Origin of the sequence: Rhizobium lentis, from assembly GCF_014200175.1 — a bacterium.
Classification (GTDB): domain Bacteria; phylum Pseudomonadota; class Alphaproteobacteria; order Rhizobiales; family Rhizobiaceae; genus Rhizobium; species Rhizobium mulingense.
Genome location: NZ_JACHBD010000012.1, coordinates 55,727 through 168,952, shown reverse-complemented (window position 1 = coordinate 168,952; position 113,226 = coordinate 55,727). Strand labels below are relative to the sequence as shown.

The 113,226-nt window shown below is 61.3% G+C and carries 108 protein-coding genes, 2 tRNA genes, 1 other RNA gene and 1 pseudogene (2 of these 112 only partly in view); 42 read left to right on the top strand and 70 right to left on the bottom strand.

Going from position 1 to position 113,226, the window contains the following annotated elements; genetic code table 11:
* On the top strand, positions 1-170 hold the 3' portion of the coding sequence (locus tag GGI60_RS25710; protein WP_010027227.1) for a ribonuclease D. 457 nt of this gene lie to the left of the window's left edge; only the last 170 of its 627 coding nucleotides appear in the window; its start codon lies off the left edge, out of view; it ends in the stop codon at positions 168-170.
* Positions 171-521: 351 nt separating this feature from the next.
* The gene (locus GGI60_RS25705; RefSeq protein ID WP_183919121.1) at positions 522-2,057 is read left to right on the top strand and encodes a hypothetical protein; all 1,536 of its coding nucleotides are present in this window, start codon (positions 522-524) and stop codon (positions 2,055-2,057) included.
* 79 nt (positions 2,058-2,136) lie between these two features.
* On the opposite strand, the gene rpsA is transcribed toward GGI60_RS25705, so the two are convergent.
* Both rpsA and cmk read right to left on the bottom strand, forming a co-directional pair.
* Positions 2,137-3,840, bottom strand: a complete 1,704-nt coding sequence (gene rpsA, locus GGI60_RS25700; RefSeq protein WP_183919122.1) for a 30S ribosomal protein S1 — start codon at positions 3,838-3,840, stop codon at positions 2,137-2,139.
* 172 nt (positions 3,841-4,012) lie between these two features.
* Entirely contained in the window at positions 4,013-4,660 is a 648-nt protein-coding gene (gene cmk / locus GGI60_RS25695) for a (d)CMP kinase (protein ID WP_183919123.1), read from the bottom strand.
* A gap of 329 nt (positions 4,661-4,989) precedes the next feature.
* Here cmk and GGI60_RS25690 point away from each other — a divergent pair, with 329 nt between their 5' ends.
* The 4 genes from GGI60_RS25690 (at position 4,990) to GGI60_RS25675 (ending at position 7,446) form a co-directional block, all read left to right on the top strand.
* Positions 4,990-5,373: a TIGR02300 family protein gene (locus GGI60_RS25690; protein WP_085776500.1), complete on the top strand. Its 384-nt coding sequence runs from the start codon at positions 4,990-4,992 to the stop codon at positions 5,371-5,373.
* Between the two features lie 149 nt (positions 5,374-5,522).
* Positions 5,523-5,598 (top strand) — tRNA-Ala (locus tag GGI60_RS25685).
* 184 nt (positions 5,599-5,782) lie between these two features.
* Positions 5,783-6,328, top strand: coding sequence for a DUF4365 domain-containing protein (locus GGI60_RS25680; RefSeq protein ID WP_183919124.1), 546 nt, complete (start codon positions 5,783-5,785; stop codon positions 6,326-6,328).
* Complete coding sequence (locus tag GGI60_RS25675; protein WP_183919125.1) at positions 6,325-7,446, top strand: hypothetical protein; 1,122 nt, start codon at positions 6,325-6,327, stop codon at positions 7,444-7,446. Before GGI60_RS25680 ends, GGI60_RS25675 begins: the two co-directional genes overlap by 4 nt.
* Positions 7,447-7,462: 16 nt before the next feature.
* Here GGI60_RS25675 and GGI60_RS25670 read toward each other — a convergent pair whose 3' ends face one another.
* The 7 genes from GGI60_RS25670 to GGI60_RS25640 all read right to left on the bottom strand — a co-directional run bounded on the left by GGI60_RS25670 (position 7,463) and on the right by GGI60_RS25640 (position 14,650).
* Positions 7,463-7,936: a hypothetical protein gene (locus tag GGI60_RS25670; RefSeq protein WP_183919126.1), complete on the bottom strand. Its 474-nt coding sequence runs from the start codon at positions 7,934-7,936 to the stop codon at positions 7,463-7,465.
* A 137-nt stretch (positions 7,937-8,073) separates the two neighbouring features.
* The gene (locus tag GGI60_RS25665) at positions 8,074-8,721 is read right to left on the bottom strand and encodes a recombinase family protein (RefSeq protein WP_183919127.1); all 648 of its coding nucleotides are present in this window, start codon (positions 8,719-8,721) and stop codon (positions 8,074-8,076) included.
* Positions 8,722-8,826: 105 nt separating this feature from the next.
* The gene (locus GGI60_RS25660; RefSeq protein ID WP_183919128.1) at positions 8,827-9,204 is read right to left on the bottom strand and encodes a helix-turn-helix domain-containing protein; all 378 of its coding nucleotides are present in this window, start codon (positions 9,202-9,204) and stop codon (positions 8,827-8,829) included.
* A 380-nt stretch (positions 9,205-9,584) separates the two neighbouring features.
* Positions 9,585-13,358, bottom strand: a complete 3,774-nt coding sequence (locus tag GGI60_RS25655; protein WP_183919129.1) for a transglycosylase SLT domain-containing protein — start codon at positions 13,356-13,358, stop codon at positions 9,585-9,587.
* Between the two features lie 10 nt (positions 13,359-13,368).
* On the bottom strand, positions 13,369-13,671 hold the full coding sequence (locus GGI60_RS25650) for a hypothetical protein (RefSeq protein ID WP_097596404.1): 303 nt from the start codon (positions 13,669-13,671) through the stop codon (positions 13,369-13,371).
* A 63-nt stretch (positions 13,672-13,734) separates the two neighbouring features.
* The gene (locus tag GGI60_RS25645) at positions 13,735-14,277 is read right to left on the bottom strand and encodes a hypothetical protein (RefSeq protein WP_183919130.1); all 543 of its coding nucleotides are present in this window, start codon (positions 14,275-14,277) and stop codon (positions 13,735-13,737) included.
* Positions 14,270-14,650, bottom strand: a complete 381-nt coding sequence (locus tag GGI60_RS25640) for a hypothetical protein (RefSeq protein ID WP_183919131.1) — start codon at positions 14,648-14,650, stop codon at positions 14,270-14,272. The genes GGI60_RS25645 and GGI60_RS25640 overlap by 8 nt, the downstream gene beginning before the upstream one ends.
* A gap of 1,548 nt (positions 14,651-16,198) precedes the next feature.
* Here GGI60_RS25640 and GGI60_RS25635 point away from each other — a divergent pair.
* On the top strand, positions 16,199-16,846 hold the full coding sequence (locus tag GGI60_RS25635; RefSeq protein ID WP_183919132.1) for a DUF4145 domain-containing protein: 648 nt from the start codon (positions 16,199-16,201) through the stop codon (positions 16,844-16,846).
* Positions 16,847-17,201: 355 nt separating this feature from the next.
* Here GGI60_RS25635 and GGI60_RS25630 read toward each other — a convergent pair whose 3' ends face one another.
* A complete protein-coding gene (locus tag GGI60_RS25630) occupies positions 17,202-18,542 on the bottom strand; it encodes a tyrosine-type recombinase/integrase (RefSeq protein ID WP_183919133.1) in 1,341 nt (446 codons plus the stop codon).
* 204 nt (positions 18,543-18,746) lie between these two features.
* Between GGI60_RS25630 and GGI60_RS32665 the strand changes: the two are divergent.
* The 3 genes and pseudogenes from GGI60_RS32665 to GGI60_RS25620 form a co-directional block, all read left to right on the top strand.
* Positions 18,747-18,815 (top strand): annotated as a pseudogene (locus GGI60_RS32665) (GIY-YIG nuclease family protein); the annotation flags it as partial.
* A gap of 151 nt (positions 18,816-18,966) precedes the next feature.
* Complete coding sequence (locus GGI60_RS25625; protein WP_183919134.1) at positions 18,967-19,689, top strand: YoaK family protein; 723 nt, start codon at positions 18,967-18,969, stop codon at positions 19,687-19,689.
* Positions 19,690-19,757: 68 nt separating this feature from the next.
* A complete protein-coding gene (locus tag GGI60_RS25620) occupies positions 19,758-20,546 on the top strand; it encodes a YdcF family protein (RefSeq protein WP_183919135.1) in 789 nt (262 codons plus the stop codon).
* A 1-nt stretch (position 20,547) separates the two neighbouring features.
* On the opposite strand, the gene GGI60_RS25615 is transcribed toward GGI60_RS25620, so the two are convergent.
* Positions 20,548-21,021: a hypothetical protein gene (locus GGI60_RS25615; protein ID WP_183919136.1), complete on the bottom strand. Its 474-nt coding sequence runs from the start codon at positions 21,019-21,021 to the stop codon at positions 20,548-20,550.
* A 114-nt stretch (positions 21,022-21,135) separates the two neighbouring features.
* Here GGI60_RS25615 and GGI60_RS25610 point away from each other — a divergent pair, with 114 nt between their 5' ends.
* On the top strand, positions 21,136-21,771 hold the full coding sequence (locus tag GGI60_RS25610) for a trimeric intracellular cation channel family protein (protein WP_183919137.1): 636 nt from the start codon (positions 21,136-21,138) through the stop codon (positions 21,769-21,771).
* Positions 21,772-21,892: 121 nt separating this feature from the next.
* Here the strand turns inward: GGI60_RS25610 and irrA are convergent, their stop codons facing one another.
* Positions 21,893-22,312, bottom strand: coding sequence for an iron response transcriptional regulator IrrA (gene irrA, locus GGI60_RS25605; protein ID WP_038692124.1), 420 nt, complete (start codon positions 22,310-22,312; stop codon positions 21,893-21,895).
* A gap of 300 nt (positions 22,313-22,612) precedes the next feature.
* Between irrA and fabA the strand changes: the two genes are divergently transcribed.
* From fabA to fabI, 3 genes are read left to right on the top strand one after another with little or no spacing between them, the layout of a single operon-like run.
* Positions 22,613-23,128 (top strand): 3-hydroxyacyl-[acyl-carrier-protein] dehydratase FabA, encoded by a 516-nt coding sequence (gene fabA / locus GGI60_RS25600; RefSeq protein WP_183919138.1) that lies wholly within the window; start codon positions 22,613-22,615, stop codon positions 23,126-23,128.
* Between the two features lie 45 nt (positions 23,129-23,173).
* A complete protein-coding gene (gene fabB, locus GGI60_RS25595; RefSeq protein ID WP_183919139.1) occupies positions 23,174-24,406 on the top strand; it encodes a beta-ketoacyl-ACP synthase I in 1,233 nt (410 codons plus the stop codon).
* A 4-nt stretch (positions 24,407-24,410) separates the two neighbouring features.
* Entirely contained in the window at positions 24,411-25,217 is an 807-nt protein-coding gene (gene fabI / locus GGI60_RS25590; protein WP_183919140.1) for an enoyl-ACP reductase FabI, read from the top strand.
* Positions 25,218-25,312: 95 nt separating this feature from the next.
* Here the strand turns inward: fabI and GGI60_RS25585 are convergent, their stop codons facing one another.
* The 11 genes from GGI60_RS25585 to rimP form a co-directional block, all read right to left on the bottom strand.
* Positions 25,313-26,329 (bottom strand): class I SAM-dependent methyltransferase, encoded by a 1,017-nt coding sequence (locus GGI60_RS25585; RefSeq protein WP_183919141.1) that lies wholly within the window; start codon positions 26,327-26,329, stop codon positions 25,313-25,315.
* 129 nt (positions 26,330-26,458) lie between these two features.
* Positions 26,459-28,597, bottom strand: a complete 2,139-nt coding sequence (gene pnp / locus GGI60_RS25580) for a polyribonucleotide nucleotidyltransferase (protein WP_064681602.1) — start codon at positions 28,595-28,597, stop codon at positions 26,459-26,461.
* A 348-nt stretch (positions 28,598-28,945) separates the two neighbouring features.
* Positions 28,946-29,215, bottom strand: a complete 270-nt coding sequence (gene rpsO, locus GGI60_RS25575; RefSeq protein WP_009997779.1) for a 30S ribosomal protein S15 — start codon at positions 29,213-29,215, stop codon at positions 28,946-28,948.
* A gap of 150 nt (positions 29,216-29,365) precedes the next feature.
* Positions 29,366-30,217: an alpha/beta fold hydrolase gene (locus tag GGI60_RS25570; protein WP_183919142.1), complete on the bottom strand. Its 852-nt coding sequence runs from the start codon at positions 30,215-30,217 to the stop codon at positions 29,366-29,368.
* Positions 30,218-30,349: 132 nt separating this feature from the next.
* The gene (gene truB, locus GGI60_RS25565; RefSeq protein WP_183919143.1) at positions 30,350-31,282 is read right to left on the bottom strand and encodes a tRNA pseudouridine(55) synthase TruB; all 933 of its coding nucleotides are present in this window, start codon (positions 31,280-31,282) and stop codon (positions 30,350-30,352) included.
* A gap of 12 nt (positions 31,283-31,294) precedes the next feature.
* Entirely contained in the window at positions 31,295-31,699 is a 405-nt protein-coding gene (gene rbfA, locus GGI60_RS25560; RefSeq protein ID WP_183919144.1) for a 30S ribosome-binding factor RbfA, read from the bottom strand.
* Between the two features lie 113 nt (positions 31,700-31,812).
* Positions 31,813-32,361 (bottom strand): YcxB family protein, encoded by a 549-nt coding sequence (locus GGI60_RS25555; RefSeq protein ID WP_183919145.1) that lies wholly within the window; start codon positions 32,359-32,361, stop codon positions 31,813-31,815.
* 90 nt (positions 32,362-32,451) lie between these two features.
* Positions 32,452-35,205, bottom strand: coding sequence for a translation initiation factor IF-2 (infB, locus tag GGI60_RS25550; protein ID WP_183919146.1), 2,754 nt, complete (start codon positions 35,203-35,205; stop codon positions 32,452-32,454).
* Positions 35,206-35,307: 102 nt separating this feature from the next.
* Positions 35,308-36,000, bottom strand: a complete 693-nt coding sequence (locus GGI60_RS25545; protein ID WP_183919147.1) for an RNA-binding protein — start codon at positions 35,998-36,000, stop codon at positions 35,308-35,310.
* Positions 35,997-37,598, bottom strand: a complete 1,602-nt coding sequence (nusA, locus tag GGI60_RS25540) for a transcription termination factor NusA (protein ID WP_183919148.1) — start codon at positions 37,596-37,598, stop codon at positions 35,997-35,999. The genes GGI60_RS25545 and nusA overlap by 4 nt, the downstream gene beginning before the upstream one ends.
* Before the next feature lie 60 nt (positions 37,599-37,658).
* A complete protein-coding gene (gene rimP, locus GGI60_RS25535) occupies positions 37,659-38,264 on the bottom strand; it encodes a ribosome maturation factor RimP (protein ID WP_183919149.1) in 606 nt (201 codons plus the stop codon).
* 244 nt (positions 38,265-38,508) lie between these two features.
* On the opposite strand from rimP, the gene GGI60_RS25530 reads away from it, so the two are divergent.
* Complete coding sequence (locus GGI60_RS25530) at positions 38,509-40,140, top strand: MFS transporter (RefSeq protein WP_183919150.1); 1,632 nt, start codon at positions 38,509-38,511, stop codon at positions 40,138-40,140.
* Between the two features lie 8 nt (positions 40,141-40,148).
* A complete protein-coding gene (locus GGI60_RS25525) occupies positions 40,149-40,604 on the top strand; it encodes a GNAT family N-acetyltransferase (protein ID WP_183919151.1) in 456 nt (151 codons plus the stop codon).
* Positions 40,605-40,608: 4 nt separating this feature from the next.
* Here GGI60_RS25525 and GGI60_RS25520 read toward each other — a convergent pair whose 3' ends face one another.
* On the bottom strand, positions 40,609-41,880 hold the full coding sequence (locus GGI60_RS25520) for a lytic murein transglycosylase (protein ID WP_183919152.1): 1,272 nt from the start codon (positions 41,878-41,880) through the stop codon (positions 40,609-40,611).
* A 185-nt stretch (positions 41,881-42,065) separates the two neighbouring features.
* Complete coding sequence (gene recR, locus GGI60_RS25515) at positions 42,066-42,671, bottom strand: recombination mediator RecR (RefSeq protein ID WP_183919153.1); 606 nt, start codon at positions 42,669-42,671, stop codon at positions 42,066-42,068.
* A gap of 57 nt (positions 42,672-42,728) precedes the next feature.
* Here recR and GGI60_RS25510 point away from each other — a divergent pair, with 57 nt between their 5' ends.
* The gene (locus tag GGI60_RS25510) at positions 42,729-43,346 is read left to right on the top strand and encodes an MOSC domain-containing protein (RefSeq protein ID WP_183919154.1); all 618 of its coding nucleotides are present in this window, start codon (positions 42,729-42,731) and stop codon (positions 43,344-43,346) included.
* Between the two features lie 84 nt (positions 43,347-43,430).
* On the opposite strand, the gene GGI60_RS25505 is transcribed toward GGI60_RS25510, so the two are convergent.
* The 3 genes from GGI60_RS25505 to ffs all read right to left on the bottom strand — a co-directional run bounded on the left by GGI60_RS25505 (position 43,431) and on the right by ffs (position 45,789).
* On the bottom strand, positions 43,431-43,754 hold the full coding sequence (locus tag GGI60_RS25505) for a YbaB/EbfC family nucleoid-associated protein (RefSeq protein WP_183919155.1): 324 nt from the start codon (positions 43,752-43,754) through the stop codon (positions 43,431-43,433).
* Positions 43,755-43,776: 22 nt separating this feature from the next.
* On the bottom strand, positions 43,777-45,648 hold the full coding sequence (locus tag GGI60_RS25500) for a DNA polymerase III subunit gamma/tau (RefSeq protein ID WP_183919156.1): 1,872 nt from the start codon (positions 45,646-45,648) through the stop codon (positions 43,777-43,779).
* Between the two features lie 44 nt (positions 45,649-45,692).
* Positions 45,693-45,789: signal recognition particle sRNA small type (gene ffs / locus GGI60_RS25495), an RNA gene on the bottom strand.
* A gap of 88 nt (positions 45,790-45,877) precedes the next feature.
* Here ffs and GGI60_RS25490 point away from each other — a divergent pair.
* From GGI60_RS25490 to GGI60_RS25470, 5 genes are all read left to right on the top strand, one after another.
* Positions 45,878-46,288, top strand: coding sequence for an HIT domain-containing protein (locus GGI60_RS25490; protein ID WP_183919157.1), 411 nt, complete (start codon positions 45,878-45,880; stop codon positions 46,286-46,288).
* Positions 46,285-47,244 carry an NAD(+) diphosphatase gene (gene nudC / locus GGI60_RS25485; protein ID WP_183919158.1) on the top strand — a complete coding sequence of 320 codons (960 nt, stop codon included), beginning with the start codon at positions 46,285-46,287 and terminating at the stop codon, positions 47,242-47,244. Before GGI60_RS25490 ends, nudC begins: the two co-directional genes overlap by 4 nt.
* 4 nt (positions 47,245-47,248) lie before the next feature.
* Positions 47,249-47,944: a YafY family protein gene (locus GGI60_RS25480; RefSeq protein WP_183919159.1), complete on the top strand. Its 696-nt coding sequence runs from the start codon at positions 47,249-47,251 to the stop codon at positions 47,942-47,944.
* Positions 47,945-48,016: 72 nt separating this feature from the next.
* Complete coding sequence (locus GGI60_RS25475; protein ID WP_183919160.1) at positions 48,017-48,277, top strand: hypothetical protein; 261 nt, start codon at positions 48,017-48,019, stop codon at positions 48,275-48,277.
* Positions 48,278-48,401: 124 nt separating this feature from the next.
* Positions 48,402-48,770 carry a VOC family protein gene (locus GGI60_RS25470; protein ID WP_183919161.1) on the top strand — a complete coding sequence of 123 codons (369 nt, stop codon included), beginning with the start codon at positions 48,402-48,404 and terminating at the stop codon, positions 48,768-48,770.
* 67 nt (positions 48,771-48,837) lie between these two features.
* Here GGI60_RS25470 and GGI60_RS25465 read toward each other — a convergent pair whose 3' ends face one another.
* Positions 48,838-49,692, bottom strand: coding sequence for a prephenate dehydratase (locus GGI60_RS25465; RefSeq protein ID WP_183919162.1), 855 nt, complete (start codon positions 49,690-49,692; stop codon positions 48,838-48,840).
* A gap of 10 nt (positions 49,693-49,702) precedes the next feature.
* Positions 49,703-50,458 carry a 3-deoxy-manno-octulosonate cytidylyltransferase gene (locus tag GGI60_RS25460; protein WP_183919163.1) on the bottom strand — a complete coding sequence of 252 codons (756 nt, stop codon included), beginning with the start codon at positions 50,456-50,458 and terminating at the stop codon, positions 49,703-49,705.
* A gap of 153 nt (positions 50,459-50,611) precedes the next feature.
* Between GGI60_RS25460 and GGI60_RS25455 the strand changes: the two genes are divergently transcribed.
* Entirely contained in the window at positions 50,612-51,175 is a 564-nt protein-coding gene (locus tag GGI60_RS25455) for a cytochrome c family protein (protein WP_183919164.1), read from the top strand.
* 69 nt (positions 51,176-51,244) lie between these two features.
* Here the strand turns inward: GGI60_RS25455 and GGI60_RS25450 are convergent, their stop codons facing one another.
* Positions 51,245-52,192, bottom strand: coding sequence for an AEC family transporter (locus tag GGI60_RS25450; RefSeq protein ID WP_183919165.1), 948 nt, complete (start codon positions 52,190-52,192; stop codon positions 51,245-51,247).
* 417 nt (positions 52,193-52,609) lie between these two features.
* On the opposite strand from GGI60_RS25450, the gene GGI60_RS25445 reads away from it, so the two are divergent.
* Complete coding sequence (locus GGI60_RS25445; protein ID WP_183919166.1) at positions 52,610-53,602, top strand: adenosine kinase; 993 nt, start codon at positions 52,610-52,612, stop codon at positions 53,600-53,602.
* On the opposite strand, the gene GGI60_RS25440 is transcribed toward GGI60_RS25445, so the two are convergent.
* Positions 53,595-54,134, bottom strand: coding sequence for an SH3 domain-containing protein (locus GGI60_RS25440; protein WP_183919167.1), 540 nt, complete (start codon positions 54,132-54,134; stop codon positions 53,595-53,597). The two genes, GGI60_RS25445 and GGI60_RS25440, sit on opposite strands and share 8 nt — an antisense overlap.
* Before the next feature lie 184 nt (positions 54,135-54,318).
* On the opposite strand from GGI60_RS25440, the gene GGI60_RS25435 reads away from it, so the two are divergent.
* Positions 54,319-55,320 (top strand): D-glycerate dehydrogenase, encoded by a 1,002-nt coding sequence (locus GGI60_RS25435; protein WP_183919168.1) that lies wholly within the window; start codon positions 54,319-54,321, stop codon positions 55,318-55,320.
* A 21-nt stretch (positions 55,321-55,341) separates the two neighbouring features.
* On the opposite strand, the gene GGI60_RS25430 is transcribed toward GGI60_RS25435, so the two are convergent.
* Genes GGI60_RS25430 through recF form a run of 3 tightly spaced genes read right to left on the bottom strand, consistent with a single transcriptional unit; the run spans position 55,342 to position 57,766 of the window.
* Positions 55,342-55,830 carry a GNAT family N-acetyltransferase gene (locus tag GGI60_RS25430; RefSeq protein ID WP_183919169.1) on the bottom strand — a complete coding sequence of 163 codons (489 nt, stop codon included), beginning with the start codon at positions 55,828-55,830 and terminating at the stop codon, positions 55,342-55,344.
* Positions 55,827-56,645 carry a molybdopterin-synthase adenylyltransferase MoeB gene (locus GGI60_RS25425; protein WP_183919170.1) on the bottom strand — a complete coding sequence of 273 codons (819 nt, stop codon included), beginning with the start codon at positions 56,643-56,645 and terminating at the stop codon, positions 55,827-55,829. Before GGI60_RS25425 ends, GGI60_RS25430 begins: the two co-directional genes overlap by 4 nt.
* Positions 56,642-57,766 carry a DNA replication/repair protein RecF gene (gene recF, locus GGI60_RS25420; RefSeq protein ID WP_183919171.1) on the bottom strand — a complete coding sequence of 375 codons (1,125 nt, stop codon included), beginning with the start codon at positions 57,764-57,766 and terminating at the stop codon, positions 56,642-56,644. The genes GGI60_RS25425 and recF overlap by 4 nt, the downstream gene beginning before the upstream one ends.
* A 402-nt stretch (positions 57,767-58,168) precedes the next feature.
* Between recF and GGI60_RS25415 the strand changes: the two genes are divergently transcribed.
* Entirely contained in the window at positions 58,169-58,537 is a 369-nt protein-coding gene (locus GGI60_RS25415; RefSeq protein ID WP_097608092.1) for a helix-turn-helix domain-containing protein, read from the top strand.
* A gap of 117 nt (positions 58,538-58,654) precedes the next feature.
* Here the strand turns inward: GGI60_RS25415 and GGI60_RS25410 are convergent, their stop codons facing one another.
* From GGI60_RS25410 to GGI60_RS25375, 8 genes are all read right to left on the bottom strand, one after another.
* Positions 58,655-58,855, bottom strand: coding sequence for a hypothetical protein (locus GGI60_RS25410; RefSeq protein ID WP_183919172.1), 201 nt, complete (start codon positions 58,853-58,855; stop codon positions 58,655-58,657).
* A 330-nt stretch (positions 58,856-59,185) separates the two neighbouring features.
* Positions 59,186-60,313, bottom strand: a complete 1,128-nt coding sequence (dnaJ, locus tag GGI60_RS25405) for a molecular chaperone DnaJ (RefSeq protein WP_004672627.1) — start codon at positions 60,311-60,313, stop codon at positions 59,186-59,188.
* A gap of 85 nt (positions 60,314-60,398) precedes the next feature.
* On the bottom strand, positions 60,399-62,315 hold the full coding sequence (gene dnaK, locus GGI60_RS25400; protein WP_097581291.1) for a molecular chaperone DnaK: 1,917 nt from the start codon (positions 62,313-62,315) through the stop codon (positions 60,399-60,401).
* A gap of 338 nt (positions 62,316-62,653) precedes the next feature.
* A complete protein-coding gene (locus GGI60_RS25395) occupies positions 62,654-64,981 on the bottom strand; it encodes a transglycosylase domain-containing protein (RefSeq protein ID WP_183919173.1) in 2,328 nt (775 codons plus the stop codon).
* 249 nt (positions 64,982-65,230) lie between these two features.
* A complete protein-coding gene (locus GGI60_RS25390) occupies positions 65,231-65,464 on the bottom strand; it encodes a hypothetical protein (protein WP_183919174.1) in 234 nt (77 codons plus the stop codon).
* An 86-nt stretch (positions 65,465-65,550) separates the two neighbouring features.
* On the bottom strand, positions 65,551-65,703 hold the full coding sequence (locus GGI60_RS25385) for a hypothetical protein (protein WP_183919175.1): 153 nt from the start codon (positions 65,701-65,703) through the stop codon (positions 65,551-65,553).
* Positions 65,704-65,940: 237 nt separating this feature from the next.
* On the bottom strand, positions 65,941-66,606 hold the full coding sequence (locus GGI60_RS25380) for an SH3 domain-containing protein (protein WP_183919176.1): 666 nt from the start codon (positions 66,604-66,606) through the stop codon (positions 65,941-65,943).
* 388 nt (positions 66,607-66,994) lie between these two features.
* Positions 66,995-68,383: a dipeptidase gene (locus GGI60_RS25375; protein ID WP_183919177.1), complete on the bottom strand. Its 1,389-nt coding sequence runs from the start codon at positions 68,381-68,383 to the stop codon at positions 66,995-66,997.
* Between the two features lie 213 nt (positions 68,384-68,596).
* On the opposite strand from GGI60_RS25375, the gene GGI60_RS25370 reads away from it, so the two are divergent.
* A complete protein-coding gene (locus GGI60_RS25370) occupies positions 68,597-70,924 on the top strand; it encodes an EAL domain-containing protein (protein WP_183919178.1) in 2,328 nt (775 codons plus the stop codon).
* A gap of 154 nt (positions 70,925-71,078) precedes the next feature.
* On the opposite strand, the gene GGI60_RS25365 is transcribed toward GGI60_RS25370, so the two are convergent.
* Complete coding sequence (locus GGI60_RS25365; protein WP_183919179.1) at positions 71,079-71,495, bottom strand: MarR family winged helix-turn-helix transcriptional regulator; 417 nt, start codon at positions 71,493-71,495, stop codon at positions 71,079-71,081.
* A gap of 435 nt (positions 71,496-71,930) precedes the next feature.
* On the opposite strand from GGI60_RS25365, the gene polA reads away from it, so the two are divergent.
* Positions 71,931-74,930: a DNA polymerase I gene (gene polA / locus GGI60_RS25360; RefSeq protein ID WP_183919180.1), complete on the top strand. Its 3,000-nt coding sequence runs from the start codon at positions 71,931-71,933 to the stop codon at positions 74,928-74,930.
* A 171-nt stretch (positions 74,931-75,101) separates the two neighbouring features.
* Positions 75,102-77,480, top strand: coding sequence for a DNA translocase FtsK (locus GGI60_RS25355; protein WP_183919181.1), 2,379 nt, complete (start codon positions 75,102-75,104; stop codon positions 77,478-77,480).
* A gap of 36 nt (positions 77,481-77,516) precedes the next feature.
* Here GGI60_RS25355 and GGI60_RS25350 read toward each other — a convergent pair whose 3' ends face one another.
* From GGI60_RS25350 to phnG, 15 genes are all read right to left on the bottom strand, one after another.
* Positions 77,517-78,020 carry a GrpB family protein gene (locus GGI60_RS25350; protein WP_183919182.1) on the bottom strand — a complete coding sequence of 168 codons (504 nt, stop codon included), beginning with the start codon at positions 78,018-78,020 and terminating at the stop codon, positions 77,517-77,519.
* An 18-nt stretch (positions 78,021-78,038) separates the two neighbouring features.
* Positions 78,039-78,635, bottom strand: coding sequence for a phosphonate metabolism protein/1,5-bisphosphokinase (PRPP-forming) PhnN (gene phnN / locus GGI60_RS25345; protein WP_183919183.1), 597 nt, complete (start codon positions 78,633-78,635; stop codon positions 78,039-78,041).
* Positions 78,632-79,771 (bottom strand): alpha-D-ribose 1-methylphosphonate 5-triphosphate diphosphatase, encoded by a 1,140-nt coding sequence (locus GGI60_RS25340; RefSeq protein WP_183919184.1) that lies wholly within the window; start codon positions 79,769-79,771, stop codon positions 78,632-78,634. The genes phnN and GGI60_RS25340 overlap by 4 nt, the downstream gene beginning before the upstream one ends.
* A gap of 13 nt (positions 79,772-79,784) precedes the next feature.
* Positions 79,785-80,480 carry a DUF1045 domain-containing protein gene (locus GGI60_RS25335; protein ID WP_183919185.1) on the bottom strand — a complete coding sequence of 232 codons (696 nt, stop codon included), beginning with the start codon at positions 80,478-80,480 and terminating at the stop codon, positions 79,785-79,787.
* A 141-nt stretch (positions 80,481-80,621) separates the two neighbouring features.
* On the bottom strand, positions 80,622-81,962 hold the full coding sequence (phnE, locus tag GGI60_RS25330) for a phosphonate ABC transporter, permease protein PhnE (RefSeq protein ID WP_183919186.1): 1,341 nt from the start codon (positions 81,960-81,962) through the stop codon (positions 80,622-80,624).
* A 7-nt stretch (positions 81,963-81,969) separates the two neighbouring features.
* The gene (gene phnE / locus GGI60_RS25325) at positions 81,970-82,929 is read right to left on the bottom strand and encodes a phosphonate ABC transporter, permease protein PhnE (RefSeq protein WP_183919187.1); all 960 of its coding nucleotides are present in this window, start codon (positions 82,927-82,929) and stop codon (positions 81,970-81,972) included.
* Between the two features lie 65 nt (positions 82,930-82,994).
* Positions 82,995-83,900 carry a phosphonate ABC transporter substrate-binding protein gene (phnD, locus tag GGI60_RS25320; protein ID WP_183919188.1) on the bottom strand — a complete coding sequence of 302 codons (906 nt, stop codon included), beginning with the start codon at positions 83,898-83,900 and terminating at the stop codon, positions 82,995-82,997.
* A gap of 87 nt (positions 83,901-83,987) precedes the next feature.
* The gene (phnC, locus tag GGI60_RS25315; protein WP_183919265.1) at positions 83,988-84,833 is read right to left on the bottom strand and encodes a phosphonate ABC transporter ATP-binding protein; all 846 of its coding nucleotides are present in this window, start codon (positions 84,831-84,833) and stop codon (positions 83,988-83,990) included.
* Between the two features lie 118 nt (positions 84,834-84,951).
* Positions 84,952-85,569, bottom strand: coding sequence for a DapH/DapD/GlmU-related protein (locus tag GGI60_RS25310; RefSeq protein WP_183919189.1), 618 nt, complete (start codon positions 85,567-85,569; stop codon positions 84,952-84,954).
* The gene (gene phnL, locus GGI60_RS25305; RefSeq protein ID WP_183919190.1) at positions 85,566-86,273 is read right to left on the bottom strand and encodes a phosphonate C-P lyase system protein PhnL; all 708 of its coding nucleotides are present in this window, start codon (positions 86,271-86,273) and stop codon (positions 85,566-85,568) included. The genes GGI60_RS25310 and phnL overlap by 4 nt, the downstream gene beginning before the upstream one ends.
* Positions 86,274-86,310: 37 nt before the next feature.
* Positions 86,311-87,087 (bottom strand): phosphonate C-P lyase system protein PhnK, encoded by a 777-nt coding sequence (gene phnK / locus GGI60_RS25300; protein ID WP_183919191.1) that lies wholly within the window; start codon positions 87,085-87,087, stop codon positions 86,311-86,313.
* A complete protein-coding gene (locus GGI60_RS25295) occupies positions 87,084-87,959 on the bottom strand; it encodes an alpha-D-ribose 1-methylphosphonate 5-phosphate C-P-lyase PhnJ (protein WP_183919192.1) in 876 nt (291 codons plus the stop codon). Before GGI60_RS25295 ends, phnK begins: the two co-directional genes overlap by 4 nt.
* Positions 87,956-89,062, bottom strand: a complete 1,107-nt coding sequence (locus GGI60_RS25290; protein WP_183919193.1) for a carbon-phosphorus lyase complex subunit PhnI — start codon at positions 89,060-89,062, stop codon at positions 87,956-87,958. The genes GGI60_RS25295 and GGI60_RS25290 overlap by 4 nt, the downstream gene beginning before the upstream one ends.
* Positions 89,063-89,066: 4 nt before the next feature.
* Complete coding sequence (phnH, locus tag GGI60_RS25285; RefSeq protein WP_183919194.1) at positions 89,067-89,675, bottom strand: phosphonate C-P lyase system protein PhnH; 609 nt, start codon at positions 89,673-89,675, stop codon at positions 89,067-89,069.
* Complete coding sequence (gene phnG / locus GGI60_RS25280) at positions 89,675-90,151, bottom strand: phosphonate C-P lyase system protein PhnG (RefSeq protein WP_183919195.1); 477 nt, start codon at positions 90,149-90,151, stop codon at positions 89,675-89,677. The genes phnH and phnG overlap by 1 nt, the downstream gene beginning before the upstream one ends.
* Before the next feature lie 161 nt (positions 90,152-90,312).
* On the opposite strand from phnG, the gene phnF reads away from it, so the two are divergent.
* Positions 90,313-91,050: a phosphonate metabolism transcriptional regulator PhnF gene (phnF, locus tag GGI60_RS25275; RefSeq protein WP_183919196.1), complete on the top strand. Its 738-nt coding sequence runs from the start codon at positions 90,313-90,315 to the stop codon at positions 91,048-91,050.
* 45 nt (positions 91,051-91,095) lie between these two features.
* Here phnF and GGI60_RS25270 read toward each other — a convergent pair whose 3' ends face one another.
* The 6 genes from GGI60_RS25270 to mepA all read right to left on the bottom strand — a co-directional run bounded on the left by GGI60_RS25270 (position 91,096) and on the right by mepA (position 97,105).
* Positions 91,096-91,731, bottom strand: coding sequence for a 2,3-bisphosphoglycerate-dependent phosphoglycerate mutase (locus GGI60_RS25270; RefSeq protein ID WP_183919197.1), 636 nt, complete (start codon positions 91,729-91,731; stop codon positions 91,096-91,098).
* Positions 91,732-91,751: 20 nt separating this feature from the next.
* Positions 91,752-92,576: a 4-hydroxy-tetrahydrodipicolinate reductase gene (dapB, locus tag GGI60_RS25265; RefSeq protein ID WP_183919198.1), complete on the bottom strand. Its 825-nt coding sequence runs from the start codon at positions 92,574-92,576 to the stop codon at positions 91,752-91,754.
* Between the two features lie 19 nt (positions 92,577-92,595).
* On the bottom strand, positions 92,596-94,383 hold the full coding sequence (locus GGI60_RS25260) for an ABC transporter ATP-binding protein (protein ID WP_183919199.1): 1,788 nt from the start codon (positions 94,381-94,383) through the stop codon (positions 92,596-92,598).
* A gap of 122 nt (positions 94,384-94,505) precedes the next feature.
* The gene (locus GGI60_RS25255; protein ID WP_183919200.1) at positions 94,506-95,531 is read right to left on the bottom strand and encodes a glucokinase; all 1,026 of its coding nucleotides are present in this window, start codon (positions 95,529-95,531) and stop codon (positions 94,506-94,508) included.
* Between the two features lie 17 nt (positions 95,532-95,548).
* Positions 95,549-95,929 (bottom strand): methylglyoxal synthase, encoded by a 381-nt coding sequence (locus GGI60_RS25250; protein WP_183919201.1) that lies wholly within the window; start codon positions 95,927-95,929, stop codon positions 95,549-95,551.
* 99 nt (positions 95,930-96,028) lie between these two features.
* Positions 96,029-97,105 carry a penicillin-insensitive murein endopeptidase gene (mepA, locus tag GGI60_RS25245; protein ID WP_183919202.1) on the bottom strand — a complete coding sequence of 359 codons (1,077 nt, stop codon included), beginning with the start codon at positions 97,103-97,105 and terminating at the stop codon, positions 96,029-96,031.
* 245 nt (positions 97,106-97,350) lie between these two features.
* On the opposite strand from mepA, the gene GGI60_RS25240 reads away from it, so the two are divergent.
* The 7 genes from GGI60_RS25240 to pncB all read left to right on the top strand — a co-directional run bounded on the left by GGI60_RS25240 (position 97,351) and on the right by pncB (position 106,199).
* A complete protein-coding gene (locus GGI60_RS25240) occupies positions 97,351-99,183 on the top strand; it encodes an extracellular solute-binding protein (protein WP_183919203.1) in 1,833 nt (610 codons plus the stop codon).
* A gap of 150 nt (positions 99,184-99,333) precedes the next feature.
* Positions 99,334-100,422, top strand: coding sequence for a microcin C ABC transporter permease YejB (locus GGI60_RS25235; RefSeq protein WP_183919204.1), 1,089 nt, complete (start codon positions 99,334-99,336; stop codon positions 100,420-100,422).
* Positions 100,422-101,570 (top strand): ABC transporter permease, encoded by a 1,149-nt coding sequence (locus GGI60_RS25230; protein WP_183919205.1) that lies wholly within the window; start codon positions 100,422-100,424, stop codon positions 101,568-101,570. Before GGI60_RS25235 ends, GGI60_RS25230 begins: the two co-directional genes overlap by 1 nt.
* On the top strand, positions 101,567-103,204 hold the full coding sequence (locus GGI60_RS25225) for an ABC transporter ATP-binding protein (protein WP_183919206.1): 1,638 nt from the start codon (positions 101,567-101,569) through the stop codon (positions 103,202-103,204). The genes GGI60_RS25230 and GGI60_RS25225 overlap by 4 nt, the downstream gene beginning before the upstream one ends.
* An 8-nt stretch (positions 103,205-103,212) precedes the next feature.
* Positions 103,213-104,172 carry a glyoxylate/hydroxypyruvate reductase A gene (locus GGI60_RS25220; RefSeq protein WP_183919207.1) on the top strand — a complete coding sequence of 320 codons (960 nt, stop codon included), beginning with the start codon at positions 103,213-103,215 and terminating at the stop codon, positions 104,170-104,172.
* A 198-nt stretch (positions 104,173-104,370) separates the two neighbouring features.
* Positions 104,371-104,727: a hypothetical protein gene (locus GGI60_RS25215; RefSeq protein WP_183919208.1), complete on the top strand. Its 357-nt coding sequence runs from the start codon at positions 104,371-104,373 to the stop codon at positions 104,725-104,727.
* A 167-nt stretch (positions 104,728-104,894) separates the two neighbouring features.
* A complete protein-coding gene (gene pncB / locus GGI60_RS25210) occupies positions 104,895-106,199 on the top strand; it encodes a nicotinate phosphoribosyltransferase (protein WP_183934860.1) in 1,305 nt (434 codons plus the stop codon).
* On the opposite strand, the gene GGI60_RS25205 is transcribed toward pncB, so the two are convergent.
* From GGI60_RS25205 to GGI60_RS25195, 3 genes are all read right to left on the bottom strand, one after another.
* Positions 106,196-106,420, bottom strand: coding sequence for a CrpP-related protein (locus tag GGI60_RS25205; RefSeq protein WP_183919209.1), 225 nt, complete (start codon positions 106,418-106,420; stop codon positions 106,196-106,198). The genes pncB and GGI60_RS25205 overlap by 4 nt on opposite strands.
* A 327-nt stretch (positions 106,421-106,747) precedes the next feature.
* Positions 106,748-106,957 (bottom strand): KTSC domain-containing protein, encoded by a 210-nt coding sequence (locus GGI60_RS25200; RefSeq protein ID WP_183919210.1) that lies wholly within the window; start codon positions 106,955-106,957, stop codon positions 106,748-106,750.
* Positions 106,958-107,079: 122 nt separating this feature from the next.
* On the bottom strand, positions 107,080-107,643 hold the full coding sequence (locus GGI60_RS25195; RefSeq protein ID WP_183919211.1) for an alpha/beta hydrolase: 564 nt from the start codon (positions 107,641-107,643) through the stop codon (positions 107,080-107,082).
* A 109-nt stretch (positions 107,644-107,752) separates the two neighbouring features.
* Here GGI60_RS25195 and GGI60_RS25190 point away from each other — a divergent pair, with 109 nt between their 5' ends.
* A complete protein-coding gene (locus tag GGI60_RS25190) occupies positions 107,753-108,229 on the top strand; it encodes an Lrp/AsnC family transcriptional regulator (RefSeq protein WP_183919212.1) in 477 nt (158 codons plus the stop codon).
* 246 nt (positions 108,230-108,475) lie between these two features.
* Here GGI60_RS25190 and GGI60_RS25185 read toward each other — a convergent pair.
* Positions 108,476-108,565: transfer RNA gene (locus GGI60_RS25185), tRNA-Ser, on the bottom strand.
* A 226-nt stretch (positions 108,566-108,791) separates the two neighbouring features.
* Between GGI60_RS25185 and GGI60_RS25180 the strand changes: the two genes are divergently transcribed.
* Positions 108,792-109,109 carry a hypothetical protein gene (locus tag GGI60_RS25180; protein ID WP_038686170.1) on the top strand — a complete coding sequence of 106 codons (318 nt, stop codon included), beginning with the start codon at positions 108,792-108,794 and terminating at the stop codon, positions 109,107-109,109.
* Positions 109,110-109,168: 59 nt separating this feature from the next.
* On the opposite strand, the gene GGI60_RS25175 is transcribed toward GGI60_RS25180, so the two are convergent.
* Complete coding sequence (locus tag GGI60_RS25175; protein WP_183934859.1) at positions 109,169-109,366, bottom strand: hypothetical protein; 198 nt, start codon at positions 109,364-109,366, stop codon at positions 109,169-109,171.
* A 158-nt stretch (positions 109,367-109,524) separates the two neighbouring features.
* Between GGI60_RS25175 and GGI60_RS25170 the strand changes: the two genes are divergently transcribed.
* From GGI60_RS25170 to GGI60_RS25160, 3 genes are all read left to right on the top strand, one after another.
* Complete coding sequence (locus GGI60_RS25170; RefSeq protein ID WP_064800277.1) at positions 109,525-110,517, top strand: BMP family protein; 993 nt, start codon at positions 109,525-109,527, stop codon at positions 110,515-110,517.
* A gap of 88 nt (positions 110,518-110,605) precedes the next feature.
* Entirely contained in the window at positions 110,606-112,117 is a 1,512-nt protein-coding gene (locus GGI60_RS25165; protein WP_183919213.1) for an ABC transporter ATP-binding protein, read from the top strand.
* 7 nt (positions 112,118-112,124) lie between these two features.
* Positions 112,125-113,226 carry the 5' portion of an ABC transporter permease gene (locus GGI60_RS25160; RefSeq protein WP_183919214.1) on the top strand. Its footprint extends 2 nt past the window's final position, so the window shows 1,102 of its 1,104 coding nt (coding positions 1-1,102); the start codon lies at positions 112,125-112,127; only part of the stop codon is in view: it crosses the right edge, with 1 base visible at position 113,226.

Sequence of the window (113,226 nt, the reverse complement as noted above, 5' to 3'; positions counted from 1 at the left end):
ATGCCGCTTCCGACGTGCTTTACCTGCATGCTTTGCGTGACAAGCTGACCGCGCGTCTGATCCGCGACGGCCGCTTCGATCATGCCACCGCCTGCTTCGAATTCCTGCCGACCCGCGCCAAGCTCGATCTGCTCGGCTGGGAAGAGGCCGATATCTTCGCCCATAGCTGAGCGAACCGCCTGATGGCATTGCCGACCAGCACGCGAAGGCCCGTGCCTGGCCTCCGCGGTCCCGAGAGCGAACACCTGAAGGGCGCGAGGCTAATCCAAGAGATCGGGATGCGCTTCAGCTCTTTGTTTTTATGCATGTCGTTGTCCCGGAACCGCTGCAGCCTTCCGGGCGACATGCATTAGCCTTTCGTTAAGGTCTCTTTATTAAAATTCCAGTTAATTTTTATGCATTCGATGACGCTGAAATGGCGTCATGCGGACGGGAGGATCTGCTGGGATGCAGAGGGATCGGATGAGCACGGTCCTTTTATAGAGCCTGCTTTCATCGTCACTTTGCGAAAGGAGCATGCCATGTTGACTCCCGTTCGTGCCGCGTCCAATGCAAGTTTTTCGTCTCAAGGCCAGACTGCTGCGGTAGTCGCCGGCGGCCTCGATCGTTCGGTGATTGCCCCGGCACCGGTCAATGCGGTCGAAGCTGCAGATCTCAATTCCGCCATTGCCGGCAAGCTGAACATTCTGCTTCTTGCCGCGCGCCAGCGCATGGTTGAAGCCCTTCTCGATATTATCAATGCGGCAGGCCGCTCGACCCCCCTGGACCGCGACGGGGACGAGACCAATCTTGCTTTCGCCTCGCGGCTCGCCGACACCATCCTGCAGCTGCCGGCTGTAAAGATCGATGAGATCGAACGCCAGCTCGCAGAAGAAGGCCATAATCTCCCGCTCAGGATGGTCGCCGAGGCCTTGAAAAATCCGACAGGTCCGGAAGCAGCCCGGATCGTCGCTTATCTCGAAATCGTCCGCTACAAGGACCGCGATCTCGCCGCCCGCGCCGTGGTGCGTTCCTATGGCCAGAACGACGCTTCGCCGATGCGCACCGACGTCCGCCCTGAAATCCAGCTGCATGAGGGCGGCCTTGCAACCGCGATGCGCCAGCCGGTAAAAGCGGCGCCCGCGCCGGCCGATGCCCATGCCGGGGCCCCAGCGCTTATGACGGACGAGAAGACGATCGCCGCCGAGACTGTCGAAACAGCCGAGCCGAAAACGCCGCAGCTTGAAGACAACGCCCGCTCCGCTCCGGCGACGTCAGAAGACCTCGCGCCGGAAAATCCGGTGGCCCCCGAGATCGAAGCCCGTCAATCCACCGAGACCGGCGATAGCAGGGAGACGGCGGAGCCGCCCGCCGTCCAGCCGCGCGCAAATTCGGAAAAGGCTGATCCCGTCATTCCCAGAAACTGGACGGGTATTGTCGCCTCAATGACGGAAGAAGCCTCCGAGATGATCGCCACCATCATCCGCGAGCAGGACGTCGACACCGGACTGGAGGATGGCCGCGTCGAGGCGGCAGTGGAGATCGATGTCATTCTCGATGACGCCGTCATCAGCGATGCGGCCGAGACTTTGGCGAGACAGCCGGCGGAAATTCCGGCATCCGACCTGCGCCAGGCCACGGCACTCCATCCCGCGCCGACGGAAAGCAAGGTCGCCGGGGCGGCTGACCGTCAGCCGAAGGAGATTGCCGCACAGCCGCAAATAGTGCCGGCCCGAGAAGCCGTTGAACCCTCCGTGCCGCTTGCGGCAAGAATGCCGGATGGTTTTGCCTATGCCCAGCTGCCCTATCAGTTCGCCAAGGATATGCCGCCGAACGAGACGGCGGGGGAGACGCACCACCAGCATCAGCACCAGCGCGACGACGCTTCCGAGGATCAGCCGCAGGAAGATGAGCAGGCGAAGGCAGGCGAGGAGGCCGAGCCCGATCCCGCAGCGACCGACACAGCACCTGTGCGAAGGACGCCGCGAATGATCGACGCCGATCCGGTGCCCCAGCCGGCCGGCGCTGTCGCCGACCCGGTTTATGCGCTCTACCAACGCATGGTCGGCTGGGAATGATACGGTCTCATCACCTGAAAATGCAGAACCCGCCGGATCGCCCCGGCGGGTTCTTCGATTTTAGCGAAGGACGCGAGGCTTATTCGCCGCCGCGGTTCTTCAGGGCTGCGCCCAGGATGTCGCCGAGTGAAGCGCCGGAGTCGGACGAACCGAACTGAGCGACGGCTTCCTTCTCTTCCGCAATCTCCAGAGCCTTGATGGACAGCATGATCTTGCGGTCCTTCTTGGAGAAGTTGGTGACGCGGGCGTCGACGACCTGGCCGACCGAGAAGCGCTCAGGACGCTGCTCGTCGCGGTCGCGGGCGAGATCGGCGCGACGGATGAAGGACGTGATGTCTTCGTGGTTGACGAGCTTCACTTCGACGCCGCCATCGTTGATCGCGATGACTTCGCAGGAAACGACGGCGTTCTTGCGCAGATCGCCCGAGGCAGCGGCGTCGCCGACTGCATCCTTGCCGAGCTGCTTGATGCCGAGCGAGATGCGTTCCTTCTCGACATCGACGTCGAGAACGACGGCCTTGACGACGTCGCCCTTGTTGAACTCCTCGATGACCTGTTCGCCCGGACGGTTCCAGTCGAGGTCGGAGAGGTGCACCATACCGTCGACATCGCCGTCGAGGCCGATGAACAGGCCGAATTCGGTCTTGTTCTTGACTTCGCCTTCAACTTCAGTGCCGGCCGGATGGCTGCGGGCGAATGCTGCCCACGGGTTTTCCAGCGTCTGCTTGAGGCCAAGCGAGATACGGCGCTTGGACGGATCGACTTCGAGAACGACGACCTCGACTTCCTGGCTGGTCGACAGGATCTTGCCGGGGTGAACGTTCTTCTTGGTCCAGGACATTTCCGAGATGTGGATCAGGCCTTCGATGCCCGGCTCCAGCTCGACGAACGCACCGTAGTCGGTGATGTTCGTGACGGTACCGGAAATCTTCTTGCCTTCAGGATACTTGGCCTGGATGCCATCCCACGGATCGGACTCGAGCTGCTTCATGCCGAGCGAGATGCGGTGGGTTTCCTGGTTGATGCGGATGATCTGAACCTTGACCTGCTGGCCGATGTTCAGGATTTCCGACGGATGGTTCACACGGCGCCATGCCATGTCGGTGACGTGCAGCAGGCCGTCGATGCCGCCGAGGTCGACGAACGCACCGTAATCGGTGATGTTCTTGACGACGCCGTCGACAACCTGACCTTCTTCGAGGTTCTGAACGATTTCAGAACGCTGCTCGGCACGGGATTCTTCCAGAACCGTACGGCGCGATACAACGATGTTGCCGCGGCGCTTGTCCATCTTGAGGATTTCGAAGGGCTGCGGGTTGTGCATGAGGGGCGTGACGTCGCGGATCGGACGGATATCGACCTGCGAACGCGGCAGGAAGGCGATCGCACCGTCGAGGTCGACCGTGAAGCCGCCTTTGACCTGGTTGAAGATCACACCTTCGACGCGCTCGCCGGCTTCGAACTTGGCTTCGAGCTTGACCCAGCTCTCTTCGCGGCGAGCCTTCTCGCGCGACAGAACGGCTTCGCCGAGCGCGTTTTCGATACGCTCGACGTAAACTTCGACTTCATCGCCAACCTTGAGCTGGCCATCCTTGGCACGGGCGCCGAATTCCTTAAGCGCGATGCGGCCTTCGACCTTGAGGCCGACGTCGACAACGGCGACATCCTTTTCGATGCCCGTGACGATGCCCTTGGTGACATAGCCTTCAGCCAGATCGTTCTTGGCAAAGGACTCTTCGAGAAGGGCCGCGAAATCCTCACGAGAGGGAGTTGCTACTGACATAAAATCTCCTGCGTGTCCCGAGATGGAATCGGACACGTGCGCGCCGGTTGGTTTGCGTTGAACGGGCCTGAACCCAGTCCGCCCTCTCTCACGAAGGCAATCCGGCGCTTGGACGGAATTTCAGGCTGCATAAAAGCGATCCATGCGTCTCAGCATGCAAAATCGCTTGAATTTAGGCATTTCGGCTCAAGACTGCATCGATGATCGATTGCGCAGCTTGAAACGCGGCCTCTATACTCATTTCCGACGTATCAAGCAAGTGCGCATCGACCGCTGGTTTCAAAGGGCTGTCGGCCCGTCCCATGTCGCGTTCGTCGCGCCGCTTGACGTCCTCGAAAATCGCATCGAAATCCGCCTTCGCACCCTTGCCGACAATCTCGTCGTAACGGCGTCTCGCGCGCACCTGCGGCGTTGCCGTCACATAGAGCTTGACCGGCGCATCCGGGCAGACGACCGTGCCGATATCGCGTCCGTCGAGCACCGTGCCCGGCGCTTTTTCCGAGAACCGCCGCTGCGCCTCGACGAGCGCCCGTCGCACCGCCGGCATGACGGCGATCTTCGAGGCGGCTTCGCCGATCTCGTGTCGCGAAAGTATATCGCGATCGAGCCCGCCAAGTTCAACCTCCCGCGCCATCTTTTCCGCCACCGCCTCGTCGTCAAGCGGCAGGCCAGCGTCGAGCAGCGCCTTGGCGGTGGCGCGGTAGGTCAGGCCGGTGTCAAGATGGTGGAAGCCATAATGCTCGGCGATACGGCGCGAAAGCGTGCCCTTGCCGGCCGCCGCCGGGCCGTCGATGGCGATGGTGAAAGTCTTGGTCGTCATGGGATCAATCCTGGAGCAGGGCGCTTACCGGCCTCGACGCGGCGCCACACGTGGCATAATGCTTTGTAAAGGCGCAGCATTTCCTTCGCAAGTCCGCCCTTTCCGCCGACCGTCTCCGCCCGCTTCCGCAGCCCCCGCGCCTCGTTGCGAGAGAGGCGCCGGCCGGGCATCCGCCGGCGCCGGAAATACCCGGCACTGCGATCATAAAGTTTGGCTTTGACATGCGAAGCCGCAGCGATTAAGGGGACCGGCTTATAATTTCCGATGGAACGCCGGCTTGAACGGCATTTTGCCGAATCGCGGATTCGGCCATTCTCACGAGGCTTATAGTGGCGAAAGCGGAACTTGGAACCAAGCGCACTGATCCGGAAACCGGCAAGAAGTTCTACGATCTGAACCGGGATCCGATCGTTTCCCCTTATACCGGCAAGTCCTATCCCCTGTCCTTCTTCGAGGAAACCTCGGCGATAGCAGACGTTGCCGAGGAAGACGAGGTTGCGGAAGTCGATACCGAAAACACCGAAGTCGAACTGGTTTCGCTCGAGGATGCCGATGACGCCGCCGGCGGCGACGACATTCCCGATATCGGCGACGACGATGTCGAAATCGAAGGCGACGACGACGACGATACCTTCCTCACACCCGACGAAGACGATGACGATGACGACATGAGCGACATCATCGGCGTGACCGGCGACGAAGACGAAGTCTGATCGGACAAATACCGACCCGGATTGCAAAAAAATTCCGGGTCGGATTTTTTAGGCTTGCCATCTGCGAAAACCGCAAGTAAGAAGCCGCCACCCCAGAGGGAACGCCCTCTGGAGTATCCCAGGACCGGCCACGCCGGACCACCTTTGATGGGGCTATAGCTCAGCTGGGAGAGCGCTTGCATGGCATGCAAGAGGTCAGCGGTTCGATCCCGCTTAGCTCCACCAATTCTCCAAGCGGTCGATTTTATGTTTTCATATCAACGCTTTACAGCGGCTGCTGATTTTCATTCTGACCAATCATTCTGACCAAGCTACGGCTGCCTTCCTAAAGACGCTGTGAGGGCTGGATAAGATAAGCAAATCGTTTAAGGCTTTCAGTTAGGTTATGCTCTTTAACAGCGGAAGGCACATGCGCCCATTAACCTCGCAGAATGTGGAAGCCGAGCTCAGCTACGCATACATTCATGCGGTGGCAGCTAAGGCGCATATGGGGTGTGAGGTGGCGAGCCGCCACGACGATAGCGCAGGCATCGACGCGAAGATCACCGCATGGGGGCCTTTCGACGGCGGTATCTTGCAAGAGGTGGACCTGAAGGTTCAACTGAAGGCTACCGTCAAACCCCCGACAATCGTGGGCAATTCCTTTTCGTACAGTCTCGCAGGGCTGAACCGATACGATGACCTACGATCAACTGAAGTGGCGACCCCTCGAATACTCGTGGTACTCTTCCTTCCCCAGACGAGCGAAGAGTGGTTACACCATTCCGAGGAAGCGCTCCTTATGCGGAAGTGTGCGTATTGGGTAAGCTTGCGGGGAGCTGGTCCTTCTGAGAACGAGAAAACCCAAACCGTATATTTGCCCCGAACTCAGCTGTTCGACTCCAATAGCCTAAGCCAGCTGATGACGTCATTGTCTCGAATTGAACTGCCGACCTATCAAGGAAGCAGCCTGTGAGCGACCAACACCTCGTCACGCCAGTAGACCTTCGCGACTTTTTAAAAGCTCGCGGATGGCGTCTAAATCGTGAGGCCATGCCGCATCGTCTCTACGCCATGTCCAACGACCAGTACCCCAAGCGCCAGCTCGTCTTCCCCATGGATATCACTCCGGACTACGATGATGCGGTGCGCGGCGCACTCGAGAAATTCGCGGATATCGCCTCTCTTAAGTGGCAAGCCCTTCTCGCGGCGTTGGTTACAGTCCGTGATGACGTCCTACGGTTCAGGGTGTTTTTCGACGGTGATGACAGATCGCTGCCCCTCTCCTTCGCTTCCTCACTTGTCAACAGCACGGAAAAGCTTCTTAAGGCAACCGCCTGCACAGTCGTCCTTCCTCGGACGAGCCACCCCCGACTGAACTTGGCTGAGGCCAGCCAGTTCGTCGATAAGGCAAGGTTTAATCAGACCGAGGAGGGGAGCTTCATCCTCAGCGTATCGTGCCCAGTGAACTCAATGGACGCGCAAAGCAGGATCGAGTTCAATTCAGGTGACGCGCCATTTGTACGGAAGGTCACGGTTTCTCTACAGCGGGCATTGTACGAACTAGTCTCGGCAATTGAAGGCGACGACCTAGACACACTGGTCGACGAGCTGAAGTCATCGAAGGCCCCCATCATCTCCTCCAACCTCTGCGAAGCGTTGGTGGCGATGCACGACGAGCAAGTCGATAACGCGCTGGACATCAGCTTTGATTGGTCGTCGCTGCGCGAACCTCCAAAAGCTCACAATCTCCCTCGCCTGCGATTCCAGCGAGACTATTTTTCCAGAGTCGAGGAAGTAGGCAGAGAGCTGACAACTCAAAACAGAGACGAGGCTGACACCTTTGTCGGTACGGTGGAACGCCTCGAAGGCGAGATGGGCACGGATGGGAGACGATCAGGGCCTGTAGTGCTGGCACTCCTCCTACCGGAAGGAGAGACCGTGCGAGCGCGGACGGTGCTTGATGCAGACAGCTACTTCAGAGCGGACAAAGCTCACATGTCTGCGGGCGCTTACGTCCGCGTTACTGGAGTTCTAAAGCAGGGCCGTCAGCCCCGCCTGCTGACAGAAACAACAAGCTTCGAACTGCTGTAGAGCACAGCAAGGGCTGTCACTCGTCTTCTTCTCGGAGCTGGACCAGATACGGCACAATTCTGTCTCGCACTGCGGCCCATTGCATGGCGAACATAGTGATGTAGTCATCGTGGCGGTCATCACAGAGCGACTCGACGAAGCCTAAGCGCCCGTCCTCTTGCAAGCTATCGAAGCGGTTGATGATGTCAGCTATGCGCTTGACTACTTGGGGTCTGATGACCGTCTGATACTGCTGACGGGCGTATTCAGGATGCGCCGCTTGCCAACGCTCCTCCGCTGCCTTCACGACCGCATAGCCTGCTTCAGTCTGACGATAAGCCCGTTGGTAAGCCGCCTTCCGGTCTAGGCGCTCCTGATAGGCCTCGGGGTTTTCCTTCAGGCGAAGCATCTTGCGATGATATGCGGCTCGCTTTGCCGCGTTCTTAGGGCAATTGGGGTCCTTCGGCACTCGGCCCTTGCGCTTGGGCTGAGGGGCAGTTGTGGTGTCCATGAGGTTTCCTTTGAGGGGTGTGGGGAGAGTTGGCCCTTGGCTCCAACCCCTGAGTTTTCAGGAATGGCCGAAGGCGAAAACAAACATAATCAGGGTAAGAGAAACGAACGCCCGCAAATCCTCGAAGGAAGGCCGGTCTAAAGAGACCAGACAGCAAGCGCCTTTTCTGCTGCTGCGGGGTCTTCTTTGATCCTGTAGACCGTTTGTCGGGTAAGGCCCGATGCCTGGGCGATCTCAGACACGCTGGCGTTCTTGCCGAGGAGGCTAGCCACCGTCGTATATTGCTCGCGGCTGTAACTCGGCTTCCGACCCTTGTAGCTGTCGTCGCCTTTGTCCCTCGCATTGGCGATACCAGCCTTCTGGGCTTCCTTCGTGGCCTCGGCCTGGGCCTGTGCTGAAGCAGCCATGAAGCTGATCATCGCGTCTCTGACGGCCATCTGCATTGGGTCGGAGGTCGAACCGTCAAAGGTCATGCCATTGATCACGGTCCTGATCACCACACCCCGCCGAATGAATTCCCTGATGGTGTCAGTCACGTCAGCGTAGTTTCTGCCCAGCCGGTCGACCCAGCGCACTACCAGCGTGTCACCGGCTCGCAGCATATCGAAAAGACGCTTACCCTCGGGTCTATCCTTCATGAGCACCGACACACCAGAGACCCCATGGTCAGCAATTACGTGGTCGAAGGTGAAGCCCGACTTCTCGGCTTGGGTCTTCTGATGATCGAGCGTCTGCTCTGAGGTCGATACGCGGGCGTAAAGGAATGTAGCCACTGGTCGCTCCATATGTCCGATAAGGTTGCGTCCGAATGGATATGTGTACGAAAATCCTGTGTCAACCCTATCGGACACCGTAGCGAGCTATTTCATCCTGTCCGCTGCGGTATACCCTTACGGACGTGTCTCTGGCCAAACCTTGCTCAACGACGCAATCACCCTGTCAACAATTAGCTTTCCCGTGGGGCTTAGCCCAAGGCTAATCTGCCGAGCGTCGAAGGGGTCGCGCAGTTGGACAATCAAACCGAGACCGGGCTTCCCATGACGGTTCACGTCTGCCAGTGCCATCACGTTTCGCGAGACGCCGGACTGACTGGTGCCCATTAATTTCAGCAATTCCCTTTGAGAGATGCCGGGTTTCATCGCGATGATGAGGAAGACGGAAATGGTCTGCATGGGAATGTCAGGGAATAGTTCGCGAAACTTTTCTATGAACTGGAACGCTTTGAAGAGGATAGGTCTAGGATCGTGCGCGGTGGCGGCTGATGTCATCCGTGGTTTCCTGATGTGGAGCGGTATCAGAAGCTTCAACGGCTCGGTCAAAAGACCGTGCTCACGCCGACAGGCACAACAGCCAAGTCAGCAGACGAATCGTATCGATGCCGCGAATCAGATGCAATAACCCATTGTAATCAGAGGGAATTTTATCAGATCGGCCGTGGCTGGGCCTGTGGAATTGTGTGGACAGCGGGGCAGCGGGGGGAACTGCCGGTTCCTTATATCTGATTTGACCTCAGAAATTTTTGCTGCAGATATTTCGCCTCCTCAGCCCCCCGGATAACCCGATGACCATGAAATGACTGTCGTGAGGGTAAGGCAGGCCGAGGGGGAATGAGCATGTCCCCAAGGTTTCCCTCAGGGACACGCTATTGTCAGTCTCGAAGTTCCCTACGTGGCAAGCCCGAACCAGCCCAATTGAGGAACTGGACCGTGCCCATCATGCGGGAGAATGGAAGAACCCGCCTGAGGTTCTCGTAGTCCTCCCGGGAGTAGTCATCACCGGCCAACGCCGATGTCACACCACCGACTGCAGCAACACCAGAGAACAGTAGATCACCGCTGGGATTCCCCAGAGCCCCCTGCATTGTGGTCTTCAGGCCAGATGAACGGCTGTCGAACAGGGGAGCGTCGTCGAAGAACTGCCAACCGATATCAGCGAACATGGGCACCAGCGCACTCTCAGACGACCTAGCGAACCCCGCAAGCCCGAGATTCTCCAACGTTAGGCGCTCTTTAAGCTGCTTTTCTCTGTCGCTCCTGCCGAGCAGGTTGAGGTGCGTCTGGCCGGCATAGACTGCAGCACCGAGGAAGCTCGACGCCAGAGCGCCATTGATCGCCGGGAGATCGCGCATGTTGAGGCCCTGAAGGAGCGCCTTCGTGTGGGCTGCCATGGCGAACGTGCGGAACTGCATCATCATCTGGCCCATCGGGTGAGCCATCCAGCGGTGCATCTGGCCTGGGTCGTTCTCAAGGATCATCGTCCGGTTCAGCCGGAACATCGCATCCTCGAACGAGGCCAACGTGTTGCCATCCCACTTCTTGATGCCGAGGCTCTGGAGCTTCGAGGGGGACTTCACACCGCCCTTGAAGGTGGCATGCGTCCTGATCGCTTCGAAGATCTGATCGACAGCCTTCTTGTCCAGCCCGAGGGCGCGCAGACGCTCGGCGTCGATCTTGTCCCCGAACATCGCCATCTTGGTGAACTTGACGGCAGCCGCACGGGCCGACCACTTCTGGAACACGCGGTTGATCGGGGCCATGCCCGAGCCCATCGAGACGAAGCGGTTCATCGCGTGGAGCTTGGGGTTCACCGCGCCGGCCACTCTCTGCATCGTCGAGTCGGTCCCACTGGTCACCGGGACGCCCAGCTCATCGGTTTCGAGGTAATGAGCAGTGCGCTCGTAGTCGCTACCGAAGGCTCCCATAGCGTCCAGCTCCTCGGCCACCTCGTCGGTCATCTTGCCCGAGCGGGCCATGTCGAGCAGGTGGCGGAAGGAAGGAACCGCTTGGAAAGTGGTTTTGATCCCAGCCTGGGCGACCACACGGCCGAACTCAGGAACCTGCGAGAAGCCGACCTGACCCATCAGACGGAGGAAGTTGAAGTCCCTCAGCATGCGCAGGAACGTCGCCCCATCGGAGCCACGGTCAATGCCAGCCAGCGGTGTGCCGGTGATGGCCGAGTACAGGAAGTCGAGGTTCTTCTCATCCAGCGTGTTGTTCGCGCCGGTCGCCTCGCCCACCGACTTGATCTGGTTCTTCAGCTTCAGCCAGTCGTTCCCGTTCTTGATCCCGTCGATCAGCAGGCTGCCGGTCTCAGGGTCACGCACTTGGATGCGGGCCATAGCGAGCTGGCCGCTCATGTTGCGCGCGTAGAGCTGGAAAGCCGTGTGCGGGTCTTTGACGTAGAAGTCGGAGATGCTGACCTGACGTGGAGCGCCATGCTTGTCCCAGACCTCACCGAAGTGGTTCTCGTCGAGCATGATGCGGGCCTTCATGCGGGCCGGTCCAGACGCCTCATCGGCGTTCTTCTCGTTGCGCGATGCCCACGCCTTAACGTTGGCGATCTCGTCATCCGAGAGGTAGTTCTTCAGTTCCGCCTCAAGGTCGTCGAGGTCGAAGCCGAGGTGGCCGGAACCAAACATCTCCTCCCCCGAGCTGAGCTTCTGGAAGCGGTCAAGGATGGCATAGCCCATGCGCTTGGCGATCTGAGGCTCGAGCCCTGGCTGCTTCTTCAGGATTGCCCCTGCGAACAGGTCCGTCAGACCACCCTTGCGGTCCATGCTATAACCCACGTCCCTGATCAGCTTGGTGGCCTTGGCGAGGTGTGCATAGCGGGGGAAGTAGTTCTCCACACCATGCTCGGACCTCGTGATGCCCAGCTTCTGAGCCTCCTGCCAGAACGACTTCATCTCGGCCTGGAATGCGCCGGCCGCTTGCTTCACCTCAGCGGGGAACTGAGCGCGGGCTGAGGGGCTCTCCTCGCGGATGTAGTCAGCGATCTGGTCCTTGAACTTCAGCTCGGCATCCTTGCTGTTGAAGGCGCTGATGCCGTTGGCCTTGCGGAACTTCTTCCACGCATCGCCATAGCCCCGGTACCAGTTGACCTGGGCCACACGCAGTCGGCGCTGCATGCGCTCGGTCGCGGCGATCTCGGTCACCACTCCACTGCCCTTCTGGGCACGAACACCGTCCTCACCGAGGTAGCGGGCCATGGTCTGGGCCAGCGGGTTCTTGGAGGCCATGAGCTGCCCGACCGTATCCACCCGCCAGTTCAGGAAGGTTCCCTTGGGGTCGAGCCTCTTGAAGTCGTCGATCAGGTTGGCGGTATCGTTGCGAGTGAAGTTGTCACCCATGGCTGCAGCAGCGCCCACCGAGCCGGGGTTAGCCGGGGCAAGCGCCTCGTTCTGCATACGCTGCCCGATACGGGCAACCTGCTTGGCCTCCTCGTTCAGCATCGGGTTGCGCCTGAAGGCCCCCAGTGTGCCGCCCATAACGAGACCGGTACCGATGCTGTACTTCAGCTCGTCGAAGGAAACGTCACGGGTCGGGTCGACGGCCACGAGCGGGATGTCGGTGGCGAGATTGCCGGCCACACCCTCAGCCGCAGCCAGCCCGACCAAGCCCACACGGCCGAGACGAGCAGCCACCGCAGCGGGGACACCGAAGCCCCCCGTTACTGCGCCGATAGCCGCCGTTGCGGCGATAGCGCCGGGGTCAGTCAGGGCAGCGCCCATGGAGATGACGGTTCCTGCCGTGCCCAGCGAGGCGATCTTGCGGTTGTCTTCGAGCTGCGTCAGGAGCCTGTTGCGGATCGCTTCAGCATGCTCATCAGAGACCGCGTCCTCGAACTCGTCGAGGTAGTCGTCTGGGATGTTCCGGCCGAAGGCTTCGAGCTTCTCCTTGGTGAGCTTGTAGTCGGGCTCAGGGTCGTAGTGACCCAGCGCACGAAAGGGCGTCAGTACCGACCACTCGTTCTTCACTGCGGTTGCGATAGCGTCCCCGTAGGACGGCTGAGCGGCGACACGATCCTTCTCCTGCTGGACCTCTTCAGCCCGCGTGAGGTTCATCGTGGGGATCACGTCAGAGGCACTGATGCGGCCCTGATCATGGACTGAGTAGTCACCGGGGTTTTGGGAGTTTCCCATCGATCCCGGCATGACGATGCCCGAGGGACCGCTACCGACCGTGGTACCGTCCATCTTCTTGGTCCACAGGCTGGCGAACTCGGAAGCCGTCATGTCGAGGTTCCCGCCATTGCCGGTGATGGCCGCGTGTGTGGTGACATCCACGGCACGAGCATCGGGATTGGTGAGGAGGTTCAACGCCCCTCCCGCACCCTGCTGATGAGCGAGATACATTTCGCCGCCCGTGATGTCCCGGCCGAGTTTGCTCTTGAGGAAATTGATGTTGTCTCGGGCCAGTCTCATTGCAGCGTCGGCGTTGGCATAGGGGTCATACTTAGAAGTCCCCTTTCCGTACTTAGACCACGTGCCGTCGATGAACTGAAACAGCCCGCCTGCAGTGGAATTGGGGTTCTGAGCGTGGGGATTGAGGCCGCTCTCGATCTGGCCCATCTGAAGGGCCTCTTGCGACGGGATGCCATAGCGGTTCGCGGCGTCGATGATGATGGACCTGATGTCAGCCATGAGGGTTCCCTTACGCCACTGCCAAACGCTTGATGGCTTCTGCGATGAGCCGCTTGTAGTCCTGCTCTGTTATCAGTGCGTGGGAGCCTATGGGGCCGGACTGGTCGGAGACGACTGCGTCGAAAAAACTGATGCCGAACTGTTCGAGGACGGACCGATAGTCGCCATCGTCATCGGCTCTAAGGCCAATGAGGGAGCCTACATCTTTGGCAAGGAAGTACGCGGCGCTGCCATTGAGTACGACAAATCGGAGGCGCTGCACGTCTCCGGTGTGCATTTCTGTGGTCATGGTATTGATACGGGGGAAGTTCATGGGCTTACTCGTTGCTGTGGTGGTGGTAAGAAAGGCCTCGGATGGGGTATGCGGGGCGCAGGTTTATCGGCCGCGACGGGCCTCAAGCTCAGCTCGCTTGTAGTCGTTGTAGGAATCGACGCCCTTCCCAGCGATCCTGAGACCAGCATCGAAGAAGGACGGTTTGGCCGAGCGCTGGACCGAGTTGATGCGGTCTTCGGCGTTCGAGCGGATGCCCTTCATTTCATTGTTGAGCTGGTTGAGGGTCCACTCGGTGTTCTGGTCAACGCGGTCGTTCGCCTGAGCAGCACGACCATCGAACTCAGACAGGAGTGCATCGACCGATAGACCGGCCACGCCACTCTCGCCGGCTGCTACGGTTGCTGTCGCCTTGGCCTCACGCGCATCGCGGAGATTGTCAGCCTTCTCAGCGCCGGCCTTCTCCTGCTCCTGCAGCATGCGCTGCTGGGTCTGGAACATTTGGTCGCGGGCATTCTGGTTGGCTCGGGCAGCATTCTGCCGATAAAGTCTATTCTGCTCATCCGCAGCGGCTACATCGCTCCGGTACTGGAGCGCTTGCGACGCCGCGCCGATGGCTAATCCGATCATCGAGCCGGGGTCACACATTGGACGCCCCCTTCGTGAACTGGGGGAGGGCCTTGTAGACGGTGAACCGGGGGCCGTGACGCTCGCTTTCACTGACCGTGATGGCTGCTGCCTTGACAATGTCGGGGATGACAAACCGAGGGTGGGGGCGGGCATCGTCCCAGACTTCAAGCTGGCCAGATCGACCAGAGGCGACCAAGTGACGGCATGCATCTCCTGTCGGGTTGCGGGAGCTGGCGATGATGACAGCGCCGTCGAGGGAGACCGAGTAATTCTGCCCCCGGCTGCCGAGGCTGATGGGGCGAATGGTTATCTTAGTGACGGACGGTCGAGGAGATGACGCAGACAAAGCTTCGCCATCCTCCCGTCCGATGCAGGAAGTTTCATTGCTCATGATGTTCTTTCGAGGGACTTGTGGTGGTGAGGGCGTATCGAGGCGTGGTGCATAAGACCGGCCCTCTCGTCAGCAGGACAAGCGACAAGAGGACCGGGGGCCACCACAGCCTACGAGAACGAAGGACTGGCCTCTCAAATCTAAGGGACCAGTCAGCGCACTCTCAGGTGTCGAGCGTCCATGGATGGACTGTGCGGGTGATCGTGGGGAAGTCGAGGCGTCCTTCAAGGGGACATCAAGGTGAACCGTAAGGGAAAATATAAGTGGATTGAGTTTGTAAGTACCAACATCGTCCTCATGAAGATCAGAAGAGATCACCCTGATTTCATCAGTTCCTCCTCTACCCCTTTCATTCAAGATGTTGGTCTTTCCCCCCTGGTCTTCTCATAAGTGGGTGGTAATTCCGAGTTGTCTTATAATCGCTCCTTCAACCAAATTCCTTGGTCTCTCCTAAAGGGAGTGGTAATTACCCGCGACCGAGCGCGCTCTGAGCCTTGTGGGCGTCGGAGTTGTTCACGTTATGAGACCTGCTGGTTTAGGGGCGGTCATGAGCTTTCGCTTAAGGGAGTGGTAATCGGTTCGGTCGATGTTCTTGAAGCAGCCAACAACAGCGGCTCGGCAATCAGGGCGATTTTAAGCGTGAGCAGTTTCTGGAGCGAGACTACTCGCCAAGCCCCCGAAGCTCCTGTAGGGCCAATACGTCAGAGGAAAGAATGGCGATGTGCAGATTGAAGGCTTAGGCACATTCGCCTATCGTTCAGAGCGGGAACCCCGAAAGCCTCCCGCCCCTTCATCAGGGGGTTAGGAATAGGACCAAGGTGAGCGAGACCTTGGCCTTTTTCGTTCTCCACGATGAGACTTTGTTGCGTTCTTGCTGGCCCGCATGAAAGGCCCGCCGACTTTCTGAAACGCTGCGAGGGGGCCGGCCAATGAGCAAAACCGGTCTTTCAAGCGGCGCGTACTCACGCGGTTGTGGTCTCCTCAGGGCAGCTAACCTTCGCTTCACGTAGGTAGATGTGGAAAGTCAGGTAGAACCGACCAAGCCAAAATTCGTGGCTGCCGTTCTCAAATCGCCGATCAAAGAAGCGGTCAAGGATGCGCTTCTCCTCCATCTCGAAATATACCTCGAACCGCCGTGTCTGCTTAAAAAAACGTATTCTCATGACGTTAAACTTTTCCCCAGTTGATGTTCGTCCGGGCCGGAACGGCACTGGTAGACTCCGGCTAAAGACACTCGTCAAGGGTAAAGTTGTTTAAGTTCAATAGGATATGTACTCACCGGTAAGTGGGTTTCTCAAAATGAGGTTGCTGAGCAAGGCTTTTTTGGAATGCACGGGTGAGTAGATCGGGCCGAAAAAAGTTTGAGGCATGCCCAAAAGCGGGTATGGCGTTCAGACTTGTCGGAGCCAGCCACGTGTTGAAGTAATTGGCCAGGAGTTTCTGACCACGCGACTTGTCCTTAATCAGGGCAGCCGATCTGCCCGACAATCCTGAATACCCGCTGGCACAAGGTTCTTATCGCGAGTATGGAATGAAACGCATACTCACATGCGTTCTGCATTCTTTTCCCGAGTTGAGGTTGATAGCGTGATAGTCGAGTGTGTGGAATGTCGTTTGTATGTCGATGCGGCCCAAGCCGGCCATTATGTGCGTCTGTCAGACGGCAACGGGCCATCGACCCGATTTTTGTTGCTATCATGCTCTGAATGCCGGTCGCCCATCTTGGTCAGACAAACAAACGTGGGTAACCTAGCAGAGGGAGATATTTGGGAGACGCCGATTCCCGTTTTCCCTACGGCAGACCTCCGCGTAAACCCCAACGCTCCGCAGGCTATCCAGGAGGCGTTTGATGAAGCCTGCGCCTGCTACCGAGCCAATGCCTTTACCGCTTCTGCGATTATGTGTCGGAAAACCCTGGAAGGCATTTGTGCTGTTCACGGGGTTGAAGAACGTTCGTTGGCGGCGTCCCTTCGCAAAATGAGCGATGATAGCATGATTGATAGCAGGCTGTTTGAATGGTCTGACATGCTTCGAATTGCCGGCAACGAGGCAGCCCATGGGGTGGGGCTTTCCATTGCGCAGGCCGACGCCAAAGACATGCTCGAATTCACCAATGCGATCATGGACTATTTGTTCTCATACAGGGATCGGTTCGAGGCTTTTAAGGCAAGGCGTCAGCAACGCCAAAATAAATAAAGCAGCGGGGTTTGATACACTTGTCGGAAGAGAGGACCGTGCTCTCCCGCTTGGGGAGATTGAAGCACGTCCGTGCCTCACGTTTCCCGTCCATGTAAACGATCCCAAAACTGGGGTTGTGGCCGAGACCCTCGATCACGGCGCGGATGTCGCGGAGGCTGCAAACGGAGGGGCCGCAGCGTCGATCTGCGACCCCCGTTCTCACCCTCTAGCGAAGGGGCGGTGAGGCTCCTTACGGCTCACTAGGAATGAACCGCGAAGGGACGCTAGTCGTACCCAAGCAAAGCTGCAAGGTTCATGTGCAGGCTGCATCTATGGATTGCTGTGGAAGAAGCGCGGGTGGCATATGACATCATCAACCCAGCGGCAGCACCACGGCCCCGACACAGTCCCTCATCTGCTTCTCTGAGGCTCCCTGCGTATATACGCCGAAGGTGATGTCCTTCTTCTTGTCCGAGACGTGGCCGACGACATCCTTCACCGTCTCCACTGTCTGCCCTGCATGTCTGGCCTGAGTGATGAACCAGCGGCGCGCTGAATGGAAGTTGACGAGGCTCCTCCGCTTACCCGGCCGCACGTCATCGACCTTCAGGTGTTTTCGGTATCGATTGAAACGCTTCCCGAATGTGTCGCCGGGGTCGCGCTCTTCGCTCAACTCGTGAAACAGCCATTCCTTCGGCTGCTTATCTCTCGTGCGGCGGGCGATGATCTCTAATAGGCCAGGATGGATCGGCACCTTTCGGGCTGCTGAGCGGGTCTTCCCTTGCTGGATGTCGAAGATGTCATCGTGGACTTCCTCAACCCAAAGCGTCAGCACTTCTGCCATCCTCATCCCAGACAAGCAGGAGATACGTAGCGCGTCAGCAATCTGTTGTTGGTGATCATCGTCCATGCCATCGGGATACTCCGAGTAAAGCAGGGTCTTCAGCTCGGCATCAGTGAAGGGCCGCTCGCCTTCATTGTCCCCTCGCTCGACCCGTCGACGCCCGCTAGCTACTTCCTGCCCGAGCCAGGGGTTATCTTCAGCAGTCCCCGCCACGTGGCCGCGCTTGATCAGGTATTCCCAATAGCCGCGAAGAGCCGTCATGTGCTTCTTGGCGGTGCTTCTGTCCATTGGCTCGACGATCTCGGTCACATAACGACCGGCAGCCTTGCGGGTGATATCGGGAAGCCGGTACTTCTCCCCCATGCACCAGCGAGCAAAGCGATTGATTAGGCCCCGCCGCTCGTTGGTTGTCTTAGGGGCAAGCTTGATTGCTGACAGGTAGGCATCAAGGTAGTGGTCCACGGGGTGGTCGCCAGCAACGGCTCTTGTGAAGCGTTCGCGGGCTTTTCCTCGCAAGCTGTCGGCTTCGGCCTCTGCGGCCCATACCGCATCCTCGGCTGCCTCTCCGCCCTCGGTTAGTGCCTCGGCGATAGCCGCCTTGGACAGCTCTCCTCTAAGCTCTGCCAGCTCCTCGCTGGTGCTGATGACCTCTCCCGTCTTGACGCGGGCAAACAGCGCCCGAACCTCTGGCTCAAGCTTATCTCGCCTCGCGATCGCTACCTTGATGTCCCCAGTCTCCAAGCTCTGAAGGTACATCGTCGTGCCGTTGAAATAGCTTCGACACGCCTGGGGGATGGCTATTCGAAACCACCAAGTCTGCCCCTTTAGATCAAGTAGTCGCTTGGACCCCTTATTGCTTTTTCCTGCCATTCTGACCAATCATTCTGACCAATGATGACCGGTAATTACCCTTATATTCCAGTTGCTTCAAGGGGTTGGCAGTTGAAATCTTCGATCCCGCTTAGCTCCACCACGCTTCGCCCTTACGGGCTTCGCGTGGCGCAGCCGCGAGAAACCGTTAGGCCGAAGCAGTGCCCGGCATAACCCGAAGGGCGACGACCGGCTGAAACGCTGATGTGGTACGTCTATATTCTCCGCAGTGTCGATTTTCCTGATCAGGAATATACCGGCTCCACCGCAGATCCAACGTCTGACGATCCCTTTGATCTATAGTGGTAGCGTCGGCGAAGCTTGGCTCCGCCCCATCCTTGCCAATCCTCTTTGCCAATTCCTCAATGAAGAGGATTTATCCTGCTGCCGGAACTCAGTGATTCCACTTCAGGACCCTTGAGCAATGACCAGAGCAAGACGCCGCCGTATCATCCGCACCCGACGCACCCTGACCGGACTTGCGCTCGTCGGCTCGATTTCGTTTCTGGCCGGCATGACCGATGCGACCGGCCTGCTGCTGACCGGCGATTTCGTTTCCTTCATGACCGGCAACACGACACGGGCGGCCCTCGCCCTAAGTGACGGCAACCTTTTTCACGCGGCGGTGCTGATCTCGGCCATTCTCGTCTTCGTGCTCGGCAACGCGGCCGGCATCGTCATCGCCCATGTCTCCGAGCGCCGGATTTTCGTGGTGCTCGGCTGCGTCGGCCTCGTTCTGGCGCTTGCATCGATAATAAGCACGCAAAGCATGTTGCTTCCGAGATTCTACCTGATCGTCTTTTCCATGGGCATGGTGAATGCCGCCGTCGAACACATCGAAGGCCTGCCGATCGGGCTGACTTATGTCACCGGCGCCTTGTCGCGTTTCGGTCGCGGAATCGGCCGCTGGATCATCGGCGATCACCGTGTCGAATGGACCATCCAGATCGTGCCCTGGGGCGGCATGGTGGCTGGCGCGATCGCCGGTGCCGTCCTGACGCGGCTGACCGGCGCGCATGCCTTGTGGCTGGTCTCGATCTTTGCCATGGCGCTGGCGCTTGCCGCCATGTACATTCCCCGGCCGCTTCAGCGGCGCTTCAACCAGAAGCTCGCGCCGCACCACTCGGGCGTTGCCCGCGGCAAATAGAAGCGTCGCATTCCTGATACCGTCGAATCGGATAGGAAGGATCGCCGTCCGCCCTCGAGGAGTAGATCTTGTTTCTGATTTCGAAGCTTGTCTGGATTTTGGGTCAGCCGCTGTCGCTGGCATTCCTTCTTGTCTTCTTCGCCCTCCTCGCCGGGCTTCTGCGCTGGCGTGCCTTGAGTCTTTTTGCGACAGCCGGTGGCGCCCTCATCCTCTGCGTCACGCTCTACACCACGACCGGCAACCTCATGATGCAGGGTCTCGAGCAGCGTTTCGCCAAGCCTGCCGCCGATCCGGAGAACCTGCAATGCATGATCGTGCTCGGCGGTGCCTTCGAAAACGAGGTGAACACGGCGCGCCACGGCATCGAATTCAACGGCGGCGCCGACCGCTTCGTCGAAGCCCTGCGGCTGGCGCAGAAATTTCCGCAGTCGCGCATTCTGGTTTCGGGCGGCGACGGCTCCATCTCCGGCATCTATGAAGGCGATGCGGCGGCATCCGAGCGTTTCTTCCCGCTCTTCGGCATCGGCAGGGAGCGGCTGATCGAGGAGCGGCAATCGCGCACCACCTTCGAAAACGCAGTCAATACCAAGGCATTCCTGGCAAGCCAGGGCCTTTCCCATTGCCTGCTGATCACCTCGGGTTTTCATATGCCGCGTTCCGTCGGCATCTTCCGCAAGCTCGGCATCGATATTGTGCCCTGGCCGACCGATTATCGCACCGACGGGCAGGTGAGGCCGGGCCTGGATTTCACCCAGCCGAACCTTAATGCCCAGAATATGGCGACGGCGATCCGCGAATGGTACGGACTAGTCGGCTATTATCTCGCCGGCCGGACATCGGAGCTCTATCCCCGCTGAGTCACTTCTTCGAGATGGTGACGAATTTCGTGCCGCGCACGCGCGCCGTCACGATGCAGGGGTCACCTTCGGTGCGGTCGCAGAACCGCGGATGCATCTTCATTGCCAGCACCATGTTGCCGAAGCGCTGGACGAAATCGTAGCCGTAGATCTGCGCCGTCGCGATCATGAAATAACCGCCTTCGGCGACCTGCAGATAGAAATTATAGGTGCAGCCGTCGTCATTGCATTGCGGCCCCTTCTGCCCGTCGCAGGTGAGCAGGCCTTCGTTGACCACCGCGTCGATCAGCCCGTCATTGTTGATGTCCTGCCGGGTGACGAAGCCGTCGGCGAATTCGACCGCCTTGCACTGCTCCTGGAAATGCTTCTTCTCGTAGATCTCCGGGTCGGAGATCAGCGATTGCTGGCCGAGGGCCGCAGCCGGCATGGCGAGCAGCAGGACGATATTCAGAACGGCGAGCACCAGCGGTTTCACGGGCTTTCCTCTTTTGGATAAAGCTCTATCAGCTCGCTTTATGGCCGTCCCGCCTTGCGCCGCCCTTGCCGCCGTGGTTCTTTCCGGAAACTGTTCGCCGGCTCCGGGGTCCGTATGTCCTTGCTCGTCTATCTCGATTATGCCGGCATTGCCCTGTTTGCGGCGACAGGCGCGCTCGCTGCCTCGCGCAAGCAGCTCGATCTGATCGGCTTTCTGTTTTTCGCCATGGTGACGGGAACCGGCGGCGGCACCGTGCGCGATATCGTCCTCGGCCGCGTGCCGGTTTTCTGGGTGCTGAACCCCGGCTATATTCTCGTCTGCTGCATCATGGGCGTCATCGTTTTCTTCACCGCTCACCTGCTGGAATCGCGCTATCGCCTGCTGATCTGGCTGGATGCGATCGGTCTGGCCGCCTATTGCGTGCTCGGCGCCGCCAAGGGACTTGCCGCCACCGGCTCGCCGACCATCGCCATCGTCACCGGCACGTTGACGGCAACCTTCGGCGGCATCCTGCGCGATCTGCTGGCAAACGAGCCTTCGGTGCTGCTCAGGCCGGAAATCTATGTGACGGCAGCCCTTGTCGGCGCCGGCGTGTTCACGCTTACCAATGCGCTTGGGATGCCGCTTTATCTTGCCTCAGGCTGCGGCGTCGCAGCCGCCTTTGCCGTTCGCGGCGGAGCGCTGTGGTTCGGCTGGACCTTCCCGATTTACAAGCACAAGCCCGGCCGGCATCCCGACGATGTCATGTAGAGACCGAGCATGATGCCGAAAAGTATAAGCGGTTTTCGGACGACATCATGCTCTAGCTATTAAACTTGAACAGGATGATTTTAGGTCGACCGACCTAAAATCATCCTGTTCTAAGGCGCCGTCAGCCCCGCTTGGCCCGCAGGCGGATCACCACGTCGACATGGGCGATCTCCATGCCCTCTGGCGGCTCAGGCAGATTGGCTATCGTCAGGTTGCTGACAGGAATGTCGAGCACCTCGTTTTCGCCTTCGACGAAGAAATGATGGTGGTCGGACACATTGGTGTCGAAATAGGTTTTGGCGCTCTCGACGGCGAGAACGCGGATGAGACCGGCCTCGGTGAACTGGTGCAGCGTGTTGTACACGGTTGCCAGCGAAACCGGTACGCCGGCGGCAACCGCCTCCTCATGCAGTTCCTCGACGGTCAGATGCCGGTCGCCCTTGGCAAACAGGAGGTCGCCGAGCGCGACGCGCTGGCGGGTGGGGCGCAGGCCAGCGCCGCGCAGCCTTACCTCTATTGCGATCGGGAGTGCACCCGTCATCAATACCAACTCCGGTTATTCCTGCATAAAGCAATCATGTTTCTTAAAGCGGTATAACTTTTGCATTGGAGCCTTTCAATAGTTCAATGGGGACAAGAGCCTGATAAAGGCGGCAAAAACGGGCTTTTGACGCAAATAGGTCTGGTCGCGGCCCTGGCCTTCCTGTATGCGACCACCAAATAATGGCGTAGGCCTGGTCCGGGGCGATGAATGAAGCTGCCTTGCTTGTGCTTCATTTTCTGAAGAACTTGGACTACACGTTCACATCCATCGGCTTCACGCGGGGGGAAAAGAAAATTTATGACAACCAGACAGTCCAGCTTCTCGTATGAAGAACTCATCGCTTGCGCTCATGGCAAGCTGTTCGGCCCCGGCAATGCGCAGCTGCCGCTGCCCCCGATGTTGATGGTTCACCGCATCACGGACATTTCCGAAACCGGCGGTGCCTTCGATAAGGGCTATCTCAGGGCCGAATACGACGTACGCCCCGACGACTGGTATTTTCCCTGCCATTTCGAAGGCAATCCTATCATGCCTGGCTGCCTCGGCCTCGACGGCATGTGGCAGCTGACCGGCTTCTTCCTCGGCTGGCTCGGCGAGGAAGGCCGCGGCATGGCCCTTTCGACAGGCGAAGTGAAATTCAAGGGCATGGTGCGGCCGCATACGAAACTGATCGAATACGGCATCGATTTCAAGCGCGTCATGCGCGGCCGCCTTGTGCTCGGCACTGCCGACGGCTGGCTGAAGGCAGACGGCGAGACCATATACCAGGCAGCCGATCTTCGCGTCGGTCTATCGAAAGATAAGACCGCCTGAAACCGCTTCTCGAGCGGCTGACGAAAACAACAAAGGTTTGATCAGATGAGACGGGTAGTTGTCACGGGTCTGGGTATCGTTTCCTCGATCGGAAGCGACGCGGCCGAAGTCACCGAATCCTTGCGCCAGGCAAAGTCGGGCATTTCCTTTTCCAACGATTTCGCCGAACACGGCTTCAAGTGCCAGGTCTGGGGCAGCCCGAAGCTCGGCCCGGCGGAACTTGCCGAGCTGGTCGATCGCCGCGCCATGCGCTTCCTGTCGCAGGGCGGCGCCTGGAACCATGTCGCCATGAAGCAGGCGATCGCCGATTCCGGTCTTGAAGAGACGGACTACGCGCAGAACGAACGCGCCGGCATCATCATGGGATCCGGCGGCCCGTCCACCCGCACGCTGATCGAAGCGGCCGACATCACCGTCAAGAACAACAGCCCGAAGCGCATCGGCCCCTTCGCCGTGCCGAAGGCGATGTCTTCGACCGCCTCCGCCACGCTTGCCACCTGGTTCAAGATTCACGGCGTCAATTACTCGATCTCGTCGGCCTGCTCGACCTCGGCGCACTGCATCGGCAATGCCGCCGAGATGATCCAGTGGGGCAAACAGGACGTGATGTTTGCCGGCGGCCATGAGGATCTCGATTGGACGATGTCCAATCTGTTCGACGCCATGGGCGCGATGTCCTCCAAATATAACGACACGCCCGACACTGCCTCGCGCGCCTATGACGTCAATCGCGACGGCTTCGTCATCGCCGGCGGCGCCGGCGTGCTGGTGCTCGAGGAACTTGAGCGCGCCAAGGCCCGCGGCGCCAAGATCTACGCCGAAATCGTCGGATACGGCGCCACCTCTGATGGTTACGACATGGTCGCGCCTTCGGGCGAGGGCGCAATCCGCTGCATGCGCCAAGCTCTTTCCACCGTCAAAGGTGACGTCGACTATATCAACACCCACGGCACCTCGACGCCGGTCGGTGACAGCAAGGAAATCGGGGCCATCCGCGAGGTCTTCGGCGCCAAGGTCCCGCATATCCAATCGACCAAGTCGCTGACGGGCCATTCGCTGGGTGCGGCCGGCGTGCAGGAATCGATCTATTCCCTGCTGATGATGCAGCAGGGCTTCATCGGCGAGAGCGCCCATATCAGCGAGCTCGATCCCGAATTCGAAGGCGTGCCGATCGTGCGCAAGCGCATCGACAATGCGAAAATCGATATCGCCCTCTCCAACTCCTTCGGCTTCGGCGGGACGAACGCCACGCTCGTCTTCCAGCGCCATAACGGATAATAATATGACTGGAATCATGCAGGGTAAGCGCGGCCTCGTCATGGGCGTCGCCAACAACCACTCGATCGCCTGGGGAATTTCGAAGGCTCTGGCCGCTGAGGGCGCGGACCTCGCCTTCACCTATCAGGGCGATGCGCTCGGCAAGCGTGTCAAGCCGCTTGCCGCCGAGGTCGGCTCGGATTTCGTGCTGCCCTGCGACGTCGAGGACATCGCCTCGGTCGATAGCCTGGTCGATGCGATCGAACAGCGCTGGGGTAAGCTCGATTTCATCGTTCATGCCATCGGCTTTTCCGACAAGAACGAGCTGAAGGGTCTCTACGCCGATACGACGCGCGAGAATTTCAGCCGCACCATGGTCATTTCCTGCTTCTCCTTCACCGAGATCGCCAAGCGCTGCGCGCCGTTGATGGAAGACGGCGGCGCGATGCTGACCTTGACCTATAATGGCTCGACACGCGTCATCCCGAACTACAACGTCATGGGCGTCGCCAAGGCTGCGCTCGAGGCTTCGGTGCGCTATCTCGCCGCCGACTACGGCCCGCGCGGCATCCGCGTCAACGCCATCTCCGCCGGGCCGATCCGCACGCTCGCCGGCGCCGGTATCTCCGATGCGCGCGCGATCCTCTCGTGGAACCAGCGCAATGCGCCGCTGCGCAAGACCGTGACCATCGATCAGGTCGGCAGCTCGGCGCTCTACCTGCTCTCGGACCTTTCCGCCGGCGTCACCGGCGAAATTCACTTCGTCGACGCCGGCTTCAACATCACCTCGATGCCGACGCTGGATACGCTGCGCAGGGCAGACGTCGAGTAAACGGCACCCCGACAGGAAGCTCAAAGGCCGTGCGCAGATGATGCGCACGGCCTTTTTTCTTGCGATCGATGAAAGAACGGTTCGAGGCCTGAGCCTTACTTCTTCGCCCACAACACCTTGAAGCGGGCATTGCGGCAGGTTTCACCGCTTTCCCTGAATTCCGCGGCAAGAACCGGCTCGTAGGGTAGGCCGCGATTGGCGACGAGCATCAGTCGGCCGCCGCCGCGAAGCGCGGATGCGGCAGTCTTGATCATCGCCTGGCCGAGGGAGGGCTCGGCGGCGTGGCCTTCATGGAACGGCGGGTTCATGATGACGAGATCGTACTTATCCTTGACCGGCTCGCCCGCCAGATCGTGCCAGAAGAAGCGCGCAGGCGCGTTCGGGCAGTTCTCCGCCACATTGCCCCGCGCAGCCTCCAGGGCCGCGTGATTGGCCTCATAGAGGTCAAGGCGCGCCAGTCCACGCGATCTCCGCGCCATCTCGACAGAGAGATAACCCCATCCGGCGCCGAAATCGGCAACGTCGCCGGTAAAATCCTGCGGCAGTCGCGAGGCGAGCAGCTCCGATCCGGCATCGACGCGGTCATGCGAGAACATGCCGGCTGTCGCATGAAAGCGGTCGTCGACGCGCACCGGCGCTTTCGCCAGTTTGGTGACAATCTCGCCGGCATCGGCCGGGCGGCCGAACCAGAAGGCGACGCCGTGATATTTCGGCATATGATCGATGGCGAGGCCGAACCCTTCCAGGCGCTTGCGCAGCGGCTGGATGCCGTCTTCCTTGGCCCCGGCAACGACGATCAGGCCGCCTGGCCGCGTGCGGGTGATCGCGGCGGCCAGATTGGCCTCGTTCTCGCCCTTGTGCTTGGTGCACAGCACGAGTGCGGCGTCATAATCCTCGCCGTCGATCTCCGGCTTCACGTCGATCCGCTGCGCCAGAAGCTGCCGGTAGATCGGCCGGAAGCCCTGGACGGCGCTGAGCGAGGCGGCAAAGCCTTCAGGCAGCTGAAAGCCTGCCTCGGCGCCGAGAAAGAGCACGCGCTCGCCCTCGCCGGGCGCTTCGATTGTGCCGCTGGCAAAGGGATGGAACAGGGTCTTCAGCGTCTCGCGGCTCATGGGTCTCGTCTCGTTTAAGCGTGTCGCGCAAAAGTGTGCAGCGGTTTTGCGACCACGACATGCGCAATCCGGGATACAAAAAGGGCGCGGAAGATTCCCGCGCCCGGCATTCAATCTGGGAGACGCGGCTTACTCGGCCGCTTCTTCCTTCTTCTTCTCGTTCGCGATCTCCTGGCCGGTGGCCTGGTCGACGACCTTCATCGACAGGCGAACCTTGCCGCGTTCGTCGAAGCCGAGCAGCTTGACCCAGACCTTGTCGCCTTCCTTGACGACGTCCTGCGTCTTGGCAACGCGTTCGGAAGCGAGCTGCGAGATATGGACGAGGCCGTCGCGGGCGCCGAAGAAGTTGACGAAGGCGCCGAAGTCGGCGGTCTTGACAACGGTGCCTTCATAGATCTGGCCGATTTCAGGCTCGGCAACGATCGAGTGGATCCACTTGCGGGCCGCTTCAATTTCCTTGCCGGAAGAGGAGGCGATCTTGACGGTGCCGTCGTCCTCGATGTTGATCTTCGCACCGGTTTTTTCGACGATTTCGCGGATGACCTTGCCGCCGGAGCCGATGACTTCGCGGATCTTGTCGACCGGAATGTTCATGACTTCGATGCGCGGAGCGAATTCGCCGAGCTGGCCGCGGCTTTCGGTGATCGCTTTGGACATTTCACCGAGAATGTGGGTGCGACCGCCCTGGGCCTGGCTGAGCGCGACCTTCATGATCTCTTCGGTGATGCCGGCGATCTTGATGTCCATCTGCAGCGAGGTGATGCCGTCGGCTGTACCTGCAACCTTGAAGTCCATATCGCCGAGGTGGTCTTCGTCACCGAGGATATCGGAGAGAACAGCGAAGCGATCGCCTTCGAGGATCAGGCCCATGGCGATACCGGCAACCGGCTTGGCAAGCGGAACGCCGGCATCCATCAGGGCGAGCGAGGTGCCGCAGACGGTCGCCATCGAGGACGAGCCGTTCGACTCGGTGATCTCGGAGACGACGCGCAGCGTGTAGGGGAACTGCTCGGCCGACGGCAGCATCGGACGGATCGCGCGCCATGCGAGCTTGCCGTGGCCGATTTCGCGGCGGCCCGGGGAGCCCATGCGGCCGGTCTCGCCGACGGAGTAGGGCGGGAAGTTGTAATGGAGCAGGAAGCGCTCCTTGTACATGCCTGTCAGGCTGTCGACATATTGTTCGTCTTCGCCGGTGCCGAGCGTGGCAACGACGATCGCCTGGGTTTCGCCGCGGGTGAACAGCGCCGAACCATGGGTGCGCGGCAGAAGCCCGACTTCCGAAACGATCGGACGGACGGTTTCGAGATCGCGGCCGTCGATACGGCTCTTGGTGTCGAGGATGTTCCAGCGGACGATCTTGGCCTGCAGGTGCTTGAAGATCGCGCCGACTTCCTCGGCCGTGTACCTGGCTTCGCCTTCCTCGGGAAGGAAGTGCGCCTTCACCTTCGCCTTGACGGCGTCGACGGCGGCGTAGCGGTCGGCCTTCTGGGTGATCTTGTAGGCTTCACGCAGTTCGGCTTCGGCAAGGCCGAGCATTTCGCTTTCGAGCGCGGAATAGTCCTCCGGTTGGAAGTCGCGCGGCTCCTTGGCGGCAACTTCGGCGAGCTTGATGATCGCGTCGAGAACCGGTTGGAAACCCCTGTGGCCGAACATGACGGCGCCGAGCATGACGTCCTCGGGCAGTTCCTTGGCTTCGGATTCGACCATCAGCACGGCGTCATAGGTGCCGGCGACGACGAGGTCGAGGCTCGACTCGTCCATCTCGTCGAGATGCGGGTTGAGAACATATTCGCCGTTGATGTAGCCGACGCGCGCACCGCCGACCGGGCCCATGAAGGGAACGCCGGAGAGCGTCAGCGCTGCCGAAGTCGCGACCATCGACAGGATGTCGGGGTTGTTTTCAAGGTCGTGCTGGATGACGGTTACGACGACCTGCGTGTCGTTCTTGTAGCCTTCCGGGAAGAGCGGGCGGATCGGACGGTCGATCAGGCGGGAAACGAGGGTCTCGTTTTCGCTCGGGCGTCCCTCGCGCTTGAAATAGCCGCCGGGGATCTTGCCGGCTGCGTAGGTCTTTTCCTGGTAGTTGACGGTCAGCGGGAAGAAGTCCTGGCCGGGCTTCGGCGCCTTGGCCGAAACGACGGTGGCGAGAACGACGGTTTCGCCGTAGGTGGCGAGAACGGCACCATCGGCCTGACGGGCGATCTTGCCGGTTTCAAGCTTCAGCGGGCGGCCGGCCCACTCGATTTCCACGGTGTGTGTATCAAACATATCTTGTCCTTCAATGCGGGAGCACGCGCCATCGCCGATATCAGGGCGCAGCGCACAGTCGACCGCAATCAATGCGACGTATCACGGGCAAGACAACGGGAGGCTTTTCGTCTCAGCTTCCTCAGGAACCCATGTCCCCGGGAAATCGGGCCAAAGCTTCGAGAAGCTCTGGCCGAAAGCATCCGGCAATCCTGCCCCATGACAGGTCAGCGGTTGGTTTGGCAGAACCGGCCCATCCGGGTCCGCCGGTCGTTCCTCCGCTTGAGATAGGGCGCGGCGGGAACATTTCATCGGAACACCGTCCCGAAACAGATCCGGCGGACGCTCGTAAGCGCCCGCCGGACAATCTTAGCGGCGGATACCCAGGCTGTTGATCAGCTTGGAATAGCGGCCTTCATCCTTCTTCTTGAGATAATCAAGAAGCGAGCGGCGGCTCGAAACCATCGTCAGCAGGCCACGGCGGGAATGGTTATCCTTCTTGTGGTCCTTGAAGTGTTCGGTCAGGTTGTTGATGCGCTCGGTCAGGATCGCGACCTGAACTTCCGGCGAACCGGTATCGCCTTCGGCGGTTGCGTATTCCTTGATCAGCGCAGCCTTGCGCTCAGCAGTGATCGACATCGGATGGTCCTTTCTATGAGAGGAGAAAAAGTCGCCAAAAGCCGGGATGCCGTCCAGCTTTGGCCGCGAATGCAATCGAGCGGACCCGATGCTGGCGCTGCCTATAAACCAAATAAGCAGCGATGGAAAGAGGGAGCCCCGCAGCAGCTTTCAGCGGCCCGTCATGGCGTCCCGAATCATCGCATTATAGCCTGCAGGATCCTGCAGCATGGCGAAATGGCTGGCGTCTTTCAGGATGACGAGCTTTGCGCCGGGAATTTCTTTCGCCATCATCTCGGTATGGTCGAGCTTTACGGCCTCATCATGATCACCGATGGCAAGCGTGACCGGCAGCATGATTTTGCCAAGCTCCGTCGCCGTCCAGTTCGGTTGCGTCTTCCACATCCGCGAAATCTGGTCAACGAAGGCCTTGTATTCGTTCGGTGTCGGCGACAGCTTCCGGTATTGTTCGCCGGCGACGGTGATGTAGTCGTTGAAGGTCTTGTTGCTCAAGACGTCGGGCTTGACGCCGTCCGTGGTGACATTGGCCGCCTGGGCAATGACCCGCGTCAGCTTTTCCGGATATCTCATCGCCATGTCGATGCCGATGATGCCGCCGTCCGACCACCCGACGAGCGTCACCTTGTCGATCTTCAGATAATCGAGAAGGGCGACATAGTCCGATGTCATCAGATCGTAGCCGAAAGGCTGCTGGCTGCGCGTTGAGCGGCCGTGACCGCGGCTGTCGGCGACGATGACCAGATGATCTCTGGCGAATTCGGCGATCTGGTGACCCCAGACGCCGGTATTGCCAAGGCCGCCGTGGATGAAGAGGATCGGATCGCCTTCACCATATTCGGCATAATACATCTGGATGTCGTTCACATCGGCCATGCCGCTTGTCTTCGGCGCCGGCATGGCAGGAAAGGCCGGAAGCTCGGCCCAGCGCTCGGCGGATTGAGCGCCGGCGGCGGTCAGGAACAGCGAAAAGAACGTCAGCATTCCAACTGCGATTGCGCGCATAATTTTCCCCTCGGGCCGCCATGGCCCCTCGGGCCGACATGGCCCCTCGGGCCGACATGGCCCCTCGGGCCGACATGGCCCGAAAGGAAGATATCGCATCGCCACCGCAAGACAATCGCCAGCTGTAGCGACTTAGGCGAAAACCCGCTTTGGGCGAAACTCACCCTGGCCGATCTCGCCGATCGCGATCAGCCTGCCGCGAGCCGTCGCATAGGCTTCGCTTTCGGCAATCGGCGCATCGCGGCCGCGCACCAGGATCGGATTGCCCATCTTCAGTCGGTGCGCCTGGTCGTCGTTGATGACGAGATGAGGCAGGGCGGAAAGCGCCTCGCACGTGTCGATCAGCAATGCATCGAGGGCGGCGAGCCGCTCGTCCATGTCTTCGATCGCCTCGAGCGCCACGAGGCTGGCAAGCGGCACCATGGCATCTTCCTGGAAAGGCGCGACGAAGGTGCGTCGCAGCCCTGATATATGGCCGTAGCAGCCGAGCTCGCGGCCGAAATCGCGGGCAAGCGCCCTGACATACGTGCCCTTGCCGCATTCCACTTCGAAATGCGCGGTATTCTCATCTGGGCAGGCAAGCAGCGTCAGCCGGAAGATCTCGACTTCGCGCGAGGGAATCTCGACGGCTTCGCCGTCGCGCGCCAAATCATAGGCGCGTTCACCCGCAATCTTGATGGCGGAAAACTGCGGCGGCACCTGGCTGATCGTGCCGATATAGCGGGGCAGGATCTCGCGGATCTCCTGCTCGGTCGGGCGCCTTTCCGAGCTCTGCGTCACATCGCCTTCGAGATCGTCGGTGGCCCGCTCCTCGCCCCAGCTGACGGTGAACTCATAGATTTTCCGGCCGTCCATCACATAGGGAACGGTTTTGGTCGCATCGCCGAGCGCGATCGGCAGCATGCCGGAGGCGAGCGGATCGAGCGTGCCGGCATGGCCGGCCTTCTGCGCCTTGTAGAGCCATTTAAGCTTGGAAACGGCTTCCGTCGAGCCGAAATCCACCGGCTTGTCGAGGATCAGCCAGCCGGAAATCGGCCGGCCCTTGGGTTTGCGTGGTTTGGACATGCGTCTCTTCTGCTATTTTTCGTCGTTGTCGCCGTCGAGATCGCGGCTCACCTCGGGCGAACGCAAGAGCTCGTCGATCTTCTTGTAATTGTCGAAGCTGGTATCGTCGCGGAAGCGCACTTCCGGCATGTATTTCATCTGCCGAAGCTGCGGCCCGAGCCGGCCGCGGATGAACTTCGCATGGCGGTTCAGCGCCTCGATGACGACGCTGTGGTCGGAAACGCCGAGCGGCGTCACGTAAGCCGTGGCGATCTTCAGGTCCGGCGACATGCGCACTTCCGAAATCGAGATCACGGTCGCCTCGATGACGTCGTCACGCACTTCGCCGCGCTGCAGCACCTGGGTGATCGCGGCGCGGACCTGTTCGCCAACGCGCAGCATGCGCTGCGAAGGCGCGGAGGATGTTGGTCTGGTCATTGTTATCTCTGTTTGCCGATGCGGCTGGGAATCGAACCCGTCAAAGGAGAGCGTCCATGACTCTTTTGGCTGCAAAGGTCAAGGCGGCAGGTGTCAAAAGTGAAGCAACCATCCTACTGACTACGGGCGGCGGCAAGCGCATTGCGACACAGTTCTGCGAAAGAACCGGCATCGGCTTCGTTCAAAAATGCAGATCGTGGAACAGCGACAAAGTAGCCGACTGCGTGAGTTATAAAAAAATAGCTTTTTGTCTCGATGAACTCCGAGACGGCGGTCCAATGCCACTCGCTTCTCGCGTTTGGCAGTTCGTTGATGATCGTATGTTTCCCTATGATTTGGACCCGCGGAAGTGTGACCTTGCTACCTGGCGGCAAGATAGAACGGTTATGGTATCGATAGAGAATTGGAAGCAGCAGATATAGCGACAGCATCGCTGCGCAGAACAGCAAGACGAAATAATGTCCGAACAGAGCCGTGTCGAAACTGGAGGGGCTGAGCTTGAAGACAACGCCGGCGATCAGCAGCGACGAAGCAAAAATCGCTGTGAAATAAAATAAGATAAGCCAAATGACAAAAATCCGCGTTACGAACGTCCAGATTTTCGGTCGGTTCAATCGGCGAACGACATCCAGCGCTTGAGAGGCCGCTGTCGTATCGCTCAAACTCGATTCGGTTTCGAGATGCCAAAAGCCATCCACCAATTTGGCGGATGGCTTTCTTAGGAGCTTGCTCTCGTGTTGAGACATTACCGATTAGAGCGTGCGCGTGATATGCTCGACGCGGAAGCACTCGATGACGTCGCCGGCGCGCATATCCTCGTAATTTTCGAAGGCCATGCCGCATTCCTGGCCCATCGGCACTTCGGAGACTTCGTCCTTGAAGCGCTTGAGAGTCTTGAGCTTGCCTTCGTGAACGACGACATCGTTGCGGATGAGGCGGACGCCCGCACCGCGTTCGACCTTGCCTTCGACGACACGGCAGCCCGCGACCTTGCCGACCTTGGTAATGTTGAACACCTCGAGGATTTCGGCATTGCCGATGAAGGTTTCGCGCCGTTCCGGCGACAGCAGGCCCGACATCGCTGCCTTCACGTCATCCACCAGATCGTAGATGATGTTGTAGTAGCGGATTTCGATGCCCTGGCGTTCGGCGAACTGGCGTGCCTGCGCATTGGCGCGAACGTTGAAGCCGATGATGGCGGCGTTCGAAGCTTCGGCGAGCGAAATATCCGACTCGGTGATGCCGCCTGCGCCCGAATGGACGATGCGGGCACGGACTTCGTCGGTGCCGAGCTTTTCCAGCGCGCCGGCAATCGCTTCGATCGAGCCCTGCACGTCGCCCTTGATGACGAGCGGGAACTCCTTGACGCCGGTGCTCTGGAGCTGAGTCATCATCTGTTCCAGCGAACCGCGCTGGCCCGACTGGCGGGCAGCCGCCTTGTCGCGGGCAAGACGCTGACGATATTCCGAGATCTCGCGGGCGCGGCTTTCGCTTTCGACCACGGCGAACTTGTCGCCTGCCTGCGGCGTGCCGGAAAGACCGAGCACCTCGACCGGGGTCGCGGGACCGGCTTCCTTCACATGGTCGCCCTTGTCGGTGACGAGGGCGCGCACGCGGCCCCAGACGTCGCCGGCGACGATGATCTGGCCCGGACGCAGTGTGCCCTTCTGGACGAGCACGGTGGCGACCGAACCGCGGCCGCGGTCGAGCTGGGCTTCGATGACAGTGCCTTCCGCCGTCCGGTTAGGATTGGCCTTCAGATCGAGAATTTCGGCCTGCAGCAGGATCGCCTCGAGCAGCTTGTCGAGATTCTTGCCTGTCTTGGCCGAGACTTCGACATCGAGCACTTCACCGCCCATGGATTCCACGAAGACTTCGTGCTGCAGCAGCTGGTTGCGAACCTTCTGCGGGTCGGCCTCGTGCTTGTCGACCTTGTTGATCGCCACGATGATCGGCACATTGGCCGCCTTGGCGTGGTTGATCGATTCGATCGTCTGCGGCATGACGCTGTCATCGGCCGCGACCACCAGGATCGCGATGTCGGTCGCCTGCGCGCCGCGGGCACGCATCGCCGTGAAGGCGGCGTGGCCGGGGGTGTCGATGAAGGTGATCTTCTGGCCGTTCTGTTCCACCTGATAGGCGCCGATATGCTGGGTGATGCCACCGGCTTCGCCGGCGACCACGTTGGCATGGCGGATGGCGTCGAGCAGCGAGGTCTTGCCGTGGTCGACGTGGCCCATGATGGTGACGACGGGCGGGCGCGAAACCAGTTCGCCTTCTTCGTCAGAGACGTTGAAGATGCCGAGCTCGACATCGGATTCCGACACGCGACGAACCGTGTGGCCGAATTCACTGGCGATGAGTTCGGCAAGGTCGGCGTCGATGACGTCGCCCGGCTTCATCATCTGGCCTTCCTTCATCAGGTACTTGATGACGTCGACCGCGCGTTCGGACATGCGCTGCGACAGTTCCTGAATGGTGATGGTCTCGGGCAGAACCACTTCGCGGGAGATCTTCTCGCGGGTTTCCTGCATCTGGCTGCGGCGGAATTTTTCCTGCCGGCGGCGCATCGCCGAAAGTGAGCGCCCGCGCGCATTGTCGTCGCCGTCGACGTCGGCCGTGGTGATCGTCAGCTTGCCGCGGCGGCGCTCCTCATCCGTTTTCGGACGCGTGGTGACCGGCTTTGCCGGTTCGGGGCGGACAACGCGGCCACGAGCCGGGCCGCCGCGTGCAGCACCCCGATCATCGTCGCCCTCGTCATCACGACGGCCACGGACTCCTGCCGGTGCGGCAGCACCCGGCGCGGGCCGGGCGGCAGCAGGTGCTCCGGCGCCATCCGGACGGCGCGCAGCCGGTGCCGGCGATGCCGGCCGCGGAGCGCTCGGGCGCGCTTCGGCCACAACCGGAGCCGGCGCCGCAACAGCGGCGGGTTCGGCGGCAGCGGGCGCTTCGGCTTGGCGGGCAGCCTCTTCGGCGGCCCTGCGGGCGGCCTCTTCGGCTTCGGCGACCTTGCGGATCGCCTCTTCGGCGGCACGGCGCTTTTCTTCCTCGGCGCGGCGGATCGCGTCCTGGGCGTCACGCGCCTGGGATTCGGCCAGCGCGCGGCGGCGGGCATCCATCTCCTCAGGCGACAGATGGTTCAGCACGACAGGGCGCGGACGGTCGTTCGAGCGCTGCGGTTGATAGGACTGCTGCGGACGCTGGTTGGTCTGGTTGTTGCCCGGCTGGTGAACCCGCGGTGCCGGCGTCGGCTGCTGCGGACGCGCCTGAACGGGCGCCGGCGCAGGTTCGGCGGCGCGGACCGGGGCTGCCGGGGCAGCGGGCGCGATTGGCTTTTCGTCTTCCGGGCGCATCGGGCGCCGCTTGCGGGTCTCGACCACGACCGCCTTGGTGCGACCCCGACCCATATCTTGGCGAACGGTGCCCTGGCTTATCCCCGATGGTTTCAGGGTAAGCGTCTTCTTGCCCGTTACGCTGAGTGTCTTGTCGTCGTTACTATCGGTCATTCGTTCCCGTTCCTTCGGACAGGGAGCGATGACTAGATCAGACCCTGTCGTTCAAATACTGTCGATCAATGAGAATGAGACCGGCCGATGCCGGTGACCGTCTCATTGTTTTTGCCGGCCAGCGCCGCCCGCTGCCCGGGACTGACCGCCAATACGGTACTGTTCGAGCATCTTTGCGCGCTTCACTACACCCTCACCCGCCTGCCCTGCAAGCACTGCGGCATGGATAAAAGCATTCTGGCCCATCAGGCCTTCCATTTCGCTCTCCGAGAAGAAGCGGTAGGAAGGTATCTCCTCCTCGGTCTCCATTCCGAGGTGCCAGGCCTTGCGGGCCTGGTCGATTTTCCTCACACCGTCGTCCGCCGCGTCAGTTGCGTGGAACACCGCAATGGCTGCTCCGCTTCTAACCGCGGCGTCCACTTTCGAGGAGCCGCTGATGAACTGGCCGGCTTTGCGGGCCATGTTCATCATCTGCATCAATTGCGCCGCGAGCAGCCGGTCGACATTCGCGCCGAGATCGTCTGCTGCCTTCACGTCGCTTTTCAGCGCGCGGGCGAAGAGCTTCTTCGCCACCGCTCTGTCGACCAGCGACCGGTCGGCTTTCACCCAGCAACCGCGTCCCGGAAGCTGGCGCTTCAGGTCGGCGACGACGGTTCCGTCGGGAGCCGCGACGAAGCGGATCAGCTCATCCGGCGATCCGCTTTCGCGCGTCACGATGCACATGCGTCCGTTCACGTCATAACCTGCAAGATCGTCGTCCTGAGGGAGAGCGTCCGGCTCATGCGCGGTCATCATGCTTCCTGTTCGGCTTCGGTGACCTCTTCTTCGGTCCCCTTCGCCAGGTCCTCTTCGGTAATCCAGCCGGCCGCAAGCCGAGCCTGGACGATCATCTGTTCGGCCTCGACGCGCGAGACGTCGAACTTCGAGAACAGGCCCTCGAACTTCTTCGTTTCGCCGTTCTTTCGCTCCGTCCAGCCGACGAGATCGTCAGCGGCGCAGCCAGCAAAATCCTCGATCGTCTTGATGCCGTCTTCGCCGAGCGCCACCATCATCTGGGCGGTCATGCCGTCGATCTGGCGCAACTCGTCCTCAACGCCGAGCGCCTTACGCTTCTCATCCATCTCGGCTTCGAGCTTCTCCAGATATTCACGGGCGCGGGTCTGGATTTCCTGCGCGGTATCTTCATCGAAACCATCGATCGAGGCGATTTCGTCGAGATCGACATAGGCAAGTTCCTCGACGGCGGCAAAACCTTCCGATGCCAGGACTTGGCCGACCATTTCGTCGACGTCGAGCGAATCCATGAACAGGTTGGTGCGCTCGTTGAATTCCTTCTGACGGCGCTCCGATTCCTCGGCCTCCGTCATGATGTCGATATCCCAGCCGGTCAGCTGCGACGCCAAGCGGACGTTCTGGCCGCGGCGGCCGATCGCAAGCGACAGCTGCTCGTCGGGAACCACCACTTCGATGCGCTCGGCATCCTCGTCGAGAACGACCTTGGCGACCTCGGCCGGCTGCAGGGCGTTGACGACGAAGGTTGCCGGATCCTGCGACCACGGGATGATATCGATCTTCTCACCCTGGAGCTCGCCGACGACGGCCTGGACGCGCGAGCCGCGCATACCGACGCAGGCGCCGACCGGATCGATCGAACTGTCGTTCGAGATCACGGCAATCTTGGCGCGCGAGCCCGGATCGCGGGCAACCGACTTCACCTGAATGATGCCGTCATAGATTTCAGGCACTTCCATGGTGAAGAGCTTCACCATGAACTGCGGATGCGTGCGCGACAGGAAGATCTGTGGGCCGCGCTGTTCGCGGCGGACGTCATAGACATAGGCACGGACGCGATCGCCATAGCGCACGTTTTCCCGCGGGATCATTTCGTCGCGGCGGATGATGCCTTCGCCACGGCCGAGATCGACGATGACGTTGCCGTATTCGACGCGCTTGACGGTGCCGTTGACGATCTCGCCGACGCGGTCCTTGAATTCATCGAACTGGCGGTCGCGCTCGGCTTCACGCACCTTCTGGACGATCACCTGCTTGGCGGACTGAGCGGCGATACGGCCGAAATCCATCGGCGGCAGCGGATCGGCAATGAAATCGCCGAGTGCGGCATCCGGGTTGCGGTCGCGGGCGAGCTCCAGCGGGATCTGCGTCGAATAATCCTCGGCCTTGTCGACGACTTCGAGCAGACGCTGCAGCCGGATTTCGCCGGTCTTCGGATTGATGTCGGCACGGATGTTGGATTCGGTGCCGTAACGCGAGCGTGCCGCCTTCTGAATGGCATCGGCCATTGCGGCAAGCACGATCTCGCGGTCGATGACCTTTTCGCGCGCCACTGCATCTGCGATCTGCAGAAGTTCGAGCCGGTTCGCACTGACTGCCATTGTCTTGTTTCTCCGTCTTTACTCCGGGGTTCCCGTCCCTGGGAGCGGTCTGTTAATCGGTTATTCCTGCTCGTCCGCTTCGTTCTGGTTGGCGGCCTGCGCTTTCGCCAGCTTGTCGGCGCGCAATGCATCGCGGATCAGGTCGTCGGTCAGGATGAGTTTCGCATCGCTGAGCGCGGTGAAAGGAATGGTGACGTTCAGCTCTTCTCCGTAGGCAACCTGGTCACGCTCGAGCGTGAAACCATCTGCGTCGGCTTCGACGATCTTGCCGCGGAAGCGCTTGCGGTTGCCGATCATGATCGACGTCTCGCATTTCACCAGGTGACCTTGCCAGCGAACGAAATCGGATTTCCGCACCATCGGACGGTCGATGCCGGGCGAAGACACTTCGAGATGATACTCTTTATCGATCGGATCTTCCACATCGAGGACGGGAGAAATCGCCATCGAGACTTCTTCGCAGTCCTGGACCGTCATCGTACCGTCGTTGCGCTCGGCCATCACCTGCATCGTCATGCCGTTCTGGTTCAGCATGCGCACGCGGATCAGCCGGAAGCCCATCCCGATGAGAACGGGTTCGATGATATCGGCAAGACGCTGGTCAAGCCCGGTTTCGGTAATCAGCCGCGGCTCAAGGTCGTTGTCTGCGTTCGTCATGTCCGCCAAGCGGTGCGCTCCTCGCAATTTCTGCTGTTCAGGCGATCGAGCTAATAAAAAAGAGCGGGTCCTTGCGGCCCACTCTTCATCAAGCGATCAAGAATTTGAGAGCCATATAGTCGGGTTTTTACGAAATTGCAAGGTCTACGACCGATTCCGCCAATTCGCCTCCGACAAGGCGAACGCGCCTATGGCCAGCGCCGGTCATGGGCATATATTGCCCGGCGGGGCAATGACAAAAGCGGGAGAAATCGTGGCGTACACTCCGTCGACATTGGCGCCTTTACGGCACGAGACTTATCGCGCCATATGGTTTGCGAGCCTTTCCTCGAATTTCGGCGGCTTGATCCAGGCGGTGGGTGCTGCCTGGATGATGACGACGATCACCGCTTCGGAGGATATGGTCGCGCTGGTGCAGACCTCGACGGCACTGCCGATCATGCTGTTTTCCCTGATATCGGGCGCGCTCGCCGACAATTACGACCGCCGCCGGGTGATGCTGACGGCGCAATGCATGATGCTGACGGTCTCAGGCCTGCTGACGGCCGCGGCGCTTCTCGGCTGGATCACGCCTTGGCTGCTGCTCTTCTTCACCTTCCTGATCGGCTGCGGCACGGCGCTCAACAATCCCTCCTGGCAGGCCTCGGTCGGCGACATGGTGCCGCGCGCCGATCTGCCGGGCGCCGTCACCCTGAACAGCATGGGCTTCAACATCACCCGCAGCGTCGGCCCGGCGATCGGCGGCGCCATCGTGGCGGCCGCCGGCGCCGCCGCGGCCTTTGCCGTCAACACGCTGAGTTATCTGCCACTGATCTACGCTTTGTCGCGTTGGCGGCCGAGCGCGCCGGTTTCGACCCTGCCGCGGGAGGCGCTCGCCAGCGCCATCTTCGCCGGCCTGCGATATGTCTCCATGTCGCCCAATCTCGAAAAGGTTCTCGTCAGGGGGCTTATCTTCGGCATCGGCGCCAGCTCGATCCTGGCGCTTCTGCCGGTTGTCGCGCTTGATCTGGTGGCCGGCGGACCGCTGACCTATGGCTTCATGCTCGGCGCTTTCGGCATCGGCGCGATCGGCGGCGCCGTGCTGAGTGCGAGAATTCGTCAGGCGTTTTCCGGCGAGACGATCATCCGCCTGGCCTTTGCCGGCTTTGCGCTCAGCGCCGTCATTGCGGCCGTCAGCCCGAGCGCCGTCCTCACCTCAGCCGGACTGCTCGTCGCCGGCGCCTGCTGGGTTTCGGCGCTGTCGCTTTTCAATACCATCGTCCAGCTCTCGACTCCGCGCTGGGTGGTGGGCCGCGCGCTGTCGCTCTACCAGACCGTCACCTTCGGCGGCATTGCCGGCGGCAGCTGGCTGTGGGGCGTTGCTGCCGATCGCTACGGCGTCGCCAACGCGCTGCTGACGTCATCCGTCGTCATGCTGCTCGGCATTGCGATCGGCCTGCGCTTTTCGATGCCGGCCTTCGCCTCGCTCAATCTGGATCCGCTGAACCGCTTCACCGCGCCGGCGCTCAGCCTCGACATCACGCCGCGCAGCGGTCCGATCGTCATCCAGGTCGACTACGAGATCGCCGACGACGATCTTGCGGAATTCATGACGTTGATGGGCGAGCGGCGGCGTATCCGCATCCGCGATGGCGCGCGGCACTGGGCGCTGATGCGCGATCTCGAAAATCCCGGGCTTTGGACCGAAACCTACAACACGCCGACCTGGGTCGAATATATCAGGCACAACCAGCGGCGCACGCAGGCCGATGCCGAAAATATCGACAGGCTACGCGCCCTTCACCGCGGCGAAGGTCCGCCGCATGTTCACCGGATGATCGAGCGTCAGGCCATCCCGCCCGGCGATGACGTCTTCCATAAGGCGCCGATCGATCTGCATCATTGAGGACAGGCATGTATAATTTCAGGCTCGCCCGCCAATCCGATCTTGCCGCCATCGTCCGGCTTTTGGCCGATGATGATCTCGGCAGCGCCAGGGAGATCGTTTCGGACCCTATCGATGCGAGTTATCTCTCGGCTTTCGCCGCGATCGAGGCGGATGCCAACCAGATGCTCGCCGTGGCAAGCGATGCGGACAATCAGGTTGTCGGCTGTCTGCAGCTGAGCTTCATTCCCGGCCTGTCGAGAACGGGCATGTGGCGCGGCCAGATCGAAAGCGTGCGAATCGCCCGGGGTTTGCGTGGCTCCGGCCTCGGCTCCGAATTCATCGAATGGGCGATCGCCCAGTGCGCCGAGCGGGGCTGCGGCCTCGTGCAGCTGACAACGGACAAGACGCGAGGGGATTCGATTCGCTTCTATGAAAAGCTCGGCTTCGTCGCGAGTCATGAAGGGCTAAAGCGCAGTCTCTGAAGCCTTACTTCAGGCTACCCTTCATCGTGGCTTCGGGAAAGCATGTCGGCTTCATGCCGTTCTTTGCCTGCCATTGGCCGATCGATCGGCGTGTCTTGTAGCCCGGCAGACCGTCGGAACCGCCGACATCGTAACCCTGCCGTTCGAGCGCCTTCTGCATGGCGGCGACATCCGAACGCAGCATCTTGCCGACATCGCCCCATCGGCCCTCAAAGGCGCCGCCGTTATAGCCGATCCGGTCGGCGAGATTGCCGATATAGAGCGCGTAGAGATCGGAATTATTATATTCCTTGATGATGTAAAAATTCGGCGTGACGATGAATTCCGGCCCGTCGCGGCCGGCCGGAACCAGCATCATGCTTTGGGTGTTCATCTCGCCCGAGGGGAAGTTCTTGCCGGAGATGCGCGCGATGCCGAGCGAGGCCCAATGCGACAGCGGCTTCGCGAGGTCTGGACCCTCTTGCGCGCAGGAGACCGCCTCCGGTATCGAAACCTCGAAGCCCCAGTCGCGATCGCGCTGCCAGCCTTTCTTGACTAGGTAATTGGCGATCGAGGCAAGCGTATCCGGCACCGAGGTCCAGATATTGCGGTGACCGTCGCCATCGAAATCCACCGCATATTTCAGATAGCTCGTCGGCATGAATTGTGGCTGGCCGAGCGCCCCGGCCCACGAGCTCTTGAATTCGGCGGGCGTCACGTCGCCGCCGTCGAGAATATGCAGCGCCGCCACCAGCTCGGTGCGGAACATTTCCTTGCGCGTCGACATGAAGGCCTTGGTTGCCAGCACCTCGACCGCCGAATTCGGTATCTTTGCCGCGCCGAAGCCCGTCTCCCGGCCCCAAATGGCAAGCACGATCGACCCCGGCACGCCGTAAGTCTTCTCGATCCGCTTCAGCGTCGAGCCATATTGCGCGGCAAAGCCGCGCCCGGTTGCGGCGAGCTTCTTCAGCCGGTCCTCGTTGAAATAGGGGCCAGGCGAGGAAAACTCCGCCTGTGTCTGTTTCTGCTCCTTGGGCGGCGGGAATCCCGGCGGAGCGAGATCCGGCAGGTTCCAGTTCAGCGTGACGCCTGAGAAGGCGGCCTTGAAAGTCTTCTCGGAAATGCCGCCCGCCTTGGCCTGCGGCCAGAGGTCCTTCTGCACCCAGCTCTCGAACTGGGCCTCGACATCGGCTTTCGATGGGGCTGCGTGGGAGGGGAGAGGAAGTAGGGCAGTCATCATCGCGAATGCGAGTATCCGCAGCCCTCGTGGAACACCCCCCTCTGTCCTGCCGGACATCTCCCCCACAGGGGGGGAGATCGGCTGGGGGCACGCTGTTACCCCAATCAAACGCGGCAGGGGACCGGAGCTGCTTGGCTCACGATCAAGATTTCGCAGGGCCGGTGCATCTTGCCGATCTCCCCCCTTGTGGCGGAGATGCCCGGCAAGGCAGAGGGGGGTGTGGCGCCGCATATACAAACCCCTCATATTACCGTCCGCGCCCGAAGGGCCGCCGCCAGCGTGCCCTCATCGAGATAGTCGAGCTCACCGCCGACCGGCACGCCATGCGCCAGCCGCGTGATCTTCACATCGAGCCCCTGCAACTGATCGGTGATGTAATGCGCCGTTGTCTGCCCCTCGACGGTGGCGTTGACGGCGATGATCAGTTCGCGGATGCCGCCGTCGCCGATCCGATCGATTAACCCGCGAATGTTGAGGTCATCAGGTCCGATCCCGTCGAGTGGTGACAGCGTGCCGCCGAGCACGTGGTAGGCGGCGTTCATCGCGCCCGCCCGTTCCAACGCCCAGAGGTCCGACACGTCTTCGACGACGATGATGACGGATTGATCACGCTGCGTGTCGGTGCAGACGGTGCAGGGGTCGACCGTATCGACATTGCCGCAGCGCGAGCAGATCTTCACCTTGTCATAGGCTTCGCCCATCGCGTTCGAGAGCGGCCCGAGCAACTGGTCCTTCTTCTTGATCAGATGCAACGCCGCCCGGCGGGCCGAGCGCGGCCCGAGGCCCGGCACCTTCGCCAGAAGCTGGATGAGTTTTTCGATTTCGGGGCCGGTGACTCGTTTTGCCATGCGCCGTTCTTAGCTGATATGCAACGAAAACGGAATCGCGGAAGGATCGGCCGTCCCATGAAAATACTGGCGCTCTGCACCGCCACTCCGGAGCGGCTGCCCGGCAAGAGCTACAAGACCGGCATCTTCAAACACGCCGTCAACGGCGCCGTGATGATCGATGCCGAGGGACTGGTCGGCGACGCGATCTGCAACCGCAAACACCATGGCGGCGTCGATCAGGCTGTCTATATCGAGGGCTCGCTGACGCTTGACTGGTGGGCAAACGAGATCGGCCGGCCCTATGAGCCCGGCGCCTTCGGCGAAAACATGCTGATTTCGGATCTGGACAACCGCGATGTTGCCGTCGGTGACCGCTTCATATCAGGCGATCTCGTCCTCGAAGTCACAGCATGCCGCATCCCCTGCGCCACCTTCGCAGCCAGGATGGCCGATCCGAAATTCGTCAAGCGCTATACCGATGCCGCCCGCCCCGGCATCTATTGTCGCGTCATCCGCAGCGGCATCGCCGAAGCCGGAATGCCGGTGGAGCATCAGTCTTTTGGCGGCGACAAAGTCACAATGCCGGAGCTGATGGAAAATTTCGGTCGACGGCTTTCGGAGGCCGACCGGGCGCGATATCTCGCTGCCCCTATTCACTACAAGCTGCGAGCGATGTTGGAAGCGCAGCGTTAGGCGCCAGTTTCACCTGTGCATCGCGAACGCGATTGTCACATCGCCCATCGCAACAGCGGTGAAATGGAAGATCGATTGCCTGGATTAAAACGGCAGCTTGAAGCCGGGCGGGATCGGCAGGCCGGCGGTCAGCGCCTTGGTCTTTTCGGCGGCGAGCGCTTCGGCCTTGTCCTTGGCGTCCTTGTGGGCGGCGACGATCAGGTCCTCGAGGATCTCAACATCGTCTTCCTTGAACAGCGACGGATCGATCTTCAGGCTCTTCAGGTCGCCCTTGCCTGAGATGACGACGGTGACGAGGCCGCCGCCGGCCTTGCCTTCGGCCGAGAGCTCGGCGATCTCCGCCTGCATCTGCTCCATCTTGGCCTGCATTTCCTTGACTTTGCCCATCATGCCCATGATGTCGCGCATCGTCTCGCTCCTTCTTGAAACTCTAGAATTCTAGGTCGTCGCCCGGCAGGATGTCGCCTTCTTCGGATTCGGCGGCGGCAGGCGGTGTCGCCTCTTCCGCTTCCTCCTGCGGCGTCGGCGCCCTGATGCGCACGTCGATAATCTTCGCGCCCGGAAACTGCGCAAGAATAGCCGCGACATCGGGGTCCTGGCGCGCATCGCTGACCCGCTGTTGCTGCGCCTTGGCTTCCGCCTCCACCATCGTCGGTCCGCCTTCTTCGCGGCTGGTGCTGACGATCCAGTGGATGCCTGTCCATTCCTTCAGTTTGACGGCAAGCTCGTTCAGCAGCGTGCCTGGCGCGCCCTCGGTGAGGTTCACGTCCAGCCGCCCGGGCTCGATGCGCACGGGCCGCACGAAGTTGCGCACCAGCGCCTTCAGCTTGACGTCCCGCTTTTCGGCCGCGAGGTCGACGATATCGCCGATCGAATTGACTGGGACCAGCGGCTTCGGCGCTTCAGCTGGCTTCGTCTCGACGCGGCCGATTGTCTGCGGTTCCGGATTGGGGACGGCGCGCAGCATCGCGGTCGGCCCTGAGGGCTGCGGCCGCAGTGTCGGCTCCGGCGCCCGCGCCGCGACGCTGCTCTGATAGGGAATCCGTGTTCCGTTGCCGCTACTGCCGCCGGAAGGCGGGGAGGAGGGGCGCGCGCCGGCACCGTCGCCGGAAAATTCGGCAAGCCGCCGCGCCGCATCCTCGGGCGCCGGCAGATGCGCGGCATGCGCCAGCCGGATCAGCACCATTTCGGCTGCCCCTGCCGTGCGCGACGAGCCTTCCGTTTCCGGAATCCCCTTCAGCAGCATCTGCCAGATGCGCGACAGCGTCGTCACCGCCACACCCTTGGCGAACTCCGCCGCCTTGGTGCGTTCAATTTCGCTGAGGGAGGGGTCGTTTGCCGCATCCGGCACATATTTTAGCCGCGTCACCAGATGGGTGAAATCGGCAAGATCGGTTAGCACGACCACCGGATTGGCGCCGGCCTCGTACTGGCTCTGGAATTCTCCGAGGGCGCCGGCGACATCGCCTTTGACGATATGCTGGAAGAGATCGACGATCCGGGCGCGATCGGCAAGGCCGAGCATGCCGCGCACGGCTTCGGCCTGCACGGCGCCGGCGCCATGGGCGATCGCCTGATCGAGCAGCGACAGGCCATCGCGCGCCGAGCCTTCGGCAGCGCGTGCGATCATCGCCAGCGCGTCCGCTTCCGCCTCGATACCCTCCTTGGCAGCAATCGTCGTAAACAGCCCGACGAGGTCCGAGGCGCTGATGCGGCGCAGGTCGAAGCGCTGGCAGCGCGACAGCACGGTGATCGGCACTTTGCGGATTTCGGTGGTGGCGAAGATGAATTTCACATGTTCCGGCGGCTCTTCCAACGTCTTCAACAAACCGTTGAAGGCCTGCGTCGACAGCATGTGCACTTCGTCGATGATATAGACCTTGTAGCGCGCCGAAACCGGCCGGTAGCGCACCTGCTCGATGATCTCTCTTATATCGTCGATGCCGGTATGGGAGGCGGCATCCATTTCGATCACGTCGACATGGCGGCCTTCCATGATCGCCTGGCAATGTTCGCCGGGTACGCGCAGGTCGATCGTCGGCTTGTCGATCTCTGCCGTCTTGTAATTCAGCGCCCGCGCCAGGATGCGCGCCGTCGTCGTCTTGCCGACACCGCGTACGCCGGTCAGCATATAGGCCTGCGCGATGCGGCCAGTCTCGAAGGCGTTGGTCAGCGTGCGGACCATCGGCTCCTGGCCGACCATCAGGTCCGTGAAATCCTTGGGGCGGTATTTGCGAGCCAGCACCCGGTATCCGGTGCCCGTCGAGGCGGCATCTTTTGATTGTCGCTCGGTGTCGCTCATCGCCCTGCTTGTCGCCCGGATGCCGGGCACTTCGTAAAGAGAAGGTGGGAGGCTGGCACGATGACCCGTGCCGGGCTCGTTAGGGCTGCTTCCTTCCGGACCTGACCCGGTTGGCGAGTGGCTCGTCCACCACCAACCTCCCGGATGCACATATCGGCAATATCGTCATCAAAAGCAAGCCAACATGATAAAAAACTGCTAGTCCTTGGAAAAGACAGGAGGAATGCCCTTGAACGGCTTTATGCTCGACCCCCGGCTGGAAAACGACAGCACCAGCGTCATGGTCACGGGCCTCTGTGATCTGAGATTGTCGAGAGATGCCCGCTGGCCCTGGCTCATTCTCGTGCCGCGCCGAGCCGATATCACCGAAATCTTCGAGCTGACGCCGCTCGACCAGGTGCTGCTCGCTTTCGAGACGGAGCTCACCGCCAAGGCGCTCAAAGAGATCACCGGCGCGACAAAAATCAATATCGGGGCTCTTGGCAACATCGTCCGCCAGCTTCATGTTCATGTCATTGCCCGCTTCGAAGGCGATGCCAACTGGCCGGGTCCCGTCTGGGGTTTCGGGCGGGCAGAGCCCTACGAGGACGGAAGGAGAGACGAATTGACAGCGAAGCTGCGGGAAACCCTTTCATCATGAGCCATTCGCTTTTTGATTCAGATGTGCCGCATCCGGAACCCAGCAATCTCACGGCCTTTGCCGGCAACGACCTCAATCGCGATTCCGAACATCGCGACGAACACTCCGTCGAAAAGGCGCTGGCGAGGGAAGGTACGCATATTTTCGCCTTCGCCAACGACAAGCTGGTGCTGAAGCATGACGGCCAGGTGCTCGATCCGCTTTTTGCCCGCTACGAGCTGCAGGAGCTTCGGCCGAATTGGGACGAGACGGTGCTTCTCGGCTATCGAAAGAGCGGCGAGCCCCGCCTCGCCGTTCCCGTCGGCATCGACGTCGAGGATCTCGCCAGCCAGTACAAGCCCGCCGACGGCCGCACGCTGTTTCGCGAGATGCTGATCGATGAGGTGTTGCTCGGCGAATTCGCCCAGGCTGCAAGCCTCATTCGCTGGAACGGCGATAATCGCTTCTGCGGCCGCTGCGGCGCGGCAATGGAAATTCATATCGGCGGTTACAAGCGTGTCTGTGCCGCCTGCGAGCACATGATCTTTCCCCGCACCGATCCCGTCGTCATCATGCTGACGGTCGATGAGAGCCGCGACCTCTGCCTGCTCGGCCGCAGTCCGCATTTTGCGCCGGGCATGTATTCCTGTCTTGCTGGCTTTGTCGAACCCGGCGAGACCATCGAGAACGCTGTGCGCCGCGAAACGCTGGAAGAGTCAGGCATCCGCACCGGCCGTATCCGCTATCACGCCTCGCAGCCCTGGCCGATGCCGCATTCGCTGATGATCGGCTGTTACGCGGAGGCGAAATCCACCGAGATCAAGCGCGATGAGACGGAGCTCGAGGATTGCCGCTGGTTCACCCGCGAGGAAACGCTCGAGATGCTGGAGCGCCCAGGCGCCAACGGCAAGGCCTCGCCGCCGAAAGGCGCGATCGCCCACCGCCTGATGCGCGACTGGGTGGAGTGGAAGCGCTAGTGCCATGCCGGTCGCCCGTTCGGAACGGCTCCTGACGCTGCTCCAAACGCTTCGGCGTTATCGCAGGCCGGTGACCGGCACTGTGCTCGCTCAGGAGACCGGCGTCAGCCTGCGGACCCTCTATCGCGATATCGCCAGCCTGCAGGCCCAGGGCGCGATGATCGAAGGCGAAGCCGGCCTTGGTTATGTGCTGAAGCCCGGTTTCATGCTGCCGCCGATGATGTTTTCCGAGGAAGAGCTGGAAGCTCTGGTGCTCGGCTCGCGCTGGGTCGCCCGCGCCGCCGAGCCGCGCCTTGCCGGCGCCGGTGCCGATGCACTGGCCAAGATCGCTGCCGTACTGCCGGCCGATTTGCGTGAGATGATCGATTCGGCCGCTCTTTTCGTCGGCCCCAAACGCCGCGATGAGGATAGCGCAGATGTTTCGGCTATCCGCAGGGCGATCCGGCTGGAGCGTATTCTCGAACTGCATTACGGCGACGAGCAGGGCCGGATCTCGCGCCGCCGCGTCTGGCCTTTCGCGCTCGGCTATTTCGAGCACGTGCGCGTCCTCATGGCCTGGTGCGAGTTGCGCCAGGATTTTCGCCATTTCCGCACCGATCGCATCATCGACATGGCACTGCATGAGGTGCGTTATCCGCGCCGCCGCACGGTGCTTCTCAAGGAGTGGCGCGAGACGCAGGACGTGCCGATCGAGAGGTGATCGCTGCTGCCATAAACTGTCAGCAGTTGGCGTTATGATCAGTCTCAATCCATTACGGAAGGAGTACTGATCATGGTAACGCCTCCAATCATTCAGCAGGCCGGCGACCGCTTCGCCACCAATAGCTTTGCCGACATTATTTCGGCCGAAACTTTCGCTGATGGCCGGCAGTCGGTCCGCTTCGGCCTGCTGCAGTTCGCCATCGGCCTTTTCCAGATCTGCGGGGGAAGCCGCCTCAAACTCGACGTTGAGGCGACACCTGACTACATGAAGCGCGACCTCGGCTTCATGGACGGGCGCAACCCGCGCCATGAAGACTGTTTCCCGCTCTAAGCCGCTTCATCATCGACATTCCGCCCGACAAAACCGGGCGTTGCTTCGGCAACGCCCGCCGCATCCTCCTGTCTTATATTGGCAGCAGGGGGTCATCAGCATGTCACACCAAGGGAGAACCGAAATGACCAGCCCCAATCTGATTATCCTTTACGTCAAGGATCCTGGCGAGAGCGCCGGCTTTTACCGAAACCTCCTGAACCGCGAACCGGCTGTGGAGGCGCCGAATTTCGTCGCCTTTCCGCTGGATGGCGGTTTCACCCTCGGCCTTTGGCGGCGCAGCAAGGTCGAGCCGCAACCCTCCGCGATCGGCAATCGCGGCGAAGTGGCCTTCATGGTGGCGGGGGAAAATGCCGTCGCCAAGCAATACGAGGACTGGCGCCAGCGGGGCCTGCCGATCGCCCAGGAGCTGACAGAGCTGGATTTTGGCCCGACCTTCGTCGTGCTTGATCCCGATGGCCATCGGTTGCGGGTTTGTGAGCCGGACAAATAATACGTGCGAGGTCTGTTCATGCACGTCGCCGGAAGTATCAGCTCCCGGCGACGTGCACGACAAAGAGCTAAAGCAGGCCTCGCATCGCATGCCCCTTGTAGACGCCGAGGATCCGCACCTTCTCGGAGAAGAAACGCAGTTCCTCCAAGGCTCGGCGAACGTTCGGATCGTTCGGATGGCCTTCGATATCGGCGTAGAACTGCGTCGCCACGAATTTTCCGCCGAGCTGGTAGCTTTCCAGTTTCGTCATGTTGATGTTGTTAGTGGCAAAGCCGCCGAGCGCCTTGTAGAGCGCGGCCGGAATATTGCGGACGTTGAACACGAAGGTGGTGACGACCTTTTCTTCCGCCGAATTGCGCTGCGCCCATTCCTCGTCACGCGAGAGCACGACGAAGCGGGTGACGTTGTTTTCCGTATCCTCGACATTTTCGGCGACGATCTCGAGCCCGTAGAGATCGGCGGCAAGGCGCGGCGCGAGCGCGGCCATCGTCCGGTCGCCGGTTTCCTTCACGAGCTTGGCCGCCCCGGCCGTATCGCCGGCGATGACGGGCTTCCAGCCATGGGCGCGCACGATCTTGCGGCACTGGCCGAGCGCATGGATATGGCTGTGCACTGTGCGGATTTCGTCCTTGGTCACTCCGGGCAGCACCATCAGCTGGAAGCGGATCGGCATAAAATATTCGCCGATGATGTGCAGCCGCGATTCCGGCAGCAAGTGATGGATATCGGCAACGCGGCCGGCAATGGTGTTTTCGATCGGGATCATGGCGATATCGGCGTCGCCGTTGTCGACGGCGGTGAACGCATCCTCGAACGTCTGGCACGGCAGCGGTTCCATGGTCGGAAACATGTCGCGGCTGGCCATGTCGGAATTGGCGCCGAACTCGCCTTGGAAGGCGATCCTGTTGGTCTTGATGTTCATGATGGTTCCGTCAGTTCGACTTTGCGGAGAGGATGCGCCGCGCCTTTTCAAGGTCGGCGGGAGTATCGACACCGAGCGGAACCGTGTCAACGATCTCCACGTCGATGCGCATACCGGCCTCCAGCGCCCGCAGCTGCTCCAGCGATTCTCGCCTCTCGAGCGTCGATGGGCCGAGCGAGACAAATCGCTCCAGCGCCGCACGCCGATAGGCATATAGGCCGATATGGTGATAGAGCGGCCCCTTGCCGTAAGGTGCTGTCGCGCGCGTGAAGTAGAGGGCGTGCAGACGGGTGTCGGAGACGGGCGAACCGACGATCTTGACGATATGCGACGCGGTCTTGTCGTCCTCATCGTCGATTTCGGTCGTCAGCGTGCCGATATCGACCGCCTCGTTCTCGAGCGGGCGCAGAGCCGCGCGCACGGTTTCCGCATCGATCGTCGGCAGGTCGCCCTGGACGTTGACGATGATTTTCGCTTTCCCGTCCGGATCGACCTTGGTCAGCGCTTCGAAGATGCGGTCGGAACCCGATTGATGGTCACTGCTGGTCATGACGACGTCGAAGCCGGCGGCAGAAACGGCATCGAACACCTGTTGATCGTCGACGGCGACGACCACGCGGCCGATGGCTGCCTCTTTGGCGCGCATCGCCACCTGCACGATCATCGGCAGTCCGCAAATATCGGCGAGCGGCTTGCCCGGAAGCCGGGTGGAGGCCATGCGTGCCGGGATCAATACCAGCACCTCGTCTAAATTTGAATCACTCATGGTTCGGGCCTTCTATTCCGGGCTGAAAAGTGTCAAAAAGTCTCACGCATAAGACCATTTAGACAGTTGCAACGATCAGTCAAAAGACATAGGTTCCGCGCGATTTCAAGATGGTCCGGTTCTGGTCTGCCGGCTGCAAGGGGAGCATTGCAGATGAATTCATACGTCAATACGGCCGTGGGAGCGCTGCTCGGAACGATTTTCGTTCTGATGTCGGTCTCCATCGCGTCCGAGGGGATCTTCCATTCCGAAGCGCCGGAAAAGGAAGGTTTCGCGATCGTTGCCGAAGAGGCGCCCGCCGCCGGCGGCGAAGCTGCGCCTGCCGCTGCCGTTCCGATCGCGCAATTGCTCGCTTCTGCAGATGCCAAGGCCGGTGAAGCGGTCTTCAAGAAGTGTCAGGCCTGTCATGACGGCACCAAAGGGGGGCCGAACAAGGTCGGTCCTAACCTCTTTGGTGTCGTAGATCGCCCGATCGCCTCGCATGAAGGCTTCGCCTATTCCGCTGCCATGAAGGATTTTTCCAAGGGCAGCAGCGAGAAGTGGACCTTCGAGAACCTCAACAAGTTCCTGCTGGCGCCGAAGAAGGATGTGCCGGGCACTGCGATGGGCTTCGCAGGCCTGGCGAAGGATCAGGACCGCGCCAACGTCATCCTCTACCTGCACACGCTTTCCGATTCGCCGGTGCCGCTGCCGGATCCGAAAACCGCGACGCAGTGAAGCGAAGCGCCATTGCATGACCATCGAAGCCCGGCCGCAAGCCGGGCTTTTGTTGTTGATGGCGCAGGTTCAGGCGCCGAGGAAATAAGCCCAGAGCGAAACGGTGATGGCGCCGAGCGCCGTCGTCACTGAGATCGTCGAGGCGGCGAGGCTGTGCCCGACGCCGAAACGATTGGCGATCAGCCAGGCATTGACGCCTGTCGGCACGGAGGAGGTCAGCACGATCGCCGCCGTCCATTCTGGGCTGAGACCGAGGAGACGACTCGCCGTCCAGACGCAGCCGGGCAGCAGCAGCAGCTTGAGACTTGAGGTGACGCTGGCGATGCCGAGATTGCCGGAGACGCCGTATCTCTCCAGCGCCATGCCGAGCGAAATCAGCGCCGCCGGACCGGCTATGCCCGCGATCTGGCCGACGACCGATGCCACCGCAGTCGGCATGGTGAGGCCGGAAAGATGCATGGCCATGCCGGCCGCAAGGCCGATCACCAGCGGATTGCGAATGAGATTGATGGCGATCTGGCGCAGCACGAAGACCATGCTGCGGTCGCTTTTGCCGGCGATCTTTCGTTCGGCGTGCTCCATCAAAACCGTGCCGGCGACCATCATCACGGGCAAATGCACGGCAAGCAGGATCGACAACGCCACCAGCCCTTCGTCACCAATGGTCCGCTGGACGAGCGGCAGTCCGATGAAAACATTGTTGGCGAAGGCCGAGGAAACGCCGGCCAGCACGCCGATCCGTTCGTCGCGGTTAAACAGGCGGGTGGCGGCGACATGGCCGGCCGTCCAGGTGATGGCGACGCCGGAGAAATAGACGATCCAGAGCCGGAAGGGTGAAGCGCCATGGAAATCCGCCTCGGCGATGGTGCGGAAGAGCAATAGCGGCACGGCAATCTTGAAGACGAATTCGCTGAGCGCATCGCCGACATTTGATGCCATCAAGCCGCTGCGAACGATTACCCAGCCTATGAGGATCAGGATGAAGATGGGAAGGACGTCGAGAATGATGGCTGACATGAGGGAGGATGCTCTGCGGGGAGGGAGTATCCGAGGTCTAGCAGCAAAAGGTGGCGTTGAAAACGCAATCAGTATCAAGCCGCGGATGGAGTGTATCCACACGCAAAAAAAGCGGGCATGGCCCGCTTTTCCGCTCCGGCCTTGCCGGATATCCGGATCGCGAAGCTGCCAGTTCATCCGTGGTCAGCACCGCGCCGGTAAGATCGAAGGGATCATCCCTCGTCGCCCGGCTGCAACCGAAAGCTGCTCATGCCGGTCTTCTGGCGAGCATTTGTAGGTTTCGAAAATGACAGGGGCATGACGAATAAGCGGCACTTTTGCGAAGAATAGAGACGCCTTTCACCATTTATCCTTCCAAACGGCCGAAATTTCGCTAAGACCGAACCCTGATATCACAAATCCGGGACTCCCCATTTCATGACTAGATTCGATGTTCTGACAGTCGGCAACGCGATCGTGGATATCATTGCCCGCTGCGACGACCAGTTCCTCATTGATAACAAGATCACCAAGGCGGCGATGAACCTCATCGATGCCGAGCGCGCCGAACTTCTGTATTCGCGCATGGGGCCGGCACTCGAAGCCTCCGGCGGCAGCGCCGGCAATACGGCGGCCGGCGTCGCGAATCTCGGCGGCAAGGCTGCCTATTTCGGTAATGTCGCCGCAGATCAGCTCGGCGACATTTTCACCCACGACATTCGCGCCCAGGGCGTCCACTATCAGACCCGTCCCAAGGGCGCCTTCCCGCCGACGGCGCGTTCGATGATCTTCGTCACCGAAGACGGCGAACGTTCGATGAATACCTATCTCGGCGCCTGCGTCGAACTCGGCCCTGAGGACGTCGAGGCCGATGTCGTTGCCGACGCCAAGGTCACCTATTTCGAAGGTTATCTCTGGGATCCGCCGCGGGCCAAGGAGGCTATTCGCGACTGCGCCCGCATCGCCCATGAAAACGGCCGCGAAATGTCGATGACGCTGTCCGACAGTTTCTGCGTCGACCGTTATCGCGGCGAGTTCCTCGATCTGATGCGCTCCGGCACGGTCGATATCGTCTTCGCCAATCGCCAGGAAGCGCTGTCGCTTTACGAGACCGAAGACTTCGAAGAGGCGCTGAACAGGATTGCCGCCGACTGCAAGATCGCCGCCGTGACGATGAGCGAGCATGGCGCCGTCATCCTGAAGGGCCGCGAGCGTTATTACGTCGATGCGATCCGGATCAGGGAAGTTGTGGACACTACCGGCGCCGGCGACCTTTTTGCCTCCGGCTTCCTCTACGGCTATACGCAGGGACGGTCCCTGGAAGATTGCGGCAAGCTCGGCTGCCTCGCTGCCGGCATTGTCATCCAGCAGATCGGCCCGCGTCCGATGACCTCGCTCAACGAAGCCGCCAAGCAGGCAGGGCTTATTTGAAGGCTTCGCCGGGATAGGCGCCCCAGATTTCTGATTGTGCCACCCAACCGGTGGCGCCGTCGGTTTCGGCGCGGCACCAGTCGCCGTTGCATTCGCCGATCGTCAGCATCACGCCGGGTTCCAGCTTGGCGATGATCGAGGCGGAGGGCTGCGCCTCGCGACGCAGGTTGACGAAGACGCCCTTGCCCTTCGTCTTCATCCAGGGCGCGGCGATCGCCGCGCGCTGGCCGGAGAGCAGCGACTGGTTGACCCAGCCTTCGGTGCCGTCGGCATCACGGATGCGGCGCCAGTTGTCGTATTCCTGGATGATTTCCACCGGCAGGCCGGATTTCAGATACATCCATGAAACCGCGTAATCCGTTCCCGGGCCGATGCGCAGGTTGACGCGCTTGGATTTCAGCGTGACGAAGCGCGGTAATGGCAGGCCGCTCGGTCCCTTGGCCGCCTGAGCATGGGCAAATTCGACGGGGCCGAGCGATGCGGCCAGAGCGATCGCGAAGGCGAGACAGGACTTCAGGACTTTGCTGCGCATGGAAGCTTCCGTTTGCTCGAATTCACGGGCAGGCTCGCCTGCACGCTGTCCGGGTTGTGATATTCGCCGGCTGCACCACGAGTTTTGTTTGTCTTCGCGTGCGGGTCTGGTAGAAATTGCCCGGAATGAGAAAATTATCACCCCTCTTGGTTAAAGACCTCTGAACAAGGCACCGCAGGCAGCCATGACAGCGAAGAAAAAACCGAAGGTCTACATCACCCGCAAGCTGCCCGATGCCGTCGAAACCCGCATGCGCGAGCTCTTCGACGCCGAGTTGAACATCGATGACGCGCCGCGCTCCGTGCCCGAACTTGTCGCCGCGGTCCGCACCGCCGACGTGCTGGTGCCGACGGTCACCGATCGCATCGACGCGGCGTTGATCGATGCGGCCGGCCCGCAGATGAAGCTGATTGCGAGCTTCTCCAACGGCACCGACCATATCGATGTCGAGGCGGCGGCGCGCAAGGGCATCACCGTCACCAACACGCCGAACGTCCTGACCGAGGATACCGCCGACATGACGATGGCGCTCATTCTCGCGGTGCCGAGACGGCTCGGCGAAGGGGCGCGGGTGCTGACCGACAAGCCGGGCGAGTGGGCCGGCTGGTCTCCAACCTGGATGCTCGGCCGGCGCATTCACGGCAAGCGCATCGGCATCGTCGGCATGGGTCGCATCGGCACGGCGGTCGCACGCCGCGCCAAGTCTTTCGGCCTGTCGATCCATTACCACAACCGAAAGCGTGTTAATCCGGGCGTCGAGGACGAGTTGGAGGCGACCTATTGGGAAAGCCTCGACCAGATGCTCGCCCGCGTCGACATCGTCTCGGTCAATTGCCCGTCGACGCCGGCAACCTTTCATCTGATCTCGGCACGTCGCCTCGCGCTGCTGCAGCCGACCGCCTATCTCGTCAACACCGCCCGCGGCGACGTGGTCGACGAAAGCGCGCTGATCAAAAGCCTGAGGGAGGGCAAGATCGCCGGCGCCGGCCTCGACGTCTTCGAAAACGAACCGGCCGTCAACCCGAAGCTCGTCAAGCTCGCCAATGAGGGCAAGGTCGTGCTGCTGCCGCATATGAGCTCGGCGACGATCGAAGGCCGCATCGATATGGGCGATAAGGTGATCATCAATATCCGCACCTTCATCGACGGCCACAGGCCGCCGAACCGGGTGCTGCCCGGGCGTTGAAGGCCGCCGCGTCGGGCCGCTTCAGACGGCGCGAATCGCTGGCGCAAGGACCTTCCGCATCTCGATAAAGGTCGTCCTGGCAAAACCGGGATGGGCCTTCTCGGCGGTTTTCGAAAATCCCCAGGCGGCAAAGACGGCGTGATTGTCGGTAAGCTCGATCCGTGTCTCCAGCCGCAAGGCGGCAAGGCCGAGCGCTGAAGCCGTGTCCTCCGCGATCGCTAACAACCGCCGGCCGAGGCCCTGGCCTTGCGCCGCCGGCAGAACGGCAAGCTTGCCGACATAGAGGCAATCGGCCTCCGGTCGCAGGAAAATGCAACCGATCAGGCGGCCATCGTCGATCGCGACATGGCCGATCTCGGCTTCGGCCTTTGCTGCCAGCGCTCGCGCTGTCAGATTGAGTGCCGACGATGGCGGGTCGATCTTGCCATTCATCGAGGCGAAGGCGGTCAGGATGAGAGTGAGCAGCTCGTCCCAGCGCGTGAAGCTCGCGTCGAGGCGGATGATCGTCATCCCGCCTGCCTCGCGCGGCGGCGCTTATAACGCACCGTTTCGAAGCGCGCCGACAGAGCGTCGTAAAGCAGAAGCCGCCCGACCAGCGGTTCGCCGGCTCCGGTGACGAGCTTGATTGCCTCCATTGCCATCATCGTGCCGATGACGCCGGTGAGCGCGCCGATAATGCCGGCTTCGGCGCAGGAAGGGATCAGTCCAGCCGGAGGGGCCTCGGGAAACAGGTCGCGGTAGCCCGGGTTGAGCATCCCGTCCTCGGCCGTCTCATAGGGTTTCATTACCGTCAGGGAACCGTCGAAACGACCGACGGCGCCGGTGACGAGCGGGATACGCGCCTCTTCCGCCGCGTCGGCGGCAGCATAACGTGTATCGAAATTGTCGGAGCCGTCGATCAGGAGGTCGAAGCCGGACAATTGACGGCGGGCGGTGTCCTGAGAGAAGCGCTCCTCGAAGCGGACGAGCCGGATATGCGGGTTGAGTCTCGCGATCGCCAAGGCGGCGCTCTCCGTCTTCAGCTCGCCGATCGTGCCGGAATCATGGATCACTTGGCGCTGCAGGTTCGAGAGGGAAACCCGGTCGTCGTCGACGATGCCGAGCGTGCCGACGCCGGCCGCGGCCAGATATTGCAGGATCGGCGCACCGAGGCCGCCGGCGCCAATTACCAGCACGCGGGCGGCCTTCAGCTTCTGCTGGCCCGCGCCGCCGATTTCAGGGAGCAGGATGTGGCGGTGATAGCGTGCGATTTCATCAGGGCTGAGCGGTTCCATGGTGGTGACCTTATCATAGCGCCCGACGCCGGGAAAAGCCGCCTCCGTCATTCGAACACCCGGCCATCGGCCACGGTGAAGACCTGCGCCCTGTCGCCCAGCGCCGAGAACATCGCGCGATCCGTGCCCGTCATGAAAGCCTGGCCGCCCAGGCCATCGATGAGGTCAAACAGTGCGGCGCGGCGACCCTCGTCGAGATGCGCCGCAATCTCGTCGAGCAGCAGGATCGGCGCGTGGCCGGTGAGATTGCCGACCAGCCGGGCATGGGCAAGCACCAGGCCGACGAGCAGCGCTTTCTGCTCACCGGTCGAGCAACGCTCCGCCTCCATCGCCTTTTCGCGGTGGTGGACGATGAGATCGGCCCGGTGCGGCCCGTCCAGCGTGCGCCCCGCGCCGGCATCCCGATACCGGCTCTCCGCCAGCATCGCCGCATATTCGTCCTCGAGATCGACCGAGGGGCGAGAGAACTGGCCGTCCATGAAGCCTGAAAGCTGCAGCGATGCCGAAGGAAAGGGCGAGTTCTCCGGCCTTTCCTCGATCAGCCGGGTGAGCAGGCCGAGCATTTCCTGTCGGGCGAGCGCCATGGCAATGCCGAGGCTTGCCATTTGCTCCTCGATGCCGGCAAGCCAGGAAGGGTCGAAACGGCCTTCATCAAGCAATTTGTTGCGGCTGCGCATGGCGCGCTCGAAATCGCTGGCGCGGCGGCCATGGGCGGGATCGAGCGACAGCACCAGCCGGTCGAGAAAGCGTCGGCGGTCAGAGGAGGCGCCGGTAAAGAGCCCGTCCATCGCCGGTGTCAGCCAGAGAAGGCGCAGATGGTCTGTCAGTTCGTCGGCAGTTTTTGCCGCGGTACCGTTTATCCGCAGCCTGCGGGTGGTGGTCTCCTCCCCCGCGTCAATGCCGGTGCCGATCTCGACTTCGCCCTCCATGCCGTCAAGCGCGGCAAAGATCGAAAAACCGCCGGCCGCGCCGACGCGGGTAATATCGCTATAGGCGGCGCGGCGAAGCCCCCGGCCCGGCGAAAGCAGCGAGACCGCCTCCATGAGATTGGTCTTGCCCGCACCGTTGTTTCCCGTCAGCACCGCATGCCGGCCGTCGAGGATGAGGCTCACCGCAGCATAGTTACGGAAGTCTGTCAGCTTCAGACGGGAAAGAGAAACCTTGTGCGGCATCGCATGTCCGGGTTTGTGAAGCCTGACAGCTATGCCGAAGCGGCGTCGATAGCAAGGCTTGCGGCTCGGCTGCCACGGATCACGCGTAAAATACCTGGGCGGTATTTCCGCATGCTCGCGTCAATGAGGCTCTGATTCCGGAACCGTGCGGTACTTTTTTCTGACATTTCCTAAAAATACAACCGCGTCGAAGCGGCCCGCCCCATCGCGTCCTCGGCCGCCGAAAGCCATCGATATTGCTATCACACCGCCTGGATACTAAGGGCTTTGCCTCATTGTTTCGAGGCCGCGGACGTAACGTAATGCCCAGAAAAAGTCGGTTGAATTTTGCAACTATCCGGTTGAGTTATGCGGCTGAGACGTTATGGTAAACGAACCGTTTGCGTATGAGAGAATGACGAAGTGCCAGATCCGGTTGATATTATCGTTGGTCGCAACATAAGACAGCTTCGCGCCCTTCGCCGGGTTTCCCAGCTCGAACTCGGTGAAGCCCTTGGACTGACCTTCCAGCAGATTCAGAAATACGAAAAGGGGACGAACCGGGTTTCCGCCAGCAAATTGCACCAGATCGCGGTTTTTCTCGATGTCGAAATCTCGGTTCTTTTCGAGGGCGCCGACATGCCGCAATTCGGCAGCCGCATTGAGCTCAGCCCTGACGCCTATGCGCTTGCCCTGAGTTACGACAAGCTGAATTCACCGGCGGGCAAGGAAGCAGTCAAAACCATTCTCACGCTCATAAGCAGTGGGCAGGCTGCCGAAACCGCCGCGTGATTCCGCCAGGAAATTAGCTTTATCGCAACCAATACGATCTGCTTAAGCTTCGCGCTTGGGCAAGCCACTGCATGAACACTGGGGGCGCCGCTCAGCCGTTCGCGTTCGTTAGGCTTTTCAGTGAAATTCGCGCTCGTGCAATGCCGTCAGCAGCTCGTCCTGCGTCTGGTGGCCGGCGTGATACAGGTCGATCGCGATACTGGCGATCGAAAGGCCCTGCTGGCTGCGAAGCTTGATGTTGCGCTCGGCGCACCATGTGTAAATGGCGCCGGCGAGAACGTCGACATCGTCGTGCTGAGAGGAGAAGGCTGGCGCCATGATAGTTACTCTTGCTCTGGTTATTCCCCGACGGAACGCCGCCGCCCGCAGGAGGGCTAAGGACGCTCCATCAATCTATCTGCGCCTGATCCGAAGGCCGATTCCGGTCCTCGGATTATTCGCTGGCGACAGAGACTGAATTCATTTGGAAAACTTGCAAGCGCCATTATCCGGCTGCGTTAACGCAAGTTGACTTACGTTTCGTCGTCGTCTCAATGCGGCACAATTCGCCCGACATATCCGGTGAATGTGCCAAAACGGGTCGTCGCTGCGACGAGAAAAGCCGGGGACGCGTGCCCCGGCTTTTGAAACGGCAATCCGGATCGCGGCTTAGCCTTCGAAGAATTCCTTCATCCGGGCAAAGAAGCCGGTCGATTCCGGATTGTTCTCCTTGGAGGAAATCTGCTCGAATTCCTGCAGCAGCTCGCGCTGGCGTTTGGTCAGCTTTTGCGGTGTCTCGATCTGGATCTGGATGTAGAGGTCGCCCGTCTGCGCCGAACGCAGCACCGGCATGCCCTTGCTCTTGAGGCGAAATTGTTTGCCCGCCTGCGTGCCCTCAGGCACGGTCACCCGCGATTTGGTGCCGTCGAGCGTCGCCACGTCGAAGGTCCCGCCGAGAGCCGCCGTCGTCATCGAGATGGGGACGGCGCAATAAAGATCGGCTCCGTCGCGCTGGTAGAATTCATGCGGCTTCACCGACAGGAAAATATAGAGATCGCCCGCTGGTCCGCCGCGAGCGCCGGCTTCGCCCTCGCCCTGCAGGCGGATGCGCGTACCATCTTCGATGCCGGCGGGAATGTTGACCGAAAGCGAACGCTCCTCCGTCACCCGGCCCTGGCCATGGCACTTCGGGCAGGGATCGGGAATGATCTGACCGCGGCCGTGGCAGGTCGGGCAGGTCCGCTCGATCGAGAAGAAGCCCTGAGCGGCGCGCACGCGACCCGACCCCTGGCAGGTGCCGCAATTCTTCGGCTGCGTGCCGGGCTTGGCGCCCGATCCCGAACAGACATCGCAGGTGATCGAGGTGGGAACGCGGATCTGCGCCGTCTTTCCAGAAAAGGCCTCTTCCAGCGTTATTTCCATATTGTAGCGAAGATCGGCGCCGCGCTCGCGCCCGCCCGATGAGCGCTGGCGCGCCCGTCCGCCACCCATCATCTCGCCGAAAATATCCTCGAAAATGTCGGAGAAGCCGCCGCCGGCAAAACCGCCGCCACCGCCGCCCATGCCGCCGTGCTCGAAGGCCGCATGGCCGTAGCGATCATAGGCTGCCCGCTTCTGCGGGTCCTTGAGCATCTCGTAGGCTTCGTTGATTTCCTTGAACTTCCGCTCGGCGTCCTTGTCATCCGGGTTCTTGTCCGGATGGTATTTCATCGCCAGCTTTCGGAAGGCGCTCTTCAGCTCTTTCTCGTCCGCCGACTTGGCTACACCCAGAGTTTCGTAAAAGTCCGCTTTTGCCATTAAGGATTAAACCCCGGAAATGGATTTCCGGCTGCCATGGTGAGCAGCCGGATCAAGTGTTGAAGCATTACCACGCCGCCGCGAATTACGCGGACTTCTTGCGGTCGTCGTCCTTGATTTCCTCGTAGTCGGCGTCGACGACATTGTCGCCGCCTTCCGCGGAGGCATCGGCAGCAGCGCCTCCTTCGGCCTGCTGTGCTTCATAAATCGCCTGGCCGAGCTTCATCGACACTTCCATCAGCGTCTGGGTCTTGGCCTTGATGTCGTCGGCATCCGGTTCGGATGCTTCCGATGCCGTCTTCAGCGCGGCGATCGCATCCGAAATCGCGGTGCGGTCGGTTTCCGAGACCTTGTCGCCGTAATCCTTCAGCGACTTTTCCGTCGAGTGAATTAGGCTTTCGGCCTGGTTCTTGGCTTCCACGGCCTCGCGGCGCTTCTTGTCTTCGGCCGCGTGCGACTCGGCATCCTTGACCATCTTCTCGATGTCGGCGTCGGAGAGGCCGCCGGAGGCCTGGATGCGGATCTGCTGTTCCTTGCCCGTGCCCTTGTCCTTGGCCGAAACCTGGACGATGCCGTTGGCGTCGATGTCGAAGGTCACTTCGATCTGCGGCACGCCGCGCGGCGACGGCGGCAGGCCGACAAGGTCGAACTGGCCGAGCAGCTTGTTGTCGGCAGCCATTTCGCGCTCGCCCTGCGAGACGCGGATGGTGACGGCCTGCTGGTTGTCTTCGGCGGTCGAGAAGGTCTGGCTCTTCTTCGTCGGGATCGTCGTGTTGCGCTCGATCAGGCGGGTGAAGACACCGCCGAGCGTTTCGATGCCGAGCGACAGCGGCGTCACGTCGAGGAGCAGAACGTCCTTGACGTCGCCCTGGAGAACGCCGGCCTGGATGGCGGCGCCGAGAGCGACGACTTCATCCGGGTTGACGCCCTTGTGCGGCTCCTTGCCGAACAGCTGCTTGACGACTTCCTGCACCTTCGGCATGCGGCTCATGCCGCCGACGAGAACGACTTCGTCGATTTCGGCAGCGGTGACGCCGGCATCCTTGAGAGCGGCCTTGCACGGCGCGATCGTGCGCTGGACGAGATCGTCGACCAGGCTTTCGAGCTTGGCGCGGGTCAGCTTCAGCGTCAGGTGTTTCGGGCCGGAGGCGTCAGCGGTGATGAACGGCAGATTGATTTCGGTCTGCTGCGAGGACGACAGCTCGATCTTTGCCTTTTCCGCGGCTTCCTTGAGGCGCTGCAGGGCAAGCTTGTCGTTCTTCAGGTCAATGCCGTTGTCCTTCTTGAACTCGGCAACGAGATATTCGACGAGACGCATGTCGAAGTCTTCACCGCCGAGGAAGGTATCGCCGTTGGTGGACTTCACTTCGAAGACGCCGTCGCCGATCTCGAGGATCGAAATATCGAAGGTGCCGCCGCCAAGGTCGTAGACGGCGATCGTCTTGCCTTCTTTTTTGTCGAGGCCGTAGGCGAGAGCGGCAGCGGTCGGCTCGTTGATGATGCGCAGCACTTCAAGGCCGGCGATCTTGCCGGCATCCTTGGTTGCCTGGCGCTGCGCGTCGTTGAAATAGGCCGGAACGGTGATGACCGCCTTCTCGACCTTTTCGCCGAGATAGGATTCGGCGGTTTCCTTCATCTTCTGAAGGATCATCGCGGAAATCTGTGCGGGCGAGTAGCCCTTGCCATTGGCTTCGACCCAGGCGTCACCATTGTCGCCCTTGACGATGCTGAAAGGAACGAGATGCTTGTCCTTCTCGACGGTCGGATCTTCGTAGCGGCGGCCGATCAGGCGCTTCACCGCAAAGAGCGTGTTCGTCGGGTTGGTGACCGCCTGGCGCTTGGCCGGCTGGCCGACGAGGCGTTCGCCATCATCGGAAAAAGCCACCATGGAAGGGGTCGTGCGCGCACCTTCCGCATTCTCGATGACCTTCGCGTCTTTGCCGTCCATGACTGCGACGCAGGAATTCGTCGTTCCGAGGTCGATACCAATTACTTTTGCCATGTCATTCTCTCCTTGAAGCAAGCTGTCGGAACCCCCAGAAGGCATTTCCCTGACAGCCCCTTACGGGATGGGTCTACTTAAGATTACGCAATCGTGATTGCGGTGATGCGGCGTATATAAGGAGCGGTTTTCTGGACTGCAAGGCGGGAAATCGCCAGGAATCCAGCAAAACGAATGTGTTGTCTCCAATTTTGCCGGTCGCCGGGAAAGAGGTCCGTCCATATCAGGAAAGCGGCTGATTTCTGAGTACGTCCCGCAGAATGTACAGCGGTTTTGCGACTGGAAGAACGCGCTCCACTTTAAGGGATCAGCCTTGCGCCGGGTATACCGCAAGGTTCTCACTGGCCCATGATCAAATCGAGCAGGGTGGTGCGTCGCGGCTGCACGGAAGAGGTCGTCTGCGGCGCCCCGACATCGCCGGGCGGCACCACGTTTCCGTACCCGCCCCCGTCGCCTTCGGCAATGTCGGCAGGCGGAACCGGACCGTTTCCTGACAGCGCGGTTTGCTGCCGGACGGGCGCCTGCGGATAGCGGTTGGCATTCTCGTTACCACCGAAGACACCGGAAATGATGCCGCCGATCGTGGTGGATGGCGGCGCTTCGGCCGTGACCGGCTGCCCGCCGTCCGGTGCCGTCTGCGCCATCGGCTGGCCGCTGTTCTGATCGCCGATCAGCTGGCCGTTGCCGAAGAGCGGCGCCGGCGAAAGACCCTTGTGGGCGGCGATCATGAATTCCTTCCAGGCCTTGGCCGGCAGGCCGCCGCCGGTCACCTTCTTCATCGGCTTGCCGTCGTCATTGCCGAACCAGACGCCTGTCGTGAGGTTGCTGGTGAAGCCGACGAAGAGCGCGTCGCGTGAATTCTGCGTCGTGCCTGTCTTCCCCGCCGCCTGCCAGCCGGGGATCTTGGCGCTCTTGCCGGTGCCGTTGTCGATGACGCCCATCATCATCGCGTCCATCTCGGCGGCGATCTGCTCTGACAGCACACGCGGCGGGCTGTCATAGGTATTTTCGTAAAGAACCTTGCCGTCTGCGGTCGTCACCCGGCGGATGACGTGCGGCGTCGCCTTGTAGCCGCCGTTCATGAAGGCGGCATAGGAGGCGGTGAGCTCCATCAGCGACACTTCCGACGTGCCGAGCGCAATCGAGGCGTTCGGCTGCAGCTCGCTTTCGATGCCGAGCCGATGGGCAAGCTTGATCACCTGGTCGGGCCCGTCATACATCACCAGCTGCGCGGCAACCGTGTTCAGCGACTTGGAAAGCGCCGTGGCAAGCGTCACTTCGCCATTGTATTTCTTCTCGTAATTCTCCGGCGTCCAGTCGCCGATGCGGATCGGCGCGTCGTTGAACACCGAAAAGGGCGTCAGCCCCTTTTCCAGCGCTGCGGCATAGACGAAAGGCTTGAACGAGGATCCCGGCTGGCGTTTGGCCTTGACGGCGCGGTTGAACTGGCTCGTTGCATAGTCCCGGCCGCCGACCAGCGCCCGGATTGCGCCGGTGCCATCGATCGAGACGAGTGCTGCCTGCGAGGCGTCGAGCTTGCCGCCTTCCTTGTCGAGCACATCGACCAGCGATTGCTCGGCCTTTTTTTCCAATGACTTGTCGATGGTCGTATCGACGATGACGTCTTCCTTGACGTCGCCGATCAGGCCCGGCAGTTCATCCATCACCATGTCGGCGACATAATGTCCGGCGCCCGACCAGTAACTCTTGGCCGAAGCCGGGGTCTGCGACATCGCGGTCTTGACCTCGGAATCGGTGATGAAACCCTGTTCGCGCATCGCCGCGAGCACGAGCTGGGCGCGTGCGTTCGCGGCTTCGGCGTCGCGGGCCGGCGAAAGCCGCGACGGCGCCTTGAGCAGGCCGGCCAGCACCGCGGCCTCGCCAAGGTTCACGTCGCGCGCCGATTTGTTGAAGTAGCGGCGTGACGCCGCTTCGACGCCATAGGCGTTCGATCCGAAGAACACACGATTGAGATACATCGCAAGGATCTGGTCCTTGGTGTATTTCTGCTCCAACCAGAGGGCGAGCAGTACCTCTTGCACCTTGCGCTCCAGCGTTCTCTCGGGAGAGAGGAAGAGGTTCTTGGCAAGCTGCTGCGTCAGCGTCGAGCCGCCCTGCACCATGTGGCCGGCCGTAAAATTGGTGACGATCGCCCGGCCGAGGCCGAGCGGATCGACGCCGAAATGCGAATAAAAACGCCGATCTTCGATGGCGATAACGGCCTCGGGAATATAGGGCGACATGTTTTCGAGCGATAGCGCCTCACCGCCGGTGGCGCCGCGATTGGCGATGACGCTGCCGTCGACGGCGGTGATCTTGACGTTCGGCGGCCGCTCGGGAATTGCCCATGTGCTGGCGCTCGGCATACGCGAACCATAATAGACCACAAGCCCGGCAACGCCGATGCCGGCCCAGATGAAAAGCACGACGCACCAATAGACCGCACGGCGCAGAAAGCCGAAAAAGCCGCCGCCTTCACGCTCGCGCGGCTCGCGCCGCCGCTGGCGGGCGGCACGCTGCGCTGGAGGTCTGGAACCGCCGCGCCGCGCCGATCTGCTGCCGACGACGCGGTCATCGGCATCGAGCGAAAATTCGTCATCGTCGCGGACCGGGCGGCCGCTGAAGGACGGTTCTATTCTGTCGCTTGATCTGCCTCTGCCTGCCATTGCCGACCGGTCGCATCCCCTGTTCGATCGCGAAGCCCACTTCGCATAACGGCGCCCCTGCAGCGCCTCGTGTCCTTCCGGACGCGCAAAGAACGCTGCAGCACTTTGAAGGGCTGCGTGATCTTGCCTTCAACCGATTTCGGTTCAAGGAACGATGCAGCGGGCGACGCGATCATCCGGTTGAACTTTAATTGCGGCGATTTAACGGGGTGTTAAAGCCTGACAAACACGACGTCGCGCTGCCTCGCGTTAAATCGTTTCTTCAACATTGGCGGCTTCGCAATCGTCCGGCGTTTCCGGATCCTGCTTATATTCCCACTCGCCCAGATAAAAGCGGCGCCAGATCTGGCCTGAAGGGTTGAGGCTTGCTCCATCAGTCAGGCGGACAGGAAGGATGGGGTTGTATTTATGCCAGAGGCTAACATCCGTGGCGGCCGCCCGAGGGCCGAACAGCCCGAACAAAGCCAAGTGGTCTTGCGTCATCAGGTTCCAGCCTCGAACGGATCAAGATCGATCCGCAATACCGCAAATTGCTATAAGCAACCCGGCAAAACAAGAGCGACACGCACTCACAGCGAATTGTCGGGGACCTCGCGCGGACCAAGGCTTCCCGCCGCTGCCTCGCTGCTCTTCGTCACGCCCGCTGAGGTCGGCAGATCGCGCCCTTTGCGGATCGCCTTTCGCGGCGACATGCGGGACCAGAGACACGTTGCATCGATCAAATGCGATTTCTGATTTAACGAATTATGCGCAGGGTGGAACCAATAGGCTCGACGATTGTTTATTGAGCAGCGGGACACCCCCTCACGTCCCGCCTAGATCGGCCGTCTCCCCTCAACGCGGCCGATCGACATCAGGCCCGGTGCATCCCCCCAAGGAGCGCCGGGCTTTTTCTGGCACTGCTGTCGCATTGGACCCGTCTATGCAGAAAGGGCGGCATTGCTGCCGCCCTCGATATTTCAGTTGTCGCAGGACGGATCGCCCGGGCGGCAGACAAAGGGCGAAGCCCTGGGGTCCGGCCGGTTATAGGTATCGGCCTTTCCGCCCCTGAACTGCGGCAGATCACGGAAATCCGAACTCCTGTTGTCGTCATCCCTGCGGACCTCTCTGCGGCGTTCCTCCCTGCGGGCATCGTCGCGCCGGTCGCGGTCACGATCCCGATCCCGATACTCCCGCGGCCGGTAATCCCGCTCTCGGTAGTCGCGGTCGCGGTAATAATAGTCCGGGCCGCGGCTCCAGCGGTCACGCTCGCGATAGAAATCGCGGCCACGGTAGTAGCGGTCCCAATAATTGCCGACGCTGAAGGTAACCATCGGAATGCCCAACGGACGGTAATATTGCGGACCGACATAGACACGGCGTTGCTGGTAGACGGCCTGCACATACTGGCCGGAAACCCAGCCGCGGCCGCCATAGAATTCGACGTCGCACCAATTGACATTGGAAAGACATCCACGGATTTCGACGGAAGAGCCGGCGGGGATGACTGCGACGGCGGGATAGCGCGTGCTTGGTCCCGCACGCATGTTGACATTCGCCGTCGAGTAACCCTCGGCGGCCTGTGCTATTGCCGGAGCCAGCACAAGCAGCGCGGCCGCGGCGATCTTGACGATGAGGTTTTTCACGCTTCTCACTCCTCGTTGGCGTGTTTTCAGCAGCCCTTGGCTGCGTTTCTTTGAGGCATATGCCATATGCGCAAAGATAGAGCGATCGCCGGCATTTGTTAGGGCGTCACCATTTTCTTGTCTTTCAAAGGCTTATACTGAGATCGCGATGAACGCAGCTTGAACGGGGGGGATTTTGTGATGCGATATGGTGTTCTCGATCGGGAAGACGCTTGTGCAAGTGTCGTTAACCGCTCGTTAACCTTTCGAAGGCAGTCTCATTGCAATACCGCTTTCTCCTTGACCACGGATGAACTGGCACTGAGACGCACGGATGACGAAAGGCCGGTTTGAACCGGCCTTTTTGTTGTCGCCATTATTCGTGCTGCGTGGGACGCGCCAGTCTCTCTCAGGCGGCAAGGGCCTGAAGAATCCGCACCCAGGAGCGGATGCCCTTGTGATAGGAGACAAGCTCGTATTTTTCGTTCGGCGAATGGATGCGGTCGTCGCTGAGGCCGAAGCCGACGAGCAGTGATTCCATACCGAGCATCTTCTGGAAGTCGCCGACGATCGGGATCGAGCCGCCCATGCCGATGACGATGGCGGGTTTCGGCCATTCATCGGAAAGCGCCGTCTTTGCCTTGGTCAGCAGAGGCGAGTCATAGGAGAGATGAATCGCCGGCGAGCCGCCATGCGGATGAAATTCGACCGAGCAGTCGGCCGGAATTTTCGACCTGACATAGCTGCGGAAAGCCTCGCGAATGGCGGTCGGATCCTGGGTCCCGACGAGCCGGAACGAAACCTTTGCCGAGGCCTTGGCGGCGATCACCGTCTTGAAGCCTTCGCCGGTATATCCGCCCCAGATGCCGTTGACTTCGGCGGTCGGCCGCGCCCAGGTCAGTTCAAGCACCGAGCGGCCCTTCTCGCCGGAGGGAATGGACAGGCCGACTTCGCCGAGGAATTTTTCCGCGCTCTTGCCGAGTGTCTCCCATGACGCCTTGATGTTGTCGGGCGTCTCCTCGACACCGTCATAGAAGCCGCCAAGCGTGACGCGCCCCGTCTCGTCGTGCAGGCCGGCAAGCGTCTCGACCAGAATATGGATCGGATTTGCTGCCGCGCCGCCGAAAAGACCGGAATGCAGATCGCGGTCGGCGGCGGTCACGACCACCTCTTCGCCGACGAGGCCTCGCAGCGCCGCGGCGATTGCCGGCGTGTCGCGGTCCCACATGCCGGTATCGCAGACAAGCGCATAGTCGGCCTTCAGCTCGGCGGCATTGGCTTCGAGGAAAGGTTTCAACGACGGCGAGCCCGATTCCTCCTCGCCCTCGAAGAGAATGGTGATGCGGCAGGGAAGCGCGCCGTTGATCTCCTTATAGGCGCGGCAGGCTTCGACGAAGGTCATCAGCTGGCCCTTGTCATCCGATGTGCCACGGCCGGTCAGAATCTTGCGGCCCTCGCCGATATCCTTGATCGACGGCTCGAACGGATCGTTTTCCCAGAGCTCGATCGGATCGACCGGCTGCACGTCGTAATGGCCGTAGAACAGCACATGCGGCGCATCGGCGGAGGCCCCGGCATGGTGGGCGACCACCATCGGATGGCCGGGCGTGTCACGCACCGAAGCGGAAAAGCCGATGCCCTGGAGATAGGCGACCAGCCATTCGGCGGCTTTCCGGCATTCCGCCTTGAAGGCGGGATCCGTGGAAATCGACTGGATGCGCAGAAGCTCGAACAGCTTTTCGAGACTCGAGGAAAGGTTCTGATCCGCGCGTGCAAGCACCTGTTGTACATCCGTCATTTTCGACTCCTTTTTGAAATTCGGCCGGACGATAGACCAAACCAGCAGGGCAGGCGAGGCGGAAAAAGCAAAAGTGGGCGTGGCGAAAGTGACCAGGTCTGGACCCGTGTCGGGAAGATTTGTCGGACTCTATAGAAGAACATCCTAATTCAATTTACGGTTATTTAGCACAACCGAATTAACTTGACCAAATTCAGCTGTACGAGGGGCGAGATGTTTTCGGTCATTACTTGTATTCGCGACGATCACGATTGGCGGCTGGTGCTCGCGGCGGCCGTTGTCTGCCTGATCGGCGCAATGGCAGCGATGCTGCCGCTTTCCCGCGCCCAGGAATGCGATGCCGGACGCCGCAAGCTTTGGATCGGTGCGTCGGCTTTCGCCTTCGGCACCGGCGTATGGGCAACCCATTTCATCGCGATGCTGGCCTATGACGGCGGCATGCCGATCAGCTACCAGCTGGGCCTGACGGCGCTTTCCTTCGTCTTGTCGGTGGTCGCCTCGTGGGCGGCAATCCTCGTCGCTTCGCAAGGCCGGGGCAGGTTTTCGCGCATCCAAGGCGGCGTCCTGATGGCGCTCGGCATCGCCTCGATGCACTTGACCGGCATGCAGGCGATCGAAACACAGGCGGAAATCCTCTACGATCCGTATATGACCGTAACTGCCGTGCTTGCGGGAGCGCTGCTGTCGAGCACTGCCTTCCACGCCTTCTTCCAATTGAATGGACTGAGACGGCTCCTCACCTCCTCGATTGCCTTCGTCCTCGCGATCTGCGCACTCCACTTCATTTCGATGGCCAGCATCACGCTCGTGCCGGATCCCGGCAAAGAGGTTCCGGCAACGGTGCTGGATACCAGCCTGCTGGCCGCGATCGTCGTGGTGGCGGCCACAGCTCTCATTCTGATCGCGATTGCCGTTGTTTTTGTCGAAAGCCACATGACGGACCTGCGGGGACTCGCAAATGCGTCGCAGGAAGGATTGCTGATCCTGCGCGACGGCAGAATTATCGATACCAACGAACGCTTTCAGGGCCTTTCCGGCTGGAAGCTTGCCGATCTCTCGGGCAAGGCGCCCTCCATGGTCTTAACCGCCGTCCAGGGACAGAACGGCGAGACGCTGCTCAACACCAGGAACGGCCGGGAGATCGCCGTCGAAGTCAACACGAGCAGGATCGTCTATCGTGGCCACAACTGCGACGTGCTGGCGGTGCGCGATCTTACCGAGCGCCGGCAGGCCGAGGAGATGATTGAACACCTAGCCCATCACGATGTTCTCACCGACCTTCCAAACCGGTCGATGTTCGACAAGCGCATCCGCCAGGCGCTGCAGATGGCCAAGGGAAAGAACAGCGAGGTTGCCCTTTTCTATATCGATCTCGATCGCTTCAAGACCGTCAACGATATTTTCGGCCACGCTGAGGGCGACCGCATTCTTTGCAAAGTCGCCGCAATCCTGCGTCGTGTGGCCGATGAACGCGATACGATCGCCCGTCTCGGCGGCGATGAATTTGCCATCATTCAGTCGGCCGGACAGCAACCGGCGGCCGCGCAGAAGCTCGCAGCCGCGATCCTCGACGAATTCGCCGCCGAAATGGATATGGCGCGCGACCCAACCGCCGTCGGCGTCAGCCTCGGCATCGCTCTTTATCCGACCGACGGAAGCAATGCAGACGAGATCTGCAACAGTGCCGATATCGCACTCTATCGGGTCAAGCACGATGGTCGCGGCAAGGCCTGTTTCTTCAATGCGGAAATGGACAAGGCCACGCGAGCCCGCCGCCAGATCGAAAGCGAACTGCGCCACGCCGTCACCCGCAATCAGATCCATGTCAGCTATCAGCCGGTTCTCGATGCACAGAGCGGCGAGATCAGCGGTTACGAGGCCTTGATGCGCTGGAACCGGCCGGGCCACGGCTTGAGCGAGCCGGATATCTTTATTCCGATCGCCGAGGAAAGCGGGTCGATCGTCCAGCTCGGCGAGTGGGTGCTGCAGCAGGCATGCAAAGAGGCCGCGCGCTGGCCGGATCCACTGAGGATCGCCGTCAACGTTTCGCCGGTGCAGTTCATGCTGCCAAACCTTTGCGAGCGGATCGAGGCGATCCTCAAGGAAACCGGGCTTGCGCCCGGCCGGCTGGAAATCGAGATCACCGAGGCCGCTCTCATTCGTGATCGCGACCGCGTGATGGCCACGCTGCAGCGTCTGCGCAGTCTGGGTGTTCACATCGTCATGGATGACTTCGGCACCGGTTTTTCCTCGCTTTCCAACCTGCGAACCTTCCCTTTCGACAAGATCAAGGTCGACCGCAGCTTCACCGGAATGCTGGACCATGACGCGGCGGCGCGTTCGATCGTGCGCGCGATCATCGGCCTCGGTCACAGTCTCGGCATGCCTGTCGTGACGGAGGGCGTCGAAACCGAGACACAGCGTCAGATCGTCGTCGAAGAAGGCTGTGCGCAGGTACAGGGGTTTTTGCTCGGCAGACCGGATGTCGAGCCGAGTACCAAGCTCGCTGCCCGCGAAAGCCGCCTGTCCTCGACAGCCTAAAGCATGTCGCTCGGAGGTCTGCAGCGGTCCGGGACGGGACATGCATAAAAACAAAAGGCTAAAGCGCGTCGCATGAATCAAATTCGATGCGACGCGCTTTAAATGGACGATCCGTCGATACCGTGGCGGCGACCCACCCTGCGAGTAATGCCGCTCAGAGCGCCTTGGCGTTTTCCAGCAGCCGGCGGATATATTCGAGCGTCAGTTCGCGCTCGAAAGTCCGAAAGCCCTTGAACAGCGCGAGGTCGGCCTCGCGCGCGCTTTCGATCGCGTCGGCTTCCATTGCACGCGCCTTCGGCGTCAGGAAGATCAGCTGCGCCCGCTTGTCAGATGGATGCGGCCGGCGTTCAATCAGCCCGTCGCGGACCATGCGCGACAACGTATTGGCCATGGTCGCCTGCTCGATATCGACCCGCTCGAGCAGCTGTTTCTGGGTCAGGCCGTCTTCGCCCCAGAGCTCCAGCAGAATGGGAAACTGACCGGGGGAAAAACCGAGCCCGACCGCGCGCTGGTGCAGCGAGCGGGCAAAACCCTTCGCCAGCTGGCTGGCAAGGTAAACTCCCGAATCCATGCGGTTAAATCCCATGATTGCAAGTTAGGCTCAAAACCATGCCGGAGACAATGCAGCAAATCGCACAGGACGCTCCAAAAAAATGCAGGCTCCGCCACATTTCGTGGCTGGAAAAACAAAAGTCGCCATGACCTGGAGGTTGGCCATGGCGACTTTAAAATGGGGACAAAGGCCCGGAGAGGGGGATAAGGCCTTTGTCCAAGCCTGATGCGGCGGGGGACAAGCCGGTAATCAGACCCGCGGCACGATCAAGCGCCGGTGACATGGATTTGTAACTGCGAATGTGGTTTTTCAAGGGTCACGCCACGTTACAAATCGGTAACAGTTTGGTGAGCAGGAATCCCTTCTGCATATTTCCTGGAACCCGACCCATAATCTCTTGGCGCGCCGAACTTTATATGGACCTCTTTCCGTGCCCGCGCTATCCATGCACGCATGAAAAAAGGCGATCACCTCTTCCTAGTCGATGGTTCCGGTTTCATCTTCCGGGCGTTTCATGCATTACCGCCGCTGACGCGCAAATCGGACGGCCTGCCGGTGGGCGCCGTTTCCGGTTTCTGCAACATGCTGTGGAAGCTCTTGCGGGATGCGCGCAACACCGATGTCGGGGTAACACCGACCCATCTCGCCGTCATTTTCGATTATTCCGCCAAGACCTTTCGCAAGGATCTCTACGACGCTTACAAGGCGAACCGTTCGGCCCCGCCCGAAGAGCTCATCCCGCAATTCGGCCTCATCCGCGAGGCGACCCGCGCCTTCAACCTGCCCTGCATCGAGACTGAAGGCTTCGAGGCTGACGACATCATCGCCACCTATGCCCGCCAGGCCGAGGCGGCAGGCGCCGACGTCACGATCGTTTCCTCCGACAAGGATCTGATGCAGCTCGTAACGCCAAACGTCCACATGTATGACAGCATGAAGGACAAACAGATCGGCATTCCCGACGTCGTCGAGAAATGGGGCGTGCCGCCTGAAAAGATGATCGACCTGCAGGCGATGACCGGCGATTCCGTCGACAACGTTCCAGGCATTCCCGGCATCGGCCCTAAAACCGCCGCCCAGCTGCTTGAGGAATACGGCGACCTCGACACGCTGCTCGAACGCGCCACCGAGATCAAGCAGGTCAAGCGTCGCGAGACGATTCTTGCCAATATCGAAATGGCCAAGCTCTCGCGCGACCTCGTCCGCCTGCGCACCGACGTGCCGCTCGATCTCGATCTCGACGCGCTGGTGCTGGAACCGCAGAACGGCCCGAAGCTGATCGGTTTCCTCAAGACGATGGAATTCACCTCGTTGACGCGCCGCGTCGCCGAAGTCTGCGATTGCGATGCGAGCGCCATCGAACCGGCGGTCGTTCCGATCGAATGGGGCGCGGCTGCCCATGGTCCGGATCTCGATGCTGCCGAGCCGGAGCTGGTTGCCGGCGGCATCCCCGACGTTTCGGGCGAATCGGTGCCCGTGCCGTCTCGTGCAAAGGCGAAGCCCGGCGTCGAAGGCGCATTTTCACCCGCCGATCTTGCCAAGGCGCGGGCTAAGGCTTTCGCGGCGCTGCCCTTCGACCACTCGACCTATGAAACGATCCGCGATCTGGCGACGCTCGACCGATGGATTGCCGCTGCGCGCGACACAGGGCTCATCGCTTTCGATACGGAGACCACGTCACTCGATGCGATGCAGGCCGAGCTCGTCGGCTTCGCGATGGCGATCGCCGACAACGTCGCCGATCCCTCCGGCACGAAGATCCGTGCCGCTTATGTGCCGCTCGCCCATAAGAACGGCGTCGGCGATCTGCTCGGCGGCGGCCTTGCCGAAAACCAGATCCCTATGCGCGATGCCTTGCCGCGGCTGAAGGCATTGCTGGAGGACGAATCGGTTCTCAAGGTCGCCCAGAACCTGAAATACGATTACCTCTTGATGAAGCGCTACGGCATCGAGACGAAGAGCTTCGACGATACGATGCTGATCTCCTACGTGCTCGACGCCGGCACCGGCGCCCATGGCATGGATCCGCTCTCGGAAAAATTCCTCGGCCATACGCCGATCCCCTACAAGGACGTGGCCGGCAGCGGCAGGGCGAACGTGACCTTCGATCTGGTCGATATCGACCGCGCCACCCATTATGCCGCCGAAGACGCCGACGTGACGCTGCGCCTCTGGCTGGTGCTGAAGCCGCGGCTGGCGGCAGCCGGATTGACCAGCGTTTATGAACGGCTGGAGCGGCCGCTATTGCCGGTGCTGGCCCGTATGGAAGCGCGCGGCATCACCGTCGACCGGCAGATCCTGTCGCGCCTGTCGGGCGAGCTGGCCCAGGGTGCGGCGCGGCTGGAAGACGAGATCTACACGCTGGCCGGCGAACGCTTCAATATCGGCTCGCCGAAGCAGCTCGGCGATATCCTGTTCGGCAAGATGGGTCTTGCCGGCGGCAGCAAGACGAAGACCGGGCAATGGTCGACCTCCGCCTCGGTACTCGAGGATCTCGCCGCCGCCGGTTTCGAGCTGCCGCGCAAGATCGTCGACTGGCGCCAGCTCACCAAGCTGAAATCGACCTACACCGATGCGCTTCCCGGCTATGTGCATCCGGAAACAAAGCGGGTCCACACCTCCTACTCGCTGGCCTCGACGACGACCGGGCGGCTATCCTCCTCCGAGCCGAACCTGCAGAACATTCCGGTGCGCACCGCCGAAGGCCGCAAGATCCGCACCGCCTTCATCTCGACACCGGGCCACAAGCTGATTTCCGCCGATTATAGCCAGATCGAATTGCGCGTGCTTGCCCATGTGGCCGAGATCCCGCAGCTGACCAAGGCCTTCGAGGATGGCGTCGATATCCATGCGATGACGGCGTCGGAAATGTTCGGCGTGCCGGTCGATGGCATGCCGGGCGAGGTGCGCCGCCGCGCCAAGGCGATCAATTTCGGCATCATCTACGGCATCTCGGCCTTCGGGCTCGCCAATCAGCTTTCGATCGAGCGGTCGGAAGCCGGCGACTATATCAAGAAATATTTCGAACGTTTCCCCGGCATCCGCGACTATATGGAAAGCCGCAAGGCTATGGCGCGCGACAAGGGTTATGTCGAGACGATCTTCGGCCGGCGAATCAACTATCCTGAAATCCGTTCTTCCAATCCGTCGGTGCGCGCCTTCAACGAACGCGCCGCGATCAACGCGCCGATCCAGGGTTCGGCCGCCGACGTCATCCGCCGGGCGATGATCAAGATGGAGCCGGCGCTTGTTGAAGCCGGTCTTGCCGAGCGTGTCCGCATGCTCTTGCAGGTGCACGACGAACTCATCTTCGAAGTCGAGGATGAGGATGTCGAAAAGGCGATGCCGATCATCGTCTCGGTCATGGAAAACGCCACCATGCCGGCGCTCGAAATGCGCGTGCCGCTGCGCGTCGATGCCCGCGCCGCCACCAATTGGGACGAGGCGCATTGAGCGCCTCCCCAAAACGGAAAAAGATTTTTACGTTTCACGCAACTCATTGAAATAGCGACGGTTTGCCTCTGGAAGCTGTATCGGAACGATCCAGCTGGAAGGAACTTATTAACCTTCCTTTTCTATCCCGGTAGGGTCGTAATTTGTTAGGCATGAGTGAGTAGCGGACGCATGCGTTTTCCCAGAACCAATTTGACGGATGCCGCAGATTTTTCCAGCGGGCTTGAAACCGAGCTTGTGGAGGAAAATCCCGGTGAAAAGCCGGCGGCGCCGATCTGGCAGAGCAACTTCTCGCTCGCGCCGAATGTTCGCTTCACGCGCACCCCGGAAACGCTGATCAGCCGGCGCCGTCCGCCGAACGAGCCCGTTCGCGACGAAACGCAGCTCGAGCAGCAAGCGATCCGGATAGAACCGGTCGCCGTCGATGTGCCTTTCGACATCTATCTGCCGGAGCCGAGCGAGCTTGCCGCAGCACCGGCTCCGATGATCGAGATGCCGCAGCCGTCGGCCTCCGGCCGGGCAGAGGCGCCGGCCTTGCGCGCTGCTTCCGAACTGGCTTCGATTTCCGATTTCGCCTTCTGGGAAGTCATGGCCTTCGAAGAAGGCGAGCCGATCCGCAAACCCTCGATCGTTGTTCCGAAGATCGAGACCACGCCCGAAGCGATCACCGCCCTATTCCGCGTCATGGAATGGCGTCCGGGCGCGCCGAAACCGGCTTCCGCCGCATCGCGCCCGATCCAGCCGCCGGCCGCAACGCCCGCATCGGCAGCTCTGCGGCCGCCGACCGCGATATCCCTGGAAAAGCCGCTTCGTGCTCCGGAGCCGATTGTGCTGGCGCCGAGAGGCGTGCCCCAGGTATCCCAGATCGCGCCAATGCCGCAGGCGACACCGTTGCCCCCGGCGACACCGTTGCCCCAGGCGGCACCGTTGCCCCAGGCGGCACCGGCGCCTCGGCCCACGCCGCCGGTGGCCGCCGTCCTGCCGTCGCCGCGCCTTGTGGCCAGACCGGAAAAGGTCGATGCGTCAGGCTATGAATTCCCGCCGCGCGCCCTGTTGCAGGAGCCACCGGAACTGCTTGGCGAGATCATGTCGCAGGAGACGCTGGAACAGAATGCCGGTCTTCTGGAAAGCGTGCTGGAAGATTTCGGCATTAAGGGCGAGATCATTCATGTCCGCCCCGGCCCCGTCGTCACCCTCTATGAATTCGAGCCGGCGCCTGGCGTGAAGTCATCGCGCGTCATCGGCCTCGCCGACGATATCGCCCGCTCGATGTCGGCGCTTTCGGCCCGCGTCGCCGTCGTTCCCGGCCGCAACGTCATCGGCATCGAACTGCCGAATGTCACCCGTGAAACAGTCTATTTCCGCGAGATGATCGAGAGCCAGGATTTCGACAAGAGCGGCTATAAGCTGGCGCTCGGCCTCGGCAAGACCATCGGTGGCGAGCCTGTGATCGCCGAGCTTGCGAAGATGCCGCATCTGCTTGTCGCCGGCACCACCGGCTCGGGTAAGTCGGTCGCCATCAACACGATGATCCTGTCGCTGCTCTACCGCATGACGCCGGAACAGTGCCGGCTGATCATGGTCGACCCGAAGATGCTCGAGCTCTCGGTCTATGACGGCATCCCGCATCTGCTGACTCCCGTCGTCACCGATCCGAAGAAGGCGGTCATGGCGCTGAAATGGGCGGTGCGCGAGATGGAGGAGCGTTATCGCAAGATGTCGCGCCTCGGCGTGCGCAACATCGACGGCTATAATGGCCGCGTCTCCCAGGCGCGCGAAAAGGGCGAGACCATCCATATCATGGTCCAGACCGGCTTCGACAGGGGAACCGGTGCGCCGGTCGAGGAGCAGCAGGAGCTGGATCTCGCGCCGATGCCGTATATCGTCGTCATCGTCGACGAAATGGCCGACCTGATGATGGTCGCCGGCAAGGAGATCGAAGGCGCGATCCAGCGTCTGGCGCAGATGGCGCGTGCGGCCGGCATCCATCTGATCATGGCGACGCAGCGCCCGTCGGTCGACGTCATCACCGGCACGATCAAGGCGAATTTCCCGACCCGCATTTCCTTCCAGGTCACCTCGAAGATCGACAGCCGCACCATCCTCGGCGAGCAGGGCGCCGAACAGCTGCTCGGCCAGGGCGACATGCTGCATATGCAGGGCGGCGGACGGATTTCCCGCGTCCACGGTCCCTTCGTCTCCGATGCCGAAGTGGAGAAAGTCGTTGCGCATCTGAAGACGCAGGGTCGCCCCGAATATCTCGACACCGTGACCGCCGACGAGGAGGAAGAGCCGGAAGAGGAAGAGACCGGCGCGGTATTCGACAAGAGCGCCATGGCCTCCGAGGACGGCAACGAGCTTTACGAGCAGGCGGTCAAGGTCGTCATGCGCGACAAGAAGTGCTCGACCTCCTACATCCAGCGCCGCCTCGGCATCGGCTATAACCGCGCCGCCTCATTGGTCGAACGCATGGAAAAGGAAGGCCTCGTCGGCCCCGCCAATCACGTCGGCAAGCGCGAGATCGTATCGGGACGGGGCGACGGGGATTGATAGATACCGAGACTGGAGCGCTTGCGCACTCCGATCTCACGTCATCAAGCTTGCCAATCGCAGCGTTTCGCCGACGAACGCGGTCTTGCCGCCGGTATAGAGACCCCGGTCGCCGTCTGCCTCCACGGCCAGCCGGCGTTTCAGCTCGGCATAGGCTGTGGCCCTGTCGGGGTGATCCCGGAGATAGTCGCGAAACACGAGCCGCTCGCGATGGGCGCGCTTATTGGGGCCGCAGAGATAGAGCTTGAATCCGTAGCCATCGTGGTCTCGAGTGAAGGCCCAGCGTTTCTCTCCCCGATCGCCGTGGAAGACGAAATCGGCAGCGCGCAGCATGTCGACCGCCGTCGGCAGAATTCCATCTGAGATCGTGACCACATCGAGGTCAATTTTCGGCTTGGCCGCCAGGCCAGGCACCGAAGTGCTGCCGATATGGTCGATTGAAAACACCACGTCACCGAGCAGGACGGAGATCTCGGCGCTGATTTCGGCAAAGCGCCGCGGCCAAGAGGGATCGTAGTCGACGACTTTGATGGCGCGCATCCTGCTTCTCTGCTGTGGTCAATGCACCTCGGCGAGCAGCCCGTCGAGGATCGCGACCATCTTCTGTTTGGCCTCTTCGAGCGAGCCGCTATTGTCGAGCTCCGTCACGTCGTAGTCGCCGCGCACCGTCAGCGGCCCGCGGGCGAGTCTCGCCATGATATCCTCATGCGTCTCGCGTCCGCGCGCCTCCAGCCGGCCGGCGAGCACTTCCGGGCGGGCGGTGACGTTGATCACCTTGAGCCGCGGGAAAGCGGCCTGGAAACGGTGAAGTGCCGAACGCGAACCATTGGCGACAACGACATGGCCGCGAGACAGTGCCACCGAGACCTCGGCCGGAATACCGTATTTCAGACCGTGCGCCTCCCACCAGACGGCGAAGGAGCCCGACTGTTCCATCGCCGTAAAGCCTTGGAGGGAGACGGAAAGATGGTCTTCGCCGCCGGCGTCGCGGTGGCGGGTGATGACGCGGCGGGTGAAGTGAACGTCGGCGCGGCCGGCGAAATGCCGGGCGGCAAGATTCATCAGCGTGTCCTTGCCGGCGCCGCTCGGCCCGACGACGACGACCATGATGCCGCGCTCGGCGCCGGCTCCGGGATGGGGTTCGTGCGGCGTCATGCGACACGGCGTCCTTGGCGCCAGACGGAGCGTGTGACCGGCACGCCGTGCGAGCGGTGGACACGGACGAGATCGGCGCGCAGCCCGGTCGCGATCCGGCCTCGATCATCGAGGCTGACGGTGCGGGCAGGCGTCGACGTCACCATCGCGATCGCTTTCGGAAGGGTGATGCTTTCCACCTCGTCGGCGAGGATGAAGGGAGCATGCAGCAGGCTGAGCGGTACGTAGTCGGAGGACAGCACGTCGAGCACGCCCATTTCGGCGAGATCGCGGGCGGCGATATTGCCGGAATGGGATTTTCCGCGCACGATGTTGGGCGCGCCCATCAGCACGCTCATGCCGTGCTCGTGCGATGCCCTGGCGGCATCGAAGCTGGTCGGGAATTCGGCAAGCCGCACGCCGTTATCGATGGCCTCGTCGACATGGGCGAGTGTGGCGTCGTCATGGCTTGCAACGGTGATACCGCGTTCGGCGCAGACCTTGGCGATGGCGTTGCGATGCGGCGTCGAATTGCGCGCCGATTCCGCCTGGCGCTTAGCGACAAAACGGGCGAAGACCTCGTCGCTCAGGCCCCGCTTCTTCTGGTAGTAGAAGATGTACTGATCCATCGTCTGGAACTGGCGCTGGCCGGGCGCGTGATCCATCAGCGAGACGAGCCGCACATGTGGGTCTTTTTCGAAATCGGCGAAATGTTCGAGCACATTGTCGGCCGAAACCTCGCAGCGCAGATGCAGGAGGTGTTCGGCGCGCAGTCGGCCTTCCCGCTCCGCCGACTGGATGGCGTCGGCCATCTCGCGCATTTCGCCATGTTCGAAGCCGCCGTCCTCGTCCGCACCCATGCGCAAGCAGTCGAACACCGTGGTGATGCCCGATGTGACGATCTGTGCGTCATGTGCCTGGACCGCCGCGGTCTTGTTCCAACGAATGCCGGGGCGCGGCTGATAGTGTCCTTCGAGATGGTCGGTGTGCAACTCGACGAGGCCGGGAATAATGAAGTCGCCTTCGAAATCTTCGCCGGCTACCGAACTCCCTTCGGAGATATCGGCGATCTTGCCGTCGCGGATGAGGATCGATCCGGCGAGGACGTCATCCTCGAGAACGATGCGGGCGTTGGAAAACACGGTCTCATTGCTCATCTCGTCAGGTCTTTCAGCTTTTGGCGCCGGAAAGCGGCAGCCAGGAATGAACTTTGAACGGGGCGCCGCGCGTCTCCTCGACGAACACGGCAAGGCCGGAAATCGACAGCGGCCGGCCGGTGAAACCGGCAAAACGTTCGGCCAGAATCGCTTTCATCACTACGGCGCGCGTCTCGGGCACTTGCCCGCTCAGCGTCATGTGGAAGCCGAAATCCTCCATGACATAGGGGTAACCCCAGCGCTTCAAGTTGGCGCGCTGGCTGTCGCTGAGCTTCGCCGGATTGCGCCTGATGATATCGGCTTCCGAAAGCCCCGCGCGAAACGGTTCGAAAGACTTTACCACCTTCGCGGCGAAATCCTGAAGCGGTTGATGAAGAGAACCGGGGACGAGCGCAAAAAAACGGCCGAGCTGGCCGAGCACGAGTTCGGGAATCTCGAAGGCCGGCGTGCGCGCAGCAAAATCCTCGGCAAAGACCATGAGGTCCTTTTCGGTGACTGACGCGGCAAGCGCAAACGGCGCCTTGATCGTCGCGTGGAAGCCATAGCGGCGTGGATCCGCGGTCAGCTCGAACTGCTCTGCCTGGCCGAGCTGCTCATAGGTCGGGGCAGGATAGGTCTCGCCCGTAAAGGCGTCGCGGCCGAGCCAGTGCGAGGCCGCACCGGTCAGGGGATCATCCTTCGGCGGCGAGAAATAAAGAGCGTAGCGCAAGGCTTTTGTTCCTGGGGATCGTCGAAACGGGGGAGCGCAATGTGCAGTGATTTGGCGGAAAACCGCAAGCAGGCTCCTCGGCTAAAAGATTTCCGTGACAGAATGATGATGGCGCGGCCGCACGCCACGACCTTGTGATCGTCAGTGTGTCCTGCTGCCCATCAGTCGATGGCGCAGGGCGTTCGAGGCGGCGTCAAAGAGGAAGACGACGATCAGGATCAGAATGACCATATAGGCGACGTTTTCCCAGTTGGCGTTGGTGCGCATCGCTTCCCAGAGTTTGAGTCCGATGCCGCCGGCACCGACGGCGCCGATGATGGTGGCGCCGCGCACGTTCGATTCCCACTGGTAGAGCGTCTGGCTGACGATGACGGGAACGATCTGCGGCATGATACCGTAACGATGGACGAGCACCGTCTGCGCGCCGGTCGATTTGATGCCTTCCCGCGGCTTGTTGTCGATATTCTCCAGCCCTTCGGAATAGAGCTTGCCGAGCGTTCCAGTCTCGGTGAGGAAGATCGCGCCGCTGCCGGCAAGCGGGCCGGGGCCGAAGGCGCGGGTCAGGAACAGCGCCCAGATCAGCATGTCGACCGAACGCAGGAAATCGAAGAACCGCTTCAGGAGGTTCAGGAGGCGGTTCGGCGTGATGTTGCGCGCCGCCAGGAAGGCAAGCGGGAAGGCGGCGAGCGCGCCGAGCAGCGTTCCGAGGAAAGCCATGACGATCGTCTGGAAAAGCTTGGTCCAGACATCGCCATGCTGCCATTCGCTATTGTTCCATATATCGTCGAAGGCGAGCGACACGTTGGATTGCTCGGGCTTGATGCGCGGGCCGGAGACGATGAGGCCGACGACCTCGCTAAAAGGCTTGTCGAAGAAGGAGGATTGCGTGTCGAAGATGAAATTCGCCCAGCCGATAAAACGCTTGCGGACCTTCACGCGATCGACGGAAATGCTGACGTCGCCGGCAAAGCCGAGGTCGGCAAGCACGTTGTCGTCATAAACCGTCATCCAGCCGGGTACTGGCCCGACGACCTTCGGCGCGCCGCTCGAAACGTCGACGGGGACGCTGACGCCATGCGCGGTGACGATCGTCACACTCTTCGAGACGGTGACGGTGCGGCTCGCGCCGCTGATCGAAAGGGTGACGCTGCCGTCCGGGTTGTTGACCAGCCAATCGGGGCGGGGATTGTCGCCGAGCGGCGAGAAGCGCGGATAGCGCACCTCGATCGAACCGTTGTCCTGGATGCGGAATTCCGGCTGAACGTCGTAGCTCACCCATTGGCTGAGATAGATGCCGACGCGCTCCCAATGGGCTTCAGCAAAGAGCCTGGGCAGATCGAAGAACCAGACGGCGTAAAGGCTGTAGAGCAGCGTCGCGATCAGGACCATCAGCCCGCTGAAGCGCCGGCGGAGCGAACTGTGGAAATATTCGGGATAGCGCGCTTCTATTTCGTTCATGCGGTTTGCGTCGATCACCGTCATGGCGGCCTCAATGTTGCAGAAGGAAGGCGTGCTCGCCGACGAGCCGGCGGCGCAGCCAGGCGGAGAACTGGTCGACGGCGATGATCGTCATGAAGAGCAGCAGAACGAGCGCCATCGTCTTGGCGCCGAAGCCGCGCGAGATCGAAAGCTTGAGCTCCTCGCCGATGCCGCCGCCGCCGACGGCGCCGATGATGGTCGAGGCGCGCACGTTGATCTCCAGGCGTAAGAGCGCATAGGAGGTGAAATTCGGCAGCACCTGCGGCAGGGCGGCGAAGCGCACGCGCTCCCACCAGTTGGCGCCGACGGCCTTCATCCCCTCATGCGGCTTCATGTCGATATTCTCGGCGACTTCGTAGAAGAGTTTGCCGAGCGCGCCAATCGTGTGCAGGATGATGGCGATGATGGCGGCGACCGGCCCGATCGACAGGATCGCCGAAAACAGGCCGGCGATGACGATCTCGGGGAAGGCGCGCAGGAATTCCATCAGGCGCTTGGTGAAGATGCGCAGCGGCCATGAACTCGTCAGGTTGCGCGCGGCAAAGAAGCTCAAGGGAACGGCAAAGACAAAGGCGATGAGCGTTGAAAGCAGCGCCACGTTGATCGTGACGATCATCAGCTCGAAATATTCGGGGATGTAAAAGGCGCCCCAGACGTAGACGCGGCCCTTGTCGAAATTGAATTCCTCGCCGCCCTTGTCGTTCACGCTCGCTATGTCGAACAGCGCGCGCCAGACGTCGTTCCAATCCTTGGGAATGAGCCAGCTCAGGAAGTCGAAGAGATGCGGCAGGCGGTCGAAGAAGTGGCCGGCATTGCTCTCGTCGGCGAAGCGAACGGAGCTGACGAAAGCCGCGATGAGGATAACCAGGCCAAGGACGGTGTAAAAGCGGCGCTTGGCGACCATCCGCTCCCAGGCGGTCCCGATCTCCTCAGTGCTCTGCATGCGCGGCTGTGTATCGGCAATAGTCATGAATGCCCCGACCGGTCACAAAAGAAGGGGCGGCCGTTGCCGGCCGCCCCGCATTGAAAAGGCGATCAGCCGCCGATGGCCGCTTTACGAACTTCGACGACAGTGTTGTAGAACTCGTGCTTGACGGGGGCATAGCCCTTGTAATCGCCGCCTTCGACGGCTGCGAAACACTTGTGATCCTTTTCCGGCAGGGCCGTGTAGAAGGCTGCGAGCTTCGTCTGCCACTCTTCGCCGAGCGCGTTGCGCACGACGAGCGGGCCGTTCGGGATCAGCGGCGAACGCCAGACTTCGACCAGCTTGTTCGGATCGACGGCGCCCTTGTCGACTTCCTTGCGGAAGGTGCCGGAGGTGTAGCCGTCCTTGAAATCGCCGATGCCCGAAGAGTCGTCGACGGCAACGTCGACCTTGCCGTCATAGGCGGCAAGCAGGTTGTTTTCGTGACCGCCGTTGAACTGCGTCGAGGCAAAGAACTTGTCGTTCGGCATGCCGGTGTCCTTCGGGATCTGCGTCAGCGGAACGAGGTAACCGGAGGTGGAGTCCGGATCAGCGTAGCCGAGCTTCTTGCCCTTGGCGTCCTTGATGGTCTTGATGCCGGAGGACTTCAGCGCGAGACCGATCGAGTGGTAGCCCGTCGAGCCATCTTTCTGCTGAGTCGTCAGGATCGGCGTAACCGCCTTCGGATCCTTGATGTAGACGGCCGCATAGCCGGAAGCGCCGAGTTCGGCGAAGTCGAGCGTGCCGCCGAGAAGGCCCTGGATGACGCCGTCATAATCGGCGGCCGGGAACAGCGAAACCTTTTCGAAGCCAAATTCCTGCTTCAGGTGGTCGGCGAGGCAGGCATAGTTGCGCAGGCGGTCGGTTTCGTTTTCGCCGCCAAGGATGCCGATGCGGAATTCCTTGAGGTCTGCGGCATTGGCGCTGCCGGCGAGCGCAAACAGCGCCGTTGCCGCAAAGAGTACTTTCTTCAACATGCGTTCTCTCCTATTGACCGGTGTCCCCGGCTTTCCGTTACGAAGAAGTGTGCCCTTGACGCGGGCTCTCGATCGCGGCCACCTCTTTCACAGGCCGGCCAGCGCCAGCGGTTGGATGCCGGCGGTTTGATTGTCTGCCCGCTCGGAAGCGGGATTGATCGATGTCGAAGTCATCGCTTCGTCGATGCCGGCGCCGTCCTTGTCCGTCCCGTAGATTGCCTTCACCGCTTCCCCGGTCAGGTCCGACGGCGTGCCGTCGAAGACCACGCGGCCGCCGGCCATGCCAACGATGCGCTCACAATAGTTGCGGGCGGTATCGAGCGTGTGGAGGTTGGTGATGACGGTGATGCCCTCGCGCTCGTTGATGTCGCGCAGCGCATCCATGACGATCTTGGCGTTCAGCGGATCGAGCGAGGCGATCGGCTCGTCCGCAAGAACCATCTTCGGGTTCTGCATCAGGGCGCGGGCGATCGCCACGCGCTGCTGCTGGCCGCCGGAAAGCGTGCCGGCCGCCTGCAGCGCCGTCTGCTCGATGCCGAGGCGTTCGAGGGCCGCGATCGCGTGCACGCGTTCCTCGCGGGTGAAGATGTTGAGGAGGCTCAAGAATGTCGAGCGGTGATTGAGGCGGCCGAGCATGACGTTGGTGAGAACGTCGAGGCGCGGCACCAGGTTGAACTGCTGGAAGATCATGGCGCAGTCGCGCTGCCAGTTGCGCAGCGCCCGGCCGCGAAGCCCGGAGACCTCGACGCCGGCGAAATGGATGGAGCCGGAGCTCGGCTCCTGAAGCCGGTTGATCATGCGCAGAAGCGTCGACTTGCCGGCGCCGGAACGGCCGATGACGCCGACCATCTGGCCCTGGGGAATGGCGAGGGTGACGGTATCGACGGCGAGCTTGTTTCCGAAACGGCGGGTGACATCCTTCAGCTCGAACATCATGCGCTTCCCCTTGCACTCCAGGCCTCGGTCAGCATCGCCTTAGTCGAGCTTGATGAACCTCACATGTCATATTTGTGTAGTTCGTGTCACAATTCGCCGCGCCTATATCGGAGGTTTAACCGTCGTAGCGGGCCAGGAAATCTTCCGCGCTAAGGTTGCGAAAATCCTGCAGTGCCGCGCGCAGCCGGTCGTGCTCCCAGTCCCACCAGGCGAGCCGGTCCATACGTTCGCCGACCGTTTTCGAAAACCGCTCGCGAATGAGCTTGGCCGGCACGCCGCCGACGATCGAGTAAGCCGCGACGTCCTTTGACACGACGGCGCCGGCGCCGATCACTGCGCCGTTGCCGACGCAGACTCCCGGCAGGATCGTCGCCCCATGGCCGATCCAGACGTCGTTGCCGATCGTCACGCGGTCTGCGCGCCGCCAGGCGAAGAAATCCTCCTCGATGTCGGCGTCCGGCCAGTAGTCGGCGGCGCGATAGGTGAAATGATGCAGCGTCGCCCGCCAGGTCGGATGGTTGGTGGCATTGATGCGGACGGCGGCGGCGATATTGACGAACTTGCCGATCGTCGCGCACCAGACGGAGCCGTCCTGCATGATGTAGGAATAGTCGCCGAAGGTCGCCTCGCTGATGCGGCAGCGCTCCGAGACCTCCGTATAGCGCCCAAAGGTGGAATCGCTGACGGAGGCCGTCTCGTGGATATAGGGTTCGATATCAAGCTTGCGGCTCATGCAGCAATCTTTCGCGGCGAGAACTGCTGGACATCGAGAATCCGGTCGGCGACCGCTTCGCGCACTTCCTCGTCGTGGAAGATTCCGAGAAGGGCGGCGCCCGCCTTCTTCTTTTCCGCGATCATGCCGACGACGACGGCGCGGTTTTTCGCATCGAGCGAGGCTGTGGGTTCGTCGAGAAGCAGAATCGTATGCTCGGTGATAAAGCCGCGGGCGATGTTGACGCGCTGCTGCTCGCCGCCGGAGAAGGTGGCGGGCGGAAGCTGCCACAGCGCCTCCGGCAGGTTGAGCTTGGCGAGCAGTGCGCCTGCCTTGTCCCGCGCAACGACGACTTCTTCGCCGCGCGCCACGAGCGGTTCGGCAACAACGTCGATCGCCGGCACACGCGGCACGGTACGCAGGAACTGGCTGACATAGCCGAGCGTTTGGCGCCGCACGTTGAGTACGGTCCGCGGATCGGCGGAGGCCAGATCGACGATACGCCCGTCGTGGCGGATCAGGATCTGGCCGGTGTCGACGGCGTAATTGCCGTAGATCATCTTCAGCAGCGAGCTCTTGCCGATGCCCGACGGGCCGCCGAGCACGACGCATTCGCCTGATGCGACCGAAAAGGCGACATCGGAAACGACGGGCAGCCGGATGCCGTCGCGCAGGTGCATGGTGAAGCTCTTCGAGACTTCGGAAATGACGAGGGGCGTCGGCATGATGTCTTCTTCCCTGGTTTTGGACCTGCAGCGGCGCTCAGACCTGCAGGATCGAGGAAACGAGCAGTTGCGTGTAGGGTTCGCGCGGATCGTCGAGCACCCGGTCGGTCAGCCCGTGTTCGATGACGTAGCCGTCCTTCATCACCATCATCCGGTGCGACAGAAGCCGGGCGACGGCGAGGTCGTGGGTGACGATGATGGCCGAGAGGCCGAGATCGTTGACGAGGCCGCGCACGAGATCGAGCAGGCGCGCCTGCACCGAGACGTCGAGGCCGCCGGTCGGCTCGTCCATGAAGACGAGGCGTGGGCTCGTGACGAGGTTGCGGGCGATCTGCAATCGCTGACGCATGCCGCCGGAAAAGGCGCGCGGCTGGTCGTCGATGCGATCGGCATCGATCTCGACGCGTTCCAGCCAGTCGATGGCGGTGGAGCGGATCTTGCCGTAATGCCGGTCGCCGATCGCCATGAGGCGTTCGCCGACATTGGCGCCGGCGGAAACCGTCATGCGCAGCCCGTCGGCCGGGTTCTGGTGCACGAAGCCCCAGTCGGTGCGCATCAGGAAGCGGCGCTCGGCCTCGTTCATATGGTAGAGATCGCGGTAGCTGCCGTCGCGCGTGTGGTATTCGACACTGCCGGTCGTCGGCATCAGCCGGGTGGAGATGCAGTTCAGCAGCGTCGTCTTGCCCGAGCCGGATTCGCCGACAATGGCGAGCAATTCCCCCGGCCAGAGCTCGAAGGACACATTGCGGCAGCCGACGCGGTTGCCATAGAACTTCGAAAGGTCGTTGACTTTGAGAAGCGGCGTATCGGTCATTCTGCAGCCTCCCGGGCCAGCATTTCGCCGGCATGTCCGTGTGCGCGCCGATCTTCGCAATGGTCGGTATCGGAGCAGACGAACATGCGCCCGCCTTTGTCGTCGAGGACCACCTCGTCCAGATAGACGTCCTCGGCGCCACAGAGCGCGCAGGGCTTGCCGAAGCGCTGGATTTCGAAGGGATGGTCTTCGAAATCCAGGCTGACGACGTCGGTAAAGGGCGGCACGGCATAGATGCGCTTTTCGCGGCCGGCGCCGAAAAGCTGCAGCGCTTCCGACTGATGCATCTTGGGATTATCGAATTTGGGCGTCGGCGAGGGATCCATGACGTAGCGGCCATGAACCTTGACCGGATAGGCATAGGTTGTGGCGATGCGGCCGTTGCGGGCGATATCCTCGTAGAGCTTCACGTGCATGAGGCCGTATTCTTCCAGCCCATGCATTTTGCGCGTCTCGGTCTCGCGCGGCTCGAGGAAGCGCAGCGGTTCGGGGATCGGCACCTGGTAGACGAGCACCTGGCCGGCCTTGAGCCTTTCCTCGGGAATGCGGTGGCGCGTCTGGATGATGGTCGCCTCGCTTGTATGCGTCGTCACCGCGACATTGGCGACCTTCTGGAAGAAGGCACGGATGGAAACGGCGTTGGTCGTGTCGTCGGCGCCTTGGTCGATGACCTTCAGCACGTCGTCGGGGCCGATGATCGAGGCCGTCACCTGCACGCCGCCGGTGCCCCAGCCGTATGGCATCGGCATTTCGCGCGAGGCGAAGGGCACCTGATAGCCGGGAATGGCGATCGCCTTCAGGACGGCGCGGCGGATCATCCGCTTGGTTTGTTCGTCGAGATAGGCAAAGTTGTAGCTGGCGAGATCGTTCATTCGGCGGCCTCCTTCATGCCTTCGTCGCTGTTGCGGGCGGCTTCGAATTCGCGGCGCATGCGGCGGACGAGATCGAGTTCGGCCTGGAAGTCCACATAATGCGGAAGCTTCAGATGCTCGACGAAGCCGGTCGCCTGGACGTTGTCGGAATGGGAGATGACGAATTCCTCGTCCTGGGCCGGCGCGGTGATATCCTCGCCGAGCTCTTCGGCGCGCAATGCGCGATCCACCAGCGACATCGCCATCGCCTTGCGCTCGCTCTGGCCGAACACCAGGCCGTAGCCGCGGGTAAACTGCGGCGGCGCCTTGGCCGACCCCTTGAACTGGTTGACCATCTGGCATTCGGTGATCTGGATCGTACCGAGCGAGACGGCGAAACCGAGTTCCGGCACGTCGAATTCGACTTCGACCTCGCCGATGCGGATCTCACCGGTGAAGGGATGGTTGCGGCCGTAGCCGCGCTGGGTGGAGTAACCGAGCGCCAGCAGAAAGCCTTCGTCGCCGCGGGCGAGCGCCTGCAGGCGAAGGTCACGGCTCATCGGGAATTCCATCGGCTCGCGCGTCAGGTCGCTGACCTCGTGATCCTCCGGCATGTCGCCATCAGTCTCAATCAGGCCCTCTTCGCCGAGGATTTCCGAGACGCGCATGACGCGGCCGGTCTCGGCGGCGCGCTGCGCCGGCGTCTCGACCGCTTCGTCGGCAAGCAGCGATGGATCGAGCAGCCGGTGGGTATAGTCGAAGGTCGGCCCGAGGAGCTGGCCGCCCGGGAGATCCTTGTAGGTCGCCGAGATACGGCGTTCGATCGCCATATCAGCCGTGTCGAGCGGCCTGGAATAGCCGAAGCGCGGCAGCGTCGTGCGGTAGGCGCGCAGCAGGAAGATCGCCTCGATCATATCGCCGCGCGACTGGCGGATGGCGAGCGCGGCGAGCGTGCGGTCGAAAAGCGAGGCCTCCGCCATGACACGGTCGACGGCAAGCGCCAGCTGCGCGACGATCTGGTCGATGCCGATCGCCGGCAGCGAACGGTCGCCGCGCCTGCGGTCGGCAAGCAGGCGGTGGGCATTGGCAATGGCGGCTTCGCCACCCTTGACGGCAACATACATGAGCTCAGATCTCCGTTGCTGTGATCTTGGTGGTGCGCGGCAGGCAGAGGAAGCGCTCGTCCGATGTCAGCACGATGTCGATGCCGCGCGGAAAGAGCGCGCGGTTCTCGGTCCAGAGCCGAAGGAAGGTCTCCTGCATCCCAACAGGTGCGATCTCTGTCACACTCTGGATGCCGGGGCCGATCAGCGCCAGTCCGCGGCCACCTTCGAGGGCGGAAAGTTCGATGATGAGCGTCGTCGAGCGGTCGGGATATTCCTGCGTGCCAGAGGCGAAGAGGCCGAAGGGGCAAAGCGCGGCACCGGCTTCGATGAAGGCGAAGCGTGCCTCGGCCTTCTCCGTGGTCAGCGGCGCGCCGGCGTGGAAGCCGAGCCATTCCGGCACGGCGGATTTCGTCAGCCCCGGCGAAAGCCAGACCGGCGTGTCGTGGTCGCAAAGCGTCAGCGCGATCGCGCCGGCGGCAATGCCCAGCGGCGCAGGCGGTGTGACATCGGGCTGAACGGTCTGGATCGTGCCGGGACGGGCCATGCCATCCATCAGCATCTTGAAGACGCTCTGGGCGTGGAAGACCGGCTCTGCAAAGCCGCCGGTCAAGGCTTCCATGTTGAAACCCATCAGTTGTCTCCCCGCACCATGGTAAAGAAATCGACGCGGGTCGCCGCCGTCTCGTCGGCCTTACGGCGTTCGGCAGCGGCGATCCGCTCAGTGATCGGCAAAAGCAGCGCCCGTTCGACGAAATCCTTCGTCGCTTCCTCCTGCCACAGCGCATCGAAGATCGCCGCCAGGCGCGCCTTCTCGCGGTCGGTGCCGAGCGCCTGCGCATGGCCGACCGAGCCGGAGTCGAGCCGGACCGTCGCGCGCGTGACCGTCACCTCGCCAAGATTGAAGGGAGCGCCGCCGCCGCCGATGCGTCCGCGCACCATCACCAGCCCGGTCTCCGGTCCACGAACCGGATGCGCCGCAGGCTTTTGCGGCAACGCATCCCAGGCCGCCGAGAGTTCGCTGCGTTCTGCGCGCGCCAACAGATCGGCGGCGCGTTTGCGCCCCGATGCCGTCTGTGACGCAGCGTTGTTCCTGTCCGCTGATTTCATCGACGCTTTCCTCGAAATGTCTATTGATATAGACAATTGCACAAGTTAGACTTATTCCTAAAACGATGCCGTGACAAGCGTGTGACACCCTGCAGCGCCTCCGCGTTCTTTCAGGCGTGTGAAGGGTGTTAAAAGGCGCGAAATGGCAGGGCGGGGATGGAATGGCGGGATTGAAGCAGGTGCAAAGGCAGACCGGCGTGGCGCTCTGGCGTCAGATCGCCGACCGAATTCGCGAGGCGATCGGCAACGGCGCCTATGACGAAACGGGAATGGTGCCACCCGAAACCGTCCTGGCGCTGCAATTCGGCGTCAACCGGCATACGGTGCGCAGCGCATTGGCGGCCTTGGCGCAGGAAGGCATCGTTCGTGCGGTGCAAGGTCGCGGCACGCTGATCGAGCGCAAGGAGCGGCTGAGCTTCCCGATCACCAGGCGCACGCGTTTTACCGCCGGCATTGGCGATCAGGCGCGCGAGATGCGCAGCCTGCTGCTGGATGAGGTGACGGAGGAGGCGAGCGTCGAGGTCGCCCGTTGGCTGGGCCTGAAGCCGGGCGCACAGGTGATCCGGCTGGAAACGCTGCGCGAGGCCGACAGGCGGCCGGTGTCAAAGGCGACGAGCTGGTTTCCCGCCGAGCGTTTCGCCGGGATCGGCGAGGCCTACGGTAAACATCAATCGATCACCAAAGCTTTCGCCGAACTTGGGCTGGCGGATTATGTTCGGGCGACGACCGAGGTGACGGCGGCGCATGCCGACACGGCCGATCTGGCCGATCTCGAACTCACCCCCGGTGCGATCCTTCTGATCGCCAAGGCGATGAATACCGATCTTGACGGCGTGCCGGTGCAATATTCGATCAGCCGGTTTGCGGCCGACCGGGTGCAGTTCACGATCGAGAATTGATACATGCGCCGTGCCAGCCGTCGTCGGCTGGCGCGGCGATTGGCTTCAATGTGCGCCGGACATGTCGCCGAGCACTTCCTTGGAAGCGACGGTGGAATCGACGTTCAGCTTGTAGACCATGGGAACGCCGGTCGCGAGGTTGAGGGCAAGCACGCCTTCCTTGCTCAGCTTGTCGAGCACCATGACCAGCGAACGCAGCGAATTGCCGTGTGCGGCGACCAGCACCTTCTCGCCCCTGAGCACGCGCGGCAGGATCTCCGTGAGATAATAAGGCCAGACGCGGGCGCCGGTATCGCGCAGGCTTTCGCCGCCGGGCGGCGGCACGTCATAGGAACGGCGCCAGATATGCACCTGTTCCTCGCCCCATTTGGCGCGAGCGTCGTCCTTGTTGAGGCCGGAGAGATCGCCATAGTCCCGCTCGTTCAGCGCCTGGTCGCGGATCGTCGGCAGGTCGGGCTGGCCGACCTTGTCGAGGATGAGCTTCAGCGTGTGTTGGGCGCGCACCAGTGCCGACGTATAAGCGACGTCGAATTTGATCCCGTATTCGGCGAGTGCTGCGCCGCCGGCATTGGCTTCCTGGATGCCGAGCTCGGTCAGATCGGGATCCTTCCAGCCGGTGAAGAGATTCTTCAGGTTCCAGTCGCTCTGGCCGTGGCGAACGAGGACGAGGGTTCCGCTCATCAATATGTCTCCGAATGTCGTTATTGGGAAGAAAGCCCGAGCACGTCGAGCATGGAATAGAGACCCGGCTTTTTGTCGCGCGCCCAGAGAGCCGCCTTGATAGCGCCGCGCGCGAAGATCGAGCGGTCGGCCGCACTGTGCGACAGGGTGACGATTTCGCCTTCTCCGGCGAAAAGCACGGAATGTTCGCCGATGACGGAGCCGCCACGCAGCGTCGCAAAGCCGATCGTGCCGGCCTCGCGAGCCCCGGTATGGCCGTCGCGCACCCGGACCGATTTCGAGGCGAGATCGATATTGCGCCCCTTGGCCGCGGCCTCGCCGAGAAGAAGCGCGGTGCCGGAAGGCGCATCCACCTTGTGCTTGTGATGCATTTCCAGGATTTCGATATCCCAGTCATCAGGATCGAGCGCCCGCGCAGCCTGTTCGGCGAGCACGCTGAGCAGATTGACCCCGAGGCTCATATTGCCCGATTTGACGATGCGGGCATGGCGGGCGGCCGCGGCGATCTTGGCATTGTCGTCTTCTGAACAGCCGGTGGTGCCGACGACATGGACGATGCGGGCCTGGGCGGCAAGGCCTGAAAATTCCACCGTCGCCCCCGGCGAAGTGAAGTCGAGCACGCCTTCGGCATGCAGGAAGGCATTGAGCGGATCGTCGCCGATGATGACGCCGGCCGGGCCGAGCCCGGCAATTTCGCCGGCGTCCTTGCCGACGAACGGCGAACCGGCGCGCTCGACGGCGGCATGCAAAGTCACGCCCTCGATGGAATGGATGAGCCGGATCAGCGTCTGTCCCATGCGCCCTGCCGCGCCGACCACCACCAGTTTCATCGCAGCATCGCTCATTTCGGTCTCTCGTATCAGCTTAGTTTGAATCGGAAGCCGAAGGCCTCTGCAGATTGTTGAGGCGAGCGTAAAGACCGTCGCTGACCTTCGCAAGCGTCTCGTGATTGCCTTCTTCCACGACCCGGCCCTGCTGCATGACGACGATCTTGTCGGCGCGCACAACCGTCGAAAGCCGGTGGGCGATGACGACGACGGTGCGTCCGGTCATCGCCTCGTCGAGCGCCTTCTGCACGGCGGCTTCGGATTCGGTGTCCAGCGCCGAGGTCGCCTCGTCGAGAAGAAGGATCGGCGCATTGCGCACCAGGGCCCGCGCAATCGACAGCCGCTGGCGCTGGCCGCCCGAAAGCGTTACGCCGTTTTCGCCGACCGGCGTATCGTAACCCTGTGGCTGGGCACAGATGAAATCATGCGCATAGGCAAGCCGGGCTGCCTCTTCTACCTCGGTATCGGTCGCTTCCGGCCGGCCATAGCGGATGTTGTCGCGGATCGTGCCCTCGAACAGGTAAGGCTGCTGGGAGACGTAGGCGAGCTGCTGGCGCAGCGACTTCTTGGTGATGTGGGCGATGTCCTGCCCGTCGATCAGGATCTCGCCCTGGCGCGGGTCGTAAAAGCGCGGAATGAGGTTGATGACGGTGGATTTGCCGGCCCCCGAGGGCCCGACCAGGGCCGTCGTCGCGCCCCCCTCGGCGATGAAGCTGACTCCGCTCAGTACGCTCTCATTGCCGTAGCCGAAGGAAACGTTGCGGAATTCGATCCTGGCTTGCGTCACCGTCAGCGGCTGAGCATCCGGCAGGTCGCGCTGGCGCGGCTCCATGTCGAGCAGTTCATAGATCATTCGCGCATTGACGACGGCGCGCTCCATCTGCACCTGCAGGCGCGCAAGCCGGCGGGCCGGGTCATAAGCCAGCAGCAAGGCGGTGACGAAGGAGAAGAAGGCGCCAGGCGGCACGTTGTAATAGATCGAGCGGTAGGCGGCATAGGCAAGCACGCTGGCAACGGCAAAGCCCGCAAAGCTCTCGGTCAGCGGCGAGGTGCGTTCGGAAAGCCGGGCAATCCGGTTTGCCCGGTTTTCAGCACCTTTGATAAGTTTGTTGACCTTGCGTTCCAGCTCCTCTTCCATCGTGAAGGCTTTCACGATGGCGATGCCTTGGATCGTCTCCTGCATGGCGCCCAGCACGTGGCTGTTCAGATGCACGGCTTCGCGGGTTGCCGAGCGCAGCCGTTTGGAAACATAGCGAAGCGCATAGAGCAGCGGCGGCGCCATGATGAACACGGCAAGGCTGAGCAGCGGGTCCTGGAGGACCATCACGCCGATCAGCGAAACGAAGGTCAGGAGATCGCGGACCGTCGACGTGATCGTGAGGTTGAGCACGTCGCGGATGCCGCTGACGTTCTGGCTCACCTGCGCGGCGATATGGGCCGAGCGCGCTTCGCTGAAGAAGCCGACGGAAAGCGTCATCAGATGCGCGTAGAGGCGGCGCTGATATCGCGCGACGATATCGTTGCCGACCTTGGAAAGCGCCACCGCCTGACCGTAGCTCGCAAAACCGCGCAGCACGAAGGCGACGAAGATCGAAAGACAGATGATCCAGACGACCTCGGCGCGGCGATTGGCGAAGGCCTCATCGATGATCGCCCGCATGATCCAGGCAGTGAACGCCGTCGAAAGCGCCACGATGATGAGGCAGGCAATCGCGAAGACATAACCCCAGAGATGGTCGCGGCCGTTTTCAGCGATGATGCGCTTCAGGATGCCGGTGACGGTATCGCTGCTGACGCTCTGCTTTCTGCTTTCCGCCGCTTCCAATAATGAGCTTTCCTGTCTCGACCCAACGCGGCGCAGGGGCGACGCGTGCTTTTGGCGGCTCTATAAAGAGTTGGGATCGGTTTGGCTAGAGTGCGGCGCGTCCGGGTGGGACGCGCACTGGGTCAGCGCCGCCAGCGGCGGCCTTCCGTCGAGACGCCGAAATCGGCCGGCATGCGCGCATAGGAGGAAAGCCCGGCAAGGGCTGCCAGCGGATGCGTCACTACATAGGTCGGGATGGTGCGAAGCAGCGCAGTATGCGGCGCCTTGTCCTCGAAGGCCCGGCGGAATTCCGGCTTCTTCAGCGCGGGGAGGATCTTCTGCGAGATGCCGCCGGAGAGGTAGACGCCGCCGCGTGCCATGAACACCATCGCCATGTCGCCGGCCACGCGGCCGAGATAGGTAGCAAATAGCGAGACGGTCTCGACGGCGGCCTTGTCGCTGCCGGCGAGCGCGTGCGAGGTGATGTCGGCCGGATCCTTCATCGTCGGCTGGATGCCGTCGACGATGCAAATGGCGTTATAGAGATTGACGAGGCCGCGCCCACAGAGGATCTGCTCGGCCGAGACGCGGCCTTCGATCGTCTCGATATGCGGGAAAATCTCATAGTCTCGCTTGCTGCGCGGCCCGAGATCGATATGGCCGCCTTCGCCTGGAACCGGGATCCAGCTGTGCTGGGCATGCACGAGCCCGCCGACGCCGAGGCCGGTGCCGGGTCCGAGCACGACGCGTGACGCGATCATGTCGCCGGTGGCATTGCCGATGCGCGCGCGGTTTTCATCCGACAGGGCGGCGATTGCCAGCGCCTGTGCCTCGAAATCATTGACGACGAGCACGTCTTCGATGCCGAGACCCTCGATCATCGTTCTCGGCCGCACCACCCAGTCGCAATTGGTCAGCGGGATCTCGTCATCGTTGATCGGCCCGGCCACGGCGAGGATCGCTGAACGCGGCTGCACAGCGGTCTTGTCGAGCACGCCGTTTTGGATCGCTTCGTCGATCGTCGCGAAATCTGCCGTGCGCACGTTCGGAAACTGCTTCGGCTCGGCATAGGCATCGGACAGGATGGAGAAGCGGGCATTGGTGCCGCCGATATCGCCGACCAGGATCGGGAAGGGCAGCGGAGCGGTGCTTTGGTTCGGTTTTGGCATGGCCGGTTCCGTGCTGATCAGGCTTCGAGGGTGGGAAGGAGCTTTATAGCGGTCGCGTGGTTGAGCGCCATCGGAATGTCGTAGACGATCGCCAGCCGCATCAACGCCTTCACGTCGACATCATGCGGCATCGGCGTCAGCGGATCGACGAAGAAGATCAGCGCATCGACCTCGCCGGTCGAAATCAGCGCGCCGATCTGCTGATCGCCGCCAAGCGGCCCGCTTTTCAGCCTGGTGACGTTGAGATCGGGAGCGGCGTCGAGCACGCGTCCGCCGGTCGTGCCTGTGGCGACGATCTTCCAGCGCGAGAGAAGATGCTCGTTGGCGCGGGCGAACGCCGCCATGTCATCCTTCTTCTGGTCATGCGCGATCAACGCAACGCATTTGCTGCCGGCCATGAAGTCAATCTCCGCCCGAACATTTCAATCGATTTGATCGCTTTATACCAAGAATTTGCGATTTGAAAGACAGCGCCCTGCCCTCGGTCTCGGGCGCCCTCATTGGATCGTCGGCTTATCGTTCGGAACAGGGCCGACATCCGGCAGCGCCTCATCGTCGTCGGCAGCCGGCGCTGCTGCCGGAGCGGCGGTGAAGGCCGTTGCGGCGGACGTCCCGCCATAGGTGGCGGCCTGCACCGAAGCGACGGAAGCGGCATCGAGCACTGCGGCGCAGGCCTTCGGCAGATCGGAGACCATCATCTCACGCGGCGGCTTCGGCGGCTTGGCGCCGGGCTTGGGCGGTTTCGGTGGCGCCCAAGGCGCCGGTGTGAACCAATAGGCAAGCGACTTGTCGCAACCGTCTCCGGAGCCGACAGGAGCTTGCGGCGTGCATCCGGCAGCACCGGGCGGGCATTTGATGCGGATGTGGAAATGCGAGTCATGGCCGTATATTGGCCGAAGCTTACCAAGGTTGGTGCGGTCGCCGGTCCAGGTGTCGCACATCTTCTTCTTGATCGCCGGATTGACGAAGATGCGCTCCACTTCGGGATAGCTCGCCGCCAGCATCAAAAGCCGCGCACGCGATTCCGTCCATACCTTGGGATTGACCGTGAGGAACTTGTCCTTCTGCAGCATACTGGTGAAGGGCAGGTCTTCGCGCTCCTGAGCCGTCATGTGGCGCGCCGGCATCGGGGTAAACCAGATATCAGCATCGAGGCCGATCTGGTGGGAGGAATGGCCGTTGAGCATCGGCCCGCCGCGCGGCTGGGCGATGTCGCCGACGAGTATGCCCGGCCAGCCGGCATATTTGACCGCATCCTGCGAAAACCGTTCCAAGAGCGCGATCATCGCGGGGTTGCCCCAGCGGCGGTTGCGCGATAGCCGCATCGCCTGCCAGGTCGGCCCGTCGGTCGGCAGCGCCACCGCGCCGGTCATGCAGCCCTTGGCATAAAAGCCGATCGGCTGGGCCGCCCCCTGCGTCGGCAGGCTGACGCCTGCGAATAGCGCCTTGGCACTGCCCGGGCTCGGCGTCTTCTGCTCGGCGCCGACGTCGCCGGCGGCAAGGCCTGCGCCGATTGCGCCGACGAGCGCCAGTCTGCCGAATGTCCTGAAAGCTTGAGCGAAGCCGAATGCCATGCTGTTCCCTTGAGAAGTGATTTGTTGCGAATCTAACGTGAAAAGAGATTTTGGTGAATCGATGATTTGCCGGGCGGGCGCCGGAGGCGGCGGTGGCGGATCGCCGCAGCGGTCAAGACATCTGCGATCGCTGACGCCGATAAGGGCTCAAAATTTCGCGAGCCCGGCAAAAACCAAACTCTCTCCTGTTTTTCGCCCCTATTTCTCGTATTGTCGAATCTATGAAAAATCAGGGGAAAACGTGAATGGCGGCTCTGTGGTTGAAGATCGGTGTGTTTCTGGCGCTTGCAGGTGTGTTGGCGCCATTGACGGCCGTGGGCCAGGACCAGCCATTTCAGATCGGAAGCTCGGTCGTCAGCGAGATGAAGTACAAGCCTGGCTTTGCGCATTTCGACTACGTCAATCCCGATGCCCCAAAAGGTGGCGATCTCCGTCTGTCCGCAAGCGGTGCCTTCGATACCTTCAATCCTCTGCTTGCGAAGGGCCAGACAGCGGTAGGTCTGTCGCTTGTTTATGACACCTTGCTGAAGCCGGCCGATGACGAACTCCTCGTCTCCTACGGCCTGCTTGCCGAAGGGCTCTCCTATCCAGATGACGTCTCAAGCGCGACCTTTCGGCTGCGCAAGGAAGCGAAATGGGCCGATGGTCAGCCGGTAACGCCTGAAGACGTCATCTTTAGTCTGAGCAAGACCAAGGAGTTGAACCCGATTGCCGGCAACTACTACCAGCACGTCGTTAAAGCGGAAAAGACGGGTGAGCGTGATGTCACTTTCACCTTTGATGAGAAGAACAATCGCGAACTGCCGAACATTCTTGGCCAATTGATGGTCGTCCCCAAACATTGGTGGGAGGCGCCGGGACCGGACGGTAAACCGCGCGACATTACCAAGACGACCCTGGAGCCGGTGATGGGGTCGGGACCTTACAAGATCGCCTCCTTCTCGCCCGGCGCCACGATCCGCTATGAACTGCGTGATGACTATTGGGGAAGGGACCTCAATGTGAATGTCGGCCAGAACAATTTCCGCAACGTCATCTACACCTATTTCGGTGATCGGGACGTCGAGTTCGAAGCCTTTCGCGCCGGCAACAGCGACTACTGGCAAGAAACAACCGCTGCCCGCTGGGCGACGGGATATGATTTTCCCGCAGTGAAGGAAGGACGCGTCAAGAAGGAGGAGGTTGCAAACCCGCTTCGCTCTACCGGCATCCTGCAAGCGCTCGTGCCCAACATGCGGCGCGACCTCTTCAAGGACATCAGGGTTCGCAAGGCGCTGAATTACGGTTTCGATTTCGAAGAGTTGAACCGCACGGTTGCTTTCAACAGTTATAAGCGGATCGACAGCTATTTCTGGAACACCGACCTCGCCTCCTCCGGCCTGCCTCAGGGACGGGAACTTGAACTACTGCAGGGGCTGAAGGACAAAGTTCCGCCAGAGGTCTTTACGACGCCTTACACTAATCCGGTCGGTGGTGATCCGCAGAAAAGCCGCGACAACCTCCGCAAGGCTATTGCACTGTTGAAAGAAGCCGGGTGGGAGCTCAAGAACAACAGGATGGCCAACTCCAAAACCGGCCAACCGATGAGTTTCGAGATCCTATTGTCGAGTCCAATGTTGGAGCGCTGGGCGGTGCCGTACGCCAACAACCTCAAGAAAATCGGGATTGATGCGCGCGTCCGTACAGTCGACGCGTCGCAAGCTGTCAATCGCGAACGCACCTTCGACTTCGACATGATCTGGAATGTTTGGGCTGAAACGATGAATCCGGGCAATGAGCAGGCCGACTACTGGGGTTCCGGCTCGGCCAATCAGCAGGGTTCTCGCAATTATGCCGGCATTGCCAACCCGGCCGTCGATGAGCTCATTCGCATGATTATCTTCGCGCCGAACCGCGATGAGCAGATAGCGGCGATCAAGGCCATGGACCGGGTCCTGCTTGCAAATCACTACGTCATCCCGCTGTTCTACCGCGAGACGCAAAACGTTGCCTATTGGAACACCATTACGCATCCGCCGGAGTTTCCGGCCTACAGCCTTGGTTTTCCGGACGCTTGGTGGTCCACCTCGGCAAAATGAGTGGGCTTGCATTGCAGGGGGCCCAGGCTCCAAATGGCGAAAGCGAATCACGACAAGCCGGCGGGGCCGGCAAGGGAAGGCTGGCGGATTGAGCGGCATTGGACTGAACGGCGTGCAGACAGGAAAAACATTCCCGGAGGCTGAAGGCTGATGGGTGCCTATATCATTCGCCGCCTGCTTTTGATGATTCCGACCATCGTCGGCATCATGGCGATTTCCTTCATCGTCGTTCAATTCGCCCCCGGCGGTCCGGTCGAGCAGGTGATCGCCCAACTGACCGGCCAGGCCGACAACGCCGATCAGCGCCTGTCCGGCGGCGGTGATCTTCTCGGCGGAGGAGGAGGCGAAGAAAGCTCGAAATATCGCGGCGCCCAGGGGCTCGATCCGGAGCTGATCGCCAAGCTTGAAAAACAATTCGGCTTCGACAAGCCGCCGCTGACGCGTTTCGGCGAGATGATGTGGAACTACATCCGCTTCGATTTCGGCGAGAGCTTCTTCCGCAACACCTCGGTGCTCGACCTCATCAAGGAAAAGCTGCCGGTGTCGATCTCGCTCGGCATCTGGATCCTGATCTTCTCCTACGCGATCTCCATCCCGCTCGGCATCCGCAAGGCAGTCAAGGACGGATCGACCTTCGATGTCTGGACTTCGGGCGTCATCGTCGTCGGTTATGCCGTGCCGAGCTTTCTCTTCGGCATCCTGCTGATCGTGCTTTTCGCCGGCGGCTCATTTTACGACTGGTTCCCGCTGCGGGGCTTGGTTTCCGATAATTTCGACCAGCTCGCCTGGTGGCAGAAGCCGCTCGATTATTTCTGGCACCTCACTTTGCCGCTGATCTCGCTTTCGCTCGCCGCCTTCGCCACGACGACGCTGCTCACCAAGAATTCCTTCATCGAGGAGATCAAGAAGCAATATGTCGTCACCGCCCGTGCCAAGGGGCTGAACGAGCGGCAGGTGCTGTATGGCCATGTGTTCCGCAATGCCATGCTGATCATCATCGCCGGATTTCCCGGCGCCTTCATCTCCGCCTTTTTCACCGGCTCGCTGCTGATTGAGAACATCTTCTCGCTCGATGGTCTCGGCCGCCTCGGCTATCTCTCGGTGGTCAATCGGGATTATCCGATCGTCTTCGCCACCCTCTACATCTTCTCGCTGCTCGGCCTTTTCGTCAGCCTGATCTCCGACCTGATCTACACCTGGATCGATCCGCGCATCGATTTCGAGCGGAGGGATGTCTGATGGACGCTACCGCAAATCCTGCCGTCGCAACCCCCGTCAAGCCGCCGCGCAAGGGCCTGCTGTCGCCGACCAATATTCGCCGCTGGCGGAATTTCCGGGCGAACGGCCGCGGCTACTGGTCGTTGTGGCTGTTCCTGCTGCTCTTCGTACTCAGCCTGTTTGCAGAATTCCTCGCCAACGACCGGCCGATCATCGCTTCCTACAAGGGCGAAATCCTCTTCCCGGTGCTGATCGACTATCCCGAGGAGAAGTTCGGCGGCTTCCTTGCCGAAACCGATTACCGTTCCTCGGTGATCGCAGACGAGATCAACGCCAATGGCTGGATGATTTGGCCGCCGGTCCGCTATTCCTACCGCTCGGTCAACTCCAACATTCCGCACTCGGCGCCGACGCCGCCCTTCTGGCTGATGACAAAGGAGGAGCGCTGCTCCGGCTATCCGCAAGGGGTCAACGATCCGGCCTGCACGCTGGGCAACCTCAATTGGCTCGGCACCGACGATCAGGCCCGCGACGTGCTCGCCCGCGTCATCTACGGTTTCCGCATCTCGGTGCTCTTCGGGCTGGCGCTGACCATCTGCTCGGCAATCATCGGCGTTGCGGCCGGCGCGGTGCAGGGTTATTTCGGCGGCTGGACCGACCTTTTGCTGCAGCGCTTCATCGAGATCTGGTCGTCGATGCCAGTGCTCTACATCTTGCTCATCATCGCCGCCATCCTGCCGCCCGGCTTCTTCGTGCTGCTCGGCATCATGCTGCTCTTTTCCTGGGTCGGCTTCGTCGGCGTCGTGCGCGCCGAATTCCTGCGCGCCCGCAATTTCGAATATGTGCGCGCCGCCCGCGCCCTCGGCGTCAATAACCGCACCATCATGTGGCGCCATCTGCTGCCGAACGCAATGGTCGCGACCCTGACCTTCCTGCCCTTCATCCTCTCCGGCTCGATCACGACGCTGACCTCGCTCGATTTCCTGGGCTTCGGCATGCCGCCGGGCTCCCCCTCGCTCGGCGAGATGATCGCCCAGGGCAAGACCAACCTGCAGGCGCCATGGCTCGGGCTGACGGCGTTCTTTACCATGTCGATCATGCTGTCCCTGCTGATCTTCATCGGCGAAGCCGTGCGCGACGCCTTCGACCCGAGGAAGACGTTCCGATGAATGACATGACAGAACCGCTCCTTTCCGTCCGCGATCTCTCGGTTGCCTTTCATCAGGGCGGCGACACCTCGCTTGCCGTCGATCGCATCTCCTTCGATATCGCCAAGGGCGAGGTGGTCGCGCTCGTCGGCGAATCCGGTTCCGGCAAGTCGGTCTCGGCCAATTCGATCCTGAAGCTTCTGCCCTATCCCACCGCAAGCCATCCGTCCGGCGAGATCCTGTTCAAGGGCAAGGATCTCTTGAAGGCGTCGGAGCGGGCGTTGCGTGAGGTTCGCGGCAACGACATCACCATGATCTTCCAGGAGCCGATGACCTCGCTCAATCCGCTTCATACGATCGAGAAGCAGATCGCCGAAATCCTCGCCCTGCACCAGGGCATCACCGGCCAGCCGGCGCGCCAGCGCGTGCTGGACCTGTTGAACCAGGTCGGCATCCGCGAGCCGGAAAAGCGGTTGAAGGCCTATCCGCACGAACTGTCCGGCGGCCAGCGCCAGCGCGTCATGATCGCCATGGCGCTGGCCAACCGGCCGGAATTGCTGATCGCCGACGAGCCGACCACGGCGCTCGATGTCACCGTGCAGGCGCAGATCCTCGAACTGCTGCGGCAATTGAAGGCGGCTCACGGCATGTCGCTGCTGTTCATCACCCATGATCTCGGCATCGTACGCAAATTCGCCGATCGCGTCTGCGTCATGACCAAGGGCAGGATCGTCGAGACGGGAACCGTCACGGAGGTGTTCGCCAATCCGAAGCACGATTATACCCGGCACCTCCTTGCTTCCGAGCCGCGCGGCGAGCCGCCGCTTGCCGATCCGTCGAAGCCGGTGGTGATGGAAGGTTCCGACATTCGCGTCTGGTTCCCGATTAAGGCGGGGCTGATGCGCCGCGTCGTCGACCACGTCAAGGCAGTCGACGGCATTGATCTTTCGCTACGCGCCGGGCAGACGCTCGGCGTCGTCGGCGAGTCCGGTTCCGGCAAGACCACCCTCGGCCTGGCGCTCACGCGGCTGATCTCCTCGCAAGGGCGGATCGCTTTTGTCGGCAAGGACATAGCCGGCTATTCGTTCAGCGAGATGCGGCCGCTGCGGAATCAGCTGCAGATCGTCTTCCAGGATCCTTACGGCTCGCTGAGCCCGCGCATGTCGGTCGGCGATATCATTGCCGAAGGGCTGAAGGTGCATGAGCGCTCCTTGAGCGCGGAAGAGCGCGACCAGCGCGTCTGCTGGGCGCTGGAGGAGGTCGGTCTCGACCCTCTGACCCGGTGGCGTTACCCGCATGAATTTTCCGGAGGCCAACGCCAGCGCATCGCCATTGCCCGCGCCATGGTGCTCAAACCGCGCTTCGTCATGCTCGACGAGCCGACCTCGGCGCTCGATATGAGCGTCCAGGCCCAGGTCGTCGATCTCCTGCGCGACCTGCAGAAGAAGCACGACCTCGCTTATCTCTTCATCAGCCATGATCTGAAGGTGGTGAAGGCGCTTGCCAACGACGTCATCGTCATGCGTTTCGGCAAGGTGGTGGAGCAGGGGCCTTCCTCGGAAATCTTCCGTGCTCCGAAGGACGATTACACCAAGGCGCTGATGGCCGCCGCCTTCAACATCGAGGCGGTGCCGACGCCCGCCGTGCAGCAGTAAAGAACATCATGTCCACACCCTCTCCTGTTCTCGTCGACATCAAGTTCAATCCCGAAGGCGTCGCCCGCGTGCTGAAAACGGCCTTTGCCGACCGCGGCAGCATCAATCTCGCCGATCCGGCCGATCGCATGCGGGATCTGCGAGCGGCCGAATACGCGCTTGTCTGGAAGCCTGATGCCGATCTTTTCAACCGGGCTCCGAACCTCAAGGTGATCTTCTCGGGCGGCGCCGGCGTCGACCATATCATCGGCATGGATGGCCTGCCTGATATACCGATCGTTCGTTTCGTCGATCGCAGCCTGACCACCCGCATGAGCGAATGGGTAGTGATGCAATGCCTGATGCATCTGCGCGGGCAATACGCCCATGATATCAGCCAGCGGCGGCGCGAATGGGCCAAATTGATCGCGCCCGAAGCAGCGGAGGTGACGGTCGGCGTCATGGGCCTCGGCATGCTCGGGCAGGACGCGGTCGCCAAGCTGAAAGTGATGGGTTTCAACGTCATCGGCTGGTCGCGCACCCGCAAAGAGATCGACGGCGTCGAGACCTTCGACGCGCGCCAACTGGACGGCTTCCTCGCCAGGACCGACATTCTCGTCGGTCTGTTGCCGCTGACACCAGACACTACGGGTTTCTATGATAGCGGGCTATTTAAGAAGCTCCGCCGCGACGGTGCGCTTGGACGCCCGGTCTTCATCAATGCCGGGCGCGGCCGCAGCCAAGTCGAGGCCGATATCGTCTCGGCGGTCCGGAGCGGCATCCTCGGCGGCGCCTCGCTTGATGTTTTCGAGGCGGAGCCCTTAGCATCAGATAACCCGCTGTGGGCGTTGGAGAACGTCTTCATCACCCCGCATGACGCGGCGGTCTCCGAAGAGAACGCCCTGTTCCGTCATGTCGAGACACAGATCGCCCGCTTCGAGCGCGGTGAACCGCTGCAATTCGTGATCGACCGCGCCGCCGGCTATTGAGCGCTCGGAACCTTCGAGACGACTGACCGTTTTCTCTGCGAACGTTTTGCGGTCGGATCGGCCGCTAGAACAGGATGATTTTAGGCCCGGTCGGCCTAAAATCTGAATCCTGTTCTAAATTAAAGAGTTAAAGCATGATGTCGTCCGAAAACCGCTCACACTTTTCGGCATCATGCTCTAAGGCAGCGGAAGGAGACGATGATGGCGCATCAGACGGAAACACGCTGGGAAAAATCCGACGGCAAGCTTCACAAGGAAGAGCAGATCCCGCCGGTCAAGGCAAAACAGGGGCGCATGGGATACCGGATCCTCACGGTGCTGCTCGTCGCGCTGATCCTCGCTTTCGTCGTGTGGATCCCGGTCGAGATCTGGGGTAATCGCGAGGCGAACGAGGTGGCGCCACAGCAGCCCGGCCAGCAGCTCCAGCAATCGGAAACAGCACCTGCCCCGACGCAGCAGAATAGCAACGCAGTGCCGACCGAGACGCCGGCAACAGCGCCGGCCCCGAATGTTGTGCCTGCGGCGCCGGCCCAGCCTGCGGCGCCGGCCCAATAGAGCAATTCCAGATGATCGCCCATCCCGCCGCCGTGCCGCGGCGGGATGTTTATGTTTTATCTGGACTTTGCCCGCCGATTTTTCGATAAGAAGACGCACGAGCCGGTTTCGTGCGCCGGCCCGGACACTTGGCAGCACCTGACCGGATTGGACAGGGGCAGGAATTCATGGCCAAGACCGATATTGCACGACGCGTCTACAATCACGCTTGGAAGCTCGACCCGATCATCCGCAGCCTGATCGATACCGACTTCTATAAGCTGCTGATGCTGCAGATGATCTGGAAGCTCTATCCAGACGTCAATGCCTCCTTCACGCTGATCAACCGGACCAAACGCGTCCACCTCGCCGAGGAGATTGACGAAGGTGAACTGCGTGAACAGCTGGATCACGCCCGTACGCTGAGGCTCTCCAAGAAGGAGATAATCTGGCTTGCGGGTAACAGCTTCTACGGCCGCGCGCAGATTTTCGAGCCGGAATTCCTCGGCTGGCTTTCCAACTTTCAGCTTCCCGAATACGAGCTGTCGAAGAAAGACGGCCAATATGTGCTGGATTTTCACGGGGCCTGGAAGGAAACCACGATGTGGGAGATCCCGGCGCTCGCGATCGTCAACGAGCTGCGGTCGCGCTCGGCGATGAAGGCACTCGGCCCTTTCACCCTTGACGTGCTCTATGCCCGCGCCAAGGCGAAGATGTGGTCGAAGGTCGAGCGGCTGAGGGAACTGCCAGGCTTGCGCATCTCCGATTTCGGCACCCGCCGCCGCCACAGTTTTCTGTGGCAGCGCTGGTGCGTCGAGGCGCTGAAGGAAGGCATCGGCCCGGCCTTTACTGGCACCAGCAATGTATTGCTGGCTATGGATTCCGATCTCGAGGCGGTCGGCACCAATGCCCACGAACTGCCGATGGTGGCCGCTGCCCTGGCGCAAACCGACGAGCAGCTGCGCAACGCGCCCTACAAGATCCTGCGCGACTGGAACAAGCTCTATGGCGGCAACCTTCTGATCGTCCTGCCGGATGCCTTTGGCACTGCGGCCTTCCTGCGCGACGCCCCGGAATGGGTGGCCGACTGGACCGGCTTCCGCCCGGACAGCGCGCCACCGATCGAAGGCGGTGAGAAGATCATCGACTGGTGGAAAAAGATGGGCCGCGATCCGCGGCAGAAGCTGCTGATCTTTTCCGACGGCCTCGATGTCGATGCCATCATCGATACCTACCGGCATTTCGAAGGCCGGGTGCGGATGAGCTTCGGTTGGGGCACGAACCTGACCAATGATTTTGCCGGCTGCGCCCCGACCGAAATCTCGGGCCTCAACCCGATCTCGGTCGTCTGCAAGGTCAGCGATGCCAATGGCCGTCCGGCGGTGAAGCTCTCAGACAATCCGCAGAAGGCGACCGGCGAACCGGCAGAGGTCGAACGTTACCTGAAATTCTTCGGCACCGAGGACAGGGTCGATCAGACCGTCCTGGTTTAGGCTCGCCGCGCCGCACGGCCGTCCCGGGGCATATCGATGTGCCCGGCCATCGCGTCCTCGATTGACCAGCCGAAGCGCCAGGCGTCGAACATCGAAAACCATTCCTGCAGGTCGGTGATCGGCAGGACATCCGGTTTCGACATCGGATTGTCGGCCAGACTGCGGCCGAGCGAACGGTCGCGTGCACCGCGTTCCTGCATCTCAAGCAGATCGTCGAACATCGTCACCCCCTCTTTAGACGGGGTTTATGCAATCATGCTAATGAAGCATTGTCGAGTCCGGATGCGACGATTTCGGTTTTTCACAGGATTAGCCCTAATTTGCTATCTCGATGCTGAGTTGACGGGGAGGCCCGGCTTCCTGGCTGGGGTCCGCCGCCGAGCCTCCCGGCTGGCCGATCTTCAAGTCGGCAGCGCCGACAACTTGGCGCGTTACGGCCGGTGCGATCCAACCAAGATGAGATCAATGGTGAACGGTCGGCTAATATCCACCGAATCTGCGCCGATCCCACACGATCCGGCAGGTCGGTTGCGGCATTCCTCGACTGTTCACGCAGCCAGCCTGCGAAACCGGGTTCTGATCCGGTCGAGGTAATAATGGCCGGGAGACTGCGCCGCCATCATCGCATGCGCTTCCGAAGAGGGAACGCCCTCGAACAGCCGCTCCTCGCCATTCCTGAAGCAAATCCTGAGCCGCCCGTCTTCCTGGCTGAAATAGACGGATTTGATGATCTTCGACTTCACCGAAAGTTCTTCCACCTGTTTTACCTCTGGTTATTAATTTTCCAGAGCATACCGCGTCACGTGCAAAGACCCGGTGAAGCGGCATGGTAAAAATTCAGGAATCGCGTGGTGTTTTAAACCTCGGCCATCGCCGAGCTCTATTCAGCCAGATCACACCGATCAGGTTTTGCCAATCCGGCGGCGAAGGCCGTCAGCAGAGCCTTCCCCTGCGTCCACTCCTCAAGGCCGCTTTGCCCGTTGATATGGCCGAAAGCACCGATCTCGACAAGGCCGCTACCCCAGAGATCGGCTCGTGCCCGGGCATGCTCGAGCGTGCCGAAAGGATCATTGGCGCTTGCAACAATCAGAGTGGGGAAGCGCATCTCTTGCGATGGCGGATTGCCGAAACCGGCCGCCTCCTTAGGAAATGAAGCGGACTGCGGATCCGGGACCGCCACGAGAAAAGCTCCGGCAACGGCAAGCGATGAAAGCTGCTGCCAATGCGCAACCAGCAGACAGGCGAGGCTGTGGGCGACCAGCAGCGGCGGGGTTGCCGATGCGCCGACGGCGCGATCGAGGGCCGACATCCAGTCCGTCAAGTCGGGCCTATCCCAATCGCTTGGCTGGAAACGCCGCATTTCAGGGCTCGATATTTCCCAGCGGGTCTGCCAATGAGCGTCGCCCGAACCGCCAATGCCTGGCAATATGATGATGTCCTTCATGCGTTTCCTCTGATCAATCGTGCAGGTAAAAATGATGCATTTTCATTTGCATCGGAATGAATGATCATCGGAAAACCGCGTCCTTCTCCGATGATTTCAAGGTGATCCCATGGCTTTGCAGGAAAATAATCGTGTAGCGCTCGATCCGACCGATGTCGCGATTATCGAGGCGATGCAGGAAAATGGCCGCATCGCAATTTCCGAACTCGGTCGACGGGTCGGACTCTCCCAGCCGGCGGCATCGGAGCGGGTCAAGCGGCTGGAGGACCGCGGCATCATTGTCGGTTATTCCGCCCGCATCGATCCCGCGGCTTTGGGCATTGGAATGACGGCGGTGCTTCGCCTGCGGACGACGCATGAACATATCAAGGCCTGCCTGAAACAGTTTGCCGAGATGCCGCAAGTCATGGAAGTATTGCGCCTTACCGGAGAGGACTGTTTCCTCTTGAAGGTGCTGGTTCCGTCTCCGGGAGAACTGGAAACCATCGTCGATACGATCGCACGTTTTGGCGCCGTGACGACGTCTCTGGTGTTGCGCAGCGAGAATCCGAAGCCGATCGGACGCGCCCTGCTGCAGCGCCCTTAAGAATATCCGGACACTTTGTTTGGGTACGGCTTGAATCCAATCGACGCGAGCGACGTGAGAGGCCGGGTTCGACGATGGCGAGGACACGTTCAGGCAGTCCCCACGTTACGCGAGGGGGAGTTATTAGGGCAATTCCCGCTCAGTTCGGTGTCGAGAGGATCGCTGGACCGTCCCAGTAGACCTGAGGCAGAGGTATTTGCGTACCGACGCACAGAGTACCGCGCCGGGCGCAAGATCGACGAAAAATGGCGGACAGGGAGGGATTCGAACCCTCGGTACGCTTTCACGTACACACGCGTTCCAGGCGTGCGCCTTAAACCACTCGGCCACCTGTCCTTTAGCGTTCGCACCAGGAGAGGAGCAAATCGTCGGAACGGCGCGATATATACCGATGAATTTTTGCCGATCAACCCAAATCTAACAGTTTTTTGACTTCTTCCGATAAAACTCGCCTGCGCCCGTCCATTGTGCTTCACCCCATCGATGACTATGTAATTCTCAAGGTGGAGAATGGCGCGGGACCGCCGGAATTGTCCGGCATATCGAAGCGTCGGAGGAATTGATGCGTTTCCTGTTGCGTCTGGCCAGTCTTGTCGCGCTTGCGGCGGCCGTTATTGCCGGGACCATCGATTCGATCCAGTCGGTTGCGGCATCCGCCGTTGTCATGACGCCGATGTCGGAGGCCTGGCAGGATGTGAGCCCGGACACGCTGACCTCGCTGCAATCTGCGCTATCCTACTATATCCATCCCCGTTTCTACGCCTTCATCTTCCAGTGGCTGATGCTCCAGCCGGCCTTTGCCGTCTTTCTGGTGATCGCGCTGCTTCTTTGGATGATCGGCTACAAGAAGCCGCCGATCGCCGGTCGCTTCACGGCTTAATGCATGTCGCCGGAAGTGTGCAGCGGTTCCAGGACAAGGACATGCATAAAAACAAACAGCTAAAGCGCGTCGCATGAATCAAATTTGATGCGACGTGCTTTCGCTGTTTGAGCCGGTGCGATCCGGCAAAAGACGGGGTGCATTAGCCCGTCCCTAGTTTCAGCAACGGCCTGCGGATCGGCTAAAAAATCCGCATCCCGGTCGGCGAAATGTCCAAAAAACCGCCCGGCAGAACTGATTTTCAGCAATTGCTGCAAATCTTTACCGCCTGAAAAATTTCTGGTGAATTTTTCCGTGAGCCATGCAAGGATGCGCGCAGCCAGGCCTCCGGGGGGAGGTCGGTGGTTCCGCAGACATGTCCGAAAAGGGCTTGCGGGAGGACCCCAAACAAATAGCAACAACAGGGCTGCAACTCATGAAAAAATCCCTTCTCACCCTTCTTGCCGTGGCTGCCATGTCGACGACGGCGCTGGCCGCCGATGTCAAGCCGGCGCTGGTCTACGGCACTGGCGGGAAGTTCGATAAGTCTTTCAACGAAGCGGCCTATAACGGCGCCGAGAAGTTCAAGGCCGAGACCGGCATTGCTTATCGCGACTTCGAGCCGACGGGGGACACGCAGGGCGAACAGGCCATCCGCAACTTCGCAAGCCGCGGCTTCAATCCCGTGGTCGCCGTTTCCTTCGCCTGGACTTCGGCCATTGAGAAGGTCGCAGCCGAGTTCCCCGACACCAAATTCATCATCGTCGACTCCGTCGTCGACAAGCCGAACGTCCGCTCGGTCGTCTACAAGGAAGAGGAAGGCTCCTATCTCGTCGGCATTCTCGCCGGCATGGCCTCCAAGACCGGCAAGGTCGGTTTCGTCGGTGGCATGGACATTCCGCTGATCCGCAAATTCGAATGCGGCTATGAGCAGGGCGCTCGCGCCGCCAAGGCCGATATCCAGGTTTTCCAGAACATGACCGGCACCACCGGCGCCGCCTGGAATGACCCGGTTCGCGGCGGCGAGCTCACCAAGAACCAGATCGACCAGGGCGCCGACGTCATTTACGCGGCAGCCGGCGCCACCGGCCTCGGCGTTCTGCAGACCGCCGCCGACAACAAGAAGCTGTCGATCGGCGTCGACTCCAACCAGAACCATCTGCATCCGGGCTCGGTGCTGACCTCGATGGTCAAGCGCGTCGACCTTGCCGTTTACAACGCCTATACCGATACCAAGAACGACAAGTTCACCGGCGGCGTTCAGGCGCTCGGCGTCAAGGAAGATGGTGTTGGCGCTGCAATCGACGACAACAACAAGTCGCTGATCACGCCGGAAATGCAGGCCGCCGTCGACAAGGCCAAGGCCGATATCATCGCCGGAACCGTCAAGGTTCACGATTACACCTCGGACAACGCTTGCCCGAAGTGATCCGCGCCCTGATGTAATCGACGATTGAGATCGGGCGTATGGCGGAGGGGATTTTCGCCATACGCCCTTTTCTTATTTGGAGCCTGCTGTGACAGATAAGCCCGCTATCGAGCTCGTCGGCATCGATAAGAAATTCGGTGCCGTCCATGCCAACAAGGACATCAACCTCACCGTTGCCAAGGGGACGATCCACGGCATCATCGGCGAAAATGGCGCCGGTAAATCGACGCTGATGTCGATCATTTACGGTTTTTACCACGCCGACAGCGGTGAAATCCGCGTCAACGGCAGTCCGATCACCATTCGCGACAGTCAGGCGGCGATCGCCGCCGGCATCGGCATGGTGCACCAGCATTTCATGCTGGTCGACAATTTCACGGTGCTTGAGAACGTCATGCTCGGCGCCGAAGGCGGCTCGTTGCTGGCAAGAGGCGTCGCTTCGGCCCGCGCCGAACTCAAGCGGCTGGAAACGGAATACGGCCTCGAGGTCGATCCGGACGCGCTGATCGAAGAGCTTCCTGTTGGACTGCAGCAGCGCGTCGAAATTCTCAAAGCCATGTATCGCGGCGCCGAAATCTTGATCCTCGACGAACCCACAGGCGTGCTGACGCCGGCGGAAGCCGATCACCTCTTTCGCATCCTCAAGGTGCTGCGCGACCAGGGCAAGACGATCATCCTTATCACCCACAAGCTGCGCGAGATCATGGCGATCACCGATACGGTCTCCGTCATGCGCCGCGGCGAGATGGTCGCCACCCGCAAGACGGCGGAAACGACGGTGGAGGAGCTTGCCGAGCTGATGGTCGGCCGCCGCGTGCTGCTGCGCGTGCAGAAGGGCGAAGCCAATCCAGGCGCTGCCGTGCTCTCCGTCCGCAACCTCACGGTCAAGGACAATCGCGGCGTCACCATGGTCGACAACGTCTCTTTCGACGTGCGCGCCGGCGAGATCGTCGGCATCGCCGGTGTCGCCGGCAACGGCCAGTCGGAATTGCTGGAGGCGATTGCCGGAATCCGCAAACCCACCTCCGGCGAAATCCTTCTCGACGGCCAGACAATCGACAAGGCCGATCCCGCCCGTCTGCGCGACCTCGGCCTCGCCCATATCCCAGAGGACCGCCACCACATGGGCCTGGTTCTGAAATTCGAGGAATATGAAAACTCCGTGCTCGGCTATCACCGCCGTCCGGGCTACAGCAAAGGCCCGTTGCTCGATCTCGATGCGATCCGCAAGGACGCAATGGAAAAGATCGAAAAATACGACATCCGCCCGCCGAACCCGCGGCTGAAGACGGCGAATTTTTCCGGCGGCAATCAGCAGAAGATCGTCGTCGCCCGCGAAATCGAACGCGATCCGAAGATGCTGATCATCGGCCAGCCGACGCGCGGGGTCGATATCGGCGCCATCGAATTCATCCACCGCCGGATCATCGAGATGCGCGATGCGGGCAAGGCGATCCTGCTCGTCTCCGTCGAACTCGATGAAATCCGCGCCCTTTCAGACCGTATCCTTGTCATGTTTGCCGGCCATGTCGTCGGCGAGAAGACGCCCGATGCCGGTGAACAGACCCTCGGCCTGATGATGGCCGGCATTGCCGCGTGAGGCCTTTATGAGCACTGCTTCCGTTCCGCTGCCAAACTGGATCAACTACGGCCTGATCCCGCTTTTGAACCTCATCGTCGCCTTCCTGATCTCCGGCTTCGTCGTCTGGCTGATCGGCGAAAGCCCGCTTGCCGCACTCTCCCTGCTGATCGAAGGCGCCTTCGGCAGTGGCGAAGGCGTCGGTTTCACGCTGTATTATGCGACGAGCTTCATCTTCACCGGCCTTTCCGTGGCGGTTGCCATTCACGCCGGCCTCTTCAACATCGGCTCCGAAGGCCAAGCCTATATCGGCGGTCTCGGCTGCGCGCTGGTAGCGCTGGCGCTCGACAATTATGTGCCCTGGTATGTGACAATGCCGATCGCCATCGTTGGGGCGGGGATATTTGGTGCGGCCTGGGCCTTCGTTCCCGCTTTCCTGCAGGCCAAGCGCGGCAGCCATATCGTCATCACGACGATTATGTTCAATTACATCGCAGCCGCCCTCATGGTCTATCTGTTGGTGCACGTGCTGATCGTGCCGGGCAAGATGGCGCCGGAAACCCGGACTTTCCTCGAAGGTGGGCAGCTTCCGAAGCTCGGCTGGGTCATGAACATCGTCGGCGCCAAGTTGGGTGCCGCACCCTTCAACGTCTCCTTCATCATCGCCCTTTTTGCCGCCTGGTTTGTCTGGATCCTCATCTGGCGCACCAAGCTCGGCTTTGAGATGCGCACGCTGGGCGTGAGCTCGACGGCGGCGGACTATGCCGGCATTCCCTATGCCCGCACCGTCATCATCGCCATGCTGCTGTCCGGCGCGCTCGCCGGAATGATGGCGCTCAATCCGGTCATGGGTTCTTCCGCTCGTTTGCAGGTGGAGTTTGTCGGCGGCGCCGGCTTCGTCGGCATCGCCGTATCGTTGATGGGCCGCAACCATCCGCTCGGGATTATCTTCGCTGCAATTCTTTTCGGCACACTCTATCAGGGTGGGGACTGGATCTCCTTCGAAATGCCGAACATCACGCGTGAAATGATCCTCGTCATCCAGGGTCTGGTTATTCTGTTCGCCGGTGCGCTTGAATATATGTTCCGGCCGGCGATGGTGCGTGTCTATCAGCAATTTCAGCGAGCTT

Bases quoted from the DNA above. Each gene is read 5' to 3' on its own strand.
- GGI60_RS25705 (WP_183919121.1), top strand. From the start codon at position 522: ATGTTGACTCCCGTTCGTGCCGCGTCCAATGCAAGTTTTTCGTCTCAA.
- rpsA (WP_183919122.1), bottom strand. From the start codon at position 3,840: ATGTCAGTAGCAACTCCCTCTCGTGAGGATTTCGCGGCCCTTCTCGAA.
- cmk (WP_183919123.1), bottom strand. From the start codon at position 4,660: ATGACGACCAAGACTTTCACCATCGCCATCGACGGCCCGGCGGCGGCC.
- GGI60_RS25680 (WP_183919124.1), top strand. From the start codon at position 5,783: ATGCGCCCATTAACCTCGCAGAATGTGGAAGCCGAGCTCAGCTACGCA.
- GGI60_RS25670 (WP_183919126.1), bottom strand. From the start codon at position 7,936: ATGGACACCACAACTGCCCCTCAGCCCAAGCGCAAGGGCCGAGTGCCG.
- GGI60_RS25665 (WP_183919127.1), bottom strand. From the start codon at position 8,721: ATGGAGCGACCAGTGGCTACATTCCTTTACGCCCGCGTATCGACCTCA.
- GGI60_RS25660 (WP_183919128.1), bottom strand. From the start codon at position 9,204: ATGACATCAGCCGCCACCGCGCACGATCCTAGACCTATCCTCTTCAAA.
- GGI60_RS25655 (WP_183919129.1), bottom strand. From the start codon at position 13,358: ATGGCTGACATCAGGTCCATCATCATCGACGCCGCGAACCGCTATGGC.
- GGI60_RS25650 (WP_097596404.1), bottom strand. From the start codon at position 13,671: ATGAACTTCCCCCGTATCAATACCATGACCACAGAAATGCACACCGGA.
- GGI60_RS25645 (WP_183919130.1), bottom strand. From the start codon at position 14,277: ATGTGTGACCCCGGCTCGATGATCGGATTAGCCATCGGCGCGGCGTCG.
- GGI60_RS25640 (WP_183919131.1), bottom strand. From the start codon at position 14,650: ATGAGCAATGAAACTTCCTGCATCGGACGGGAGGATGGCGAAGCTTTG.
- GGI60_RS25635 (WP_183919132.1), top strand. From the start codon at position 16,199: ATGCGTTCTGCATTCTTTTCCCGAGTTGAGGTTGATAGCGTGATAGTC.
- GGI60_RS25630 (WP_183919133.1), bottom strand. From the start codon at position 18,542: ATGGCAGGAAAAAGCAATAAGGGGTCCAAGCGACTACTTGATCTAAAG.
- GGI60_RS25625 (WP_183919134.1), top strand. From the start codon at position 18,967: ATGACCAGAGCAAGACGCCGCCGTATCATCCGCACCCGACGCACCCTG.
- GGI60_RS25610 (WP_183919137.1), top strand. From the start codon at position 21,136: ATGTCCTTGCTCGTCTATCTCGATTATGCCGGCATTGCCCTGTTTGCG.
- irrA (WP_038692124.1), bottom strand. From the start codon at position 22,312: ATGACGGGTGCACTCCCGATCGCAATAGAGGTAAGGCTGCGCGGCGCT.
- fabA (WP_183919138.1), top strand. From the start codon at position 22,613: ATGACAACCAGACAGTCCAGCTTCTCGTATGAAGAACTCATCGCTTGC.
- fabB (WP_183919139.1), top strand. From the start codon at position 23,174: ATGAGACGGGTAGTTGTCACGGGTCTGGGTATCGTTTCCTCGATCGGA.
- fabI (WP_183919140.1), top strand. From the start codon at position 24,411: ATGACTGGAATCATGCAGGGTAAGCGCGGCCTCGTCATGGGCGTCGCC.
- GGI60_RS25585 (WP_183919141.1), bottom strand. From the start codon at position 26,329: ATGAGCCGCGAGACGCTGAAGACCCTGTTCCATCCCTTTGCCAGCGGC.
- pnp (WP_064681602.1), bottom strand. From the start codon at position 28,597: ATGTTTGATACACACACCGTGGAAATCGAGTGGGCCGGCCGCCCGCTG.
- rpsO (WP_009997779.1), bottom strand. From the start codon at position 29,215: ATGTCGATCACTGCTGAGCGCAAGGCTGCGCTGATCAAGGAATACGCA.
- GGI60_RS25570 (WP_183919142.1), bottom strand. From the start codon at position 30,217: ATGCGCGCAATCGCAGTTGGAATGCTGACGTTCTTTTCGCTGTTCCTG.
- truB (WP_183919143.1), bottom strand. From the start codon at position 31,282: ATGTCCAAACCACGCAAACCCAAGGGCCGGCCGATTTCCGGCTGGCTG.
- rbfA (WP_183919144.1), bottom strand. From the start codon at position 31,699: ATGACCAGACCAACATCCTCCGCGCCTTCGCAGCGCATGCTGCGCGTT.
- infB (WP_183919146.1), bottom strand. From the start codon at position 35,205: ATGACCGATAGTAACGACGACAAGACACTCAGCGTAACGGGCAAGAAG.
- GGI60_RS25545 (WP_183919147.1), bottom strand. From the start codon at position 36,000: ATGATGACCGCGCATGAGCCGGACGCTCTCCCTCAGGACGACGATCTT.
- nusA (WP_183919148.1), bottom strand. From the start codon at position 37,598: ATGGCAGTCAGTGCGAACCGGCTCGAACTTCTGCAGATCGCAGATGCA.
- GGI60_RS25525 (WP_183919151.1), top strand. From the start codon at position 40,149: ATGTATAATTTCAGGCTCGCCCGCCAATCCGATCTTGCCGCCATCGTC.
- GGI60_RS25520 (WP_183919152.1), bottom strand. From the start codon at position 41,880: ATGTCCGGCAGGACAGAGGGGGGTGTTCCACGAGGGCTGCGGATACTC.
- recR (WP_183919153.1), bottom strand. From the start codon at position 42,671: ATGGCAAAACGAGTCACCGGCCCCGAAATCGAAAAACTCATCCAGCTT.
- GGI60_RS25510 (WP_183919154.1), top strand. From the start codon at position 42,729: ATGAAAATACTGGCGCTCTGCACCGCCACTCCGGAGCGGCTGCCCGGC.
- GGI60_RS25505 (WP_183919155.1), bottom strand. From the start codon at position 43,754: ATGCGCGACATCATGGGCATGATGGGCAAAGTCAAGGAAATGCAGGCC.
- GGI60_RS25500 (WP_183919156.1), bottom strand. From the start codon at position 45,648: ATGAGCGACACCGAGCGACAATCAAAAGATGCCGCCTCGACGGGCACC.
- nudC (WP_183919158.1), top strand. From the start codon at position 46,285: ATGAGCCATTCGCTTTTTGATTCAGATGTGCCGCATCCGGAACCCAGC.
- GGI60_RS25480 (WP_183919159.1), top strand. From the start codon at position 47,249: ATGCCGGTCGCCCGTTCGGAACGGCTCCTGACGCTGCTCCAAACGCTT.
- GGI60_RS25475 (WP_183919160.1), top strand. From the start codon at position 48,017: ATGGTAACGCCTCCAATCATTCAGCAGGCCGGCGACCGCTTCGCCACC.
- GGI60_RS25470 (WP_183919161.1), top strand. From the start codon at position 48,402: ATGACCAGCCCCAATCTGATTATCCTTTACGTCAAGGATCCTGGCGAG.
- GGI60_RS25465 (WP_183919162.1), bottom strand. From the start codon at position 49,692: ATGAACATCAAGACCAACAGGATCGCCTTCCAAGGCGAGTTCGGCGCC.
- GGI60_RS25460 (WP_183919163.1), bottom strand. From the start codon at position 50,458: ATGAGTGATTCAAATTTAGACGAGGTGCTGGTATTGATCCCGGCACGC.
- GGI60_RS25455 (WP_183919164.1), top strand. From the start codon at position 50,612: ATGAATTCATACGTCAATACGGCCGTGGGAGCGCTGCTCGGAACGATT.
- GGI60_RS25450 (WP_183919165.1), bottom strand. From the start codon at position 52,192: ATGTCAGCCATCATTCTCGACGTCCTTCCCATCTTCATCCTGATCCTC.
- GGI60_RS25445 (WP_183919166.1), top strand. From the start codon at position 52,610: ATGACTAGATTCGATGTTCTGACAGTCGGCAACGCGATCGTGGATATC.
- GGI60_RS25440 (WP_183919167.1), bottom strand. From the start codon at position 54,134: ATGCGCAGCAAAGTCCTGAAGTCCTGTCTCGCCTTCGCGATCGCTCTG.
- GGI60_RS25435 (WP_183919168.1), top strand. From the start codon at position 54,319: ATGACAGCGAAGAAAAAACCGAAGGTCTACATCACCCGCAAGCTGCCC.
- GGI60_RS25430 (WP_183919169.1), bottom strand. From the start codon at position 55,830: ATGACGATCATCCGCCTCGACGCGAGCTTCACGCGCTGGGACGAGCTG.
- GGI60_RS25425 (WP_183919170.1), bottom strand. From the start codon at position 56,645: ATGACGGAGGCGGCTTTTCCCGGCGTCGGGCGCTATGATAAGGTCACC.
- recF (WP_183919171.1), bottom strand. From the start codon at position 57,766: ATGCCGCACAAGGTTTCTCTTTCCCGTCTGAAGCTGACAGACTTCCGT.
- GGI60_RS25410 (WP_183919172.1), bottom strand. From the start codon at position 58,855: ATGGCGCCAGCCTTCTCCTCTCAGCACGACGATGTCGACGTTCTCGCC.
- dnaJ (WP_004672627.1), bottom strand. From the start codon at position 60,313: ATGGCAAAAGCGGACTTTTACGAAACTCTGGGTGTAGCCAAGTCGGCG.
- dnaK (WP_097581291.1), bottom strand. From the start codon at position 62,315: ATGGCAAAAGTAATTGGTATCGACCTCGGAACGACGAATTCCTGCGTC.
- GGI60_RS25395 (WP_183919173.1), bottom strand. From the start codon at position 64,981: ATGGCAGGCAGAGGCAGATCAAGCGACAGAATAGAACCGTCCTTCAGC.
- GGI60_RS25390 (WP_183919174.1), bottom strand. From the start codon at position 65,464: ATGACGCAAGACCACTTGGCTTTGTTCGGGCTGTTCGGCCCTCGGGCG.
- GGI60_RS25375 (WP_183919177.1), bottom strand. From the start codon at position 68,383: ATGACGGATGTACAACAGGTGCTTGCACGCGCGGATCAGAACCTTTCC.
- GGI60_RS25370 (WP_183919178.1), top strand. From the start codon at position 68,597: ATGTTTTCGGTCATTACTTGTATTCGCGACGATCACGATTGGCGGCTG.
- GGI60_RS25365 (WP_183919179.1), bottom strand. From the start codon at position 71,495: ATGGATTCGGGAGTTTACCTTGCCAGCCAGCTGGCGAAGGGTTTTGCC.
- polA (WP_183919180.1), top strand. From the start codon at position 71,931: ATGAAAAAAGGCGATCACCTCTTCCTAGTCGATGGTTCCGGTTTCATC.
- GGI60_RS25355 (WP_183919181.1), top strand. From the start codon at position 75,102: ATGCGTTTTCCCAGAACCAATTTGACGGATGCCGCAGATTTTTCCAGC.
- GGI60_RS25350 (WP_183919182.1), bottom strand. From the start codon at position 78,020: ATGCGCGCCATCAAAGTCGTCGACTACGATCCCTCTTGGCCGCGGCGC.
- phnN (WP_183919183.1), bottom strand. From the start codon at position 78,635: ATGACGCCGCACGAACCCCATCCCGGAGCCGGCGCCGAGCGCGGCATC.
- GGI60_RS25340 (WP_183919184.1), bottom strand. From the start codon at position 79,771: ATGAGCAATGAGACCGTGTTTTCCAACGCCCGCATCGTTCTCGAGGAT.
- phnE (WP_183919186.1), bottom strand. From the start codon at position 81,962: ATGACGGTGATCGACGCAAACCGCATGAACGAAATAGAAGCGCGCTAT.
- phnE (WP_183919187.1), bottom strand. From the start codon at position 82,929: ATGACTATTGCCGATACACAGCCGCGCATGCAGAGCACTGAGGAGATC.
- phnD (WP_183919188.1), bottom strand. From the start codon at position 83,900: ATGTTGAAGAAAGTACTCTTTGCGGCAACGGCGCTGTTTGCGCTCGCC.
- phnC (WP_183919265.1), bottom strand. From the start codon at position 84,833: ATGTTCGAGCTGAAGGATGTCACCCGCCGTTTCGGAAACAAGCTCGCC.
- GGI60_RS25310 (WP_183919189.1), bottom strand. From the start codon at position 85,569: ATGAGCCGCAAGCTTGATATCGAACCCTATATCCACGAGACGGCCTCC.
- phnL (WP_183919190.1), bottom strand. From the start codon at position 86,273: ATGCCGACGCCCCTCGTCATTTCCGAAGTCTCGAAGAGCTTCACCATG.
- phnK (WP_183919191.1), bottom strand. From the start codon at position 87,087: ATGACCGATACGCCGCTTCTCAAAGTCAACGACCTTTCGAAGTTCTAT.
- GGI60_RS25295 (WP_183919192.1), bottom strand. From the start codon at position 87,959: ATGAACGATCTCGCCAGCTACAACTTTGCCTATCTCGACGAACAAACC.
- GGI60_RS25290 (WP_183919193.1), bottom strand. From the start codon at position 89,062: ATGTATGTTGCCGTCAAGGGTGGCGAAGCCGCCATTGCCAATGCCCAC.
- phnH (WP_183919194.1), bottom strand. From the start codon at position 89,675: ATGGGTTTCAACATGGAAGCCTTGACCGGCGGCTTTGCAGAGCCGGTC.
- phnG (WP_183919195.1), bottom strand. From the start codon at position 90,151: ATGAAATCAGCGGACAGGAACAACGCTGCGTCACAGACGGCATCGGGG.
- phnF (WP_183919196.1), top strand. From the start codon at position 90,313: ATGGCGGGATTGAAGCAGGTGCAAAGGCAGACCGGCGTGGCGCTCTGG.
- GGI60_RS25270 (WP_183919197.1), bottom strand. From the start codon at position 91,731: ATGAGCGGAACCCTCGTCCTCGTTCGCCACGGCCAGAGCGACTGGAAC.
- dapB (WP_183919198.1), bottom strand. From the start codon at position 92,576: ATGAGCGATGCTGCGATGAAACTGGTGGTGGTCGGCGCGGCAGGGCGC.
- GGI60_RS25255 (WP_183919200.1), bottom strand. From the start codon at position 95,531: ATGCCAAAACCGAACCAAAGCACCGCTCCGCTGCCCTTCCCGATCCTG.
- GGI60_RS25250 (WP_183919201.1), bottom strand. From the start codon at position 95,929: ATGGCCGGCAGCAAATGCGTTGCGTTGATCGCGCATGACCAGAAGAAG.
- mepA (WP_183919202.1), bottom strand. From the start codon at position 97,105: ATGGCATTCGGCTTCGCTCAAGCTTTCAGGACATTCGGCAGACTGGCG.
- GGI60_RS25240 (WP_183919203.1), top strand. From the start codon at position 97,351: ATGGCGGCTCTGTGGTTGAAGATCGGTGTGTTTCTGGCGCTTGCAGGT.
- GGI60_RS25235 (WP_183919204.1), top strand. From the start codon at position 99,334: ATGGGTGCCTATATCATTCGCCGCCTGCTTTTGATGATTCCGACCATC.
- GGI60_RS25230 (WP_183919205.1), top strand. From the start codon at position 100,422: ATGGACGCTACCGCAAATCCTGCCGTCGCAACCCCCGTCAAGCCGCCG.
- GGI60_RS25225 (WP_183919206.1), top strand. From the start codon at position 101,567: ATGAATGACATGACAGAACCGCTCCTTTCCGTCCGCGATCTCTCGGTT.
- GGI60_RS25220 (WP_183919207.1), top strand. From the start codon at position 103,213: ATGTCCACACCCTCTCCTGTTCTCGTCGACATCAAGTTCAATCCCGAA.
- GGI60_RS25215 (WP_183919208.1), top strand. From the start codon at position 104,371: ATGATGGCGCATCAGACGGAAACACGCTGGGAAAAATCCGACGGCAAG.
- pncB (WP_183934860.1), top strand. From the start codon at position 104,895: ATGGCCAAGACCGATATTGCACGACGCGTCTACAATCACGCTTGGAAG.
- GGI60_RS25205 (WP_183919209.1), bottom strand. From the start codon at position 106,420: ATGTTCGACGATCTGCTTGAGATGCAGGAACGCGGTGCACGCGACCGT.
- GGI60_RS25195 (WP_183919211.1), bottom strand. From the start codon at position 107,643: ATGAAGGACATCATCATATTGCCAGGCATTGGCGGTTCGGGCGACGCT.
- GGI60_RS25190 (WP_183919212.1), top strand. From the start codon at position 107,753: ATGGCTTTGCAGGAAAATAATCGTGTAGCGCTCGATCCGACCGATGTC.
- GGI60_RS25180 (WP_038686170.1), top strand. From the start codon at position 108,792: ATGCGTTTCCTGTTGCGTCTGGCCAGTCTTGTCGCGCTTGCGGCGGCC.
- GGI60_RS25170 (WP_064800277.1), top strand. From the start codon at position 109,525: ATGAAAAAATCCCTTCTCACCCTTCTTGCCGTGGCTGCCATGTCGACG.